This is a genomic window from Pyramidobacter sp. YE332 (assembly GCF_033060595.1).
Classification (GTDB): Bacteria; Synergistota; Synergistia; order Synergistales; family Dethiosulfovibrionaceae; genus Pyramidobacter.
This window is the reverse complement of the sequence record NZ_CP133038.1, coordinates 1,894,026-2,008,052: the sequence shown is the minus strand read 5'-3', so window position 1 is coordinate 2,008,052 and position 114,027 is coordinate 1,894,026. Positions and strand designations below refer to the sequence as shown.

Below are 114,027 nucleotides of genomic sequence, written 5' to 3'. Positions count from 1 at the left end.
TCAGAGCCGAGATAGAGGGAACATACATTCAAATGGAGGATGCGGAACGTATTCGTGATTTGAATGATAGGCGCGCCAAAGTCTTTGGTCGTATTAGCTATTGGCTTGAAAACGTTCAATTGGCTGACGATACAACTGATGTGAAAAAGAAAATAAAGATATTGAAGGATAGGATCGCAGAGATTGATGCTATTCTAAGTAATGATTCTGTTAAAGATCGGGTTTCCTCTGCCCTTTCAGTAATTCAAAATGATATGACTACCTGGGCGAGTGAGCTGGAGATGGAATATGCAGGATCTCCGTATAGGTTGGATATGGGCAGAGTAACGGTCGTTGTTGATCATGGAAGACCTATTCCTCTGAAGGAAATGGGGAGTGGATCAAACTGGCTGGGATCTCATTTGATTACTATGTTTGGTCTTCACAAGTATTTTATAAACAATAATCGGCCTGTTCCAAATTTCTTGTTCTTAGATCAGCCTTCTCAGGTGTATTTCCCGGAAGGATCTACTGCGGATGAAGACATGGATGTCCAAGCAGTAACAAAGATTTTTGCATTCATTAGAAATCGTGTTGCCGAGCTGAATGGAAAAATGCAGGTTATTGTAGTTGACCATGCCCGGTTGGATAACGATGATTTCAGAGAAGAAACCATAGAAGACTGGAAGAATACAGGCAAAAAACTTGTGCCGGTTGATTGGTATGAGGAGACAAGGATTGTTCCAGAAGAGAAGCTTGATGATGAAGAGTGATTATGGATAAATGATAGTTGTGCGTTTTACAAGAAAAGATTACATATCACCGGAGCAAACTTCCTATCATTGGGCGATACAAAAGGGAAAAGCGACCGTCAAACTTTTTTCAGAGCTCTGCTAACAAAGGTGCAAACGGGACGGTGAAAAACTTGCTGATATTAGGGCTTGTTTAAAAAACATTTCAGCTTGTATTATTTCAATAAAATAACACTGGCAGCGACAAGAACAAAAGCGAAAACGAAGCGTCAAGTTTGTCATAGCGGGTGAAAATTCTACGGAACCATTTGATTTTCTGAAAGAAACATTCAACCAAGTGTCGTTCCTTGTAAACATGCTCATCTATAAACCACGGTTCGGGATTATCGCTCTTCGGCGGGATAGTGTAACTTCCCTCCCGAGAAGTAATGTACTCTCTGATGGCTTGCGAACCGTAAGCCTTATCGCCGATGACGTTGCTCCCTCTGATTTCCGCTTGCCCGAGCAAGGACACGGCATGGCGGGAATCGTGGTCATTGCCGGGACTGAGCAGGAGCGCCAGCGGATTGCCTAAACCATCTACTATCGCATGAATTTTCGTATTCTTGCCGCCTCTGGACATGCCAATCGCTTGAGCCCCTTTTTTCCCCCTTCCGGGGTTTTCCCTCTCCCGTTGGCACTTTGATGTACTTTGCAGGACGTGGAGTCGATAGAGAGATTTTCCATGTCGGCATCAGCGCTTAGGGCGGCAAAGATCGCCTCGAATATTCCCCGCTGTTTCCACAGCCTGAAACGTGCGTAAACTGCCTGCCATTTGCCGTAACGCTCCGGAAGATCTCTCCATGGCGCTCCACTTCTGGCAAGCCACAGAATCCCATTGATGATCCTGCGGTTATCGTATTTTGCCGGGCGTCCACGTTGACCTGATTTCGGGTGTTCGGGCGGCAGCATTCTCTTGATTCGATTCCACTCGCTGGAGGTCAGTTCATATCTTCTCTCTTCCATGAGAAAAGTTTAAGCGATTGGATCGATTTAGGCAACTTTGACGTTTTTTAAACAAGCCCTAGTTATCACAAGACGGTATCAGATGGACTTCGCACTTGCGAAAAAGTCAGCACTGGAGCGGATTCCCAGACATTTCCCATCACACTACAACATCGTTCCGGACGAACTCCTAAGCAGTAGGTCGCGCGTTCGAGTCGCGCCGGGGCCGCCAAATGATAACGATTCGGCTTGATTCAAGATCGATTGAAAATCGCCCTCGAAACCTTTATTGCAAAGGCTTTGAGGGCGATTTTGCGTCGAAGTGTCCGGCCGTCAGCCGACGAGTTCCAGCGTTTTGACGGCCAGCGGGGCCGGGAGGATCAGCGTGTCGATGACGTTCAGCCGCAGCGCGCCCGAGGTAACGCTGGTCAGCACCAGATAGATCACGGCGACGAAGATGAACGTCTCGAACGAGGCGTAGGTGACGCTGCGCACCTGCTGGTCGACCATGGTCAGGTCGCTGATTTGAAAAAAATCCAGAAAAAGCAACCGCCAGCCATCTCAGCCATAGGAAACGACAAAAAGCGCCCGGCGGGTCGCAACCCCGCCGGGCGCGATGGTATGCAATATGAAGTTTATTTACATGGTATAGTTCATATTCATGGCCAAAACTGTCCGCCGACGGGGATGGGCTTTTTGAGCAGCTAGCTCTCGTCAGATCAGGCTGGGATAGAATCCGGCGCAACATGGCGGCATCTTCCTTCTATGCCGCCGTGTAAGTTGTCGGAGCAAAGAAAAACGGCGGCTCGAATTGAACCGCCGTGAAGAAACTATTTTTGAGCGCAGAAAGCCGTCTGCCTTGCGGCGTTTTTTTCTGCCGCTTGGCAGATCATAGAGAATATCAAGAAAACAGAGCCGATAACATCCGAGGTTTCCCTTTGTGTTATCGGCTCCGCGTCTGTGCGTCCGGCTCTTGGATAATTGATAGATTCAGTTGTTGTACCGCGATCAAGGTTTCGTGTTTACATTTGGGACAATACAGCGGAAAATTTTCAAGGACTGTATCATCACGGATTTTTAATCGCGTTTTATTGCCGCAAAAGGGGCATAAAATCCATTCTATCCTCATGTCATCTTCCTCTATGTTTGGCTTTCTTCTTTTCCTGCCGTGTCGCAAACTGGCGATCTTTCTCTGCTTCTTTCCGCTCTCGGCTCTTTGTTTTCCTTTCCAGCTTGCATTGCTCATGCTGGAGTTTTAACGCCTGCTGCGCCTTTGTGCCAATGCCCTTATCTTGCAGTTGACTATGAATTTCACGCTGCATACGTTTGGGATTGATTTTCCGTTCTATGGCTGCTTCGGCCTGGAGCGGTGGGCTGAATTTCAGCTTGTGCCGATACTTCAGCAGAAACTCATAGACCTCATAATCTTTGGGTTCTGATCCAAAAGTGATTTTGCATACCTCATACTTGCCGTTATCAGTTCTTTCATATATGGCGATCCAAAATGGAGCTTCAAACAGGATGGTTAAGCTGCTTTGAGGGCCTACGCTCATTCTTGTAAAAACCGCCCTTCAAAGTGATCCAGCCATTCCAGAAGGGCGCGATAGAGGAGCCGCTGCTGCTCGAAAATCGTTCTTCCCAGCAAAGGAATGTCTGAAAATTCCTGAGCATATCCCTCAATTAATTCAGTGGAGGACTGTATGCTCTGGCGCAAAGTAGAAAGCAGCTCCATTGCTTCAGCTTTATCCATTTTGTTCAGATTGGTAATGACTACATTGAAATCGAATAACAGGGGCACCGAGCCCGCGGCGCAAGAAGCCATCAATTCCTTGAAATATGCTCTGCCCTTATCGGTGATGGAATAGATTACCTTATCCGCAAACTTATCGCCTTTAACGATATCGCTTTGCAGATAACCTTTCTCGCTCAACTGGAGTACCTTTCGATAAATGGAAGGCACGCTTATTTTCGTCCAACGGGAAAAATGGTGGTACTCCACATCTTTTTGAATATCATAGGCGCTTTGCGGTTTTTCCAATACGATACCGAGTATAACTAAATCTATTGATGACATAGCGACACCTCCATTTTTTACTATTAATGATATTACTATTGTTGATAGTAAAATTCAAGGTGATACGTTGAGAGAAGCTATCAAAAACTCAACTTCATAGATATTATTAAAATTTTGTTTAAACTGCTTTGTAATGACATAGGTTAAAAGAAGTTTATCGGCATTAACAACCTTTTCGCGATCTGCAAGAGTCGCGTTATTGATCATGTTATTGAACACTTTTACTACCGGATTTTTATTGATCCTTGTCCATTTTTCTTCGATTTCTTGCGAAGTTTTTTTCTCGTGCAAAAGCACTAGCCAGAAGATGACACTGAGAACAGAAAAGAAAATCAATATCTTTTTCATGCGGCCTCGCCCTTTCTTTTTTCTTGTTGTAAAACCGGTTTCGGATCGCGGTCGGCGATGATCCTCACGGTGCGGCTGACTCCCGAAAAATCATTGTCTTCGCTGACCTCGATATCGGCATGATCTTTGTTCTGTGACCTAGAATACAGCCGTTTTTACTCCTGAACACTCCAGTTTTCTATCGGGCCGGACAATGGCGATGTTCCCGGGGATCCATGTCTCGGCATGAACAAAGACGATGAGATCGCCATCGTTGATCTTCATCATCGGCGTCGCCGAAGCGCGAGTCGATCTCCGTCAGTTCCTTTTCCGGGTTTGCGACGGGCTCGGCCGCGCCGACGAGCCGTTTCAAGAATTCAGCTCTGCATTTCCATGGGGACTCCTTTCTAACATGTGTTAGTGATATATTTAAATTTTAAAGAAGTGCTATAATGCAAATGAATTTCGTGACAAGGATAAGCACATAGAAATTTTACCTCGATCTGAAGGACGGACTTTCGGCGATGAGGTCGGGCGCGAAAAGGCGGGCGCTTTGCTTTATAATATGACGAGATTTTTCGGAGAAGGTGAGAGCATGGCGGCGCTTGCCGCGATTATTTCCGATACGCACGGGCTGCTGCGCCCGCAGGTACTGGAGCGACTGAAACGCTGCGACTGCATCGTCCACGCCGGCGATTTCGACGACGAGGACACGCTCGACTGGCTGGGGGAACTGGCGCCGCTGTACGCGGTGCAGGGGAACAACGACTGGGAGCTGGCGCGCCGTCTGCCGTTGTCGCTGCGCTTTCGGATCGAAGGGCTGAATTTTTTCATGGCGCACCGTCTTGCCGACGTGCCGACGGACCTGGACGATGTGGACGCGGTGATCTTCGGACACTCGCACCGCTATTGCGAGGCGCTGCGCGGCGGCGTGCTGTGGTTGAACCCCGGCAGCTGCGGACGGCGGCGTTTCGGCCTGGAACTTTCCTTCGCGATGATGCGCGTCGACGGGAGAAATTACCGGATCGAGAAGATCGCGCTCCCGGCGGACTTGAAATAGCGCCGCGAAGGATTGGCGCGCGCTTGAGAAAGATTGTTTCTTGCGGGAGCGCTGTCTTTTTTGCGTCCTTTGGGATAAAATGTCGGAAGTATTTGATTGGAAAATTCAAGCTGAGAGGTATGGGATAATGAAAAGAACCGTTATCGGGAAAATAGCGCTGGCCTGTGCGCTGGCGCTGGGGCTGAGCGGCGCGGCGGGCGCGGCGACGGTCGTGAAGATGTCGCACATCGGACCGGCGAACGTCGAGAACAACGTGGTGCATTACTTCGTCAAGGAATTCGTTTCGCGCGTCACGGAGCGCACGCAGGGGAACATCACGTTCGAACTGTACCCCGACGAGCAGCTGGGCAGCGAAGAGCAGCGCATGGAGCTGATGATGAAGGACGGGTTGAATCAGCCGGTGGCCGACGTCTCCTCGTTCGCCGCCATGGGCACGGTGCTGCCGGAGCTGTATCCCTCGTCGGTGCCGTTCATGTTCAACAGCTACGAGGCGGCGCACGTTTTCTTCGACGAGAGCGAATACTGGGCCAATTTGAAAAAGCTGTTCCGCGAGCGCACGGGCTGCGTGCTGATCGAAGCGGTGGAGGAAGGCGGCTTCCTCGCCTTCACCAACTCCAAGCGCGAGATCCGCAGCCCCGCCGATTTCCCCGGCCTGAAGTTCCGCGGCATGGACGAGGGGCAGGTGGCGATCTTCAAGGCGTTCGGCGCCAGCGGCACGCCTATCCCCTGGGGCGAACTCTACATGGCGCTGAAGACGGGCGTCGTCGACGGGCAGATGAACCCGGCCTTCTACGTGCTGCTGGGCAGCCTGACGGAAGTGCAGAAGTACATGACGCTGGCGAACATCCAGTACTCCGACCAATTCCTGGTCATGAACGGCGACCTGTTCGACAGCTTCAGCGACGAGGAGCGCGCCGTCATCCTCGAAGCGGCGAAGGAGGCCAACCGCCTCACCCGCGCTCGCATCGAAGCCGAAGATTCCCAGCAGGTGGAAAAATGCCGTCAGCTGGGCATGCAGGTCTACGCGCCCACGCCGGAGGAGATGGAGCAGTTCCGCGGCATCGGCCAGCCCGCGTACATCGAGTGGCTGAAGAGCAAGGTCTCCGCCGAATGGCTCGAAGCGGCCCTGCGCGACGCCAAGGCGGCCAACGAAAAAGCCTCCGCGAAGTGAGGCCCGGCAGCGCATGGATTTTCTCGAACGGCTGAGCCGTTGGGTGGGGCTCCTCAGCCTCTGGTTCGGCGGGGTGCTGCTGCTGATCAACATCGGCGACATCGTCATGGGCGTGGTGCTGCGCTATTTTTATCATGCCGCCCCATCTGGACGGAGGAGCTGGCGCGTTTTTCGCTGGTGTGGATGGCGCTGATCGGCGCGGCGGCGGCTTCTCTCAACGGCGACCAGATGTCGATCGATTTCGTGGCGAACGCGCTGCCGCCGCGCGGCAGGACGTTTTGCCGTCTTCTGTCGGCGGCGGTCCAGGCTGCGGTCCTCGGCGTGATGGTCTGGTTCGGCGCTCAAAACGTGATGGGCGGGTGGAGGATGAAGACCATGGCGCTGGGCGTGCCCAAGGCGGTGCCGCTGATGGCGGTGCCCCTCGGCATGGCCATGCTGATGATCGTCGTTCTCTGCAAGTGCCGGCACGGCTCCGAAAGCGGGGATGAAAGCCGATGAGCGGCTTCCTTCTGTTGGCGGCGTTTTTTGCGCTGATGCTTCTCGGCGTGCCGCTCTACGCTTCGCTGACGATGGCGGGGCTGCTCGGCATCCTCGGCGCGGGCGACCTGACGCTGCTGCGCGTCGTCCCGCAGCAGTTTTTCGGCGGCATGGATTCCTTCTCGCTGATGGCGATTCCCTTTTTTATCCTCACGGGCACGCTGATGAACCGCTCCGGACTCACCGACCGCCTCATCGACTTCAGCCGTCTGGCGGTCGGTTCGGTGCGCGGCGGGCTGGGTTACGTCAACGTGGTCGGCAGCGTGATCTTCGCCGGCGTCAACGGCAGCGCCGCGGCCGACGCCTCGGCGCTGGGTTCGATCCTGATCCCCGCCATGGTGAAGGAAGGCTTTCCCGCGTCGTACGCGGCGGGGATCACGGCGGGCAGCTCGCTGATCGGGCCGATTATTCCTCCCAGCATTTTCATGATCATCTACGCGTCGATGACCAACACGTCCATCGGCAGGCTCTTCGCCGCCGGCGTGGCGCCGGGGATCGCGCTCGGTCTGGCTTACATGGCCATGAACTGGTACTACGCGCGCAAATACGACGTGCCCAAGACCGACCTGGCGGGCGTATACGCGCAGAAGTGGCGGATCCTGTTCCGCTCGTTTCTGGCTCTGCTGGCGCCGTGCATCATCATGTGCGGCATCATGTCGGGGATCGTCACGCCGACGGAGTCGGGCGCTTTGGCGGCGGGCTACTGCGTTTTCGCCGGCGTGGCGGTGACGCGGCGGCTGACGCTGCGCGGTTTCGCCGAGGCGGTCGGCGAGACGGTGCGCCTGACCAGCGCGATCTTTCTGATCATGGGCGCGGCCTCGGTCGTCGGCTGGTATCTCAAGTGGGAGCGCGTCACGCAGGCGTTCAGCCAGTTCGTCGTCGAAGCCGGGCTGCTGGGGCATCCCTGGCTGCTGATGGTCGTGCTCAGCCTGATCGTCTTCGTGATCGGCATGTTCATGGAGGAGATCTCGGTGATGACGCTGCTGACGCCGGTATTCGCGCCGTTGGCGGCCAAGGCCGGCATCGACCCTTTCCACTTCGGCGTGGTGATGACGCTGAACGTGACGATCGCTCTGATCACGCCGCCGGTAGGGGCCTGCAACTACATCGTCGCCGCGGTGGGCAAGGTGCCGCTGGGCGAGATGTTCCGCCGGATCTGGCCGTTCGTGCTCGTGGCGCTGGCTGTGCAGCTGATCATCGTGACGTTTCCGGTCTTTACGACCTATCTCCCTCGCGTCATGGGATTGTAGAAAAATATTATAAGACAGGTTGGCCGACGCGCCAGCCTGTTTTTTTGTGCGGCGCTTCGAGCGGCGATCCCTCTCTTGTGAAAACAAATAAACAAAATTGCAATTTTCATCTGGCAATAAACTGATAGTTGATTTATAATGAACGCATTTCAATGGAGGTGAGCGAATGTGACTCACGCGATAGAAGTAAAGGACCTGCACAAATCGTTCGGCGCTCTCGACGTGCTGAAAGGCGTCTCGCTGAACGTCGACGAGGGCGAAGTGATCACGGTCATCGGGCCCAGCGGCTCGGGCAAGAGCACTTTGGCGCGCTGTATCGCCCGTCTGGAGAGGATCGATTCCGGCGAGATCTACGTTTACGGCCACCGCATGGACGGCGAGAAGATGTCCAACGCCAGGGAGTCGGAGCTGCTGGGCATGATCTTTCAGCAGTTCAACCTGTTCCCGCACCTGAGCGTGTTGGAGAACGTGGCGATCGCGCCGATGAAAGTGCGCGGCAAATCCCGCGCCGAGGCGGAAAAGACCGCCCGGGAGCTTCTGGAACGCGTCGGTCTCGGCGATAAGATCGAAGCGTTCCCGGCGCAGCTTTCCGGCGGCCAGCAGCAGCGCGTGGCCATCGCCCGAGCGCTGGCTATGGATCCGAAGGTGATGCTCTTCGACGAGCCGACTTCGGCGCTCGATCCCGAGCTGGTCGGCGACGTGCTCAACGTCATCGCCGACCTGGCCAGAAGCGGCATGACGATGATGATCATCACGCACGAGATGCTCTTCGCCAAGGAAGTGTCGGACCGCGTCATCTTCATGGCCGACGGGCACATCGTCGAGCAGGGCGCGCCGGACGACATCTTCGTGCGCCCGCAGAAGGAGCGCACGCGCGCGTTCCTGCAGCGCGTGCTTTCCCATTACGGCGCGGCCGTGGCAGAGGAGGCGGAGTAAATGGAACTGGACTTTTCCGTGCTGATCCCGTATCTGCACATGTTCTGGAAGGGCGTGTGCGTGACCATTCAGGCCTCGTTCCTCGGCGTGCTGTTCGGTTCGGCGCTGGGCATCTTCATCGGCTCGTTCCGCGTCATGCCGTTCAAGCCGCTGCGCTACCTGATGGCGGCGTACATTTACGTGCTGCGCGGCACGCCGCTGATGATCCAGCTGTTTCTGATCTACTTCGGCCTGCCGGCGCTGGGCGTGAACCTCGACGCGGCCACGGCTGGCATCCTCGGCATCGGCATCAACTCGTCCGGTTACGTGGGCGAGATCGTGCGCGGCGGCATCGAAGGCGTGTCGAAGGGGCAGTGGGAAGCGGCCAAGATGCTGGGGCTGTCCTACTGGCAGACGATGAAGAGCATCATCCTGCCGCAGGCGATCCGCCACATGCTGCCGGCCATCGGCAACGAGTTCGTGACGCTGATCAAGGAATCGTCGCTGCTCTCCGTGCTCGCTATCAGCGACCTGACCATGGTCGGCCAGCAGGTGCGCAGCGTCACCTACGCCTCGTTCGAGACGTTCATCTTCGTGGCCGTGGTCTATCTGGTGCTGACCAGCGTCACCTCGGGCGCGCTGCAGCTGCTCGAAAACCGCTGGAAGGTGAAATAGCGCGGCTGGATCGAACAAGAAAAACAAACAGGGCGGCTGAACGAAAACTCTCGCTCAGCCGCCCTGTTTTATTTTTTTGTCGTAAAGTTTCGCCGCAGGATTACTGCATTTTCACGCCGGGATGGTCGGGGTCGGTCTTCCAGCGGCGGTGGAACCAGAACCACTGCTCGGGGCGAGGCGCACCATCTCTTCGAGCACGGCGTTGGCTTTTTGCGTCAGCGCGGCGACGTTCTCGCGGCTGCGTTCCTGCGGATCCCCGACGAGGTCGGGCAGGAAGACGACGCGGTATTTGAACGGAGCCAGGCGCAGCGAGTAAACAGTGAGCAGCGGCAGTTTGGCCGTCAGCGCCAGCGCGGCGGGGCCTTCGACCATGGTGGTGCGGCGGTTCAAAAACGTCACGGGCACGGCGCGGTCCCCGGCGTCCTGATCGGCGAGCAGGGCGACCCATGTACCGGCCTGCGCCTGCCGGATCATGTGGCGCACGTTCATGGCGCCCTTGCGCAGCGTGGTTTCGCCGAGGTTGGCGCGGTAGCGCTCGATCAGCGCCGCGAATTCGGGATTGTCGGCGTCGCGCGCGGCGGGCTGGACGGGATAACCGTTCTGCGGCAGCCAGCCGCCGAGGATCTCCCAGTTGCCGAAATGGCCGGTGAGCATAAAGCAGCCGGCGCCGGAGGCTTTCTGCGCGTCGGCGCATTCGCGCCCTTCCACCTCGACGACCATCTTGCTGACGAGAGAGGGATCGTTCTGGCAGGCGAGGAATTCCACGATCATCCAGGAGAAGTGGCGGTACACGCCGCGCAGCGTTTTTTTGCGCCACGCTTCGTCCTTTTCGGGAAAAGAGGTTTTGAGCGCGTCGAGCATCAGCCGCCGGCGGATGGGCACGAGAGCGAAAACGCCGCGGCACAAGCCGTAGAGCGCGCGTCCGCGCCAGTCGGGGTAGGCGAGCGTTTTGCGCAGGAATTCGACGGCCGAAACGGCGAAGCTCATCTTATTTGCGGCCGATCATAAAATATTTCTTTTTGCCGAGGCGGATCAGCGAGGAGTAGCCGCAGAGCACGTCCTTCTCCTCGAGCTGCGCGCCGTCGTCGGCGCGGACGCCGTTGACGGACACGCCGCCGCCGGCGATCAGGCGCTTGGCTTCGCCTTTGCTCTTGCACGCGCCCACCTCGGCGAGCGCGTCGGCGAGCGGCATGGGCAGCGAGGCGACTTTGCCGCAGGGCGTCTCGGCCGCCAGCGTGTGGAGCATTTCTTCCGTCAGATCTTCGGGCGTGTAAGCGCCGCCGAAGAGGATCTCGCTGGCGTGCCGGACGTTGGTCGCCACGTTTTCGCCGTGGACGAGCCTGGTGATCTCGTAGGCCAGCACGCGCTGCGCTTCGCGTTTCTCGGGCGACTGCATGTGGCGCGCGACCAGCGCGTCGATCTCGTCGAGCGGCAGGAACGTGAAATAGCGCAGCGTCTTGGCGATCGTGGCGTCTTCGCTGTTGACCCAGAACTGATAGAACTGGTAGGGCGAGGTCTTGGCCGGATCGAGCCAGACGGCGCCGCCCTCGGTCTTGCCGAACTTGTGCCCGGCGGAAGTCAGCAGCAGCGGATTGGTGCCGCCGTACACCGCCGCGCCCTCTTCGTGCTTGCGGATGAAGTCGATGCCGCTGGTGATGTTGCCCTGCTGGTCGTTGCCGCCCAGCTGCAGGCGGCAGCCGTAAGTCGTGTAGAGATGGTAGAAGTCGTAGGACTGCAGCAGCGTGTAGGCGAATTCGGTGAAAGACAGACTCTTGGTCGGGTCCTCGATGCGGCTCCTGACGTGTTCCTTGGCGATCATCTTGTTGATCGTGAAGAACTTGCCCACATCGCGCAGGAACTCGAGGAAGTTCATGGAACTCAGCCAGTCGTAGTTGTTGACCAGCAGCGCGGAGTTCTCGCCGCAGTCGAAGCTGACGAAGTGCATGAGTTGCTTCTTGACGCCTTCGACGTTGTGGCGGATCTGATCCATCGTCAGCAGATTGCGCTCCGCGCTCTTCATGGACGGGTCGCCGATCATGCCCGTGCCGCCGCCGGCCAGCACGATGGGCCGGTGCCCGAGCCGCTGCAGCCAGGCCAAGCCCATCAGCGGGATCAGATGGCCGACGTGCAGACTGTCCGCGGTGGGGTCGAAGCCCACGTAAGCCGTGACCATGCCTGTGTCGAACAATTCCCTGACGCCGGCGTCGTCCGTGGTCCAGTCGATGAAGCCGCGCGCGCGAAGCACTTCAAGCGCATTTTCTGCCATTTTTAGATCAAATCCTTTCGCCTTCGAAGAATAAAAATTTGCCGATGAACGAGTCAGTAGAGTACATCTTAACACATTCGGACGGGAAATGTTCCATGCGCCGCGACACGTTTCCCGTTTTTCATTCGGTCAAAGAAGGCATAAGCGGACTTTGGCTGACAACTTCGGAGGATTGTTCGTGAAATATCACTCAATATGCTATTGCAAAAATATAAAATTTATGGCTAAATATTAACTGTATTTATACTTTAAGCACAAGGTGAGAAAAATGTATGAACAGAACTCTGAGGGAAACATCCTGCTGCGCAAATGCGCCCAGGAAATCGCCGCCGCCGTCGCCTCGGCCATCAATTTCGACGTGATCATCACCGATGCGGAAGGCGTTATCGTCGGTTCCAGCAACACGGACCGCCTCGAACAGTTTCACGAGGCATCGCTATCCGTCGTCGCCAGCGGACAGAACGCTCGTACCGGCGAAAGGCAGGCGCAGCAGCTCAGAGGCACGCTGCCCGGCGTCACCGCGCCGGTCCGGAGCATGAACGGGCAGATCGCCGGCACGGTGGCGATCGCCGGCGAGCCCGAAAGAGTCGTTCCCTTCGCCGCGATCGTGAAGCAGCAGGTCGAACTGCTGCTGCGCGAGCGCGAATTGTACGCCTACTCGGTCAATCGCGAGAGCACGCTGCAGAATCTCGTCCAGGACATCGGCTCCTTCGTCCCCGGCGTCAGCAACGAGGCGCTGCTGCTGTCGCGCGCGTCCGAATACGGTTACGACCGCACCTGGCATTACATTCCCATCGCCGTCGACCTGTACCAGTTCGGCCGCTTCGCCCTGCAGGTGCGCGAGCAGATGCGCCGCCAGAGCGAGAACGCCGAAACGCGCATCCTCAACGTGAAGAAAGCCGTGCTCGCGTCGATCCGCAAGCTCTTCGCCGAGCCGCGCGACCTTTCGGCCATGCTCGGCAACAACCGTTTCGTGATCCTTTTCGCGGCCGGCGGCGAGAAGACGGAGCACGGGAATTCCATGGTCGACGAAGCCGCGGCGCGCGCGCGCAAGATCCTGCAGGCCATCGAAGCCTTCGATCTCAAGGCCGCCATCGGCATCGGTTCGCCGGCGCTGGGCATTTCCGCGCTGGCGGTCAGCTATCAGGAAGCGTGGAAAGCCCTGTTCCTCGGCAAGAAATTCCGTCAGCAGCCGGGCGTCTACAACATCGCCGATTACCGCCTCGAAGACGTGATCACCACGATCGATTCGCCCGTGCGCACCCGCTTCGTCCAGGCCGTGACGGGCGCTTTCCGCCGCTATCCCGACTGGGAACAGATGCGCGAGACCATTCGCGAATGGTGCGAAAGCGGCTTTTCGCTGGTCGAAGCGGCGCGGCGCATGCACGTGCACCGCAACACGCTGATCTACCGCCTCGACAAGCTCGACAAGGAGTCGGGCTTGAACCTGAAAGATTTCCGCACCTGCCTCAATCTCTATCTGGCGCTCGTGATGGATCAGTACGTCGGCCCCGCGGTCAAGGAGAAAGATCTGTGATTCGAGACGGCTCCCTTTGTTGCCGCGGGATCGTAAAAAATCGTTTTTTTGCTGATCCCCCTCTTGACATTGCGTAGAAATATGATATTTTTAGTCAGGGTTAATTAATGCTAATCCAAAAACATCAAGGGGGTCATTCAAGATGTCTCTTATCAACAAGGAAGTTTCCGATTTCAAGGTTTCCGCTTATCAGAACAACGAGTTCAAGACCGTGACCAAGGCCGACATCCTCGGCACGTGGAGCGTGTTCTTCTTCTATCCCGCGGATTTCACCTTCGTCTGCCCGACCGAACTCGAAGATCTGGAAAACAATTACGCGAAGTTCAAGGCCGCCGGCTGCGAGATCTACTCCGTGTCCTGCGACACCCATTTCGTGCACAAGGCGTGGCACGATCACTCCGAGAAGATTTCCAAGCTGACCTATCCGATGCTAGCCGATCCGACCCACGCGCTGGCGAAGGACTTCGACGTCCTCATCGAGGAGGCTGGCATCGCCGAGCGCGGCACGTTCATCGTCAATCCCGAGGGCAAGATCGTCGCCTACGAAGTCAATTCCGGCAACGTCGGCCGCAACGCCGACGAGCTGCTGCGCAAGCTGCAGGCCTGCCAGTTCGTCGCCGAGCACGGCGACCAGGTTTGCCCCGCCAAGTGGAAGCCGGGCGCGGAGACTCTGAAGCCGAGCCTCGACCTCGTCGGAGCGCTGTAAGTGAGCGTGGGCGAAAATCTCTACGACGTCATCGTTATCGGCGGCGGTCCGGCTGGACTGACCGCCGCTCTTTATCTGGCGCGGGCCTGCTACCGCGTGCTGGTCGTGGAGAAGGAAAAGTTCGGCGGACAGATCACGATCACGTCCGAAGTCGTCAACTATCCGGGCGTCGAGCGCGCCAGCGGCGCGGAGCTGACGGAAAAGATGCGCCGCCAGGCGGAGAGCTTCGGCGCGGAGTTCCTGCTCGCCGAGGTGACGGCCGTCGAGGTCGATGGCGACGTGCGTCGGGTCGTGACCAGCCGCGGCGTCTTCGAATGTTTCGGGCTGCTCGTCGCCACGGGCGCGCATCCGCGCACGGTCGGCTTCGAGGGCGAGCTGGATTTCCGCGGGCACGGCGTCGCCTACTGCGCCACCTGCGACGGCGAGTTCTTCACCGGCAAGCCGGTCTTCGTCGTCGGCGGCGGTTTCGCGGCGGCGGAGGAGAGCGTTTTCCTGACCAAGTACGCCTCGCACGTCACCGTGCTGATCCGCAAGGACGATTTTTCCTGCGCCAAGTCGGCGGCCGACGAGGCGCGGCGGAACGAGAAGATCACCGTGCTCACCAACACCTCGGTGGAAAGCGTCTCGGGCGATTCCGTGCTGCGCCGCCTGGTCTACGTCAACGGCAAGACCGGCGAGCGCACGGTCTTCGAGCCGGAGAACGGCGACACTTTCGGCGTCTTTGTCTTCGCCGGCTACTCGCCGAGCACGGAGCTTTTCAGGGGCATCGTCGATCTGGACGAGCGCGGTTACGTGATCACCGACCGGCAGCAGAAGACCTCGGTAGACGGCGTCTACGCCGCCGGCGACGTCTGCATCAAAAACCTGCGTCAGGTCGTCACGGCCGTCGGCGACAGCGCGCTGGCGGCCACCGAGCTTGAAAAGTACTGCGCGGCCATGCAGAAGAAGACCGGTCTGAAGCCCGAAGTTCCCCACAGGCGCGCAGCCGCGCATCGGCCCGCCGATTCCGGGCGCGGCGAGAGTGCGCCGGCGACGGCGCCCCAAGGCGACGGCCTCTTCAGCGCCGATATGGTTCAGCAGCTGGACGCGCTGTTCGCCAAGATGGAGTCGCCGCTGACCCTGCGCCTGTCCCTGGACGAGCGGCCCGTCTCGCGCGAACTGGAGAATTACATGGACGCGCTGGCGGCCTTGACGGACAAATTGACCGTGGAAAAATCCGCCGCGGCGGGCGACGGCGCCCCTTGCGTCAGAGTGTGCCGCGCCGACGGCCGCGAGGCGGGGATCGCGTTCCACGGCGTTCCCGGCGGGCACGAGTTCACCTCGTTCGTGCTCGGCCTGTACAACCTCGCCGGCCCCGGACAGCGCATCGACGACCGGACCAAAACCCTGATCGAAAAACTCGATCGCGACGTGCATATGACGATCATGGTCAGCCTGACCTGCACGATGTGCCCGGAGCTGGTGACCGCGGCGCAGCGCATCGCTTCGCTGAATCCGCGCGTCTCCGTCGACGTCTACGATCTCAACCACTTCCCGGAACTGCGCGAAAAGTACAACGTCATGAGCGTTCCCTGCTACGTCGTCAACGACGGCCAGCCGATGTTCGGCAAGAAGACCGTCGAGGAACTGCTGGCGCAGCTTTAAGAGAATCATTGTACACAAAACGATAACGGCCCGGCGGGCTCTGAAAGTTTTTCAGACGCCCGCCGGGCCGTCGTTTCTTGATGAAACGGCCGCTCCTGAAACGGATCGTGAAAGAGATATCAAGCGTCCATGCGCCGTTCGGAAAAATGGATCCATTGACACGCTCAGGGAAAATTATTATACTCAAACCGGGTTTTTTGGATACATTTATTTTTTGTTTACGACGCCGTTTTTGCGGCGCGCGCTGTTTTCAGGCCCGGAAAGGAGGCGCGGGATCTTTAGGGTCGGCGGCGGAGGTGCGGCAGAGGCATTTTTCTTGAAAGGAGCGGCTTGGATGGATATTTTCAGCAACAGTTTCGAAAAAAAATGGGCGCTGATTTTCGGTTTTCTGTTCTTCATCATCATGGTCCCGTTCCCGTTCTTTTACGCGACCCGGTACATCCCCGTGATTTACGGGCTGCCCGGTTTCATCGTGGGCTGGACGGTCCACACGGCGATCACGATGGTCCTGATCGTCGTTTTTTATGTACAGGCCATGCGCCGTCCCGAGTACCACGAATTTGACGAAGAACGGAAAGGAGTGTAGTTCATCATGGACGTAGGGACAATGCTCAAGCCGATCCCGTCGGTGTTTTACGGAGTTCTCGCTTTTTATTTCGTGCTGATGGCGGGCATCGGATACTTTTCGGCAAAGAACACCACCACGCTGAAGGACTTCTTCGTCATGAGCGGCAAAGCCGGCGCCATCGTCAGCGGCTTCGCCTATTTCGCCACGCAGTACAGCATGAGCACGTTCATGGGCTGTCCGGCGACCTGCTACAAGGTCGGCTTCGCGGGGCTGTCCATTTCCGTGCCGGGGCTGGTGTTTTCCATGATCATCCCGGCGCTGCTGGTGGGGCGCAAGCTCATCAAGCTGGGGCACACGCAGGGATTCTTGACGCTGGCCGATTATCTGGGCGACCGTTTCGAGTCCAACGGCCTGCGCACGTTCCAGGCGCTGCTGATGATCATTTTCATGATCCCGATGATGGGCGCGCAGACGATCGGCGCCGGCGTGATCCTGCGCGTGTACACGGGCGCGCCCGAGTGGGTGGGCATCGTCGGCATGGGGATCGTCGTCATCCTTTACTGCATGAGCGGCGGCATCCGCGGCGCCATGCTGACCGACGTGATCCAGGGCGGTCTGATGCTGGCCACGGCGATCGTCACGTTTGTGGTATCGATCAGGTTGGGCGGAGGCTTCGAGGCGATTTCGGCCAAGCTGCTCGAGCTCAATCCTGCGTACATGTCGCATCCCGGCGTCGGCGGGGCTTACGGCTGGGCGAACTACGTGTCGATGATCGTGCTGTGGAGCTTTTTCTCGATCTCGCAGCCGACGCTGGTGACGAAGTTCTTCGCCATGAAAAACTATAAGGTCATGTTCAAGGCTACGATTCTCGGCACGCTGGGCATGTGGATCGCCGCGACGCTGATCGAGTGGTCGGGCGTCAACGGCATCGTTTCCATTCCCGGGCTGCAGGGCAAGGATATCGACTTCATCGTGCCTCTGCTGCTGCAGAAGAGCCTTTCGCCCGTCATTTCCTCGCTGCTGATCACGGGCATCATGGCGGCCGGCATGTCGACGATCGATTCGCTGCTGATCTCCGCCACGGGCGCGATCACCCGCGACATTTACCAGAGGCGCGTCAACCCGCGGGCGACCGACGGCCAGATCCTGCGTATGTCGCGCTACGTCACGGTGATCATCGGCGTGATCGCCATCTGCTTCGGCGTTTCGCGTCCCGCGACGATCTTCAAGCTGATCCTGTTCGCTTTCGGCGGTCTGGGGATCTGGACGGCGCCGGTGCTGCTCGGTCTCTACTGGAAGGGCGCGACCCGTGCGGGCGCGTTCGCCGGCGTGGCGGTGGGCGAGGCGCTGTTCGTGCTGATGACGCTCAAGCATCCCGGCTGGGCCTTCGGCTTCAACCCGCTGATGGTCTGCTGGGCGTACGCGATGATCGTCATGATCGTCGTCAGCTTGGCGACCCGCAGGGCTTCGGACGAGACGCTGAAGCGCCATTTCGCCTAGGGCTCGCCCAGTCATGACGGAGGTCCCCGCCGCAGCCGCCCGGCGCGCGGCGGGATCTCTCTTTGCTTTTGTTCGGGAAGTACGGGAGGGATTGAAAATGTATCTGGCTTCGATGACGTGGCACGAGTTCCACGAAACGGCTTCCGACGATCTGCTGGCGCTGGTCCCGCTGGGAAGCACCGAGCAGCACGGCTCGATCGGCCCGCTGGGCACCGACTTCACGATCCCGGAAGAGATGGCGCGGCGGCTCGAGGCGCGTTATGCCGACCGTCTGGTCGTGCTGCCGACGATGCCCTACGGCGTGTGCCCTTATCACACGGAGTTCAGCGGCACGATCGACATCGGCACGGCGGCGCTGCAGTCGGTGATGACGAGCGTCGCCGTGCATCTGATGGACGCCGGCGTGCGCCGTTTCGCCTTTCTCAACGGCCACGGCGGCAACGATCCGGCGCTGGAGGCGGCGTGTTTGCGGATCTACGGGCGCGGCGGCCTGGGCGCGATCCTGGACTGGTGGACGATCGCCCGCGAGCTGGATCCACGCTGGGGCGGCGGGCACGGCGGCGGGCAGGAGGCGGCGGTGATGATGGCGCTGCGCCCCGACTGGGTGCGCAAGGAAAAGAACTTCGTCCCCGAGGAGATCCGCTCGCTGACGCCGGAGCTGAAAAGCACGTACGGCAACGCCATCGCCTTCAAGGGCGCGACGGTGAAGATCATCCGCTCGACGGCGGCGTTCACCAAGACCGGTACCTTCGGCGGCGGCGACGACAGCTGCGCCAAAGCCGACGCGGCGTGGGGGCGCGAGATCTTCGAGGGCACGGTGCGCTACCTGGGCGATTTCGTCGAGGAGTTCCTGAAAGCCCCTCTGCCGGCGGCGAAATGCTGACGGCGGCGGAGAAAGGTCTGCTCGGCGCGATCGACCACGGCCGCGTCTGGAAGGACGTCGAAACGATCGCCTCTTTCGACCGCAGGTCGGGGCGCGAGGGCGAGGCGAAGGCGGCGGAATTTGTCGCCGACCGCCTCAGCCGCGCCGGCGTGAAGTGGACGCTGCATCGTTATCCCGCCTGGCTCAGCGACCCCGTCTCGGCGCGGCTGACGCTGCTCGATGCGGACGGGAGCGAGCGCCGCCTGCCGTGCAAGACGTGGAGCTTCTGCGCTTCGACGCGCGAGCCCGTGCGAGGGACGCCGGTCTTCGTCGAAAAGACGGAGCTGCTGCACAATCCGCTCGACCTTCTGGCCGCGCGCGGCGCCCCGCGCGAGCGCGACCTGCTGGGAAAGATCGTCGTCGCGCGCACCGCGTCGCCGGTCGCGGTCATGGACGCTCAGGACCGCGGCGCGGCGGCGCTGGTCTGCGTTTGGGAACAGGGCGACGAAACGCTGATCCACGAGGGCAACGTCAATTTTATCTGGGGACAGCCCGACCCGTGGGAAAGTTCGCTTTATCCCGCGCTGCCGGTCGCGGTCATGCCGCGCGGCGCAGGCGAGGCCTTGATCCGCCGCGCCTGCGCCGGAGATGCGGTTCTCGAACTCGAAACGCGCGTGGAGAACGGAGTTCGCGAGATCCCCGTGCTCGAAGCCGACCTGCCCGGCGAAAGCGAAGAGTACGTGCTGCTGGGCAACCATCTGGATTCGTGGCATTACGGCGCCTGCGACAACGCCACCGGCAACGCCGTCGCGCTCGCCATGGCCGGACTTTTCGCCGCACGCCCCCTGGCGCGGGGGATCAAGATCTGCTGGTGGTCGGGACACTCGAACGGACGCTACGCCGGCTCGTCGGCCTTCGCCGCGGATAATTTCGATTCGCTGCGGCGCCGCTGCCTGGCGCTGTGCAACGCCGACATGCCGGGGCTGCGCGGCGCGGACGACTTCGCGCGCGGCTCTTCGGGGCCGGACCTGCGCGGTCTGTACGCTTCCGTCGTGGCCGACGTGACCGGCCAAAAACTGCGCCCCGGCGGCTTCGTGACGGGCTGGGACCTGTCGTTCAAGAATATCGGCGTTTCCAGCTGCATGAGCTGGAGCTCGACGCTGCCTGACGGTTCGCCGGACGGCACGGCGAACGGCTTCATGAGCTGGTGGTGGCACACCGAAGAGGACGTGATGGAACACGTCGATCCCGTCGTCATGAAGCAGGACGCGCGGCTTTACGCGCTGGCGCTGAGCCGCCTGGCGTCGCCGAAAAGATTCCCCTTCGACGTGCCGGCCCTGACCGCGGCGCTGGAACGGGAGCTGCCCCGTTACGAAGACACGGAAGACCTGCGCGCGCGGCTGAAAGGACTGCCGCTGCCGCGGATGGAGCCCCTGCGCGCCACGCGGCTTTTGAATCGCGCGCTCTACGCCTTCAAGGACGCGCCGCAGCAGGATTGGGCCCTGCCGCTCGATTGGCTGCCGGGGCTGGCCCTGGCGCGGGACGCCTCTCCGCGCACGGAGCGCGCGCGGCTGATGATCCGGTCGTTCCGGCGCGCGCAGCTCAACCGCCTCGGCGATCTGATCTGCGCGCTTGAGAGTCTGGCATCGTAGTTGCTGAGAGAAGCCGGTTTTCAACGAAAAAGCCGAACAATTTTTTTCGATCGGCGAAGAGAGTCAGAGAGACGAAAAAGAAGCGCGTTTTCGCGATCGTTTCGACCGCGGAAGCGCGCTTCTTTGTTTTTTGCCGCAGGATCACGGGTTTTTTGCCGCAGGATCACGGCGCGGCGCGGAGCGTGAGCAGCGTGATTTCGGCGGGATCCATGAGCCGCAGCGGGAAACCGTTCCAAAGCGAAGTGCCGGGACTGTTGAACAGTTTCATGCCGCCGACGTCGTACCAGCCCTTGACGAAACCGCCGTTGAACCGGGCGACGAGCCGGTCGAGCCCCGGCATCATGCCGCCATGCGTGTGCCCGGATACCTGCAGCGCCACGCCGCGGGCCGCGTTTTCGCGCGCCGCTTCGGGGCGGTGGGCCATGAGGATGACGGGGACGCCCCGAGGCGCGCCGGCCAGCGCTTTGTCCGGATCGGGCGCGGCGCGGCCCATGCGCGCCCCCTGTTGGTCGGGCACTCCGGCCAGCACCAGCCGCCCTTCGCCGCGGGCCAGTACGCGGTGTTCGTTTTCCAGCATCGTGACGCCGAATTTGCGCAGCTGCTTCATCCAGGCGTCGAAGCCCGAGTAATATTCGTGGTTGCCCGACGAGCCGAAAACGCCCAGCGGCGCTTTCAGCTGCGCCAGCGGCTCCAGATCCTCCCTGCGCTGGCTGACCAGCCCGTCGACGAAATCGCCGGGCATCAGGATCAGGTCGGGCTTGAGCGCCATCGTTCTGTCGACGATGGCCTGGATCAGCGGGCGGCGGTTCAGCGCGCTGGCGTGAAGGTCGACGAGCAGCGCCACCCTGAGCCCCTCGAACTCGGGCGCCAGCCCGCGGATCGTCACGGGACGCTCGGCGACGTCCGGCACGCGGATCGCCTCCCACGTGCCGTAAGCGGTCAGCGCCGCGGCGAAGACGAGGGCGAGCAGCGAGGCCTCCGCGGCGGGGAACGGGCGGCGGGCGCAGAGCTTCCACAGCAGCCAGACCGCGTCCTTGACCAGCAGCAGAAACAGCGCCACGATCAGCAGATTGTAGAGCAGCGAGCCCGCGATCATGACCCAGCGCGGCAGATCGGGGGCGAAGAACATGCCGCCGCCCAGCCGCTGGTAGATGGAATTCTTGAAAGCCCCCGCCAGCAGCAGCGCCGCGGCGGCCAGCTTGCCCCAGAGAGGCAGCCGCAGCGGCCAGATCATGCTGAACGCCTCGTACAGGAAAATAACGCCTGAAACTGCGATGATGATGCGCACAGAGAACCTCCGTCACTTTTGATCGTCTATGGCGACCGGAACCTGCCCGGCCGAAAACCTCGAATAATTTAACACTGAAAGTCCGCTTCAGGTCAAGCGCCTTTTTGTACGGGCGTCCCCGTCGTGATTGTAGATAAATTCATAAAAGACTGCGACGCCGGCCGCAAAAGCGGGCTGAATAAATTTTTTTCGCGTATTTTTGTCAAAAAGCGCTGAAAAATGTTGAAGAATATTTCGACTTTTCCCCTTCGTGTCTCCGTTCTTTGCGCGGGGAATTCCGAGCCGGCCGCAGGCGTTTGAAAGCGTCGCGGCTTTTGTTTACTCGGGGTAAAGTATAAACACAAACAACTCGTTATCTTTACACGGGGGTATGATATGTTTGTGAACACTCTTATGATGGCGTGTTGTATGCCGGCATGGAGCGCAGCGCGCGTCGAAAGACGCGGAAAAAGCGAAACGGCGCCCGGTGCGTTGGGAAGATTTCAGAGGAGGTCGTATACGATGATGGGAAAGTTTATGCAGCGGAGCAGACCGCCCGCCGTGCGGAAGGCGGCGGCGCTGCTTCTGGCGTTGGCGCTGGGGGAACGGGAAGCGCTTTCGGCGCCTGGGTCGACTGGGTCGAGGGAGGAAAGCTGAAGATCGGCCCGAATGGCTCTCCTTCTGTGGGCTTGCACGCTCTTGCCGCGATAGGGGCGGGCGCCGAAGCGATCGGCGTCAACGCTATCGCAATGGGGCAGTCGTCCTACGCCAAAGGGCAAAATTCCTTCGCTCTCGGGCTTGTGGCCCGCGCCGAAGGCAACAGTTCCTATGCGATAGGTACGAATACCAAAGCGACCAACGAAGGTTCCATCGCGATAGGGAGAGAAGCCGAGAGCACCGGCGAAATTTCCGTCGCGCTCGGGTTCAAAACGGTTGCCAAGGGCGGCTATGCCACCGCGATGGGGAACGAAACCAGTGCCGAGGGCGAGTCTTCCACCGCGATGGGGAGCAAGTCCAAAGCCATCGGCAACGTTTCCACCGCAATGGGGGTTGAGAGCGAAGCCAAGGGAGGTTCTTCCGTCGCGATGGGGTACAAAGCCCAAACCGCCGGCTACGCTTCCATCGCGATGGGGAACGTGACCCGCGCCACTGGCGCCGCTTCCACCGCGATGGGGAGCAATACCCTTGCCGAGGGCAACTATTCCACCGCGATGGGTTCAAGTTCGCAGGCGAAGGCTATAAACTCCCTGGCGGCGTCGGGAGGCATCGTCGAAACCGCGGCGGTGAATTCCTTCGCCGTAGGCGTGGGGGCGCGCGCCGTGCGGGCCGATTCCGTCGCCCTCGGCAGCGGGGCGATGGCGGATACCGCCGCCGGGAAAGCGGCGTTTCTGGGGGCCGGGCAGAGCGGTGCGGCGTGGATCTCCACGCGCAACGCCGTCGCCGTGGGCAACCTGGCCGGTAACATTACCCGCCAGATCACCGGCGTGGCGGCCGGGACCGACAACGATGACGCCGTCAACGTGGCGCAGCTGAAGCGCGCCGCCACCTGGACCATCAAGGACAGCCAGACCCCGACGCCCGGCTCCAAAGTCATCGACGTCAGCACCCCGCTGGTGGTCAAGGGAGACGCTTACATCAAACCGGTGGTGAACGCCGCCGGGCTGAACTTCACCCTCGACCAGACCAAGCTGAACAGCCAGATCAACGCCCAGGTGAACACCAACCCCACCGTCACCGGACACACCACTGACATCAACGCCCTCAAAGGCGGCTTCACCGTCAGCAACGCCGCCGGCACCAAACAGACCATCACCCTCGGTGGCGCGACCAAGAAGAACATCCAGTTCGTAGGCGAAGCCAACAAAATCCTCGTCGAAGTGGCGAGCGCCGCCGACGGCGCCACCGTCACCGTGAAGACCGACCCGAACCTCGGAACTCACCTCAACATCGCCAACAACGGTGCCATCACCAGTCTGAACACCACGGTAAACGGGCACACCACCGACATCACCGCCCTGAAAGCCGGTTTCAACGTCAAATCCGGTAGCAGCGTAGGCCCGATCGTGGCCGGCGACACCCTGGAGTTCGCGGGCATCAACTACGTCCAGACCTCCTACGACGCCGCCGCCAAGAAACTGACCGTCGGCCTCGACACAACGGCGCTGAACAGCCAGATCAACAATCAGGTGAACAGCAACACCACGGTCACCCAACACGGCACCGACATCACCGCGCTCAAGAACGGCTTCACCGTCAGCAACGCCGCAGGAACGAAACAAGACATCACCCTCGGCGGCGCGACCAAGAAGAACATCAAGTTCGAAGGCGAAACCGACAAGATCGACGTGACCGTAGCGGCCGACGGGGCTGACGGCGCAAAAGTGACCGTGACAGCCAACGCCAACCTCGGAACAAACCTCGACATCAGCAACAACGCGACCGTGACGAACCTGAGCAACACCGTGAGCGGAAACACCGCCAACATCGCCACCAACACCAGCAACATCACCAAACTGCAAGGCGGCTTCGACCTCAAAGCCGGCAGCACGACCAACAACGTCGCCTTAGGCGGAGCGACAGCCCCGACCGTGGAATTCGCGGGCGCCGACGACACCGTCACCGTCGACCTGACCGGGACGAAAGTCACCTACGGCATCGACAAGAGCAAGCTGATCACCAACATCAACAACGGCTCCACCCCGATCACCAACGTACAGGCAAAGTTCAAGATCGCCGACGCCGGGACCGGAACGAAAACCATCACCGCGGACAAGACCGGAACGGAAACCATCAAGTTCGAAGGCGACGGCGCCTACATCACCTCCGCGATGACCGCGAACGGCGTGAAGTACAGCCTCAACACCACGGCGCTGAACACCGCCATCACCAACAACACCACCGTGCAGAACCTCGCCGGCGGCTTCACCGTCAGCAACGAAGCCGGAACGAAGCAGGACATCACTTTGGGCGGCGCGTCCAAAAAGAACATCCAGTTCAAGGGCGAAGCCAACAAAATCCTCGTCGAAGTAGCCAACGCCTCCGACGGCGCCACCGTCACCGTGAAGACCGACCCCAACCTCGGAACCAACCTCAACATCGCCAACAATTCGGCCATCAACGCGTTGAAAGACGGCTTCGACCTGAAAGCCGGCAGCACCACGTCGAACGTCGCCCTCGGCGGCGCCAAACCGACGATCGAGTTCGCGACGACCGACGACACCATGACCGTCGGCCTGACCGGCACCAAAGTCACCTACGGCATCGACACGGCCAAACTCGCCCAGAACATCACCGGCAGCGTGATCACCAACATCAACAACGCGACCACGACCCCGATCACCAACATCAGCGCCAAATTCGGCGTGACTGCGGAAACGGGAACGAAGAAGACCGTAACGCTGGCCAAGGACACCGAACCGACCGTCAAATTCGAAGGCGACGGCACCTACATCAAGTCCGCCATGACCACCGACGGCGTGAAGTACAGCCTCGACACCGCGGCCCTGACCGGCGCCATCGGCGGAACGGCGAACTGGACGATCAAGGACGCGGAAGCCGTACCGGGCAGCAAGTTGATCAACAGCGCCACTCCGCTGGTGGTCACAGGCGCCGGCGGCGTCACCACGAAAGTCGACGCGGGCGGCCTCACCATCGGCCTGGACGGTTCGACACTGAGCAATACCATCAACAACAGCTCCACCGTGATTAATAACGTCGAAGCGAAATTCAAGATCGCCGACGCCGGGACCGGAACGAAAACCATCACCGCGGACAAGACCGGAACGGAAATCATCACGTTCGCCGGCGACGGCAACATTATCGAATCCGAAGTCGGCACGAGCGGCGTGAAGTACAAAGTCAACGCCGCCAACCTGAACACCGCCATCAACAACCAGATCGCCAACAACACCACCGTGACCGGCCACACCGCCGACATCTCGAAACTGAAAGCCGGCTTCACCGTCAGCAACGAAGCCGGAACGAAACAGGACATCACCCTCGGCGGCGCAACCAAGAAGAACATCAAGTTCGCAGGCGAAACCGGCAAGATCGACGTGACCGTAGCGGCCGACGGAAGCGACGGCGCGAAAGTGACTGTGTCGGCCAACCCCAACCTCGGTCAAAACATCGACATCAGCAACAACTCCGCCATCACCACCATCACCGGCACCCTGTCCGGCGGATTGAACTTCGCCGGCAACGACGGCGCCGTCAACCGCACCCTCGGCCAGACCCTGAACCTCAAAGGCGGCCTGGCAAGCGTGACGAGTGGCGCATCCGGCAAGAACCTCGGCGTGAAAAAGAACGCCGCCGGCGACGGCTTCGACCTCGTCATGAGCGAGACCCCCGAGTTCGCCAGCGTCACAGTCAAAAGTGGCGCGAACGAAATCAAACTCAACGGCGCGACAGGCACCATCGCCGGTTTGAGCAACACCACCCTCGACGCCGGCTGGGGCGAAAACGCCCGCGCCGGACAGGCCGCCACCGAAGGCCAGCTGAAAGCCGCCGCCCTCGCCGCGGGACAGAACGCCACCTACACCATCGGCGCCGACCCCCACGGAAGCGCCCCCGGCATCCTCCTCGACAGCGCGCACAAACGCCTCGACATCATCCCCACAGGCGACGTCATCACCACCGCCGTCAGCGGACGCACCCTCAGAGTCGGCCTCGACCCCGCCAAACTCCAGACCCTGATCAACACCACCACCGCGCCCATCACCAACATCTCCGCAAAGTTCAGCGTCAGCGACGGAGCGAGCACCCCCCACAGCCACACCGTCACCCTTGCCCAGAACCAGACCCCCAACATCCAGTTCGTCGGCGCCTCCAACCAGATCGTCACCAACGTCACCACCACCCCCGCCGGCGGCGTCGTCACCATCGGCCTGCACCAGGACATCCTCGACGCCATCGCCAATGGCAGCGGCGGCAGCGGCGCCTGGAACCTCCAGACCAACGGAGACACCGCCACCCCCATCGGCAACGGCGACACCGTCCAGTTCAAAAACGGCAGGAACGTCACCGTCACCCGCCCCCATAACGGCAAAGACGTCACCGTGAGCGTCGTCGACGCGCCCGTTTTTGCCGGCAAAGTGAGCGCCCAAGGCTTCGACGCAACCCACCACAAAATCGAGAACGTCAAAGCCGGAGACGTGAGCGCGGCCAGTACCGACGCCATCAACGGAGCGCAGCTGTGGAAGGCTTCGAGCAGCCTCGCCACCCACCTCGGCGGCGGCTCCTCCGTCAACCCCGACGGCACCGTCTCCGCCCCCACCTACAAGTTCAAGTACGTGGACGGCGGCAGCTACAACACCGTCGGCGACGCCTTGAGCGCCGTAGACAAACAGTTCGGCAAAGTCTACAACAACTTCGGCAACGTCTACAACCAGATGGGCGAACTGCGGCGCGACCTCAAGAACGTCGGCGCGCTCGGCTCCGCCCTGAGTGCCTTGAAACCGATGCAGTACGACCCGCTCGAACCCAGCCAGCTCATGGCCGGCTTCGGAACGTACAAAGGCGAATACGCCCTGGCCCTCGGCTGGGCGCACTACGTGAAAGAAGACTTCATGGTCCACGCCGGAGTGTCCGTCACCCACCACGGCGAGTCGATGGCCAACGCCGGCCTGACGTGGAAGATCGGCAGGAAAGCAGACAAGGAACAGATCCCCGAACGTTACCGCAAAGGCCCGATGAGCAGCGTCTACGTGATGCAGAAGGAGAACGCCCAGCTGCAGGCGCAGGTGGCGTCAATGGAGAAGACCAACTCCCATCAGGCCGAGGAGATCGCGGAGATGAAAGCTATGCTTACCCGCGAGATCCATGAACGGGCGGAAATGAAAGCACGCATGGCCGAGCTGGAACGTCTGCTGCGGGCGTCGAAACGGAGATAGCGTTTCGGCTCGACGTTCCGGTCCCCGTATCGGCAATGCAAAGAGAAAGGACCGGCAATGCAGAGAAAAAGGGCGGAGTCTTATTCGCTCCGCCCTTCTTCTTTGTTCGTTTTTTATCTGTTTCTATTTATTTTCTATCAATTTGCCATTTATTCGAGGAGGTTTTATCAGTGAAACGTTTGATGCAGGCGGCAGTTTTATTTCTGACATTCGCTATGTCCGCGGCGGCGTCCGCCACGGAGATCGCCGTGGTGGACACGGAAAAGCTCCTGGTCCAGTCCGAACCCGGCAAGCTGGGACGGGCCCATCTGGAGGCAGTGCAGAAAGTGCTCCAGAAAGGGTATAACGACCTGCGGGCGCTGTACCGCGGCCAGGAGAACACGGCCGAGGCGCAGAACGCGGTCGCGCAGGGACAGGCGGCGCTGGAACGGCAGATGGAAGTGGAACGCGCGGCGGTGACGTCGGTGCTGCAGTCGGAACTGATGGCGTCCGTGGAAACGTGGCGGAAGAAGAATCCGAAGTTCCACGCGGTGATGGCGCGTCAGCTGCTGCTCGACGCGGCGCCCAGGCTGGACGTCACCGACGCCGTGCTGAAGGAGATGAACAGGCGCAGGCCGAAGTTCGCCGCCCTTCCCACGGTGACGGTGAAGAAGCCGGAAGTCCCCGCCAAGGCGGAACAGGCGTCTGCGGAAGCGAAGTAACGGCCGAAACAGGAAAAACGGAACGACAGGATCCCCGAGCGGGGGAGGCGCAAAAAATGCGTCCCCCGATCGGGGATCTTTCGTTCGCGGAAAGTCACGTTTCATTTTTTCTCCGTCCGGTTTCTCCGCGGTGGTTTGCGTTCTTTTGCTGTTCGAGATTTTAGTTTTTAGTCAAGAAACAGTATAAGACGGTCTCTTCGCTTTTGCGGTCGGGCTGCCGGATAAAGGCTGCCAAGCGGCGACGCAGCCGTCGGCGCTTGGCTCGGTGGCGCTGACCAGCGTGTTGTATCAGGGATCGAAGTTCAAATTCTTTTACCTCGGACGAATTTTAATAAAATTTGTTTCTTAATTTTATCAGAAAACAGGCAAACGTGCGCAGAGAGTCGATTGATGGTACAATAAGCCGTCGTCGGAGAGCGGCGGCGTACGTCGAGCCGTCGTCTGGACGGGATGGCGTCTTTGCAGTACAATAATCGCGGTCAATCAGACTGAACCAAGGAGGAATTACCAAATGAAGAAGTTTTTCCATGTCTTTACACTGCTTGCGGCTCTGACGCTGGTCATCGCCGGCGCGGCTTACGCCGATACGAAGATCGGCGTAGCCGACATGCAGAGGATCCTTTTCAATCATCCCAGCTTTGCGCAGGTCAGCAAGAGGATCGAAGCGGTGTATCGTTCCAAGGAGCAGGAGCTAAAAAGCGCTCTCGAAAAGGTTACCGACAAGAAGAAAGGCGCCGAGACGATCGAAGCCAAACGCCGCGAAGCCGCGCAGGAAGAGATGAAGCTCAAGGAACCCATTTACAAGGAGATCCGCCAGGCCGTCCGCACCGTGGCCAAGAACAAGGGCTGCGACGTGGTTCTCGACTCACAGGCCGTTCAGTTCGGCGGCGTCGATCTCACCGCCGACGTCATCAATGAGCTAAAGAAAAAGAAGTAACTCTGATACGAAAAATATCCCGCGTCCTGACGCGGGATATTTTTTTGTCGCGATTTCACGGCTGAAGTTGTATGATTGAACAAGCTCTCAAAAAAACGCTTGAAACGGAGGAGAATACAATGGCGGACATTCAATGGCACATCGTACAGACGGAATTTCCCTCGGACTGCAACGTGATCGTCGGACAGAGCCACTTCATCAAGACGGCGGAGGACCTTTACGAGGTCATGGCGACTTCGGCGCCGGGCATGGAGTTCGGCGTGGCCTTCTGCGAAGCGTCGGGCGACTGCAAGATCCGCTACGAAGGCAATAATCAGGAGATGGTCGATCTGGCCGTCAAGAACGCCCGGGCGATCGCCTGCGGACACACGTTCTTCATCGCTCTGCGCAAGGCGTACCCGCTCAACGTGTTGGACCGCGTCAAAAACTGTCAGGAAGTGTGCCGCGTTTTCGCGGCGACGGCTAACCCGCTGCAGATCATCGTCGCTCAGACCGAACAGGGGCGCGGTATCGCCGGCGTGATCGACGGCTTCCCGCCGGCGGGCGTCGAGACGGCGGAAGACATCGAAGCTCGCCGCGATCTGCTGAACCGGATCATCGGCTACAAGCGTTAGCGCGCCGTCAGAGGCGAAGGAGGAACCATGGCGAAAAAAGACGGCAAGCGGTACTGCTGCATCGAATGCGGCTACGTTTCCCTGGTCCCTTCGGGCAAGTGCCCGCGCTGCGGCGCCTGGGGCACCCTGGAAGAGGAGATCCCCGTCGCGCCCAGCATGGCGGCCGCCGGCACGGCGAAGATCCTCACGCCGGTGGACATCAGCACGCTGGAACCGCCTCAGCGGCTCGCCTCCGGTTTCGGCGAGCTGGACCGCGTGCTGGGCGGCGGCTGGGTGCCCGGCGGCGTCGTGCTGCTGGGCGGCCAGCCCGGCATCGGCAAATCGACGCTGCTGCTGCAAGTCTGCGGTCACGTTTCGTCGACGGGGCGGCGCGTGCTCTATATCTCCGGCGAAGAGTCGCCGTCGCAGCTGGGGCTGCGCGCCAAACGGCTGAGGATCCTTCACGACGGGCTCGATGTCTGCTGTCACACGGTCGTCGACGACGCCCTGGCGCTGGCGAAGGATCACAGCCTGATCGTCGTGGACAGCGTGCAGGCCATGCGCACTTCGCAGGCCGAAGGCTGGCCGGGCACGCCCACGCAGGTGCGCGCCACGGCGCAGGTCTGCGTCAACTATGCCAAGGAACACGGCATACCCATGGTGCTCGTCGGACACATCACCAAGGAAGGGCGCATCGCCGGCCCCATGCTGCTGGAGCACATGGTGGACGCGGTGATCATGTTCGCCGACGACAATTCGTCGGTGTACCGCACGCTGCGGGCCAGCAAGAACCGTTACGGCGGTACCGACGAGATGGGCATTTTCGAGATGCGCAGCGATGGCTTGGCGGAAGTGCCCGATCCCAGCTATCTCTATTGGAACCGTTCCGACGGCGCCGTGTCGGGCGTCGTCATGACCGTGATCATGGAAGGCTCGCGTCCGCTGGTGGCCGAAATTCAAACGCTGGCGAGCCAAAGCAGTTTCGCCTACCCCAAGCGCGCCGGCATCGGCCTCGGCGCCAACAAGATCGGCATGCTGTTGGCGGTGCTGCAGAGCCGCTGTGCCTTGCCCTCGCTGCGCGACGACATTTACTGCAACGTCGCCGGCGGGCTGGAGATCCACGATCCCGGCGCCGATCTGGCGCTGGCGGCGTCGATGGCTTCGGCGCTGACGGGGCGGAACGTCCTGCCCGAGTGCTGCCTGATCGGCGAGGTCGGACTGGCCGGCGAGGTCCGTCCCGTTTCCGGTCTGGCGCAGAGATTGCGCGAGGCGGCGCGGCTGGGCTTCAAACGCGCCGTGGTCAGTTCCCGCGAGGAGAAGCCGCAGCTCGACGCCGAAATCGAGATGATCCGCGTGCTTTCGGTCAGCGAAGCGCTGACCCGCGCCAGTGTGGTTGAGCCATAGTTTTTCAAAATTTTGTGAACAGATCCCGAAAAACTGCTATAATCGCAGTGATTTTTTTCTTGTGCGCAAGAATTTTCGAGGAGGAAGCTTCTGCATGGAATACGATTTCAAGTCGATTGAAAAAAAATGGCAAGACTACTGGGACGAGCACAAAACCTTCAAGACTGTGGAAGACCCTTCGGTCCCCGCCGATAAGCGGCGTTACGTTCTGGACATGTTCCCCTATCCTTCGGGAGCCGGGCTTCACGTGGGGCATCCCGAAGGCTATACGGCGACGGATATCTACTGCCGTTATCTACGCATGAACGGCTACAACGTTCTGCACCCGATGGGATTCGACTCTTTCGGACTGCCGGCTGAGAACTACGCCATCAAGACGGGCACTCATCCCAAGGTGACGACGGAGAAGAACATCGACATTTTCCGCGCTCAGATCAAATCGTTGGGGTTCAGCTACGATTGGGACCGCGAGGTCTCCACCTGCGATCCCGAATATTATAAGTGGACGCAGTGGCTGTTCTTGCAGATGTTCAAGAAGGGGCTGGCCTACGAGGCGCAGATCCCCATCAACTGGTGTCCTTCCTGCCAGACGGGACTGGCGAACGAGGAAGTCAAGGAAGGTCATTGCGAGCGCTGCGGACATCAGGTCTACCGCCGCAACCTGCGCCAGTGGGTGCTGAAGATCACGGATTACGCCGAGCGCCTGTTGAACGATGTGGACAAGCTCGACTGGCCCGAGCCGATCAAAATCATGCAGCGCAACTGGATCGGCAAGAGCGTCGGCGCTGAAGTGACCTTCGAGATCGAGGGGGGGCACGGCGATCTCAAGGTTTACACGACCCGCCCCGACACGCTTTTCGGCGTTACCTACATGGTGCTGTCGCCGGAGCATCCGCTGGTGGAGAAGATCACGACCTCCGCGTGCCGCGAAGCGGTGCGGGAATACGTGCGCGAGGCGTCGCTCAAATCGGAGCTCGAACGAACGGAGCTGAACAAGGACAAGACCGGCGTCTTCACCGGCGCGTATGCGGTCAACCCGCTGAACGAGCAGCGCGTGCCGATCTGGATCTCCGACTACGTGCTGATCTCCTACGGCACCGGCGCCATCATGGCCGTGCCGGCGCACGACGGCCGCGACTGGGAGTTCGCCAAGAAATTCGGCCTGCCCATCGTCGAAGTCCTGAAAGGCAACGTGGACGTGCAGGAAGAAGTTTACGAAGGCGACGGTCCCCACGTCAATTCCGGTTTCCTCGACGGTCTTGGCATGCAGGAGGCAATCGATGCGGTCATTGCGTGGCTGGAAGAGCATGGCAAAGGCAAAAAAGCCGTCAACTACAAGCTGCGCGACTGGATCTTCTCGCGCCAGCGCTACTGGGGCGAACCGATGCCGCTGATCCACTGCCCGCACTGCGGCACCGTCCCCGTTCCCGAGGAGCAGCTGCCTCTGCTGCTGCCCGAGGTGAAGAAGTATGAACCGACCGGTACCGGCGAGTCGCCGTTAGCCAACGTGGAAGAATGGGTGAACACGACCTGCCCCGTCTGCGGCGCTCCCGCCAAACGCGAGACCAATACCATGCCTCAGTGGGCCGGTTCGTGCTGGTATTATTTGCGCTTCCTTGACCCGCACAACGACAAGGAATTCGCGGCTCGCGACACCATCGACTACTGGATGCCGGTCGATCTGTACGTAGGCGGCGCCGAACACGCCGTGCTTCACCTGCTGTACGCCCGCTTCTGGCACAAAGTGTTCTACGATCTTGGCCTGGTCAACACGGACGAACCGTTTGCCCGCCTCGTCAACCAGGGCATGATCACGTCCTTTGCCTATCAGCGTCCCGACAAATCTTTGGTCGCCGTCGATCAGGTGGAGGACCCCGCTCCCGACACGTTCGTCGAAAAGGGGACCGGCGTGAAGCTGGAGCGCGTCGTCGCCAAGATGTCGAAGTCGCTCAAGAACGTCATCAACCCCGACGAGATCGTCAAGAACTATGGCGCCGATTCGCTGCGGCTGTACGAGATGTTCATGGGTCCGCTGCAGATGTCCAAACCTTGGTCCACGCAGGGGCTTCAAGGCGTGTACCGCTTCCTCGAAAAGGTCTGGAAGCTGGGCGAAAAGCCCCTCAGCGACGAGCCGGTGCCGGCCGAACTGGAAAAGACGCTGCACCGGACCATCAAGAAGGTGAGCGACGATACGGCGACGCTGAACTTCAACACCGCCATTTCGCAGATGATGGTGCTGGTCAACGAAGCCGGCAAGGCCGACGTGTGCTACCGCGGCATGATGGACGTCTTCGCCCGTTTGCTGTCGCCTTATGCGCCGCATCTGGCCGAAGAGTTGTGGGCCAAGATCGGCAACGCGCCGTGCGTGTCGCTGGCGAAGTGGCCGGAGTATGACGAGAGATTGACTGTCAGCGAGACGGTGACGGTGCCCGTGCAGTTCAGCGGCAAAGTGCGCGAGAAACTCGAACTGCCGGCCGGGTTGGACAAAGACGCGCTGCTGGCCGCCGTCATGGCCGACCAGGCGGTCAAACGGCGTCTCGAGGGCAAGACGATCGTCAAGACCATCGTCGTTCCCGGAAAGCTGGTCAATCTGGTGGTGAAGTAAATGCCCGCGCTGGTGCTCATCGCGGCGCCGGCGGGCGCTCAGCCCCGCCTTCGCGCGGAAACGCTCTCCGCTTACGAAAAGAAAGGCTACGCGCTGGACCGGCGTCTGGAAACAGCCGCGTGGCCCGATCTGTTCGAAGAGGCTCTGACGCCGAGCCTCTTCGCCCCCCGGCGGATTTTCGAGGTCGACGACGGCCGGTCGCTGGGCGTTTTGCCCGACACGTACAAAAAATATGTCGAGCGCGGCGACGCCGACGTGATCTTTCTGATCCATTCCGACAAACCTTTGCAGAAGGAACTGGGCGACGTTTTCGAAACGGCCTTTTCCGTATCCTATGAAGCGGCGCCTTATTGGCCGAACCAGCGTGTCGGCTGGTTGCAAAGGCTTGCCCGCGCTTCGGGCTGCTCTCTGGACGCGGCGGCGGCGGCGCTGCTGGCGGAGTGGATCGAAGACGAGGAAGAGCTGCGCAGCGAGGTGGACAAGCTGGCCAAAGCGGCGCCGAACAAGCGCATCACGGTGCAGCAGGTCAATTCCCTCTCCATGGACGAAGGCGGCAAAGGCGTGCTCAACCTGCTCGACGCCGTCGCCAAGGCCGACGTCGCCGCCGCTGTGAAAAGCCTCGCGGTCCTGCGCGAGGAAGGCGAACTGATCCCCGCGCTTGCGGCGGTGCATAAGCGCGTGCGCGGCGCCATGTTCGCGGCTCGCTTGGGCGATGCCGGGGCGGGAGCGGTGCATCTCACCAATTTTCAGACAAAGACGGCCCGCGCCATGGCGCAGACCTACGGCCCCGAACTCCTGTCGCTGTGGCTGGGCGAGCTGATCCGCCTGTCCTGGAGCGAGCGCAGCGGCGAGGGCGAAGGCTGGGAAGGGCTGGAAAAGCTCCTTCTCGCCGTCATGTCCCGCGCCGCGGGATAAGGGCCGAAAATCGAAAGGACAAAAACGCCGCCGGAAGACGTTCATTCATCTTCCGGCGGCGTTTTTTATGGTCGTTGAAACTTATTCGGCGGGCTTTTCGGCGGAGAGGGACTTGACCTTCGCAGTCATCAGGGCCTTTCTGCGGGCGGCTGTATTGCGATGGAGCACGCCTTTGACAACGGCTTTGTCGAACACGGACTGGGCCGCGTTAAGCTGGAGCACGGCGGCTTCGGCATCGCCGTTCTGGACGGTGGCGAGGACCTTTTTCATGGCGGTCTTGCAGCGGCTCTTCCAGTAGCGGTTGTAAAGACGGTTTCTCTCAGAAGTGCGGACGCGCTTGATAGCGGACTTCTTATTGGGCATTCGGTTCACCTCCTCCGGTTAAACGATAAGAATTCTACCACGGACCGTGGTTTATTCGCAACAGACAAATAATATTCTACCAGAAAAACAATAAAATGGGAATGGAGGCCAAACGGTCCGATTCGTTGTAAAATATTTTGAAATTCTTCAAGGTAAATGCAACGCAACATCCGGTACCCCGTTGCATTAAATCTGAATTAAAAGAAGCTTGCATTTAGTCTGAATTGATGAAAGACCTTTCTTACGAGACAACAGATCTCGGAAAGGAGTTCATCATCATGAACAAACATTTGACTCTGGCTGAAAGAAAAGCCATTGAAAGCGCCCTCAACCGGCGAGAATCTCTCAGAAGTATTGCCTCAACAGTTCTGAAGTCGCCGAGTACGATCTCCAGAGAGATCAGAAAACATGCAGAGACTGTCTTCAAAGGCTGTTATGGCCGGACAGCAAACTGCTGCCTTCACCGGTATGACTGCTCCGTTACTTCCCTTTGTAACACCTCTCCGAAATGCCGTTCACTGTGTTTCCGGTGCTCAAGATGTAATACGATGTGTCCTGACTTTAAGGAGGAGGTCTGCCCGCAGCTTTCGGTTCCTCCGTATGTCTGTAACGGCTGCCCCAACCGTCACCGCTGCACTTTAAAAAAACGGATCTATTCTGCTAAATCTGCAAATGACTCTTACGAGAAAACTTTGCATGAGGCTCGTGAAGGCTTCAATATCTCCGATGCCGAGCTTGCAGATATTGATTCTTTTTTCTCTCCTCTCATCAAACAGGGGCAGTCTCTCTATCATATTATCCGTAATAATCGAGATACTGTTCCCTGTTCTGAAAGTACCGCCAGACGGCTCCTGCTTTCGGGTATTTTAGAGGCACGGAAAATAGACTTGCCCCGAGCTGTCCGTTTTAAGAAGAGAAAGGGAAAAAGAAATAACATGAAGGTGGATAAAAAATGTCGTGAAGGCCGTACCTACAATGATTTTCTCTCTTTTTCGGAGAAACATCCGGACATGCTTATTACCGAAATCGACAGTGTCGTTGGCACCACAGGAGGAAAAGTTCTTCTGACTGTCATCTTAAGAAACTGCAACTTTATGCTGGCTTTTTTGAGAGATAAAAATACTGCTCAATCTGTTGAGCAGATTTTTACAATGCTCTTCACTCTTCTGGGCAGGAAACGCTATAAGTCCATGTTTCAGGTCCTTCTTGCTGACAACGGTACAGAGTTTTCCAATCCGACGGCTATCGAAAAAGGTCCGGACGGAGAAAGAAAATCATATATGTTCTATTGCAATCCACAAGCACCGCAGGAAAAAACGAAGGTTGAAAATAATCATACTCTCATTCGAAGGATCCTTCCCAAGGGAACAACTTTCGACAATTTATCCCAAACTGATATCAACCTGATGATGTCTCATATAAACTCATACGGGAGGAAAAAATTTAACGGAAAATCTCCTGCAGAGATCTTTATCAACCTGTATGGCGAGGATGTATTGCATTTACTCGGACTCGAACTTATTCCGCCACAGGATATCTGTTTAAAGCGGACTCTTCTCGCCGGTAAATAACGGCTCCTTTTTAATTTCTTGATTGCATTAACTCTGAACTGAAAATTTTGCTTTCAGTTGAGGATCACTTTTGTATGCACTTTTTTCGGACAATTTCCTCGTAACAGCTTTTCATCCCCTTGAATTTGTTCCGTTAGCGCAATCTTGATCGTTATTATGTGTTCGTAATGACTGCTTGCTGCTTTTGTCCTGTCAAAGTAAATGCAACCCCGTCGCATTTACTTTGACGAGGTTGCATTTACTCTGAAAATTTACCTTGTAAAATATCTTCCTGGAGCGCTTTGAAAAACTCCGCCTATTCTATCAGAAAAACACGGTGATCGCATGGAAGATTTTTTCGGTCCCGAAGGGATTCTCAACGCGCACCTTCCGAATTTCGAATATCGCCGGCAGCAGCGCGAACTGGCTGAAAAAATAGAGAATTTTTTGCAGTCGGACCGGCGTCTTCTGGCGGCGGAAGCGCCCACGGGCGTCGGCAAAACCTATGCGATGCTGGTCCCCGCCATGCGGTGGGCCGTGGCGAACAACAGCACCGTGCTGGTGCTCACGTCGGGCATCACGCTGCAGGAACAGCTGATCTACAAGGACATTCCCGCGCTGCTGGACGTGCTGGGGCTCGACCTGCCCTACGGACTGCTCAAAGGCCGCGGCAACTACGCCTGCATCCGCAAGGCCCGCGAGATCGGCGCGGAAGGTTTTCTCGACTTCGGCGGCGATAAGGGGCAGGCTTCGCGCGACATCAGCGGCTGGCTTTACGCCACCGAAACGGGCGACCTGAGCGAGCTGAGCCTGGGCGACACCCATCCGGCCCGCGAGCGCATCGCCTCGTCCTATCTGACCTGTCTCGGTCCTTATTGCCCGCATCACGAGCGCTGTTTCTACAACAAGGTGATGCGCAGCCTGTCGCATTGGCGCGTCATCGTCGCCAACTATCACGTCTATTTCTCCTACGTGCTGGGGCAGCGCAAGCCCTTTCCGGCTCCTTTCGGACTGCTGATCTGCGACGAGGCGCACAAGATGGAGGACGCGGCCCGCGCGGTCACGCAGGTGGGCGTCGACGTGCGCGACTGGCAGCGCCTTTTGCGGCGCGCGCCCCGCCTCGACAAGGTGGAGGCGTCTTTGCTGCGCAGCGTGGACTGCCCGGCCGATCGTTTCGCCGAGGAAGTGGCCGATCTGAGCCGGGTCTCCGAGAGCGTTTTCGATCAGCTCGCCGCGCGGCTGCCCGACGGGAAAAGTTTCACGGCCTATCCGCCGGAGCTGAAAAACGACACGGCCGAGCTGCTGGTCAAATGCGACCGGATCATCGGCCATCTGGACGAACTCCAGGAAGCGGCCGCAGGCGGCGGGCGCGACGCGAACGCTCTGCAGGACGACGGCAGGATCGCCGTCTGGAACGGCGAACTGACGGCGTTCCGCGACTCGCTGCGCTGGTGCTGCGACACGCAGAACTATCCCGAATGGGCCTATTGGCGCGAGGGCGGCAGCCTGAAGAGCTCCTGCGTGAACGGCAGCGACCTGATCCCGCCGGCCTTCGACGACGACGAGATCAAAGTCATCGCCCTGTCGGCGACGATGACGGTGGATCGTTCTTTCGAATACTGGGCCAATGAAACGGGACTGGCCCCCGACGAGACGGCGGTGCTCGATTCGCCGTTCGATCTGCCTTCGCTGATGGAGATCGACGTCGTCGATCTGGGGCTGCAGGTGATGTCGCCGGGCTACGCCGACGCGGTGGCGCGGGTGTGCCGCAAGTACGCGCGCGAAAACGGCGGCGCGACGCTGGTCCTGCTCTCGTCGCGGCGGCTGCTGACGGCCGTTTCCGCGTATCTGAAGATGAACGCTGAAAAGGACCGGCTGAACATCCTCGTGCAGGGCGACCTGCCGCGCACGGAGCTGCTGGAACTGTTCAAGGAAAACGAGCGCAGCGTGCTGGTGGGCATGGCGTCGTTCCGCGAGGGCATCGACGTGCCCGGCGAGGCGCTCACGCAGGTGATCATCGACCGCATCCCCTTTCCCCATCCCGACGATCCCGTCGGCGAGGCGCGCGCCAAGCTGGAAGGCCGCGAAAATTTCGTCAAGGTGGTGCTGCCCGGCGCCAAAATGCAGCTGCGCCAGGCGGCGGGACGGCTGATCCGCACCGGCGCCGACCGGGGGCGCGTGGTGATCCTCGACGGGCGCATCGTGACCCGCCCCGACTGGAAAATCCTGAACAGTCTGCCGGCGGTCCCCGTGAAAAAATACCGCCTGGTCGGCGCTCGTAAATGAATTTGCGTATTTACAACTTCGCCCCGGATGTGATATAGTTCGAGGGCTGAATTAACTATCCAGAAAAGTATTTTCGTGCTGGAGTTCCTAGATTAGGAGGTGTACATCGGATGAAGCAGACTTTTCAGCCTCACGTCAGATCGCGCAAGAGGAGCATGGGATTCCTCGCCCGTTCCCGGTCCCACGGCGGACGCGGCGTGCTCGCCGCGCGTCGCGCCAAAGGCCGCAAGCGCCTGGCCGTCTGATCCGCAAGCCTTGGTCTTCCCATATCCCGCTTCATTACGGCTTAAACAGGGCTGGGAATACGACACACTATTCCGCACCGGCAGTCGTTTAAAAGGCAGGCTGGTGCGGTTGTTGTTTGTTAAGGCGCCCGACGGCAAAACGCGCTTCGCCATGGCGGTCGGCAGAAAGGTCGCCAAGGCGCACCTGCGCAACCGCGGCCGCCGCATGCTCAAAGAATCGCTGCGCCGTCTCCATCCCTGGATGAAAGAGGGCTGGTGGTTCGCCTGCATGCTGAACGAGCAGGGGCTTCGGGCGAAAGCCGACGAGGTGTATGCCGATCTTGGCGCTTTGTTGAAGCGCAGAGGCTTTATGAAAGATGACTGGCCCGGTGCGATCTGGTATCAGTAGGTTCTTCGTCTGGCTCCTGGTGCTGCCGATCCGCGGCTACAAGCGCTGGATCTCGCCGCTGCTGGGCCATCACTGCCGTTTTTATCCCAGCTGTTCAAGTTACGCCGTCGAGGCGCTGAAAGTCCACGGTCCCGTGAAAGGGCTGGCGCTCGCCGTCTGGCGGCTGCTCCGCTGCGGCCCCTGGAGCGAGGGCGGTTTCGATCCGGTGCCGCCGGCGCGGAAAAAAAGCTCCAGGTTCTTTCCGTGGTTCACAAATTTACTGAGAAGGTGACTTGATTTTGTGGAAAGCTCTGAGTGATTATCTCTTTCAGTTTTTGAACTTCCTTTACAGCATGACCGGCAACTGGGGCTGGGCTATCGTCGCCCTGACGGTGATCGTCCGCCTGGCGCTGCATCCGCTGAACGCCAAGCAGATGCGCAGCATGCAGCAGATGCAGCGTCTTCAGCCTCGTCTCAAGGTGCTTCAGGAAAAATACGCCAATGACCGCGATACCCTCAGCCGCGAAACGATGGCGCTCTACAAGGAGAACAAGGTCAATCCGGCTTCGGGCTGTCTGCCGCTGATCATCCAGCTGCCGATCCTGATCCTGCTGTTCAACGTGCTGCGCGACGCCAGCGCCCAGTTCGGCGAGTCCACTTTCTGCGGCGTGCCTCTGGCCGGCACGGTGCTCTCCTCGATTGCCAAGGCGGTCGGTTTCAGCGGCGATCCTCTGACGGCCGGCTTCATGGACACGTGCCGCGCCGTCGGCACCAATCCCGCAGGACTTTCCGCCGTCGGCGTCTGGCTGCCGATCACGTTCCTGTTGCTGTTCATCGTCTTTTTGACCTGGTATCAGCAGAAGCTCAGCGCGCAGGGCAATCCGCAGATGGCGACGATGAACGTCGTCATGCCCATCTTTATGGGGTTCATCTGCCTTTCCATGCCCGGCGGGCTGCTCCTTTACTGGATGCTGTCCTCGCTGTTCGCCGTGATCCAGCAGTGGTTCACGGTGCGCAAGGTGGCCAAAGAGGAGAAGCCCGTCCTGTTCAAGGACAAGCCCCGCGAGGGCGAAGCGCCCGCTCAGAAAGCCGTCTTTACGCGCCGTCCCGTCAAAGAGAACCGCCCGGCTCCCCGGCGCGAGCTCGGGGAAATCCCCTCCGCTGCCGTGCAGAGCGGTGAAGCTTACGATGATTTCAGCGACTTCATCCCCAAACGGCGTAAGTAAAGCCTGACGTCGAAGGAGGTTCCCGCACTATGGAAGAAAACATTCTGAAGACTCAGGACGACGAAGTGCTGGTGCTGGAAGTTTCCTCGGAAGACGAGGCGCGCGACCGCGCCGCGTCTCGTTGGAACATCGCCAGGGAAGATGTGCTCCTCACCGTCGTCGGCGAAGAGAAAAAACTCTTCGGGCTTTTCGGCCGCAAGCTGAAGGTCGAAGCGCGCCGCCCCGCCGCCCCCGCGGCGGGACCGGCGAAAGCGGCCGAAGCGGACGGCGGATTTGTCGTTTTGCTTGAAAGAGTCCTGAAGGCGGCGGGGCTTGACCTCGAAGTCAACGTCCAGTCCGACGGCTCGGTTAACCTCTCCGGCCCCGACAGCCGCATCCTGCTGGCCGGCCGTCAGGGCGAGGGGCTGAAAGCCCTCGATTACATCGTCAACCTGATGGCCCGCAACGACGGCCCCGTGCCTCACGTGCGCATCGACTGCGAAGGGTTCCGTCGCAAGCGCGAGAAGGATCTGGAGCGCATCGCCATGGACGCCGCCAAGGAAGCCATGAAGACGCGGCGCACCGTGTACCTTCAGCCCATGTCCAGCTGGGAGCGCCGCATCGTCCACCTGACCCTGCGCGAAAGCGCCAACGTGGAAACTCATTCCATCGGCGTCGAGCCCGGCCGCAAAGTGGCCGTCCGCCTGATCAGCGGCGGGCGTCCCGAGCGTCGTTACGAGGACGAGGAGCGGCGCGAACGTCCCGACCGCCAGCGCGGTGAGCGCTCCGGCAGCCGCCGGCCCCGTCGCCGCCGCTCTCACCGTTCGGACGCATCGTCGGGCGGAGCGTCTCAGGCGTCCGCGGACGACAACGCAGAGTAACGAAAAAATCCATCCCGATGTCTGAAAACATCGGGATGGATTTTTTCGTTCAAGGGATCGTCCTGTCCGTGCCAATTTGCGGACAGGACGATCTTTTTGTTGCGGGGTGACGGATTATTCGCCGTCGCGGCCGAGTCCCAGATGCTCGGTGAGGAACGCGTCCATGGCGCGGTAGAAGTCGAAGCGGTTTTCCTCGTTGTGGAAGCCGTGGCCTTCGTTGTCCTTGACCATGTACTGCACTTTCACGCCGCGGCGGCGCATGGCCTCGACCATGGCGTCGGACTGCGCCTTGACGACGCGGGGATCGTTGGCGCCCTGGGCGACGAACAGCGGCGCTTTGATTTTGTCGGCGTGGAGCGCGGGCGAGGTGGCTTCGAACTGGGCTTTGTCCTTTTCGGGATGGCCGATGGTTTCGTACATCTGTTCGAGCAGCGGCTTCCAGTATTCGGGGATGGACTGGAAAAGCGTGAAGATGTTGCTGACGCCCACGTAATCGACGCCGCAGGCGTAGAGTTCCGGCGTCTTGATCAGCCCCATCAGCGTCGCGTAGCCGCCGTAGGAGCCGCCGTAAATGGCGATGCGCTTGGGATCGGCGATGCCCTGATCGATCAGCCATGCGACGCCGTCGCTGATGTCGTCCTGCTGTTTCAGTCCCCACTGTTTGAAGCCGGCTTCCCAGAAGGCTTTGCCGTAGCCGGTGGAAACGCGGTAATTGACCTGCAGCACGGCCAGGCCGCGGTTGGCGAGGAGCTGGGCTTCGGTGTCGTAGCCCCAGGTGTCGCGGGCTTCGGGGCCGCCGTGGACGACGACGATCGCGGGCAGATTTTTCGCTTCCACGCCGACGGGCAGCGTCAGGTAACCGTGGATGGTCAGGCCGTCGCGGGCGGCGTAGCTGATCGGTTTCATCTCGGCGAGATGTTCTTCCTTGAGCCACGGGTAGAAATCGGTGACCTGCGTAAAGGCGCCGGGCTGGTCCTTGTCGTAGTAATACAGCCGTCCGGGCACGCGGTCCGAACCGACGGCGACGAACAGGCGTTTTTCGTCTCTCGACATGTCGCTGACGCCGACGCGCAGGCCGGGGAACCGCGCCTGAAGCGCGTTGTAAAAGGCCTCGGCTTCCGTGTCGAAGTAGACGCGGTGCAGCTTGTCGGTGTAGTAGGTGGCTCCGAGCAGTTTTTTGTGCAGGTTGGACCAGATGATGCCGCCGACGCCGGCTTCGCCGTTTTCGTAGATCAGTTTCTGCGTGCCGGCGGCGGGATCGTACTCGAACAGCGCGCCCTTGTCGCGGCCGATGTCGGAAATGATGTAGAGGCGTTTGTTGTCGGCCGTGAAGACCTGGGGCGAGACGCTGTCGCGAAAATCGGTCTCGAACAGCGTTTTCCACGGCGAATCCTCGCTGTCGCGATAAAGCAGTCGCGTCGTGGTGCCCACGTATTCGGTGGCGAGGCGCAGTTTGCCGTCGTGGTCGGTGCCCCAGCCCACGATCGTGCCGGGATTTTCGGCGATCAGTTCGAGCGCGCCGGTGAGCACGTTCAGGCGGTAGACGTCGAAGACGCGGCGGTCGCGTTTGTTCATCTCGATGAGGATGTGCTCGTCGTCCTCCTCGAGCTGGTCGACGATGCCGCTTTTGACGCCGTCGAACGGCGTCATGTCCCTGACGTCGGAGCCGTCCCTGGCGACGGAGTAAATGTGGTGGTTCTCGTCGCCGCCCTTGTCCTGCATGTAGACGAGGCGGTCGTTGCTGACCCAGCCGTAGCCGGCGATGTCGCGCTCGGTGGCGGAGGTGACGCGCGTGCCTTCGCCCGAGCTGAGCGCGTCGACGGCGGCGACGTAGACGTTCATGCGGCCTTTCCAAGGGGCCAGCCAGGCGTAATGGAGCCCGTCCGGCGCGATCGTGAAGCGCGCCTTGTCCGGCAGGCGGAAAAAATCCTCGACGGGGATCAGCGGCGGGCGCTGGGCGGCGCCGGCGCTCGAGGCAAGCGTCAGCAGAGCGGCGATCAGAAGCAGAAATTTCAAAGCGATCAGTCCTTTCGGTAGCGTTGAATTTGGAAAACACCTTTGTAGTTTAGCAGAATCGGCGGGAAAGAACATGGCGAAACGCACAATATGGAATTTTTTGCGGCAGACCGTCGAGGGAATGATTTTGACTTTCGCCTTTCAATCTTTTGCCGCCGAGTGTATAATCAAGGCATAAAATCGCGCTGGAGGTCTTTTCTCCTGTGGCGCAAATCATCCAAGGAGGAATTTTTTATGGAACAGCTTCGCAGTCTGAGCGCGCTTCTGGATTACGCCAAGCAGATCACCGCCGCCAAAGGTCCCAAATGCATCGCCGTCGCCAAAGCCGACGATCCCGGCCTGTTCGAGGCCATGGAAGACGCCCGCAAGGCCGGCATCGCCAGGTTCACCCTCACCGGCGAGCGCGCCAAGATCGAGGCCGCCGCAAAGGCCGCCGGCGCCGATCTGGCCGACTACAACGTGATCGAGTGCTCCGCCAGCGAGGCGGAAATGGCGATCAAGGCCGTCACCGAAGTTTCCTCCGGCAAGGCCGACATCTACATGAAGGGGCAGCTGCACACCGCCAACTTCCTGCGCGGCATGCTGAACAAGGAAGTGGGCCTGCGCCGCGGCAAGAACACGATCTCCCACTGCTTCTTCCACCACATCAAGGGCTACGACCATCTGTTCTTCGTCACCGACGCCGCTTTCAACATGTATCCCGACGTGGCCCAGAAGGCCGACATCATCCGCAACGCCGTCCAGCTGGCCCATTCCTTCGGCATCGAGTGCCCCAAGGTCGCCTGTCTGGCCGCGGTCGAGGAAGTCAACCCCGACATGCCCGCCACGCTCGACGCCGCCGCTTTGACGGCCATGAACAACCGCAAGCAGATCAAGGGCTGCATCGTCGACGGCCCCTTCGCCCTCGACAACGCCGTCAGCGAAAAGTCCGCCCAGATCAAGGGCATCGACTCGCCCGTGGCCGGCAAAGCCGACATCCTGCTCGCGCCCAACATCGAGGCCGGCAACGCCCTGTTCAAGGCCATCGTTTATTTCTCCGAGAACGAAACGGCCGGCCTGATCATCGGCGCCGCCGCTCCCATCGTGCTCACCAGCCGCGCCGATTCGCCCCGTACCAAGCTGCTTTCCGTGGCCGCCGCCGTCGTCTTCGCCGACAGCCTCAAAAAGTAATTCCCGCGCGCCCCGCCGCGCTTTCCGAGCCGTTCGACGCCGCGCGTCGGGCGGCTCTTTTGGGATTCGGAACAAAATTTTCTCCGCGCAAGGAGGAACCGATATGATCCGTTTCAACTGCGATTACAGCGAGGGCTGCCATCCTTCTCTTCTCGAAGCCCTGGTCCGCACCAACATGGAGCAGACGCCCGGTTACGGCGAGGACGCGCACTGCGAACGCGCCGCCGCGCTGATCCGAGCCGCCTGCGCCGCGCCGGAGGCGGGCGTGCATTTCCTCGTCGGCGGCACGCAGGCCAACTTCGTCATGATCGCCGCGGCGCTGCGCCCGCACCAGGCCGCCGTCTGCGCCGACACCGGGCACATCAACGTGCACGAAAGCGGTGCCGTGGAGGCGACCGGGCACAAGGTGATCGCCGTGCCCGGGACGGACGGCAAGATCTCGGCCGCCCAGGTGCGCGCCGTCGTCGAAAACCATTGGGACGACGCCACCCACGAGCACATGGCCCAGCCCAAGCTGGTCTACGTCTCCAACCCGACCGAGCTGGGCACGATCTACAGCCTGGCCGAGCTGACGGCGCTGCACGATCTGTGCCGCGAAAAGAATCTTTTCCTTTACATGGACGGCGCGCGCCTGGGCTACGGTCTGGCGGCCGCGGGCAACGACCTGACGCTGGCCGACGTCGCCCGCCTGACCGACGCCTTTTACATCGGCGGCACCAAAGTCGGCGCGCTGTTCGGCGAGGCGCTGGTCATCGCCAACGAGGCGCTGAAGGAAGACTTCCGTTATATTGAAAAGCAGCGCGGCGCCATGCTTGCCAAGGGACGCCTGCTGGGCGTGCAGTTCGAAACGCTCTTTACGGACGATCTGTACCTGAAAATTTCCCGCCACGCCGTGGATATGGCCATGCTGATCCGCGACGCCTGCCGCGCCAAGGACTGGGAATTTTTGATGGAGTCGCCGACGAACCAGCAGTTCCCGATCGTTCCCGTCGAAGCGCTGAAAAAACTCGGCGAGAAGTACGCTTATTCGCCGTGGGCGAAAATCGACGAACGCCGCGAGGCCGTGCGCTTCTGCACCAGCTGGGCGACCAGGGAAGAAGACGTTCGCGCGCTCGCCGCCGACATCGCCGGATCGTAGAGAATTTTGCCGGCACAATGTTCCACGTGGAACACAAAACGCCGCCTCGAAACGATGATCGAGGCGGCGTCTTTTTTGCGATATATCGAAAAAACTTGCGGCTTTTCTAATCGGCGTGCATCCTGTGCCAGCCGGGGCCGCCGCGGTGCTGCTGGTCGAGCCGGCCGACCATGCCGTTCCAGATCGCGCGCAGCTCCTCGACGGAACGGCGCACCTTGCGCGCGTATGCGGGGCCGCCGGTGGAGCTGTACGAGGGGGGCGACCTTGAAGGCGTCGGGGGCGACGTTCTTGTTCGTGCGCAGCGGGGTCAGTTCGGGGTCGCGCAGGACGACGATCTCGGCGATCGCCTGTGCGGCCAGTCTATCGACGTTGTCGAGGATCTGAGAGTCGTCCACGCCTATGGTGCCGAGCGCGTCGGCGCCGGGCAGTTTCGACACGGCGTCCACGGCCTTGTCGTAGAAACTCCTGGCGGCTTTTTGCTGCCGATCCAGCTCCGCGAAGGACTCTTCATATTCTTTCAGCTTGGCGTCGCTGACGGCCATGACGTGATTGTCGATGATGCGGGCGAGATTAGTGATGCCGCTGCGAGCGCGTTTGCCGTCGACGTTGACGTATTGAGCGAGGCCGGAATAAAGCAGCACGTCGTTGAAAAGATAATTGTTCGGGTACGCGCCGCTGCGGGAGGCGCGGCCGGAAATCCCCTGCCCGCCGCGCAGCGATTTCACCATGGAGAGAAAAGCGCGGTAGGCGGCGTTGTACTCTCTGAGCGTCTCGGCGTACTCCGCGTCGTACTTGCGAAACCACTCGAAAGACTCGTGGAGCCGGTTGGCGCGCAGCACGATGCTGTTGACCATGATGCTGGTGACGAACTGGTTCATATATTGGTCGAGGGTAGATTTTCTTGCGTAAGTGTTGTAGGCCTCGATGATTTCCTTGACGTGCTGAACGTTCCGGGCCGTGTCGCGGATGGCGGTCCGCTCGTCGAACAATTGCGCGCCGTCGTGTAGACCTGGAAATTCCTGAGGGCGAATTCCATGGAGGGGTCTTTGAAGACCGTGCCGACGGCCAGCGGACGGCGGATATCGTGCATCTGCTCCAGCAAATCCATCGCGACTTTCAGGTTCAGTCCCTCGGGACTGATTTCCGGCACCGGGAGCCGAGGCGGATCCTGATCGGCCTCGGGCGCCGCCGCGGCCAGCGCGGCGGTCCTTGCCTCTTTCATGATAAAGTCACTCTCTTGCAATAAAAATTTAAAATCAATCCCTTGTGTTCATTACATCAGGCGCAAAGATTTCCACAATCGCCGCGGGGGGACGTTTTCGCCGTTGAAAATATCATAACCGTTTCGTGATGTCCGCGCCTCACCCGAAGAGGTGATCCCACGGCGGCGTTGCCGACGACCCGGTGGACCTGGCGCCCGGAGCGCGCTCTGATGCCGGCGTCTGGTCCGGGAGCTTCTTCTTGCCTCTGCTCCGGGGCGGCATCGGGGCCTGTGGACTTTTCTCCGTCGGCGGGGGCTCTCCGTCCTTCGCGCATTTTCCGGTCGAGCAGACGGCTGAACTGGGGTTCCCTGACGAACAGTTCGGCGTCGGCGCCGTCGAGGCCGGTCATGGTGATATTGAAGACGCCGAAAGCGTCCATCGCGTCGACGGTCTCTTCGGCGGCGCGGCGTCGTTCGTCGTCCATGTCCGGCGAACCGAACCGGTCGATCAGTTTTTTCAGCTCGGTCCTGAGGGCGGGGAGATCCAAACTGAAGGCGAAATAGCCGGGCTTGTCCAGCGCGTTCCGGATGTCGTCGGCCGGCGAGGGCGTCCGTTCCAGTTCGGCGCTGTCCTGAAAAGCGGCGATGAAGCCCCGCGGCGACGAAGCGGCGTAGCCGGAAAAGAGCAGATTGTTCGACAGGCGCAGTCCTTTCCACTGTCCTTGGGCGAACGGCTCGGTCTTGGCGGCGGCGCGGGATTCAGTCTGCTTTTGGAGAAGCCCCAGCAGCAGATCGCAGACGCGCCGGTTGGCGCCGCTCAGATGGATGTAAAAACCGGGATAAGACCCCAGCAGCCCGCTGGATCTCCCTGATACGGCGATGGTGATGCGGCCGCGCAGCGCTTCCGCCAGATCGCTCATGGTCAGACCGAAATTTTCCAGCGCGGGGAGCAGCTTCTGGCGCAGCGAGCTGTCCAGAGCGTCTTCGCTCGGCAGCAGTTTTTCAACGCTCAGCAGCGCCAGCAGCGGTCCGCCGCCGACAAGAAACGGCTTTTCCTGAACGGGAGGGAGCACGTATCCAGGACGAGTAACGGCGCTGCCATTGGCGGCTTCGAACGCCCCGGTCCCGCTTGCGTTGCTCCACAGCCGGGCGCGCAGCGAACGCTCGGTGTCGCTGATGCCCACTTCGAACGCAAAAGGAGCCTTAAGGAACCTGCCGGGCAGGTTTCTCCGTCCGAACAGGAGCGGCAGCTGCGACGGCGGCACGAAAAAGGCAAATCCTATGGGCGCCGGCGCGTGCTTCGGCTCCAGCGGCTCGGTATCCGGCACGGCGGCCATCGTTTCGAGCAGGGTGGAATCGTCCGAAGCGCCGACGATGAAGCGTTGCCCGCCGCGCGTCAGCAGCGCGATATAGACGGGCGACTCCGTGGAACCGGCCACCGCCAACGTCTCAAGCGTGGTCCCCGGAGGCGCCGCGTTCAGATGAAGAGGAAAGGTTTCGCTCCCGAAGGGCAGCTGAAATCCGTCGTCCAGTTCGACGGCGAAAACTCCCGCGCCGACGCTCCGTGCGCCGACGTCGTAGCGCCAGCGGCCTTCGACGCTGCCGGCGTGCAGGACCAGTTCGCGGAAATCGGGATCTTCGTCCAGTTCCATGGCGGCGGCCGCCGCTTTGCTGAAAATCCGTTCCAGCGGCCTTGCGCCGTCGTTGAAAAGCGCTTTCACGTTCTCGCAGCTCATGGAGAGCCGGCTTTCTTCCTTGAAAAAAGGCGAAACCAGCTGCGCCGTGGTCACCGCCCCGGCGGGAACGGCCCACAGCGCGGCGGCGAGAAGCAGCGGCGTTGTTCGGTACGATATGAAAGACATGCGATCGCTCCTTTTATGGCAGATAGTCAACACGAATAGGACGGATTCAATATAATGAAAATGTTTTCCGAAATCAAGCGCATTTTTGAAAACGCCGCGCCGCGTATTTTTGACGGGACCATGCCGCTGTGGTAAAATGTCACGCTATCCGGCGAGGCGTTCCCTTTCGGAAAAGTCTCGCGGGCGGCTCTCCGCGAACGGGCGGCCGCTGATTTTTATCATCCTTTAAGGAAGAGTCGATCGAGATGTCGTTACTGGATATTGTCGGCCCGGTGATGATCGGGCCGTCCTCGAGCCATACCGCCGGCGCCGTCAGGATCGGCATGCTGGCGCGGCGTCTCTGGGGATGGGAGCGTCCGCTGCACGCGGCTAAACTGTTCCTGCGCGGTTCCTTCGCCGCCACTTATTGGGGGCACGGCACCGACCGCGGGCTGGTGGCCGGCCTGCTGCGCATGCGGCCCGACGATCTGCGCATTCCCAGATCGTTTGAGGTCGCCCGCGCGGAAGGGCTGGATTTTTCTTTCGACACGGAAGAGATCGACGGCGCGCATCCCAATTCCGTGCGCGTCGTCATGTCGGACGGCGCGGAACAGTGCGAGGTCGTCGGCGCTTCCATCGGCGGCGGCGCCGTGGAGCTGCGCGCCGTCGACGGTTTCCCCATGGTCGTGCCGTTCGATCAGCCGGCGCTGATCGTCATGCATCGCGACCAGCCGGGCGTCGTCTCTGCCATCACCGGCGAATTTTTCCGCCTGGGGCTGAACGTGGCGCGCATGGAGATGGAACGCCGCGTGCGCGGCGGCATGGCCGTTTTCGTGTTTGTCCTCGACGGCGCCGTTCCCGCCGATCTGGACGAGCGGATCCGGACGATCGTTCCCGCCTGCCGGCGCGTGATCCTGCTGAAAAGCGCCGAGGAAGGAGCGTCCGCATGAGATCCCTTGAAGAATTGGTCGTCCGCGCCGGCGAGCGCGGCTCGCTGCCGGAAGCCGTCCTCGCCATGGACGCCGAAGAGCAGATGATCGACGCAGCCGCGCTGCGTTCGCGTCTGCGCGCGCGCCTCGAGGTGCTGCGCGAAACGTTCGCCGCGGCGCTGGCCGGGCGCTGGCAGCCGAAGCTGATCGGCGACGATAAGGACAAATACGCGGCTTTGCGGCGCGCCCCGATGTCGGGCGAATTGGTCTGGCGCGCCAGCGAGATCGCCGTGGCGCTGGGCACCTGCAACGCCTCGATGGGGCGCATCGTCGCCGCGCCGACGGCCGGCAGCTGCGGCATTCTGCCGGGACTGCTCTTTGCCTGGCAGGAAACGCGGCATGGCGACGACGAAAAACTTCTGGAAGGGCTGATTGTCGCCGCGGCGGTGGGCGAGATCGTCTCCCAGCGCGCCACGCTGGCGGGCGCTTCCGGCGGCTGTCAGGCCGAGTGCGGCGCGGCGGCTGCCATGGGCGCGGCCGCGCTCTGCCACATGGAAGGCGGCTCGCCGGAAGCCTGCGCCCACGCCGTGGCGCTGGCGTTCAAGTCGATCCTCGGACTGGCCTGCGATCCCGTGGCGGGACTGGTGGAATCGCCCTGCGTCAAGCGCAACGGCACGCTCGTTTCCGTCGGCGCGATTGCCGCCGACATGGCGCTGGCGGGGATCCGCTCGATCATCCCGCCCGACGAGGTGATCGACGCCATGGGCGACGTCGGCCGCGCCCTGCCGCCCTCGCTGCGGGAAACGGCCCGCGGCGGCTGCGCGCTGACGCCCACGGGCAAGGCGCTGACGAAGAGGCTGAACGAGAACCGCGCGGAAGCGGGAGCGGCTCTCGCCTGAAACGCTCGGAAAGAATCCAGTTCCCCGGGCGAAAAGCCCATGTTCGATGCTCTTCGTCCACAATACATTTTCAACGATGGAAAGAGGGCGGCAGCGCTTTTGGCTGTCGCCCTCTTGATTTTTGATTATTCCTTTTTGGCGATGGGAATCCACAGTTCCATCGTGTACCCCGGACTGTACATATCGCCCTTAAAATATACTTCAAAATCAGGTGTTCCCGCGTGCATGTATCCCTGTTCCGGCAAGAACACTTCCATGGCGTATTTCCACCCTTCGTGAATGCAGTCGGGAATCGCTCCCTCCAATGACAGAACGGCATATTCAGCTTCTTTGATCTCTACGACCTCCAGTCCCATTTCCCGTGCCTTGGGGATGTCGTTGACATGGTAGCAGGCCATATAGTTGATCTTGTTCCCATTTTTCATGTCAAAGCACATCCCATAGCTTTGACCGTTCCCCAGGCGGGAAAGAGTTTCGTGGCTCCACTTTGCGAACAGTTGATCCCAAACCGCCGGGCAGGAGGCCGAATCGATGTTCTCCAATTTGACTCCGGCCACGGCAAATCTGCTTTTCTTTTGGATTTTCACATCCATGCTTTTTCCTCCTCTTATGCTGAGCGTTAATTGAATGGGAGAAAACACCCGGTATGCTTCCCTGTTTCGTACTTGCGTAGGCGTGACGCGATGAAAATTCTTAAAAGCGTTCGTAAAGGAATTTGATGATTCGTAGCCGTATTTCATGGCAATATCTATGATTTTGCCGCTTGTTTCCTTGATCTCCACGGCGGCCTTCGTCAGCTTCCTAAGCCGTATATATTCCGACAGCGTCATATTTGTCAAAATAGAAAACAATCTGCTGAACATGGCGTAGGAATAACTTGACAGACAGGTGACTCTGCTTTCGTCGATTTCGCCGCCCAATACGCTTTCGATATAGCGTATGGTTTCGTTGAACGCTCTTATCATCTGCATGGCACGACCCCCTACGACACATATTTTAGCCGAGTTCTCTGGCGAATACCCTATATTTCCCGTACAAAAAAAGTATCGGCCGCTGATTTAGAACATCATTCGTCTCCATCGTTTTAACCCGTTGTCGAGCAAACAGGCTCTTGCGCCCATCGGTATTCTGTGATACTATCCAAAAATCCGAATAATCGGTTTTCCTTTATCCAGAGTCAGGGGAGAGAGTCAGCTCAACGATCCTGCGCCAACCTGTCCGCGTCGTGCGGACGTGGTGGTCCTGCTGACAGCGATAAGCCGCTGGGGCGAGAAAATTTTGCAGCCGTCTTGTCGTGAACAGGGCGGCTGTTTTTTTTATGGAAATTTGAGGTAAAAGGAGTCGTGTCCGAATGAACAACGCTTTTGAAGAGATGCTTCCCAATTTCTCCTTTGAAATCTTTCCCCCGAAGAGGACCGGCAGTCTGGAGTCGATTTACGACACGGTAGACGCGCTGGCCAGCCTGCGTCCCGATCTGATCAGCGTCACGTACGGCGCGGGCGGTTCGAACCGCGACAACACGATCGAAATTGCCTCCACGATCCAGAACCGTTACATGCTGCCCGCCGTGGCTCATCTGACCTGCGTGGGCAGTTCGCTGGAACAGACCGACGCGCTGCTGGCGGAGCTGAAGGAAAAAGGCGTGCGCACGATCCTGGCGCTGCGCGGCGACCGCCGTGCCGACGCGGATTTCGGGGACGGTTATTTCAAGCACGCGGCGGAACTTGTGGCTCACATCAAGAAAAATTACGATTTTCGCGTGCTGGGGGCCTGTTATCCGGAGAAACATCCCGAAGCGCCTTCGCTGGAAGCCGATATCGCCCATCTGAAGGAGAAGGTCGACGCCGGCGTGGACGCGCTGATCACTCAGCTCTTTCTGAACAACGACGATTTTTATCGTTTTCGCGATCTGGCGCAGAAAGCCGGCGTCAACGTCCCGATCATCGCCGGCATCATGCCGATCACCCAGGCCAGCATGCTGGACAAAGTGGTCTCCCTGTGCGGCGCTTCGATCCCGCCGGCAGTGCGGCGCTTTGTAGACGCCTACGGCCATAACGCCGAAGCCGTCCGGGAAGCGGGGATCGCTTACGCGGCGTCGCAGATCGTCGATCTGCTCGCGTCGGGCGTGGAGGGCATTCACATTTACAGCATGAACAAGGCCGGCGTCACCCGCCAGATCGCCCAGAATATCCACGGCATCCTTTATTCGCTGCGGGTGAAGAGATCCTGATGGAGCCGACGCGCAGACAGCTGGAAGAAGCGTTGCGCTATCTCTGCGTGCCTGATCGGGGGCGCGAGGAAGTGTTGGAGATGGCGCGCGCCGGTTTCGCGGAGCTGGGCGGCTGCGCGCATCCGCGCAAAGTCTGGAAACGTTTCCCGCTGACGGTCGGGGAGCGCGGCATCGCGCTGGGGGACGGTTCGGTGGAGTGCGTCTCGCGCGATCTGTCCCGGCTGTTCAAAAACTGCCGTTCCTGCGTCGTCATGGCGGTGACGCTGGGACCGGAAGTCGATCGCCGCACGCAGCTTCTCGGCCGCGGCAGCATGAGCCGGGCGCTGTGCCTTGACGCCTGCGCGTCCGTGCGGGCCGATTCGCTTTGCGACGAGATCGAAGACGAAGTCGGGGAAACGCTGCGCGAAGGCGAGTACCTGACGCGGCGCTTCAGCCCCGGTTACGGCGACGTTCCCATGCAATTTTCCGGCGACCTGCTCCGGCTTGTCGATGCGGAACGCCGCATCGGCCTGACGATGACGCGGCAGGGCATGATGACCCCCATCAAGTCGGTGACGGCGCTGATCGGGATTTCCAGCGTACCGGAACGGCGGCGGCGCGGCTGCGACGACTGCTCCTTTGCGGCCTGCCAATACAGAAGAGAGGGCGGTTTCTGCCATGATGAAAGAATTTGATCATGTCGTCATGTTCGACGGCGCCATGGGCACGATGCTTCAGAAAAAAGGCCTGAAGCTCCGCGAGATTCCCGAAAGCCTGAACGTGAGCCGGCCGGAACTGATCGAGTCGATCCATCGCGAATACTTCGCGGCCGGCAGCGATTTTGTGCAGACCAACACGTTCGGCGCCAATCCGTACAAGCTCGAGGGAACGGGGTATGGAACGGAACAGGTCATCGAGGCGGCCGCGAAGATCGCGCGCCGTGCCGCGGACGCTTTTTCCGGCAAAGGGATCCTGCTCGACATCGGCCCTTCGGGGCGCGCCATGGCTCCCGTCGGCGACGCCGATTTCGACGAGATCTACGGATCGGTGGCCCGTCAGGTGCGCGCCGGCGCGGAACTGTGCGACGGCATCCTGCTCGAGACCTTCACCGATCTGCTGGAGGCGAAGGCTTCCGCGCTGGCGGCGCTGGAGAACAGCGACAAGCCGGTGTTTTTGACCATGAGCTTTCAGGAGGACGGACGCACGTTTTTCGGCACGCCCGTGGAAGCCATGATCATGACTTTCGAGGGGCTGGGCCTGTCGGGACTGGGCGTGAACTGTTCGCTGGGGCCGGCCCAGCTGGCGCCGATCGTGAAAAAACTGACCGCTCGTTCGCGAGTGCCGGTCATCGTCCAGCCCAACGCCGGCCTGCCGGTCGTGCGCGACGGCGTTTCCGGATGGGACGTGAGCCCCGCCGAGTTCGCGGACTGGCTCGGGCAGTTCGTCGGTTGGGGAGCGGCTTTTGTCGGCGGCTGCTGCGGCACCACGCCGGAATTTCTGGCCGCCGCCAATGACGCGATCGGAAACCGCCGCCTGCGTCCGCGCAAGGTCGCGCCTCTGCGCGGCGTATGCAGCGCCACGCGCGTCGAACCGTTCGACCGCAGCGTGGTCATCGGCGAGCGCCTCAATCCCACGGGCAAGAAGCGACTCAAACAGGCGCTGTACGAGCACGATCTCGACTACGTCGTGCTCGAGGCGCAGAAGCAAAAAGAACAAGGCGCCGGGGTGCTCGACGTCAACGTGGGACTGCCCGACGTCGACGAGCCGGCCATGCTCCGGGAAGTCGTCACGGAGCTTCAGGGCGCCGTCGATCTGCCGCTGCAGCTCGACTCGGCCAACGCCGCGGCGCTGGAAGCGGCCGCCCGGCGCTACGCGGGAAAGCCGCTGCTGAATTCCGTCAGCGGCAAAGAGTCCAGTCTCGCCGCCGTGCTGCCTGTGGCGAAAAAATACGGCGCCTGCGTGCTTGGCCTCTGCCTTGACGACGGCGGCATCCCCCAGACGGCGGAAGCGCGGCTCGCCGTGGCGCGGAAAATCGTCGGCCGCGCCGCGGCGCTGGGCATCCCCAAAGACGACGTTTTTATCGACTGTCTGACGCTGACCGCCTCCGCGCAGCAGGATCTGGCGCTGGAAACGATCAAGGCCGTGCGCCTGGTCGGCGAGCGCCTTGCCGTCAAAACGACGCTGGGCGTGAGCAACGTTTCCTTCGGCCTGCCGCGCCGCCCGCTGATCAACCGGACGATGCTGGCCGCGGCGCTGGCGAACGGACTCAGCGCCGCCATCGTCAATCCCGGCGAGAGGAACGTGCAGGAGACGCTGGCCGCCTGGCGGGTGCTCAGCGCTCAGGACCGCGACGCCAAAGAATATATCGATTACTGCGCCGTCAATCCCGAAGAGACGGCGTCCGCTCCGCGTGCCGCCGCCGTTTCGGATCGGGGAAAGTTTTCCGGCGGCCTCGGCGAAGCGGTCGCCCGCGGTCTGAAAGACGAAGCCCGCGCCTGCGCTGCCGAGCTCGTCAAAGAACGGCCGCCGCTCGAGATCATCGAGAAAACGCTGATCCCCGCGCTCGACGCCGTGGGACGCGATTACGAGGCGCAGAGAATCTATCTGCCGCAGCTGATAAAATCGGCCGACGCCGCGAAGGCGGCCCTCGAAGTGGTGAAGGCCGTGCTGGCCGGCGGTCAGAGCGGCGTCCCCCGCAGCGGTCCCAAAGTCATCGTCGCGACGGTCTACGGCGACGTGCACGACATCGGCAAGAACATCGTCAAGGTGATCATGGAAAATTACAATTTCGACGTGATCGATCTTGGCAAGGACGTGTCCGCGGATGCCATCGTGGCCGCCGTCAAGGAGACGGGGGCTGCGGTGGTCGGCCTCAGCGCGCTGATGACCACCACGGTCGCCAGCATGAAAGAAGCGATCGCCGCGCTGCGGCGCGAGTGTCCGGAAGTGCGCGTCATCGTCGGCGGCGCGGTGCTCACGCCCGATCTGGCCCGCCACGTCGGCGCCGACCGTTACGCCCGCGACGCCATGGATACCGTGCGCGCGGCGGAAGAGTTCCTGTCGCAAAAATAAAAACAGGGATCTGAGCTCGGCATGAGTTCAGATCCCTTTTTGATTGCTTTTGCCGGCGGCGACGTGCGGAAAAAATTCGACGGGCGGCGCTCGCGCCGCGCCTTTTACCCGAGCCGCGGCGTCCAGTATTTTTTGCCGGCGGCGCGTTTTTTCGCGTCGCGGACGCAGAGGATCTGGACCGCCCGGTTGCAGGCGGCCATGGCCGGTTCGAGCGGCGACGAGACCATCTCGTCGGTGACGCGGTTGGCCACGGCCACGCAGAGGCAGCCGCTGCGGAAGCCGTACAGATTGCCCATCGTGAAAAGCGTGGCCGCCTCCATCTCGAAATTGAGCACGCGGGCGCGGCGTAGGTCCTCGACGACGTTTTCGAAAAACGACTGCCGGTAGCCGCGGTAACCGGGGCGCCCCTGCCCGCAGTGGAACGAGCCGGTGGAGCAGGTGAGCCCCACGTGATACGTCAGGTCGAGTTCCTCGCAGGCCTCGATCAGCGCCAGCGTCACCTCGTGATCGGCGGCGGCCGGGTAACGGTCTTCCACGTACAGGTTGCTGGCCCCGTCGTGACGCACCGCCGCCGTGTTGACGATCAGATCGCCGCAGGCGATGTCTTCCTGGATGACGCCGCAGGTGCCGAGGCGGATGAACGTGTCGGCGCCGACGCGGAGCAATTCTTCCACGGCGATGGCAGTCGATGGACCGCCCATGCCCGTGGAAGTGACGGAAACGGGCGCGCCGCCGGTCGTTCCCGTGAACGTGCGGTGCTCGCGGTTGGCGGCGACGAAACGCCGCTCGTCCCACGTTGCGGCGATCACGTCGGCGCGGCCGGGATCGCCGGGCAGAAGCACATAAGACGCCACGTCGCCGGGCGCGCACTGGATGTGGTACTGCCGCCCCTCCATCTCCGGCGCGTCGGCGCTGGATTTCCACGCATTCACCATTGTTATATCCACCTCGTTTAGGACACTGTTTAGGGCACTTAAGAGATTGTGTGAGAAGCTTTTACCTCTATCGTATGGCAACAGCTACAATGCGGAGCCGCGGGAGTCGGCTTTAATACCCGTAGGGATTCTTGGGGTATTTCTTGTAGCCTTTTTCTCCGGTGTAGGGGTTGCGGTTCCCGGAGCTGGAGTAGTTGTCATAGAAATAATCGTTGCTCGGCGACTTGTAATGCCCCTGGACGTAAGTGCCGTCCTTGCGGTAATAGCCGTTGACGTAGGTGTCTTGAACAAATGCCGTGCCTGCAAAACCCAATACCACGCAGATGATAAACAGGAACTTTTTCATGAGACTACCTCCTAGAATAATGTAGTCGCACTTGTTGACAGATTATTGAACGGAACAATCTGCGATAATGTCAGCATGCAGTGTGAGCGTCGCCGTTTGTTTCCTTGGGGACATTTCCTCGTAAAGGAGAGTGGCGCCTCACCTCTTGCGGCAGTTCACGAATGAGCTGGATGTTGAGACCGAAGGTCTTCTCCGTCTGTCCAAGGAGGTTGTGAGCCGCAGGAAGCGTGAGAATTCACCTGCAAATACGTTGTGGTGAGGTGACTCATGTACTATCTTGGTATTGACATCGGGAAGAACAATCACGAAGCAGGGCTTATCAGGGAGGACGGCAGCCACGTCGGCAAGTCGCTGCGTTTCGCCAATGCTCGGGAGGGCTTTCAGCAGCTTCTGCTCTTTCTCGAACAGAGTCTTCCCGAGCGGGAGGCTTTCTGTATCGGCATGGAGGCGACCGGTCATTACTGGCTCGCGCTCTACTCCTTTCTGCGGGAGCAGGGTTTTGCTCTGCATGTGATCAACCCGATCCAATCCGACAGTCTGAGGAACTTCCACATCCGGAAGCAGAAAACGGATGCGGTCGACTGCTTTCTGGTGGCTGAGGTGATCCGTTTCGGCTCGTTCAGCGAAACTCATCTGGCTGATGAAGATATCATGGCGCTGCGCAATCTGGCCCGTTTCAGAGAGTCGCTCAAGGACTCCTGCGCCGACTACAAGCGACAGGTCGTCACCGTTCTGGATCAGGTGTTTCCGGAGTATGCTGCCTTGTTCTCCAACGTCTTTGGCGAGAGTTCAAAGGCATTTCTCAAGACGTACGGCACTCCGGAACAGGTGGTCGACGTGAACACGAAATCGCTGGCCGCTTTGCTCAGAAAAACCAGCCGGGGCCGGCACGGTACTGACAAAGCCCGTGAGCTCAAGTCTCTGGCGGCGCGTTCGGTCGGCCTGACTCTGTGTTCGGATGCCTTTGCCTTTCAAATCAGGATTCTCATCGAACAGATCGAATTCACGGAGAAGCAGATCGATGAGATCGACAAGAAGATCGCCCGGCAGCTGAGGAAGTTTAGCTCTGTCATCCTCACTGTCCCCGGCGTGGGGCCGGCGACGGGCGTCGTGATCCTCGGTGAGATCGGCGATATCAGCCGCTTCTCCAATCCCAAGAAACTCGTCGCCTTTGCCGGGATCGATCCGACTTCGTTTCAATCGGGGAACTATGTCGGCCAGCACAACCGCTTGTCCAAGAAAGGATCCCCCTACCTGAGACGAGCTGTCTGGATGTCGGCGCTGATAGCAGTCAGATGCGATCCTGTCTTCAAAGCGTTCTACGAAAAGAAGCGCGGCGAGGGGAAAGCGCATGGGACTGCATTGGGGGCTGTGTCGAGAAAACTGCTTTATACGATTTACGCTGTTCTGAAAGCCAACAAACCTTACGAGGTACGCCGCCAGGGCATAGAATGATCCTGTTCCCGCGGGGTTCCCTGCTCGTGTCGCTTCCGTGTGAGCTCGTTCGCGTGCTTGTTTTGTCTGAGTTCTGTCCAATATGCCGTTTTCAGGGGCGCTTTGGCTTTTTCACGCGGGCAACCGGCTAGAAATACTTCGGGCATGAGCTCGAATTTCCTACTTGACTTTTAATAGCTGGTCTCCTTTAGGTTTAATAAATCAGAAGATCATATCTTTGATCTTATATGCTCGAATGGCGCCATCGCTCTGCCGTCGCCCTATGACGCAATGACTTTTGTATTTCTTCAAATACATCGATTCGAGGACAATTTCATTTCGGCGGTGGTATCTAAAAGTGATGAGTCGATGATTCTCGATGGCGTCTTCGATGCGTTTACGCTTGTTCCAATAATCCGTTTCATCCGAAGCTGATTGAGGAGAATCTTCAAACGAAAACTTTATAGCAGGGGGACATGGCGAAGTATTCCCTTCCGCCGTTTTCTGTATTACTTTATGGGCACGGAGGATACCATCTTTTACGGCCTTACGCATGAGTAAAAAATTTATCCAGACAAAAAAGGCAAAACCGACTAAAGGAACGAAAGCAGCTATCGCAGCCGTAGATGAGTTTGGGGAGGGGTTTTTTGCTGTGCTAGGAGGCAAAGGCTGAGGAGTGTTTCTCGCTGGAACGATAACAGGTTGTGAAGGGGCGGGGCGAGGAGGAATTACTTCAGATAGATTTGTTTGTTTTTCAAATCCACAAAGGGCTCTTGAGACAAAATATTGTATTTTCTCGGAGAGATTGATTTCATATAGCATCTCATCGAAACTTGAGTTTTGACTTGTGATTTTTTGTAAAGGAAGGATTTAGGGGAAATATTAATCCATTGAGACGATAATACAGGGTCTTTATTTATAACGTCCCCAGTCTTGTTGTAAGCTATCCAAGAAAGAAAACGTATCTGATGCACCGTTGTATCTAGGGCTTGTTTAAAAAACATTTCAGCTTGTATTATTTCAATAAAATAACACTGGCAGCGACAAGAACAAAAGCGAAAAACGAAGCGTCAAGTTTGTCATAGCGGGTGAAAATTCTACGGAACCATTTGATTTTCTGAAAGAAACATTCAACCAAGTGTCGTTCCTTGTAAACATGCTCATCTATAAACCACGGTTCGGGATTATCGCTCTTCGGCGGGATAGTGTAACTTCCCTCCCGAGAAGTAATGTACTCTCTGATGGCTTGCGAACCGTAAGCCTTATCGCCGATGACGTTGCTCCCTCTGATTTCCGCTTGCCCGAGCAAGGACACGGCATGGCGGGAATCGTGGTCATTGCCGGGACTGAGCAGGAGCGCCAGCGGATTGCCTAAACCATCTACTATCGCATGAATTTTCGTATTCTTGCCGCCTCTGGACATGCCAATCGCTTGAGCCCCTTTTTTCCCCCTTCCGGGGTTTTCCCTCTCCCGTTGGCACTTTGATGTACTTTGCAGGACGTGGAGTCGATAGAGAGATTTTCCATGTCGGCATCAGCGCTTAGGGCGGCAAAGATCGCCTCGAATATTCCCCGCTGTTTCCACAGCCTGAAACGTGCGTAAACTGCCTGCCATTTGCCGTAACGCTCCGGAAGATCTCTCCATGGCGCTCCACTTCTGGCAAGCCACAGAATCCCATTGATGATCCTGCGGTTATCGTATTTTGCCGGGCGTCCACGTTGACCTGATTTCGGGTGTTCGGGCGGCAGCATTCTCTTGATTCGATTCCACTCGCTGGAGGTCAGTTCATATCTTCTCTCTTCCATGAGAAAAGTTTAAGCGATTGGATCGATTTAGGCAACTTTGACGTTTTTTAAACAAACCCTAATTCGGCTTTTGCTCTGTTATACGCTATATCGGCTGTCCGAGGATCGAGAGACGCTATCAAAATTTCGGCTTCGTAGGTATTACTGGAATTTTGTTTTAACTGCTTTGTGATGACATAGGTTAAAAGGAGTTTGGCAGAGATGGCAATGTTTTCGCAATCTGCGAGAGTCGCGTTCTTAATCATAGCGTTAAAAACAATTACCGCCGGATTTTTGTTGATTCTTGCTCGCTCTTCCTGGATTTCCTGCGAAGTTTTTTCTTTTGCAAAGGCATTAGCACAGAAGATGACACTGAGAACAAAGAAGAAGATCACTATTTTTTTCATACGGATTCGTCCTCTCTTTTAGTCTTAAAATGATCGCAATCCGGGGCATCCGCGAAAAAAACCAATCATAACGCCGATAATAGTAAAATCCGCGTCTTCCTGTTTTTTCGGAGTCAACCGCTGCTCTCCGTCATCGCTCCGCAGCACAACCGTATCATTCGGTAACAGATAATATCTTTTAAGAGATAGCATCCCATACATGCGCACCAAAACGATGGAACCGTTTTGAGCTTCTTCCGCCGGATTGATAATAACCTTGTCCTCGGATTTTATGTCGTCGGATGCAAGGCAGTCGCCATCTGCATAAATCGCAAACGGCGGGCGAAGATCGTCATAAGCCCGAAGCTCGCTGCGGGAAATCCAGACAGGCTCTTCAGATTCAGAAGTCACGTCCATTGCTCCGATTCCCGGGCCGCAGCACGCCGTCATTTCGCGGCTAACGACTGGGACGCGCATCAAGTCACCCACAAATCTAATATTTTGCTTTTTGCCCTCACCTTCGTTGGTGGGGGCTTTTTTTGTGTCTTCTGCCGCCCCTCCATCTCCGGCGCGTCGGCGCTGGATTTCCAATTTCCCGTCATGGTCAGGTCACTCCTTCTGCGCCGTTGGAATTCAATGACAGCGCGAGACTTTACAAAAAATTATAACACGGCGGCGGCACGACGACACAAGACTCCGCAGTTATTCCGGCTGCGGAGTCTTGTGTCGTCGTACAGGGGGCGAAACGCTTATTTCTTCCTGCCGTTCCTGTTTTTCGCTTTGAGCTTGGCGGGATCGGGGCCGACGGGAAGAGGATAACTGAGAGAGTAGCGCTGATACGTTTTTTTCTGCCCGGCGTCTTCGGTCCAGTCGGTGGTCGCCACGTCGGCATAGCTGCCTTCGCCGCCGAATTTCATCAGGCCGATGTTGAATTCTCCGTAATTTTTGCCGGAAACTTCCAGATCGAAGTCGCGGAACTGCGCGGCGAGGCTGCCGCCGATGAATTTTTGCAGAAAGTTGGAGGCGAGGCTCTCGGCGGAAACGTTGCCCGACACTCCGGCCTGCATGACGGCGCCAAGGCCGCCCAGCAGACCGTTGAGAACGCGCATGTTGACGCTGCCGCTGACGAACATGTGATAGACGGTGTCGCCGCGTTGCAGCAGATCCTTGGGGATCATGGCGGGATCCAGTTTGGGGAGCGTGCGCGCCCGCTTCCATGCCGTGCCGGTGAAGGAAACGAAGTGGAAGAACGTGTCGTCGGGCCATGCCGTGATGGCGCTGCCGGGCAGGACGAAAACTTCGCCGTCGTTGACGTTGAAGAAAACGTTGCCGTGCTGGATTCTGAACGGGGCTTTGCCGGTGACGGCGAGCTGTCCCGGATATTTGTCGACGACGACGTCCCGGACGCGGATCCTGCCGTCGCCCTGTACCAGCGTGGTCAGTCCGGAACGGACGGTGCCCCTGAAGCTGACTTCGCTTTTTCCGGCGATCTGTGCCGGAGGCGCGAACGGAGCCGCGAGACGGTCCAGGTCGATGTCCTTGCCGTTCAGCTGCACCGAATAAGTCCCCTTGGCCACGTCGCCGTCCGCTTTCACATGGAACGCGCCGCCGCCGAGTTCGAACTGTCCGTCGGGGATATCCACTTTGTTCTGCCTGAAAGCGAAAGGGATCAGCACGTTGCTCACCGGCACCTGTGCGGCGGTGATAAGCGGCGAAGCGGCCTGTCCTGTCACGCTGATATCGCTGCCGTCGATCTCGCTGTGGACGGTGAGCGAAACGCGGCCGTCCGCGACGCCGGCCAGAGAGGGATCGAGCGCGTCGAGGCGGACCGTGGGGGCCGTAACGTCGAACGCGCCTTTCAGTCCCTTTTTGAAATCCACCGTGCCGGCGATCTCGGGGCGGCGGTCGCCCACGGCGATCGAAGCCTTTATTTCGACGCGGTTCTCTTTCAGCTCGGCTGCGCCTTTGGGATTGACGATCTTGAATCCGCTGAGCTGGATCTCTTCGCTTTCCAGTTCGGCGCTGACGTGCGGTTTTTCCAGAGATCCCTTGACGAGAAGAGAGGCCGTCACGTTGCCGGCAAATTTCATCGTGTGGGGAAGGATTTCCGTCAGATCCATTTTCTCCACGTCGAGCCGCAGGTCGAGCGATGAACGACGTCTGTCGAGCGGCAGGACGACGGTCCCGCCGCCGCCGAAGGGCGCGTCCCGTTTGGTGCGCCCTTTCATCTCCACGTTCATCTTTTCGCGGCCGCCGCTGACGTTCAGGGCGACTTCTTTGACGCCGAACTGACCCGCGTCCAGCCTGTCGATGCGGGAATCGAGCGCGAGTTCGGGCCTGGCCGCCGTGCCTTTCAAATGGAATTTGCCGTGAAAAGTGCCGGCGACGGTTCCGCCGGGAACGGCCGAGCCGAGGTCGAGGCGTTCGGCCATACCGTTCAGATCGAGCGCCGGCGTTTTGCCGGTCAGGCCGACGGTCCCCTGAAGCTGGACGCGTCCTTTGAAGACGTTGGCGGATACGTTCTCTATCGTCAGCTCTGTGGGGCTGACAAACACTTTGGCGGCAATGTCGGAGACGACGTATTGTTTTTGGACCGTCAGGCGCGGCAGGTGCGCGAGCATTCGGACGCGGGGCTGCGCCAACGTGCCCGTGATGCCGAGCTCGGCGTGGAGCGTGCCGTCAAGTCCGGCGCCGGCCGTCTCGGGGAACCATGAGGCGAGGTGCTTCAGCGCCAGCGAGGGAATTGTGGCTTTCATGTTCAGCGCCGCGTCCGGCGTCAGTCCCAGCGAACCAACGACTGAGAGCGACGAGCCCAGAAGATTGGCGGAGAGAGCCGCCTGAACGTTGGCGCCGTTCAGTTCGACGACGCCTTCTACGTTGTCGGCCCGATACTTTTGGTAAGCGATGTCGCCGTTTTTCAGGGCGATTTTACCGGTCGGCCGGGCAAGCGTTCCCGCGATATGGGCCTGAAGGCTTTCCAACGTGCTTGCCCCCAGTCCGGGGATCCACTTGCGCAAAGGCTTGAAGTCGACTTTTTGCAGCGTCAGGTCGGCGGCGATGCGCGGATCTGCCGGCGCCGCGTCGATGGAAGCGCTGCCCGTAACGGAGGCGCCCAGCAGCGTACCTTCGAGTTTTTTCAGCGCGATCTGTCCGTCTTTCAGCGACGCCTGCATCTGCACGTCGCTTTGCAGCGCGCGGAGGCGCAGGTCGAGCCGTTCCGGCCGGCCCGTTTCCGCGACGGCGAACGTGCCGTCGAGGCGGATCCGCTCCTTTAAATAATCGGCGTCGAGTTCCAGAGTGTAAGCCAGTTTGTCCGGTTCCGGCTGTTCGACGTTCAGGCGTTCGACTTTCCAGCCCCGGGAGCCGGACAGATCGCTGGCGGTGAAGCTCCGCGGCGTTACGATCGAGAGGATGGGCAGGCCTTCTTCGTCCGGGCGGGAGGCTTTCCGCGAGGGAAAAAACTCTTTTTGCGCCGCGGCGGCCAGCCGCGCCAGCCGGTCCTCCGTGACGCGCAGCCCCTCCAGCTCGCCGCGCAGGATCACTTTGCGCTGCCGCCAGCTTTCTTCGGGGTCGACGGCGACGAAGAGCCTTCGCACGGCGACGATGGCGGGATCTTTTTTATCGCCGACGGTCAGCCCGCGCAGTTCGTAACCGTCGAACGGATTGCCGTCGAACTTTTCGAACGCGGCGCTGAGGTACTGCATTCTCGACAGATATTTCCCCGCGCCGAACGCGATCGTGTCGGTGGCCAGCGGCCCTCCCCAGATCGCGAAAGCGGTCAGCCCGACCATGAGCGCAATCAGCGCCAGCAATATCTTGGGGACAAGAAACCAACGAGGTCGTCCTTTGCCGTTTCGCTTTTGTGGAAGCGGCTCTTTGCTTTTTATCGCGTCGATGATCATCAACCCCATTTCAGCAACGCCCCGGTAAATGTCAGGGCAATCGCTTACGGAATAAGAACCCCCGTAGGGACGAGCCCCAGGACCTGCAGAGCCGTAGGGATGCCAAGCCCGCAGAGCTTGCGCTTGCTCCTCATCCCGCATTTGCATGTTTCACAGGTCTTCAGCATCTGCAAAGCGAGTTTTCGCAGAATGTTCATCACTTCCGCCGCGTTCTTCGCTCTCGCCCGACAGTCATCCTCCCTGAAGGCCATGTCCAGCATCCAGTGTAAGTTGTTCTCGATCGCCCAGTGCTCTCTCTTGATGCGCAGAAGGTCTTGCGCCCGGGCTCCTTTCAGGCTGTAGATGAAGTAATGGTCTTCAGTGCTGGTCTTGTTATCGACGTTCCGGGTGTTGTGGATCCAGGCGACGCCCGTGATGCCTCGCCAGTCTTCAAGTCCTTCGAACCAGCTCAGGTCGTTGGAAAGGTAACATTCTCTTCTCTCGATGCGCCCATGATCCTTCTCCAGGGTGCTGGCATACTGTCCTTTGGCTTTGAGTTCTCTTGTGCTTGTGTCCTGCGCTTCGCTGCGCAGGTGCCAGATGATGTCGTCGTGCAGTTTCTTCTGATTGCCTTTGACGGCGAGGACGTAATCTCCGCCCTTTTCGATGATCTTGGCGGCGATGTCCTTCTGCGTCCCCATGGCGTCGATGGTGACGACGGTGTCTTTGACCTGAAAGAGATCCAGCAGTTCGGGGATAGCCGTGATCTCGTTGCTCTTCTCGTCGGTCTTGATCTGACCGAGGACCAGCTGCGCCCGACTGGCAAAAGCGGTGAGCACGTGACTGGCTTTCTGTTCGGAACTGCCGCTGCGGCATATGGTCTTGCCGTCGATGGCGACGGTCATGCCTCTTGACTCCGCCAGCTTGCCCAGGTGGACGTACAGCTCGCTCATCCAGGCGTTGAAGCGTTCGGACAACACACGGGGATCGAGGCGGCTCAACACCTTGCCAAAGGTATCGTGAGAAGGGGTGCCGTGGCGGAAGTCGCAGAACGGCGCCAGATATTTCTTCTGATGATCGGCAAACATGGCCATTTCCGTATAGGTATCCATGTTACAGATCACGGCCAGCACGCTGACCAGAAGGATATCCTGGAGCCGATAGTGGATCGCGTTGCCTGTGCGGAAATCTTCAATTTCTGCCAGCAGTTCCAGAAATGTCTGGTTCATTCTCGTGCCTCCTGTCGGTGTTTTGGGGCGTTTTCGGTGTTTCTTTGTATTCTACCGCAGGGAGGCTTTCTTGGGATGAACTTACTTTTCTGCGTTGCGGTTTTCTTCTTCTCGTGAGCTTAATGGCAATTTTCTCGAGTGGGTTTTCGTAAGCGATTGCCCTGGGTAAATGTCCGTGAAATTTTTGATCCTGTAATTTTCATTGTAATATCTTGAAGGAACTCCGGCAAGAGGGCATCGCGAGCGTTTCTCGTGATTCGTCATGCAAGACGTTCCGTCGTCCGCGCGGCGGGGATCGGTTTCAGCGGATGAAATGGAGCCTGCGACAAAATCGGAACGACGTTCGGTTCTCTTCGGCGTCGCCGATACGCCGGAGTGGTGTATAATAAACGAAACGGTGAGCTGTGCTGGATTATATGACGATCATGCATAGAGGTGGAGCAGAGTGGACAGAACTTTTAAAGAAAAAATGGCCGCCGCGTGGGAGTGGATTCGTCTCTTTTTCTGGGGCGCTTCGTTTGACAAGCGCATGGGCGTCGTTCGCAAGGAAGCTTACGACGTCAACGACGAGTTGATGCTGCTGCTTTTCGGCGATTATCTGGGCATCCCCAATCCGGTCTCTTACTATATGATGGAGCTGCTGCCTTACATTGCGAAGGATATTCCCGGCTGGGAGCGCCGCATGATGAACCGGCAGATGCTCATCGCGGAAAAGGCGGGACAGTACGGATTTGACGGCTAAGGAGAAAATCATGACTTATAAACGGTTCACATTCTTCGGCGGCAAGGGCGGTACCGGCAAGACGACGTGTTCGTCGGCTTATGCGCTTCATCTGGCTCGCCAAGGCGTGCGTACGCTGGCGGTGTCCACCGATCCGGCTCATTCCCTGGCCGATGCGTTTGGCACCGGAATCGGCAGCTCTGTGGTCAAGCTCGAGGAAAATCTCTGGGGACTGGAGATCGACGCTGCGCTCGAAGCGAAGAAATACATGGAAGGCATTCGCGAACAGATGCGTCAGATCGTCAGTCCCGCAATTGTGGAGGAGATCGACAAACAGCTGCGCATCGCTTATGTGTCTCCCGGTTCGGAGGAATCGGCGATCTTCGATTGTTTTGTCGATCTGATGGAGCGCGCGGGGGAGAAATACGACGCGATCGTTTTCGATACGGCCCCCACCGGGCATACGCTGCGCCTGTTGACGCTGCCCGAGGTGCTTGGCATGTGGATGGAACATCTGCTGGAAAAACGCCGCAAGGCTATGGACATGATGCGCTTGGCCTCCCATTACGAACGCGACCTGCTCGAGAAACTGAAAGAAGATCCCGTCTTCGATCTGCTGACTCGCCGTCGCGACCGTTTTCAGCGTGCCCGCGATTTGTTGACCGATCACGAACTGACGACCTTCCACTTTGTACTCAACGCCGAGAAATTGGCAGTCCTCGAGACGGAGCGGGCCGTGGCCCTGATGAACGAATTCGAAATCGCCGTGGGGCCGCTGATCGTCAACCGCGTCATGCCGCCTGAAGCGGGGAGTTTTTTCGAGAAAAGAAGAGCTCAGCAGGCTCAATATCTCGAACAGATCCAAAAGGAGTTCGGAAAGTATGGCGTCGTGCAGCTGCCGATGCTCGACGGCGACATCGAAGGCATGGGGGAGCTGGAAAAGCTCCTGCCTCTGCTGGCTGCGCTTGAGGCGAAGAAAAGCGCCGCTTCGTAAGACGACGGCATAAAAGCGGACGAAAGGCACTGGGGCCTTCCGTCCGCTTTTCTCTTGTGCGAGCGCGCGCCTACAGCCAGGGAAGGATGGCGCCGTAGGCGGCGCAAAGCCGTTCGAAGGATACGGCGCAATTGGCGGGGCTGGTGGAGGGCAACGTTGTTGCCGGATGCCCCGTAACCGGTTCGATCAATTTGCGGTAGAAAGCGGCTGATTTTGTACCAGTGCAGAAAATGGCCTGAATCGGGGCGCGATCGAGAACGACCGATAGATCGTTGGGCACCGGGCGCTTGATCGAGGCGTCGCTGGCGCCTTCGATCTCGCACGAGCGCAGCACGTCCCACAGCGCGATACGACGGCGCAGGACGAACTCTCGCCGAGCCTCTCGGCCGAAAGGGACCTCGCTCTTGAAAAGCGCCGCCAGAACCTTCCAGAAACGGTTCTGCGGATGGGCGTAATAGAACCCGGCCTCCCGCGATTTCGGCGAGGGCATGGTGCCGAGGAGCAAAACGCGGGATGAGGCGTCGAAAACAGGTTCCAGAGGATGAACGATGAGCATGTGATTTTCCTCCTGCGCAACGACGTATGACCTTCATTGGAGGGGCGGTCTCTCGTCGGATTAAAATGGAACGCGCCGGTTTGATTCGCACCGTGCAAAAGAGTACAATAAAAAACATGCCGCCGCGGGGCGGCTCTTTTATCCGAAAATTTTCAGGGGAGGTTGTGAGGCGATGACACCGACACCGCAGGAAGCCTATGAACTGTTGAAAGAGTACAACAACGGGGAGTTTCATCTCAAACATGGCCGCATCGTCGGCGACGTGATGCGCTGGTTCGCCGTCGATCAGGGGTTCGGCGATGAGGCCGACTTTTGGCAGACGGTGGGGATTCTTCATGATCTTGACTTCGAAAAATATCCGGAGCAGCACTGTGTCAAAGAAGAAGAGATCATGCGCGAGCGCGGCGTCGACGAACGCGTAATCCATGCGACGACCAGCCATGGTTTCGGTCTGACGGGGATTGCGGTCCAACCGGAGCACCAGATGGAAAAAATTCTCTTCGCCGCCGACGAACTGACCGGTCTGATCGGCGCTGTGGCGGTCATGCGTCCCTCCAAGAGCGTCGGCGATCTTGAAGTGAAGTCCGTGAAGAAAAAATTCAAGGACAAAAGCTTCGCCGCTGGCTGTTCACGTGACGTGATCCGTCAGGGAGCCGAAATGCTGGGCTGGGAACTCGACGAACTGATCGGCAAAACGATAGAGGCGATGCGTGCCAGCGAGAACGTGGACTGATGCTGATTTTCAATCAAAAACCCGACACTGTTTCTTGATAAAACGCATTCACATACGAAGCGCCGCGAGGTTCGATCTTCCAACTGAGACATAGTATGAATCAAAGATCTGTATCAAGTCAAGTGCCGCCTGTGTTATGAGAACCGGAGCTTCAGCGAAATGGTTTCCGTCGTCGGACTTCCCGCGGCAAGAGCGCCGCGGGAAGTCGCTGGCGGAAAACTGCAGCGTGACGCGGGCACGAAACGATGATATACTTCAGAACCGGAGTGGTCCTGATAGTCGCTGCCGTGCAAACGGGAGAGGAAAGTCCGGGCTCCACAGGGCAAGACGCTGGATAACGTCCAGTTGGCGCGAGCCACAGGAAAGTGCAACAGAGAGCAGACCGCCCGGTTTCCGCACCGGGTCAGGGTGAAAGGGTGGGGTAAGAGCCCACCGGACGACAGGCGACTGTCGTGCCTGGCAAACCCCGTCTGGAGCAAGATCGAATAGGGAGGGCCGAGGCTGCCCGCTGACCTCCGGGTACAGATCGCTCGAGACATGCAGCAATGCATGTTCTAGATAAATGACTATCCCAGACAGAACCCGGCTTACGGGCCACTCCGTCATTTCCTCAAAGCATGACCCGTCTGAGAAGTTCTGCGTCGGGCGGATAATATTTTGAATTATCTGTATTATTTTTGTAATTAGTAATTCTACAATTTAGACAATTCATTGTGGATCTTCCCTGGATGGGGGAAGATCCAATTTTTTTGCTTTCGGCGTGTCATCCTTTTTTTGTTGGATGTTTAAATCGTAAACAATTGTACCAAAGGTTCATTTTGCTACGATTGATAGAATCTTTCAGCTTATTGACCCTCTTCCAAAAAAACGATATTCTGGCCGTGGTGGAATAAAGTGGTAGAAAGTGGGGAAAAATGGACATGTTCATGGGAAGCTATGACCATCGCATAGACAACAAGGGGCGACTCGTCATGCCGGCGAAGTTTCGTTCCCAGATCGGGGACACCGTGGTCTGCACGGTGGGCCTCGACAACTGTCTTGCCGTCTACCCCATGGACGCATGGAGCGTATATCTGCAAAAGCTTCAGTCTCTGCCGTTCACCAAGGGGCAGGCCCGTCAGTTTATGCGCACGCTTCTCGGCGCGGCGGAGGAACTTCCCGTGGACGGACAGGGACGCATCCTTCTTTCCGTCAAGTTGCGCAAATACGCGCAGTTAAGCGACGCGGTCGTCGTCAATGGCGTCAATGATCATTTGGAAATCTGGAACAGCGAGAAATGGTCCGCCAGCAATGACGAGATGCTGGAGAATTTCACCTCCCTGGCCGAAGGGGTGTCGGACCTTGGAGTTTGAACATGTCCCCGTGCTCCTGACGAAAGTCGTCGAGTGCATGGACCTCAAAGCCGACGCGTTGATCGTTGACGGCACGTTGGGACTGGGCGGTTATTCGGAGGCGTTTTTAAAGCGCTCCTCCCGGTGGCGGGTCGTCGGCATCGATCGCGACGAACAGGCGCGAGACATTGCCTGCCGGCGGCTGGCTCCTTTTGGGGAGCGTTTTCTGGCTCTCGACGGAGACTTTCGAAATATGAAGGAACTGTGCGTATCCGCCGGGATCTGTGCGGTTGACTGTGTGGTGCTCGATCTGGGCGTGTCGAATATGCAGCTGGCCGACGGCCGGCGCGGTTTTTCGTTCCGCGAGGACGGGCCGCTGGATATGAGGATGGATCCCGCTGCGGGAACTCTCTCGGCGGCGGAATTGGTGAACGATCTTTCACGGGAAGCTCTGGCGGAGATTTTCAGGAAATACGGCGAAGAACGTTTTGCCTGGAGCATTGCCGGCGAGATCGTCAAGGAACGGCTGAAAAGGCCGATAACGACCACGGCGGGACTGGTGGAAGTGATCCGCCGGGGGATCCCCGCTCCGGTAATGCGGAAAATGAACGGGCATCCGGCGCGGAAGGTGTTCCAGGCCCTGAGGATTGCGGTGAACGACGAACTGGGCGCGCTGGAACAGGGATTGAACGAGGCGTTTTCGCTCTTGGCTCAGGGAGGACGTCTGCTCGTCGTGACGTATCACTCGCTGGAGGATCGCATCGTCAAGCGGCGGTTCAAAGAATGGAGCGAAGAGGGAAAAGGCGTTCCGGAGCCGCGAAAGGGACAGGTTCCGGACGACGAGGAGATAGAGCGCAATCCGAAGTCGCGCAGCGCACGGCTTCGCGGTTTTTTCAAGAAAGATATGCCGAATAAGGCGGAAGGGCGGATCGGACCATGGCGCAAGGTGTGAGATATTCGAGAAGGAATTCCGGAAAGTTTGGACAGGCGTTAGTGACGTTCTTCATCACTTCGATCATGTGTCTGGGGCTTCTGTCGATGCTGAGGAACGATTCTCAGCGGATGGACGACGCCATCTCTGTAGTTCAGGGACAGCTGGAAGCGTGCGAAAAAGAATGCCGCGATCTGGAGCGCGAAGCGGCGGCCATGATGTCGCCCCGTGCGATTCATACCTATGCGGCCCGTCAGCTCGGGATGACCCAAGTCCATCTGGCGGGGGCTGTCCGTCTGGATGGTGTGGGACGCTCTGGCGGCACGATGTCTGCTTCTTTGACCAATTCGGGAATAAGATTGCCCAATTGATGATGGATCGTTTGTGACAAAAAAACGGGTGATGCGGAAAAATGCCGGAATGGGGAACGAATGAAACGGAGAAAGAGCCCAGGCGCAGAAAAATTCAATGGTGTCTCGTCTTTCTCGTGATGGCCTGGTATCTGGGCGCGCTGGTGAGGGTCCATATTTACCCGGACCGGCGGGCGGTCGAGCAGCTCGCCAAGCAGTATCAGCAGAGCGAGCGCAAGGCGATGGATCGGGGCAGCATTTACGACGGCCGCGGCGAGCCGCTGGCTCTCTCCATTACGATGTACAGCGTGTTCCTCGATCCGGGAGTGGAAGGCTTTGAGCCCGGAAGCCTCAGTAATCTGACGCCTTATATCGGTAAGGAGAAAGTTCAGGCTCTGGGGGAGAAATTGGACCGCCGTTTTTATTGGATCAAACGTTATCTCGAGCGCAGCGAAGCGGAAGAGATCGTAAAGAACTGCGGCAAGGGATTTTACATCAGAGAGGAACGCAAACGGATCTACCCGAAAGGGAATATGCTTTCCCACCTGCTGGGATTTTGCGATCAGGACGGCTGGGGGCTTGCCGGCATCGAGCTGATGTGGAACGGCACGCTGGTGGTGCCAGAAAAAATGCACACGGGGTATCGCGGCGCCTCGGTCGCTGCGGGCATGAAACGGGAATCGAGAAACCGCAACGACACCCAGGGGCTGTATTTGACCATCGACTCTGAAATTCAGTACGCGGTAGAACGCTTTCTTGGCGCTCAGGCCGCCGAGATCAAGGCTCCCTGGGCGGCGGGAATTTGTCTGGAAACGAGGACCGGCGCCGTCAAGGCCATGGCCAGCTATCCCGTTTTCGATTCAAACAATCGTTCTACCTTTAAGAATCTGAAGGCTTTGAGCAACAATGCCGTAAACCGGGTGTACGAACCGGGTTCGACCTTCAAGCCCATCATGGTCGCCATGGCGCTCGAACAGGGACGGGTGAAACAGAGCGACTCGTTCCGTTGTCCCGCGCATCTGAAGGTGGCCGACGGTTATATCAGCGATTCCCATCCAAGGGACAACGGCGTCATGAAGGTAGCGCAGATCATCGAGAAATCGTCGAACGTGGGCATGGCCCAGATCGGTATGAAAATGCCCCCTTCAGCACCTATGAAGAGATGCGCTCTTGGGGATCGGTTCCCGCACGGGCATCAAACTGAACGGTGAGGAAATGGGGCTGCTGCCGACGGCCGATAAATGGTACGGGATCACTCCCGCAAACGTCGCCATCGGGCAGGGATTCGCGGTGACGCCGCTTCAGCTCGTCACGGCTTTTAACGCCATCGTCAACGACGGTATCCTCGTTCGCCCCTACTTGGTGCGGTCGGCCGTCGACGGCGAGGGGCATCAGGTGTATCACTCCGAGCCGATGGAGGTGAACCGCGTCGTTTCGCCGCGAAATTCCAAATGGCTTCGCGGCGTCCTGCGCCAGGTCGTGGTCAGCGGCACAGGCAAACCGGCCGACAGCGAACTGGTCCACGTGGCCGGAAAAACCGGCACCGCTCAGGTCGCCCGGAACGGGAAGTATGTCAAAGGGCTTTACAATTCGTCCATGATCGGCTTCTGGCCCGCGAACGATCCCCAGTATACCATGCTGATCGTTTTCGGCGACGTGACGGGCAGCCTGTACTACGGCGGTCCCGTTGCCGGTTCGGTTTTCAAAAAAATTGTCGACGAAGTGGAACGTCTGAAGGGCGTCGGCGTCAAGTAAGAGGAGTGCGTGACCATGGATCGGCGATTGAAAAGAGGACTTGAAGATCTGAAAAATGCTGGGCTTCTGACAGATATCGGCGGTGACTGGAACAAAATACCGGCGGACTGCACCCTGAAAAGCGACTCCCGGACCGTCGGCCCGGGAGATATTTTTGCCTGCGTCGTAGGGCTTCATGCCGACGGACATCGTTTTATCGAGCAGGCGCTGAAAGCCGGCGTGTCGTATCTTTTGATCCAGCGTCCCGAGCCGGGGCTGCCGATCCCCTGGATCCAGGTAACCGACGTCCGGTCGGCGATGGGATATCTCGCCGCGGCTTTGAACGAAGAGCCGTCTGAAAAGATGAAAATGTTCGCCGTCACGGGCACTCAGGGCAAAAGCACCACCAGCTACATGATGCGCAGCATTCTGCAAAACTGCGGCGTCAAATGCGGCCTGCTGGGAACGATCGTTTACGACGACGGTTCCAAGTCTGTGCTCGCCGACCGCACGACGCCCGAAGGCAGCGAGATCCAGCAGTTTTTGAAGAGAATGGTCGACAACGGCTGCCAGGCCTGTTCCATGGAGTGCTCTTCGCACGGCATCGTGCAGGGGCGTCTGAGCGGGTGCGTCTACGACGGCGCCGTGTTCACCAATCTGACGCCCGAACATCTCGACTTTCACGGGACGATGGAGAACTACTACGAAGCCAAAGTGGCGCTGTTCCGCAAATACCTCAAGCCGGGCGCGGCCGTGGCGCCGAACGTCGCCAGCGAATACGGCCGCCGTCTTGCGGCCGAATTTCCGAAGGCCATGACCTGGGCGCTCGATTCTCCGGCCCGCCTCCAAGGGACGAACGTAAAACTCGACATCGACGGGAGCGAGTTCGATCTGCTCCTCGACGGGCGCAAGATGGGCCGCGTCCGTATCCCGCTTTCGGGACGATACAACGTGGAAAACGCGCTTGGCGCGGCGGCCGTCTGTTTAGCCGAGGGCTGCAACGAAAGAAAGGTCGCCGAAGGCCTGGCTCTCATGCCTCAGGTGCCCGGACGCATGGAACGCCTGAATCTCGACAACGGCGTGCGCGTCATCGTCGATTACGCGCACACGGCCGATTCGCTGAAAGCGTTGCTGGAGACGCTGCGCCCGTTGACCGAAGGCCGGCTCGTCAGCCTCTTCGGGCACGGCGGCGATCGTTTCGCCGGGCATCGTCCGCTGCTGGGACGGGCGGCGGCGCAGAAAGCCGACCGGATCTTCGTCACCATGGACAACCCGCGCACGGAAGATCCCGTCAAGATCGCCGAGCAGATCGTGGCGGGCATCAAGGAAGTCCGCGCCGACGATTGCTGGTCCGTCGAGCTGCCTCGCGACGCGGCGATCCGCAAGGCCCTGGACTGGTGCCGCCGCGGCGATCTGCTGGTGCTCTCCGGCAAGGGGCCGGAGCCGTATCTGGAAATCAACGGCGTCAAATATCCTTATAGCGACCGGTCGGTCGTCGAGGGCTGGGCCGTCGAGAGGGGCGTGAAGATCCGGTGAGATTGAGTCGATTGGCGTCGCAGGCCGGCGTGACGGTGAAGGGCGTCGACCCCGAGCTGCCTCTGATCATTCGGGTGGACAGCCGCGAAACGCAAAAAGGCGAAGGATTTGTGGCGCTTCACGGCGCCAAGGTCGACGGGCACCGCTTCATTCCCGACGTGCTCGCCAAAGGAGCTTCGCTGATCATCTGCGAGGCTGGCTCCTATCGGGATGAATGGAGTTCGCTGTATCCCCAGTGCGCTTTTGTTCTGACGCCGGAACGCTGTGAATACGGCCTTGCCTCTTTGGCTTCGGCCTATCTGAGGTCGCTGGAGCATCTGCGCGAAACGATCGCGATCACGGGCAGCGTCGGCAAAACTTCGGCGAAGAACGATACGAAAGCTCTTTTGGAAGATTATTTCAAACTTCACGCCGCCGGAGGCAACTATAATACGCTCATCGGCTGCGCCGTGACGGTGCTGGCCGCGCCGGCAGACACGGAAATCATGCTGCTGGAAATGGGCGCCAATCACCACGGGGAAATCGCCGCGATGGTGAATTATCTGCCGCCCACGATCGCCGCGATCACCGAGGTGGCTCCGGCGCATCTGGAAAGTTTCGCTTCCCTTGAAGGCGTGCTTCAGGCCAAATCGGAGATCTTGGCGTCGAAAAATCTGCGCTGCGCCGTGATCAACGGCGACAACGGAATGCTTTGCAGACGCGCCGAAGAACTGAGACTGCCGGAAGTGATCCGTTTCGGACGCCGCGGCGAAGTGCTCTTTGCCCGCGAGCGATTGAGCTGGGAAAAAGATCATTTTACGGTGCGCGCGATCCTGACGGGGCTGGACGGTTTGTCATTCAACCTTTCTCTGCCGTTGGCCGGCGTACATCAGCTCTATCCGCTCTGCTGCGCCATCGCCATCGCGGGGCGTGCGGGGCTTTCCAGCCGCGAGATCGCGGCATCTTTGCCCAAGTGCCGCAACAGCGCCGGGCGCGGAGAGATCCGCCTGTCCGAAAGCGGCGCGGCGATTCTCGACGAGTGTTACAATGCCAGCCCGGCGGCCGTGAAAGCGTCTCTGGCTGCCATGGACTCGGCCGACATCCCCGGGCGCCGCTTTTTGATCCTCGGCGAAATGTTGGAGCTGGGAACGGCGTCGGTTTCGGAACATGGCAGGATCTTTGAGCGGGCGCTTCACGTCAGCGACCTGCTGTATCTCTTCGGCGAGGAATGGAAGAACGTCGATGGGACGGCGGATTATTACTACGACTCCATCGATGCGCTGATCGAGGCGGTGGATGGAACGCGCCCCGGCGAAGGCGACGTGATTCTCGTCAAGGGATCGCGCGGCAATCATCTTGAGCGCGTGGTGAGGGCGCTCGAACTATGATGACTCTTCTGGCTCCTCATTCGCTGATCCTTCTTTTCGTGATTTTCTTCTGTGAGGTCGCCGCGCAGCATTCGTGGATCGACTGGATGCGGCGCCGTCACGTGTCTCAGGTGCAGAAGGCTTATGGAACGCATATCGACGAGAAGATCAAGGCGAAAGTTCCTGCGGCGGGCGGCGTGGTATTTTTGCTGATCGGTTCAGGGCTTTTGCTGACTCACATGATTCGGGGCGATCGCGCCGGCGTGATCTTCTGGTCGTATCCGATCCTTTCCGCTATGGTCGGCTTATGCGACGACATGTTGAAGTTCAAAAACAGTTCCAGCGAGGGGCTGCGCAGCCTGCAAAAGTTCGCTCTGCAGGCGACGACGACGGGGCTGTGGTTCATCCTTCTGGCATTGGACGGCAAAGTTCCCGCTCTGTTCTGGGGCTTTTCGATCGGCGGCTGGATCTGGCCTCTGGCGCTGTTTTTCGCCGTGGGCATTCAGAATTCGGTGAACGTGACCGACGGTCTGGACGGTCTGGCGGCGGGGGCAAGCGTCGTGACTTTCGTCGTTTTGGCGTCGCTCTCGCCGGAACCTTACCTGGGATCTCTGACGGGATTGGCCGTCGCTTTGGGATTCCTATGGCATAACTGTCATCCCGCTCAGGTCTTCATGGGCGACGCGGGAGCACATTTTTTGGCCGGGCTGATGGCTTCCTGCGCTTTTATGGGCGCTGGCGGCGTGTTGGTCCTGATCCCCGCGGGAACGGGATTCGGCATTGAGATGCTGTCGGTCGTGATCCAGCTGATCGCCATTCATGGTTGGGGCCGGCGCGTTTTTAGAATGAGCCCCCTTCACCATCATTTTCAACTGTTGGGCTGGCCCGAAGACCGCATCGTCGTCCGTTTTTTGCTGGTCCATACGCTTTGTTCGCTGCTGTGCGCCGCGGCGGCGCAGTCCGTGGCGTTCTTTTTTATGCCGTGATCGATTTTCGTTGAGCGCGACGTCGCTACCGTGCGTTTGGTCTTTTCGGGCGCGGCGGAAGGAGGAGTTTAGATGGTTCATAAGATCACCGTCGTCGGCGCCGGCGTGAGCGGAAGGGCTCTGGCGCTCTGGGCGGCCAGCCGCGGCGCCGGTGTTTTCGTGACCGATCATCGGGCGGAGATCCCCCGCGAGACGCAGGAGCTTTTCAGCAAGACGCGGATCCAATGGGAAACCGGCGGCCATACGCCCAGATGCTGCGAGTGCGACCTGATGGTCGTGAGCTCGGGCGTCTCGGAAAAATCGGATGCGGTGTCGATGGCCCGCGCAAAAAACGTGCCTGTGCAGGGAGAGCTCGACCTTCTCGCCCCGTTCCTGAAAGGAAAGATCATCGCCGTGACGGGGACAAACGGCAAAACGACCTGCACGGCGCTGATCGCCCACCTGTTGCAAAGTTGCGGTCTGAATGCCGTCTCCGTGGGGAACATCGGCGATCCCCTGGCGGCTCATGCGGACAGAAGCTATGATGCAATCGTGATGGAGCTGAGCAGTTTTCAGCTGCACTGGAACACGCAGCTCAGGCCGGACGTTGCCGTCCTGACGAATCTGGCCCCTGACCATCTTGATTGGCATGGCAGTTACGAGAGCTACAAAAGCGACAAGTGCAAGATCTTTCTGCCCCGTCAGGGGGAGTGCTACGCGGTGACGCATGACGTCGACGCGTTCCGCGTCCCGGCGGGACGCACCGTTTGTGCGTTGGGACGCGGCAATTTGAGGATCGACATGGACGACAGCGATGTGCTTCTGGTCGATCGCGAAAGACGCCGCCTGTTGTTCCGTAAAAGCTCATTGAAACTGCTCGGCGCCCATAATTTGGAAAATGCCGCCATGTCTTGTGCCGCCGTAGCGCTTGCGTTTCGCGACGTCGATCCCTCCGCGGGACTTGCCAGTTTCGAAGTCCTCCATCATCGCTGTGAACCGGTGGGCGAACACAATGGCGTCCTTTACATCGACGATTCCAAAGGGACCAACGTGGCCGCTGTGATCGCGGCTTTGCACAGCATCAGCGGCCGCAAACTCGTCATCCTTGGCGGCCAGGGCAAGGGCGAACGCTATGATGAACTTGCCCGCGTCGTGTGCGAAGAGACGTTTGCCGCGATTGTGATCGGTTCCGAAGCCGAGAAAATTTTTGCGGCGCTGCGGTCTGCCGGTTATCGACACGCCGTGCGGGCGAAGGATATGGGCGAGGCCGTGAAGAAAGCCTCGGAACTTGCCGGTCCCGGCGATAAAGTCCTTCTTTCTCCCGCCTGCACAAGCTGGGACATGTATCATAGTTATGAAGAACGGGGAGATCATTTTGCCCAACTCGTCAGAACACTGTTCTAACCAGATAAGGGATTCGCGGTTTTATAACCGCGACGCCGGCGGCGGGAGCGTTTTTGGGCTTTGGATTGTGCCCTTGATCCTTTCCACGTTAGGCGTTGTTGTAGTCTCGTCGATGACGGGCTGGGATCTTTCTTCGCCGGGATTGAAGCAGGCGCTGTGGCTCATGGTAGCTTTGACGGGATTTATCGTGGTGACGCAGGTGCCGCTGAGTTTCTGGTCGAGACACAGCGTTTTTTTGCTGGCCGTGGCCTTTGGGCTGCTGGCGATGACGGTCTTTTCTCCGTTGAAAGTCGTCGTCAAAGGGGCTTCCCGCTGGATCCGCCTCGGTCCGGTCAACTTCCAGCCGTTGGAAGTTGTGAGCTTTGTGATGATGATCCATCTTGCCAAAGTCTACATGCGGGTGGACGGCATGTGGAAAGCGCTGATCCTCAGCGGCATCCTGTTTGCTCCCTTTGCCCTGATCATCATGAAACAACCTGACTTTGGCGGTCTGCTGCTGCTCGTGGGCATCGTCGGCGCTCTTTTCATCGAACGGTACGGCATCCTGTTGCCATTGGTCACGGGAATTGCCGCGTCTCCGGTGCTATGGTACATGGCGAATTATGGATATCGCGCCGAGCGGATCGAAACATGGCTCGATCCCTGGACCGATCCGCTGGGTTCCGGTTATCAGGTTATTCAGGGACTGATCGCTTTTGCCAACGGGCGAATATGGGGCATCGGGCTTGGGCGGAGCCAGCAGTTCTTGCCGGAAGTGCATAACGATTTTATTTTCCCTGCTCTCGGGGAACAGTTGGGGCTTGTCGGCACGATGAGCGTTTTTCTTCTGTTTGTGTTTTGGACGCTGCGCGTCTATGCCGCATACAGAAAAGCGACGCCGGAACGGCGTATTCTCATTTGGGGATGCTGCGTCGCGGTACTGCTGCCGTTTTTCATCAATCTGGGCGGCGTCATGAAACTGATCCCTCTGACAGGCATGCCTCTGCCGTTTATCAGTTACGGAGGCACCTCGCTGGTATTCATGTGGGCAAGGATCGGTTTGCTGATCAGACTGATCAAAGAACCGATAGAAGACGCGTAGAGGAGGACGGTGACGTGACGTACAGAATCCTATTGGCGGCCGGGGGACCGGCGGTCATATCATCCCGTCCATTGCTTTCGGCCTGTGGCTGCAGAAGCGGGGGGAGTCGGTTATTTGGCTCTCGGGCAGCCGTCCGCTGGAAGATGAAATTTATAAGGCTCATGGCGTAGTTCCTCAAAGATTGTCGCTGGAAGGTTCTCCTTTGGGCGTGTCCGGCCTGCGTTCGTTGACGCGCTGGAAGCACCTTTTCAGTTCTTTTTTCGAGGCGCGCGCGATTTTAAAGAAAGAACGGATCGACCGTTGTGTGCTGTTCGGCGGTTATCTTTCGATGCCCGTCTTGCTGGCGGCGCGTTGCCTCCATGTTCCCGTGCTCATGCATGAACAGAACACTGTGGCGGGAAAAGTCACCCGTTTTGCGGCCAGATGCGGTATTCCTGTCGCTTGTGCCTGGGAAGACTGCAAGGGACTGGACACGGCAAAAAAGATTGTGACGGGGATGCCGTTGCGCGAGATCCGTCTGATCGATAAAAAGGACGCTCAGAAACGGCTGCTGGGGACGTTTTTGAGGGATGACGAGAAATTGATTATTATTTTGGGCGGCTCTCTGGGGAGCGGCGGCCTGAGAAAAGTGCTGCAAGACGCACAAAATATGATAAAATCAACGAGTTGTAAAGTCCTGTGCATGGGCATCAAAGCCGAAGATCGTCCTTTCCCTGAAGCGCTGGTTCATGAAGCCTGCTGGGACATGACGACGGTGTTTTCTGCCGCGGACATGATCGTCTGTCGGGCCGGAGCTTCGACGCTGGCAGAGCTTCGGGCTCTGGGAATTCCGGTGCTCGTCGTGCCGTGGTTAAAAGCCGTTGGACAGCACCAGTTGAGCAATGCCCAATATTTCTCCAAATTGACGGGAGCCCCCGTCTTTTTGGAAGGCTCTTCACAGGAGCAGTTTCGCGCGGCCTTGCAGTCTGTCGCAGAGCGGCGCGTGAGCTGTGAGGATCTGAGTGCAGGCGCGGTAAAACTTTATGAAGCCTTGCGCAGCCTCACAGTTTGAAAGGGGAATCCCACGTGAGTCGAAAAAAAATAGATCTGGGCAGTATCAAGAACATCCATCTTATGGGTGTTGGCGGAGCGGGGATGAGCGGGCTGGCACTGCTTTTCCACGAGTTGGGCTTCAATGTCAGCGGTTGCGATATGGGACGCACGGCTTACGTCGAAAAGCTGGAGAAAGCCGGCGTAAAAATCCTTTACGGACACGACGTGCACCATTTGGATGAATGCAGAGTCGATTTGCTGGCGTACAGCAGCGCTATTCCCGCGTCCAATCCCGAGCTGGCCGAGGCGCGCAGGAAAGAGATCCCTGTGCTGCAGCGGGCCGAGCTGCTGAGCCTTCTTTTCGACTCCAAACGCGGCATCGGCGTGGCCGGAACCCATGGCAAAACGACGACGACTTCGCTGATCAGCTATATCCTTGAGCAGGCCGACATGCAGCCCACCATTGCGGTTGGCGGTGAACTTTGTGACATCGGATGCAACGCCAAGCTCGGCATGGGGGAGTATATGGTCGCCGAGCTTGACGAAAGCGACGAGTCTTTTGAGTATTTCCATCCTCTTTACTCCGTCGTGACCAACGTCGATTGGGACCACGTGAATCAGTATCCCGATCTTCAGGCCGTCATCGACGCTTTTGGCCGTTTCCTCTGCAACACCAAGGAAGGTGGCAAGCTTTTCCTGTGCGGGGAAGATGTCGGAGTTAAAAGGGTGATCGAAGCGCTTCCGGACGATTTGAAGAAGCGCGTGCATCTTTTCGGGCGCGACCCTTCGTTCGATTTTTACGCTGCGGATATCCAGTATCATTGCGGCGGCGGTTTGAACTACACTTTCCATGCGAAGGGCCGGAAAATGGGAACCATTGAGCTGGTGATTTCCGGCGAACATAACGTTCTCGATTCGCTTGCGGCGTGCGGCGTCGCTCATGAATTGGGAGTTTCTTTCGATATCATTCAAAAGGCCATGAGGATGTTTCACGGGGCGAAGCGGCGTCTTCAGCTGCGCGCCATGTGTCCTGGCAATATCCTGGTATACGACGACTATGGACACCATCCCCGCGAGATTGAGGCAACGCTGAATGCGGTCAGGCTTATGTACCCTGACCGTCGAATCCTGTTGATATTTCAGCCTCATCGCTACACGCGGACCCAGGCTCTTTTCGATCGTTTCGCAGAAGTGCTGGCCAGCGTGCCCCAGGTCGTGCTGCTGCCGATCTATGCGGCGGACGAGCAACCGATTCCCGGCGTGTCGTCCGAACTGATCGGCGCCACAGTGGCCAGACGCGGCGGAAACTGCGTCCTCGCTCAGAATAAAGTTGAAGCCGCTGAAAGAGTCCTGTCGTTGGTTCGTCCCGGCGACTTGGTCCTGACTGAAGGAGCGGGCGATGTCTGTGTGATTGGAGATCTGGTCGTTCAGGAGTTGAACAGGGGTTTCGCGTCGGCTCTTTGACGTCTTAAATTTTATGGGGGCGGGCAATGGGGAAAAGATTGCGGTGGTGCCTATACTCTTTTTTAACGGGATCTTTCCTGTGCCTGAACGATCATTTTCAACCCTTTCATCTGAAGTCGTTGCAGGTGGAGAATTTTTCGGCCGAGTTCGAGACGAATCTGCGCGATTGGAGCGAGTCGTTCCTGAATTTTCATCCGGCATGGCTTCTGGCAAAAAGCGAACTCAAAAGCTATGAGCGACAGTACCCCTTTACGATAGAAACGCAGTGGAACCCCTTTCGCGGCGCTCTGAAGCTGACCGCGGTCCCCTTTGTTCCGGCCATGAAAATCGTCTGGCAGCATGCCGAGTATCTTATCGCGCAGGACGGCGCGGCATGGCGCCGCGATCTGTGGGAGAAGGTGCTGACTGCGGAAATTCCGCAGCTCCCTGAACTTCGGGTGGGGAATTCGTTCCCCTTGCTTGAGGATCTGGGACTCAACGGAGTTACTCATTTGACGGTTTCGTATCAATGGCTTGATTCACTGCAGCAGACCCTGCTTTCCCAGAAGGACCTGAAAGCTTCCGACGTTGAACTGCTCCGCCGCGGCGGAGAAGATGTGATCGCCTGTGTTTTTGAAAACATGAGGACAAAAAGCCAGTCGTCTTTTATTGGAAAAGTGTCTCATCTTGAAAAAAGTCTCATCGTCGTGAGAGAATTGACTGGCGCGAAACCGGAACAAAAAACGTCGATCGACGCGACGTACGAGGATAAAATAATTATTAAGAAGAACAGCGTCATCCCTGAATGATGTTTGAGGGCAAAGGAGAGAGAATTCATGGGCAGAGATTCTGACATCCTGGTGGGACTTGATCTCGGTACGAAGAAAATAGCCGTGGCAGTTGCCGAACGAGCGCCGGAAAATCCCGATAAAGCGCAGATCATAGGCATAGGACAGGCACCTTCCCGAGGTCTGCGCAAAGGCATGATCGTCAATCTCGATCAGGCGGTCAGTTCGGTCTCCGACGCTATCGCCGATGCCGAATCTATGCTCAGCGGTATAAAGATCAGCCGTGCTGTGGTCGCTTTCAGCGGCATCGACGTAAAATGCCACGTACTGAAGGGAAAGATTTCCCTGGGACGTTCGCCGCGCCAGATCATGGCCGAAGACATCGAACGGGTCATCGAGACGGCACTGAGCGAGCTCCAGCTGCCGCCGAGCAGCTGCTGTCTTCATTCAATTCCCATCAAATATGCTATCGACGGGAACAGCGGGATCGACAACCCTTTGGAGATGACGGGCATCCGTCTGGAGGTCGAACTGACGGCGCTCGTAATCCCTACTACCGTAGCGCAAAATGTGGTAAACTGTGTGGAAAAAGCGGGAGTCTCTGTAGTCGGTCTTGTTCTGAAACCTGTCGCCGAAGCTTTGGGAACGCTGAGTGTCGACGAGCGGTCGATGGGCGCTTCCCTTGTGGCGATCGGCGGCGGAACGACGAGCGTGTCGATCTTTTCCGAAGGACGTATGATCCACGCCGCGGAGATTCCCGTTGGCGGCGATCATATTACCAACGACATTTCCTGCGTCATGAAAATTCCCTTTGCGATTGCGGAAGAGCTGAAAAAGGATATTGACGTGGATCCGAAGGCGGAAACAGACGGATCGCTGACAGTGGAACAACGCGGCCGAAAGCGTGAACTCGGCAAGGAGGAAGTGGGGGAGATCATTGCGAGCCGTCTGGACGAACTTTTTGCCGACAGCGTCGTTCCCAGTCTCAAGGCTATCCAAAAAGCAGGGCTTCCCACTGATGTGATTCTGACGGGCGGCGTCGTGATGACCAAAGGTATCGTTCCGTTTGCCGATTCTTATTTGGGAACATCCGTGCGAGTCGGCGTGCCCGTGCTTCGGGAGGAGATGCAGCGAGGACGCAATGACTGCCGCTACAGTGCCGTATCGGGGATCATCGTGTATCTGATGGAAAGGAGAAAGAATCCCTTCGTATACGTGGAAGCGCCTATGTCGATCTTCAAAAACATTGCCCCCGGCAAATCTTCTAAGAGAATGAAAGGTGCAAGAAGACCTTCTCAGTCGCCCCTTAAAGCCTTTGCCCGCAATGCGAAAGAACTTTTCAGAGAATTATTCTAAGGAGGACCGGTTCCATGGACGACAGCGAGATCTTCTCGATCACCAACGATGCACCCCTTGAGGATGACGATATCAGTGCGTTAGTTCCTCGAGAAGTTATCAAGGTTATAGGTGTCGGCGGCGCCGGCGGCAACGCGCTGAATACGATCATTCGCAGCGGCATTGATGATGTGGATTTTATTGCCGGCAATACTGACGTTGCGGCGCTGCGGCTTTCGGAAGCCTCGTCGAAACTGATCCTGGGACGCAATCTGACCAAGGGGCGGGGCGCCGGTGCGAATCCCAGCGTGGGACAGGAAGCGGCTCAGGAGTCTGAAGAGGAGATCACGAACCTTCTTGAAGGAGCCGACATGGTCTTCATCACCGCCGGTATGGGCGGCGGGACCGGTACGGGCGCTGCTCCCGTGATCGCTGGCATCGCCAAGGAAAAGGTCGGCGCGCTGGTCGTCGCGATTGTTACGTATCCTTTCAGCTGGGAGGGGCCGAAGCGCATTCGGCAGGCGACCGAGGGCATCAGCAGATTGCGCGAGAAAGTCGACGCTCTGGTCATCGTACACAACGACCGCATCATCGAGCTTTCCGATAAATCGACGACGTGGCAGGAAGCCTTCAAGATGAGCGACGAAGTCCTTCGGCAGGCCGTTGCCGGCGTGACGGGCGTCATTCGCAAAATCATGCAGGTCAACGTGGATTTTGCGGACGTATGCACGATCATGCGCGACGCGGGGACGGCGATCATGGGAGTCGGCGAAGCCAAGGGCGATGGCCGTGTGCTCGCGGCGGCCCGCGCGGCGATGAACGGGCCGCTGATGACAGCGCCGATGAACGGAGCTTCTTCTGTGCTGTACTGCATCGAGTCCGGCGAGGATCTGAGCATTCTCGAGATGAACGAAGCGGCGAAGTTGATCTCCGCTTCTGCCCGCGAGGACGCGAACATCATCTGGGGACAGGGCATCGATCCCTCGATGGGCGATACCGTGCGCTTTACCTTGATCGCTACGGGATTCAAGGACATTCTTGCCGATAAGAACGACGCCAAGACGCAGGCTGGCTCAGATTCCGCCGGCTTGTTCGAGAAACAGAACCTGACGCCCAGCGACGTGGTTTCGGAAGAGCCGCACAGTATTTTTGAAGGGCTTGGCTCCGGACTTGATATCCCGACGACTTACAGACGCCGCAAAAAGTAACGAAGATTCTCGGACGGGGACAAGTCTGCTTGTCTCCGTTGTTGTTATGTCATGATTCTATGAAACTGAGGTGATTTTTATGGCAGCCAGATCAACGAGCCGTTTCAAGCAGAAGCCGGCTGTCCCGTTTGGCGACTTTATGCTGCCGATTCTTGGCGTTGTCGCGTTGGGCATTGTCGTGGTGGGGATCCGCCTTCTTTGGGCTCCCAGTCCTCCGAAGCCGACCGTTATCACACAGCCGCGCCCGATTGCCCAACACCAGAGTGCGGGGATCGTCGGGGACAAGAAAGACGGCGTGGTGACGAAAAAAGAGAAAATTGACAACGTGATCATCGCTCAACCCGTGCAGCGTAAAAGCGGCGGTCGGTCCCAGAACGAAGATCGCCCGGCCACGACAGGCGGCGAGGGAGGGGACAATGCGTCGTCGAAAGGCCTGTCACAACCGCGAGCTGCTCGTGTCGATCCCAAGAAAGGCGATGCCGCGCCAGGGGAAAACCGCGTCATTGTCCGCGGCGGCAGCATCGACAAAAGTCTGTTTATTATCCAGTGCGGTTCCTACACTGATCGCGCGGCGGCAAACGCCGTCGTTTCGTCGCTTCAGAAGATGGGACACAGCGCCGTGGTGCGCCAGGCGGAAGTGCGCGGTAAGAATTATTATCGCGTGATCGTGGCCGGCGGGCGCGAACGGGCGGTGGCCGACGAGATCGCGAAGGACATCAAGGCGGCGGGGCATCCGGTCTTAGTGCGGCAGAATCAGTGAGCGGCGAGACCATGCTTCCGAAAAAACTGCTGATCATCACGGGGCTGTCTGGCAGCGGAAAAAGCAGCGTGCTGCATCTTCTGGAAGATCAGGGCTTTTTTACGGTCGATAACATTCCTGTCGGTATGCTTCCAGGGCTGATCGGGATCTTGTCTCAGCATCCCAGAGCGCTGGAGAACGGCGTAGCGGCCGTGATCGACGTGCGCAGCCTCGATCTGCCGGATTGTCTGCCGCGCGTGCTCGACGATCTGAAACAGAAGGGCGTCAACGTTCAGATCCTTTTTCTCGAGGCGTCCGAGGATGTGCTGCTGCGCCGCTATAGCCTGACGCGCCGGCGTCATCCGTTGGGCTTCATGAATTCGCTGCTGGAAGGAATCGGCATCGAGCGTAAGCAATTGGCGCAGTTCCGGCGCATCGCCGACCGTATCATCGATACATCCGCACTGTCGAACGCCCAGCTTCGCGCCGAGATCTTCTCGATCTTGGCGCGCAATCCAGCCGGACTGCAGGTGACGGTCAGTTCGTTTGGCTTCAAGTACGGCGTGGCGCTTGACGCCGATTTTGTGTTGGACGTGCGTTTCCTCGTCAATCCTTATTACGTGGAGACGCTGAAATATCTGTCGGGTCGTGACGAACCGGTGCAAAAGTACATCTACAACGATCCGATGGCCAGCTCCTTTTTACACCAGAGTCTGGAGCTTTTCGAAAACATCATTCCCGTGTACCACCTCAGCGGCAAAAATTATTTGCAGATCGCCATCGGCTGTACAGGCGGCCGTCATCGTTCTGTTTTTGCGGCTGAATGGCTGGGTGAGCGATTGGGAGGGATTGACGGCGTGGAGTGCCGCGTCAAGCATCGCGACCTCGAACGGGATGAACGGGGAGGGCGGAAATCATGACGCTTTTGTTCGCCGTGGCGCTGATCTTTGTCGGCGGCTGTCTGGCCGGCGGCGTGACCGTGTCTCTTCTGTTCCGCAACAGTCGCCGCGTGCGAAGTTTCATATCGAAAAGAACGAACGAACGGGAAGCGGCGGCGGCAGCCGTACAGCTCCGTCTCGCGGGAGGGCCCCATTTTGTGGCAGTCGGCGGCGGGACGGGGCTTTCTTCTCTCTTAAAGGGGCTGAAAGGCTATACGCGCAATATCGTCGCCTTGGTCACGGTGACCGACGAAGGGGGCAGTTCCGGACGCCTGGTGCGCGACTGGGGCATGCTGCCTCCCGGCGACATCCGCAACTGTCTGGTCGCCCTCAGCGAAAACGACGATCAGCTGCGGGCCTTCATGAACTTCCGTTTCGGCCAGGGCGATCTGAAAGGACATAGTCTCGGCAATCTGATCCTGCTGGCGGCGACGGAGCAGTCGGGCGATTTCAAAAACGCCGTGGAGCTCGTCAACAGTTTGCTGGCGATCCGCGGCCGGGTGCTGCCGATCACGACGGAAAACGTCACGCTCGTCGCCGAGACGAACGACGGCGCGACGCTGCGCGGCGAACTGGCGGTGGCGGAGCGCGGACGCGACATTCGCAGCATCCGTCTCGAGCCTTCGGGCGTGAAGCCGGTGCGCGAAGCATTTTCGGTCCTTCACCATGCCGATCTGGTCATTCTGGGGCCGGGCAGCCTTTTTACGAGCGTCATCCCCAATCTGCTGGTGGAAGATTTTACCGCCGCGCTGCGCAAGTCGAAGCGCCCCGTCGTTTACGTTGCCAACCTGATGACTCAGCCGGGGGAAACCAGCGGCATGACGCAGCTCAATCACATTCAGTGGGTCGCCAAAGCGCTGGGACGTTACCCCGACGTGGTGGTTCTCAACGAAGACGTCATTCCCGAACCGCTTCGGGAAAAGTATCGCGCTCAAGGAGCGGAACCTTTGTCGCTGGGGCGACAGGATGAAGAGTTTTTGATCTCGAGGAGCTGCCAGGTTTTCCGCGCTTCGCTGCTTCAGATCCAGGAGAGCGGCGTCGTACGTCATCACAGCGCCCGCCTGGCCGAGGCGCTGATGAGGATCAACCGCAAGCTGAACGGCGGGTATGAGCTATGAAGATCAGCACCGAGCAATGGGACGAATGGTTTCTGGCTCCCGTGACCGACGCCGTTTCCGCGGAGTCCGAGCTGTCCGGGATCGTCGCCTGCATGAACAGGCAGACCGTCGGGATCGAGGCGCGTATCTCCTCGTCGCGGCTGTGGGTCTACCGCCGCTTCCGCCGTCTCTGGCCGTATGTGCGCTGGAGCGGCGAAGCGGACCTGAGCGAGATCCTGCGCGTGCAGAATCGGAAAGTGGCGGTCGTTTTGCCGCAGTCTCTTTATAGGACGATTCTCGCCAAACGTCACCGCCGCGATTTCATCCGCTGGGCCTGGGCGCGCGGCGTTTTCGGCTGCGCGGGGAGCGTTTACAATCCCAAGCGGGGATATTACTGCATCATGCGTTTTCACGATGCGTCGGTGGCGCGCAGTATGAGCGAACTGCTGGAGGGCAGCGAGATTACCTTCTCGGCGCGGGATAAGGGAAACGTGCGCGAGCTGACGATTCGCGACCTTCAGCAGATCATGCGTTTCTGTTATTTTATGGGCATGTCGGCTTTGGCGCAGAACCTTGAAAAGCGTTCGATAATGCGCGGCAGCCGCGACTTGGCCAATAAGCAGGCCAATTGCGACAGCGCCAATATTCGCCGCAGCGTGAAAACTTCCCGCCAGCATGTGGCGATGATCGATTTTCTGCGCCGACTCGACGTGAAGCTGATCCCCGAAAAGTTGATCCCCCTGGCCCGGGCCCGGCTCGAGAATCCGGAAGCGACGCTGTCCGATCTTGGCGATCTGCTTCGCCCGCAGGTGAGCAAAAGCACCGTGAAATATCGTCTGAAAAAATTGCTCGCGATCGCGGAAGAGGCCGGTTTTGATCCGTCGAAGCGGTCCTGACGCGAAATTAATCGGCACGAATCTTGACAGCCGGCCGTTTTGCGCTTAATCTAAACACACGGTATGATGTCGCTTGCGAAAGCCGTTTTCCCGGCGGAGACGGCTAATAATTCTTAGGAGGCTGCTGCTATGAGCAAAGTTCGAGTTGCGATCAGTGGTTTTGGCAGAATTGGCCGTCTTGTTCTTCGTGCCATGTCGGAATACGACAAAAAAGGTCTTTTTGAGGTTGTCGCCGTTACGAGGCACAGCGCGTCGGCCGACCAGATGGCGTATCTTTTCAAGTACGATTCCGTGCACGGCCGTTTCAACGGCACGGTCACTTCGGAAGGCGACTCCATTGTCGTCAACGGCCAGAAGATCCTCTGCGTCACGCCCGAAAACGACGTGTATCCCTGGAAGGAACTGGGCGTCGAGCTGGTCATTGAAGCGACCGGTAAGAACGTGACGGCCGAAAAGGCCGGGGCCCATATCGCCTGCGGCGCCAAAAAGGTCGTCATCACCGCTCCCGGCAAGGGCGACGGCGTGGCGACGTTCGTCATGGGCGTCAACGAGGAAAAGTACGATCCCGCCAAGGACCATATCGTTTCCAACGCGTCCTGCACGACCAACTGCCTGGCGCCGATCGCCAAGATCCTCAACGACGCGTTCGGCATCGAAAAAGGATTGATGACGACCGTCCACTCTTACACGGGCGATCAGAACCTGGTCGACAAGTCCCACAAGAAGAGCAACTACCGCGCTCGCGCGGCGGCCTGTTCCATGGTCCCCACCACGACCGGCGCCGCCAAGGCCGTGGCGCTCGTCATCCCGGCCCTGAAAGGCAAACTGAGCGGCATGGCGCTGCGCGTGCCCACGCCCGACGTTTCCATCGTCGATCTGACCTTCGTCCCCGGCCGCGCCGTGACGGCCGACGAAGTGAACGCGGCCGTGAAAAAGGCCGCCGCGGGCGCCATGGCTCCCTACGTGGGATACGTCACCGACGAGTGCGTGTCCGCCGACTTCATTCACGACGACCGCTCCAGCATTTTCGCGCCCGATCAGACCATCGAGATGAACGGACTCGTCAAAGTTTTCGCCTGGTACGATAACGAGTGGGGCTATTCCTGCCGCTGCGTCGACCTGGTCAACTACGTGATCTCCAAGGGGCTGTAAAATGCTGAGACTGCGCGGAATTTCCGAAGCGCCCCTGGAGGGCAAAAAAGTTCTGATCCGCGTCGATTTCAACGTGCCGTTCAAAGACGGCAAAGTCAAGGACAACTCCCGCATCGTCGCTCATAAAAAGACCATCGACGCGCTGCTGGCCGGCGGCGCGCGGGTGACGATGATCTCGCACTTCGGGCGTCCCAAAGGGCAGGTCGTGCCGGAGATGTCGCTGGGGCAGATCCGCGAAGACGCGGAAAAGGGGCTGGGGCATCCGGTGCGTTTCGTTCCCGAGTGCGTCGGGCCCGAGGTCGAAGCGGCCGTCGCGGCGCAGAAGCCCGGCGAATTGTTGCTGCTGGAGAACTCGCGCTTTCACGCCGAGGAGCAGAAGAACGATCCCGAGTTCAGCAAGATGCTGGCCAAACCGTTCGACCTGTTCGTCATGGACGCTTTCAGCGCTTCGCACCGCGGCGACTGCACCACCGAAGGCGTCGCCCGCGTGCTGCCCGCCTACGCCGGCTTTTTGATCGCCCGCGAGGTGGAAGCGCTCGAGCGCGTCAAGTCCGATCCGGAAAAACCGTATGTGCTGGTGCTGGGCGGCGCGAAAGTCTCCGACAAGATCGGCGTGATCGAACGCATGCTCGACACGGCCGACACGATCCTGATCGGCGGCGGCATGGCCTTCACCTTCCTGTCCGTGCAGGGCGGAACGATCGGCAGATCGCTGTACGACGCCGAGCACGTGGATTTTGCCAAAGACGTGCTGGCGCGCGCCGCGGCGAAGGGCGTGAAGATTTTGCTGCCGACGGATGTGATCGCGGCCGCGGAGATCGGCGACGAAGCGCGCTGTTCCGTGGTTCCCGCGTCGTCGGTGCCCGACGGTCTGATGGGACTGGACATCGGCCCGGAGACGGCCAAAGCGTTTGCGGCTGAAATAGCGAAAGCCAAAACGGTGCTCTGGAACGGCCCCATGGGCGTGTTCGAGAACAAACCGTTCGCCGCCGGCAGCCGCGCCGTGGCCGAGGCGATGGCGGCGGCGACCGCCACGGGCGCGTTCACCGTGGTCGGCGGCGGCGACACCGCCTCGGCCGTGAAGAAATTCGGCCTCAAAGACGCGATGTCCCACGTTTCCACCGGCGGCGGCGCCAGCCTCGAATACTGCGAGGGCAAAAGCCTGCCCGGCATCGCCGCGCTTGAAATCGAATAATTTGGAGAGTACAATCGCCCCGGGAAAAGGTTCCCGGGGCGATTTTTGTATGTGGGGGAAGCGCGACGATGGATCTGCGTTCATGTGACCTATGCCCGCGCCGTTGCGGCGCGGACAGGCAAAACGGGCAAAAAGGCTGGTGCGGCGCCGGCGAACTGGCGCGCGTGGCGCTGGTGTCGCTGCACCGCTGGGAAGAACCGTGCCTGACGGGCGAAAACGGCGCCGGTACGGTTTTTTTCTCCCACTGCACCATGAAGTGCGTCTTCTGCCAGAACTACGACGTCAGCCACCGGGGAAAAGGCGTCGACGTGAGCGTGGAACGCCTGGCCGAAATCTTTCTCGAACAGCAGCGGCGCGGCGCCGCCTCGCTCGATCTGGTGACGCCGACGCACTACGTGCCGCAGATCCTCGCGGCGCTCGATCGGGCCAAACGGCATGGATTTATCCTGCCGGTCGTGTACAACTGCGGCGGCTACGAGCTGCCGGAGACGATCGAAGCGCTGCGCGGTTCCGTGGACGTGTTCCTGCCCGATCTGAAATACTGCGCCGATTCTTTGGCGCGGCGATACTCCAACGCTCCGGATTATTTTCAATACGCTTCGGCGTCGATCGAGAAGATGTTCGAGATCACGGGGCCGTTCGTGATGAAAGACGGGCTGATGACCCGCGGCGTGCTGGTGCGGCATCTGATTCTGCCGGGACACTCCCGCGACAGTTTCAGAGTGCTGGATTATCTGTGGAATACCTTTGGTTCGGACATCTGCATGAGCCTGATGAACCAGTTCACGCCCATGCCGCAGGCGGCCTGCTGCCCCGAGCTGAACCGCCGCCTGATGACCTGCGAGTACGACAAGGTGCTGGACCACGCCGAAAAGCTCGGCATGGAAAACTGTTTTATCCAGCGCGGCCACACGGCGATGGAAAAATTCATCCCCGTCTTCGACGGGCGCAACGTCGCTCGCGATGAAGAAACGTAAACGCAGCGGCAGGAAGAACGGCGCGGTTGACCGCGTCTTCTTCCTGCCGCGCCTTTTCATTTTTCGACAGAGAGGTCGTGGCGATGAAACCGCTTATGGATAAGCAAAAATTTTCCTGTGTCGTCATGAAACAGAATCAGGCCGGACATCCGCTCGTGAGCGTCGTCGTCCCCGTGTACAACGTGGAAGAATATCTCGAAGACATGCTGCGGAGCGTTTTGCGTCAGTCGTTGACGCAACTGGAAGTGATCTGCGTCAACGACGGCTCGACCGACGCTTCGTTGGACGTGCTGATGCGCTGGGCCGCCGAGGAGCCGCGCATTTCGGTGCTGTCGCAGGAAAACGCCGGACCGTCGGCCGCGCGCAACCGCGGGCTTGACGCCGCCGCGGGCGAGTACGCGATCTTTCTCGACGCCGGGGACAGGCTGCTGCCCGACAGTTTGCGGCGGCTGTACGATGCGGCTGTGAAAAACAAACTGGATTTGGTCAAAGGGGCGGTGCGCCTGAAGGACGCGCGCCGCGGCGAAACGGAGCTGCCGGCGCCGTGGAGCCACCGCGACTGCCCGAAACTGTGGACGGCCGCGACCTTTGCCGAAGCGCCGCGCGGGCTGCTCGAGACGGCCGTTTCTTTCTACGGGCTGTACCGAACCGAGTTCGTGCGCCAAAGCGGCCTTGCGTTTTCGCCGCTGCCGGACGGCGGCGAACGCAGTTTCTCCGTGGGCTGTCTGACTGCGGCGCAGCGTCTGATGATCACCGACATTCCCGTCGCCGAGCACCTTGCTGCCGAAGCGGAATCGCCGTCCTTCGAACGGCAGATTGTCTCGTACGCCGCGATTCGCGAGTTAGCGGGCACGCTGCCGCAGGCAACGGCGCGCCTGGTTTGCCAGCGGGAGCTCAATCACGTTTTCGACGAATATTTCTGTCGCTTGGAACAGGGGAAAAATGTTTACTCTCTGCACAAGATCATCAAAGAGTTTGTCTGGAGCTTTGATGTAAAAGACGTCGGCGAAGATTTTATCGCGGCGTTTGCGTACAAGGAGCATTTCTGGACGCTGAAAAATCTGTGTCTGCCGCCGCGCTTTGAGGGACGGCACGGCATCGCCGCGGAGGCGCGCCCGCTCGTCACGGTCGTCATGCCCGTCTTCAACGCGCAGAGGTATCTGTGCGAAGCGGTGGAGAGCGTGCTGAGGCAGTCGCTGACTTCGTTCGAGCTGCTGTGCGTCGACGACGGTTCGACGGACGACACGCCCAATATCCTGCCGAATACGCCGCGCGCGACGGCCGGATCGTCGTGATGACGCAGGAACATGCCGGCGCCGGCGTGGCGCGTAACCTGGCGCTGGACGCGGCGCGGGGCGAATACGTGACGTTCCTTGACTCCGACGACGCGTTCGACGCCGATTATCTGCTGAAGATGACTGACCGGGCGCGCTCGACTCGGGCGGACGTCGTCGTGGGAGGAACGTACCGCTGGCAGGGCGGCGAAGCGGCGACCGCCGAACCGTCTTCGTTGCGGTTGAACCTGCTGCCGCGCGACCTGCCCGTGTTTTGCTGGCGCGACGTGCCGCAGTATATTTTCAATTTTTACGACGGCGGTCCGGGCGGCAAGCTGTTCCGTCGCGATTTTATCGACTCCCTTCGGCTCCGCTTTCCGGCGCTGCCGCGCGCGGAAGATATCGTCTTTGTTTATACGGCGCTGGGCGAAGCCTCGCGGATTATCGCGTACGACGCTCCCGGGTACCGGCGCCGCGTCAACAATCCGCGCAGCCTCGAACATACCAAGGACGAATCGCCGCTGGCCTTTTGGGAGGCGACGAAACTGTGGAAGCGAAATCTGGCCGCGTCGGAATGCTGGCCGCAGGTGAAGCAGAGCTTCATCAACAGCACGCTGGATCGCTGCGCTTACAATCTGCGCATGGTCGGTACGCTCGACAGCGTGTTCAGGATCCTGCGCGAGCTGAAAACGCAGGCCAACGAACTGATGGAGCTTGACCGGCGCGATCGCGGCTATTTTTACAATCCGACGAATCTGGATTACGTGACGCGCCTGCTGCAGTACGAAGACGAAAGCGAGTATCTGTTCGCGCGCTGCCGCCGCCTGGACGGACTCGAACTCCAGCTTCGGAACGTGAACGCGCGCTGCGCGAAGCTCGAAAAAGACCGGCGCCTCGCCGCGCAGGAAGCGTCGCGGCGTCAGGCAGCCGAGAAAGAGCTGTCGGCGGCGCGTTCACAGTTGCAAAAGGAAACAACGCAGCGCCAGGCAGCCGAAAAGGAACTGTCGGCGGCACGCTCACAGCTGCAAAAAGAAACATCACAGCGCCAGACAGCCGAACGTGAGGCGGAGACGGCGCGCAACCAGCTGCGGACGAAAGAAAAAGTGATACATGATCTCCAGCGCAGCGTTTCCTTCCGCCTCGGCCGCATCCTCACCTGGGCGCCGCGCAAAGCGCGCGGCGGCGTTCGCTGCTGGCGCGATCACGGATTGGCGCACACTCTGCGCCGGGCTCTGCGGCATCTGGGCCTGAAAAAATGACCGAAGCCTTCCCGCGAATGGCGGGCAGTCGAACCGCGTGCAACGAAGAAAGAGCGGGAACGTTTGCTCGGGAGACGCCGCCGAATTGTCTTTAGCCGCGCAAGGGTGTAGGAATCTCCAATCTTGCGCCGGAGCGCTTGAAGCGGGGATTGGCGATCTGTTACAATTGCCGGCGGTGTGAAGGAATTTCACAGATCACAAAATCAAGATCCGGAGGAAATTTTGAAATGAAAAAAGCGATTTTGGCTCTTTTGGCTGCGGCCGCCCTTCCCTTCGCCGCTCAGGCTCAGGTCGTCGACGCGGTGCAGGCCGACGGTTTCGGACTGAAGCTGGTGTACCCCGCGGTGCACGTGGAAAACGCGAAAGTCCAGGAGATGATCAACAAGGATATCGCCGCTTACGTTGACGGCATGAAAGCGAAGTACGACGCTCAGAACGACGTGTCCATGAGCTACGCCGCGAAGTTCGAGGACAAAAAGTACGTCTCTCTCGTCATGAGCGCGTCGGTCATGGAGCGGGGTGCGGCCAATCCCGAGAACTTTGAGCACGGCGTGGTGTACAGCAAGGTCACGGGCGAGCGCGTGCCGCTGAGCGCTTTTGTCCGCGTCAAGAGCGTGAATTCTCTTGTCAAGAATCTGAAAAAGGGCGCTTGGAAACTTTACGATCAGGAAGGCAAGGCGATCGCTTTCAACGCCGAGTTCGTTCCCGAAAAGCTGAGCGACGAGTTCTATCTTGCCGACGCCAAGACGGTCGCCGTGATCTATCAGCAGGGCGATCTGGCTCCTTATTCCGAAGGCGCGACGCGCGTGATCTCGAAACGTCGTTGATCGCGGCGTGAAAAACGGATAACGCAACCCCGCCGCGGGCGCGGTTCTGTCTCTTCACAGAATTGCGCCCGCGGCGGGGTTTTTGCGTTCGGGCGGCGCCGGCGGAATGGAAAATTTGCCGCTTTTTGCCGGTACCGCCGAATCGTCGCCGCCGGCACTGCCGGTGGTTTTCGTTTTATACTATTTCATTATAGTATAGCCAAAGTATCCGTACCTCAGTTATAATGCCCCCGAGGTGATGGAGAATGCCCGTAAAATACGAGATCACATCGGAACAGCAAGCGGAAATCGAAGCGGCGCGGAAAAAGAATCGCAACAAGAAGATCGAAGCCAAACTGAGAATCCTCAGCTTGCGCGCCGAAGGGAAAACCCTGAAAGAAATCAGCGAAATCACGGAATACCACTTCACGAACGTCAGCAAGATCATCTCGCAGTTTATCCATCGCGGTCTCTCGTATGTGCTGCAATGCCATTACCTCGGCAACCATCGGAACATGACCTATGAGCAGGAAGAAGCCGTACTTGCTCCTTACCTGGAGAAAGCCGGGAAAGGAGAAATCGTTTCGGTGGCGGAAATAGCCCAAGCCTATCAGACCGCGGTGGGACATACTATCAGTCCGACTCAGATTTACGCGGTCCTGAAACGTCATGGCTGGAGAAAAGTCATGCCGCGCAGCCGTCACCCCAGGAAAGCGAACGAGGAGGCCATCGAGGCCTCAAAAAAATTAACGCTCAAGTTCAGGAATTAAAAGAGTTATCCACAACAGGGAACGTCAGACTGATGGTTCAGGACGAAGCCGGCTTCGGCAGAATCAACACGCCCAAATACTGCTGGTGCAGGAAAGGCATTCGACCGAACGTTCCCTGCCTTCACATCCGCGAATACCGCTATGCTTACGGTGCCGTAGAGCCGCTTACGGGAGAAAGCCTCTTTCTGATCATGCCCAACTGCGACAGCGATTGCATGAACGTTTTCCTGCGGGAACTTTCACACCGATTTCCGGAAGACCATATTCTGCTCTGCTGTGACGGAGCTGCCTGGCACAAGTCCAAAGCGCTTCAGGTTCCTGCCAACATCACCCTGTTCCATATTCCCCCTATACCCCGAGATGAACCCCATTGAGCAGATCTGGAGAGAGCTGCGCTGTCAGGGCTTTCGAAACGAGATTTTTTCGACGCTTGAGAACGTTGTCGAGCGTCTGTGCCGCACGATCAGAAATCTCACCGCTCAGACCATAAGGAGTATTACCGCAAGACAATGGATTGTTATGTGCTTTAAATGAGAAATAGTATTACAACAAAAAAGGGCTTTCCCCTCGAGCGGGGAAGCCCTTTTCGCGTCCATTGCCAATCAATGATTGAACGACCTCTGCAACGAAGATTCGCCAGCGGAGACTATCCCAAAAACGCCAGGAACGCCTCGGCCTGTTCGTGCAGGAGACGGAGCTGTTCTTCGGTGAAGACGACCTTGTCGGTCTTGAAGGCGTCCATGTTCACGGCGACGCCCGTGCCGCCGCCGGGCATGACTTCCGCGCGCATGAACTCGAGCAGCTCGGTCAGCCGCGCGCGCGAGTTGGCCGTGGCGTTCTTGCCGCCGGCGCCGCTGATCGTGACCTTTTTCTTGTACGTCGCGGCGCTCTTGTAATCGCCCTGCACCGTCGGGCGCGAAAGCCAGTCGAGCAGGTTCTTGAGCAGGCCGGGAAAATTGAAGTTGTATTCCGGCGTGACGATCCACACGCCGTCCGCGGCTGCGACCGTCTCGCGGACGCGGCGCACCGCCTCGGGCGCGGGCCATTCGATGTCCTGGTTCATGTAGGGGATGTCGTCGAACCGCAGCGTGGAAACGTCGGCTTTCCCTGCCAGTTCGGAAGAGATCACCTGAGCCAGCTGGCGGTTGAAAGAGTTTTTTCTCAGCGAACCGATAACGAGCAGAATGTTGCGCATGAAGTCCCTCCTGCGACCATTCCGTCGGAAAAATTACAGCGTCAACGAAGGCGCGGCATAAACGCGGGCGAGGAGCTCCTGGTTCAGCGCGTACAGACCTTTGGGATCGGAACCGAAGAGCGAGAACTTTTTGATCAGGTCTTCGGCGTTCTTTTCCTCTTCGCCCTGTTCCTTGACGAACCAGTCAAAGCACTGCATCGTGCGGTAGTCGTTGACGTCGCTGGCGGCCTTGTATATTTTGTTGATCAGGCTGGTGACGTACTGCTCGTGCTCCAGCGCGAACTTGAGCGGGTCGTCGAGTTTTTTGTACACCTTGTCGGGCTTGGCGATCTCGGAGAAGGTGACGAGCTCGCCGTTGTTCTGAAGGTAGGTCCGCATCAGCATGGCGTGGTCGCGCTCTTCCTGCGCCTGCACGTCGTACCAGTGAGCGAAGCCGTCGAGCCCCTGATCGTAATAGTAGTTGGCGAAATCCAGATACAGATACGCCGAGTAGAATTCTTTGTTGACCTGTGTGTTGATCAGTTCTTTGACTTTTGCATCCAACATGATATTTTCCCCCTTGAAATTTTGAAGCGATTCGAAAGAACGCCGCGATCCCCGCGGCATGTTAAGTATAGCATCTTTGTCGGAGTTTGCAACATCGCAAGACGCCGCGGCGTGCCGAGCCGGCCGAACGATCCGTCGTTTTCGACGGGGATCGGCGCGCCTGCCGGCGTCGCGGTTTTTGACGGAGAGGGGACTTTCGTTGTTATAACAACATACATGCCGAGCCGTTCATGATACATTACGGACAGAAAGGGAAAAAAATTGGCCGCGAGGAGGCTGAACGTGATGAATCGAGCGTTTTCCATCGCCGAAGAGCATCCGCCCAGAGACGGCATGACGATCTCCACTGTGTCGGGCCTTCGGGCGGAAACGAGAATTTCGTACTTTTCGCTGGGCAGGGAAACCGACATCAGCGCCGAGAGCTATCCGACGGAGACGCTCTGCATCGGCGCCGGCGGCACGGGACGTTTTGCGCTCGGCGCCGGGGCGGGCGGAAAAGAGGTCGAACTCGGCGAAGGCGAAGCGCTGATCGTGCCCAGAGACACGCTCTGCGGGATCGCGGCGCGGGAAGGATTCGTTTACACGGAAGTGATTGCGAAAGGAGAATTGCAGATGAACGAAGCGGTCAAAACGGGCGAAGTGTTCAAACTGGCGGAGCTGGCGCCGTATGAAAAGGACAGCGTCGTCAACGTGGACGTGGTCTCCAACGAGGGATTCAAGTTCGTGGTCATGGCCTTCGACGAGGGCACCGGCCTTTCGCCGCACCGCGCGCCGGGCGACGCGCTGATCTTCGCGCTGGAAGGCAAAGGCGTGATCGGCTACGAGGGGCAGGATCACCCGATCGAGGCCGGCGAAAATTTCCGCTTCGCCACAGGCGGTCTGCACAGCGTCACGGCGAACGGCAAGTTCAAGATGGCGCTGCTTTTGACCTTGAAGTGAGAAACGCCGCCGGAGGAGGACGAAGATGAGCTACGAAACGTGGCGGGGCAAGACGAACGGCTTCCGCAAAGTGGACGTGCGGCGCCTGCAGGGAAATTTCGCCGCCGGTCTGATCCAGGCGGCGGCCAAGCTCGATGTGGGCGAGGGGCTGGAGATTGTGCAGACGTTCGAGCCGCATCCGCTGTACGCGGCTTTGGAGAACCTCGGCTTTGAACACCACACGGAGCAGACCGCCGAAACGGAGTTCCACGTGTTTTTCTGCCGCACGGAGAAAAAGGAGGGCGAAGAAGCGCCGTTTCGGCCGCTGGCGCTCTTGAATTACCCGATGATCGACGAGAAGCTCGGCAAGATCGCCGTGGACTTCTGGGAAACCACCTGGCAGAGCCCCAGGCGGACGTTGCCGTACGAGACGCGGCTGCTTCTGTCGCTCGCCAACGCGGTCGGCGCCGGAAGGATGCGGCAGGCCGCCCGCGAGCTGGTCAAAGCCTACGCGCACGGCCTCGACTCGGCGGCGCTGGACGACGTCTTCGAGCTGCTGGCGTGGAACCAGGGCATCGGTTTTTTCAGCTCCGAGATCGGTCCGTCGCCGTTGTTTCAGGCCTACAAACTGATCAAGACGCAGGAAAAGCAGGGCAAAGAACGGAGCGAGATCTGCCGCGCGCTGAAAGAGAAGTTCGGCGAGAAGAATCCCGAGATCGGCGTCGTGTAAGCGTTTTTTTTGCGGGTAAAGCCCTTTTTTGAGGAAAGGAGACGCGCGGTGAGAAAACACGTCAAAAACAACGTAAGCTGGGTGGGGCACGTTGACTGGGAGCTGGAGAGCTTTCACGGGGACGATTACTCCATCGTGAACGGTTCCAGCCAGAATGCCTATCTGGTCGAGGAGGAGAAGACGGTCCTGATCGATACCGTATGGACGCCGCACCGCTTCGATTTCGTCGAGAATCTGAAAAAAGAAGTCGACCTGAAGAAGATCGATTTTATCGTCGCCAACCACGGCGAGTGCGATCATTCCGGCTCGCTGACGGCGCTGATGGATGAGATCCCGGACACGCCCATCTACTGTACGGCCAATGCGGTCAAGAGCATCGAAGGGCAGTACGGCGCGCGCGGCTGGAACTTCCGCGTGGTGAAGACCGGCGACAGCGTCGATATCGGCAACGGTAAGAAGCTGATCTTCGTGGAGATGCGCATGCTCCATTGGCCGGACTCCATGGCCACCTACCTGACCGGCGACAACATCCTCTTTTCCAACGACGCGTTCGGCCAGCATTATGCGGTGGAGGAACTGTTCAACGACAAGGCGGATCAGTGCCTGTTGGACAAGGAATCCATGAAGTACTTCGCCAACATCCTCAATCCTTTTGCGGCGATCCTGACCAAAAAGCTGGAAGAGATCGGCACGCTGAACCTTCCGATCGAGATGATCGCCCCTTCCCACGGCGCGATCTGGCGCCGGGATCCGCTGCAGATCGTCGCGAAATACGCGAAATGGGCGAACGCGTATCGGGAAGATCAGATCACGGTCGCATACGACACCATGTGGGAGGGCACCGCGAAGATCGCCCGCAGGATCGCGGACGAAATCCACCGGCAGAGCCCCGATACCGTGGTGAAAGTCTTCAACATCGCGAAGGCGGACAAGAACGAGGTCATGACGGAGGTCTTCCGCTCGAAAGCCATCGCCGTCGGCTCTCCGACGGTATCGGGCGGCATCCTTTCGAGCGTGGCGGGATGGCTGGAATTTCTCAAACAGCTGAAGTTCAGGAACAAGAAGGCCGCGGCCTTCGGGTGCTACGGCTGGAGCGGCGAGTCCGTCGAAGTTCTGCGGGAACGCCTGAAAGACGCCGGCTTCGACGTGATCGATGAAAACGTGCGTTCTCTTTGGAATCCCGGAGAGGAAGATTTCGCCGCCATTCCCGCTTTGGCGGAGAAACTTCTTGGGGGATCGGCGGCGCCGGCGTAAAAGGGATTTCGAAGTACCGCGGGGAAAAAACGAAAAGGGGGATCCGAAAATGAAATATGTTGTGAATGAGAGCTGCATCGGCTGCGGGCTGTGCGCGTCGACCTGTCCGGAGGTCTTTTCCATGACCGACGCAGGCGTCGCCGCGGCGATCGCGGAAGAAGTTGCGGAAGAGAACCGCGACAGCGCGGCGGAAGCGCGCGAGGGCTGTCCGGTCGGCGCGATCGAGGAGGTCTGACGATGGAGCGTAAAATGTTCTGCTACCAGTGTCAGGAAACCGCGGGGGAAAGGGGTGCACCGTTTCCGGCGTGTGCGGGAAGAAACCCGACGTGGCGGCCATGCAGGACCTTCTGATCTACGTGACGAAAGGGCTCTCCTGCGTCGCGGACCGGCTTCGCCGCGAGGGGTGGCGCATCGACAAAGAGGTGAACCATCTCGTGACGATGAACCTCTTCGTGACGATCACGAACGCGAACTTCGACCGCCAGGCGATCATCGAAAAAATCCGGGAGACGCTGGCCGTGAAGCGGAAGCTCCTGAGTCAGACGGGAGACGTGTCGGGGCTGCCTCAAGCGGCGCTGTGGGACGGCGACGTCGGCGAATTCGACGCTCAGGCCGCCGAAGTCGGCGTGCTCGCCACCGAGAACGAAGACGTTCGCAGCCTGCGGGAGCTGATCACGTACGGCCTCAAGGGACTGGCGGCCTATTCCAAGCACGCGAACGCGCTCCTGCAGGACAACGAGGACGTGGACGCCTTCATCCAGCGCGCGCTGGCCAAGACGCTCGACGACAGCCTGACGGTGAACGACCTTGTGGCGCTGACCCTCGAGACCGGAAAGTACAGCGTCGACGGCATGGCGCTTCTCGACAAGGCCAACACCGAGGCTTACGGCCATCCGGAGATCACGGCGGTCGACATCGGCGTGCGGAAAAATCCCGGCATCCTGATCTCCGGGCACGATCTGAGAGATCTCGAAATGCTGCTGGAACAGACGGCGGGGACGGGCGTGGACGTGTACACGCACTCCGAGATGCTTCCCGCCCATTACTATCCCGCGTTCAAGAAATACCCGCACTTTGCCGGCAACTACGGCAACGCCTGGTGGAAACAGAAAGAGGAGTTCGAGAAGTTCCGCGGCCCCGTTCTGATGACGACGAACTGCGTCGTGCCGCCCGCGGACAGTTACAAAGACCGTCTCTGGACGACCGGCGCCACGGGCGTTCCCGGCTGCAGACACATCGGCGGCGCCTACGGCGAGACCAAGGACTTTTCGGCGCTCATCGAACAGGCGAAAAAGTGCCCTCCGCCTGAGGAGATCGAAACGGGCAGCATCGTCGGCGGCTTCGCGCACGAACAGGTGTTCGCGCTTGCCGATAAAGTCGTGGACGCGGTCAAATCCGGCGCGATCAGGAAGTTTGTGGTCATGGCGGGCTGCGACGGACGGATGAAGTCCAGAGAGTACTACGCGGAATTTGCCCGAAAGCTTCCCAAGGACGTGGTGATCCTGACCGCCGGATGCGCCAAGTACAAATACAACAAGCTGGACCTGGGAGACATCGGCGGCATCCCGAGAATTCTGGACGCCGGCCAGTGCAACGATTCCTATTCGCTGGCGCTGATCGCCCTGAAGCTGAAGGAGATCTTCGGGCTGAACGACATCAACGACCTGCCGCTGGCGTTCAACATCGCCTGGTACGAGCAGAAAGCCGTCATCGTCCTGCTGGCGCTGCTGTACCTGGGCGTCAAGAACATCCATCTGGGGCCGACGCTCCCGGCGTTCCTGTCGCCGAACGTGGCCGGCGTGCTGGTCAAGAACTTCGGCATCGCGGGCATCGGCACGGTGGACGACGATCTGAAGCTGTTCTTCGGTTAGAAAGCGAAAAGCGGAGTAAGGTCGGACACAGGACGCAGGCCCTTATTCCATGAAAAGCCGGCGCGAAAATCATCTGAGGCAGGATGAGGATCGCGCCGGCTTTTCTCTTGCGCCGCTGATTGTCGAAAATGGCGATCTTCGACTTTCAATGAAAGACGAATGAGAGTGCACTTGAGGTTTCTTCTTGAGGGGGAAGAGAGTAGAATAATATAAACAGAACGAGTTTCTCTGTTTGAAAAAAGACCCCGCAGGGCGGTCCCCGGTGGGCTTTCATGCGCGTTTCACGGCCAAGGGGAGACCAGGCGGGCCATTGGGATTGGTGGGGGAGTTCAAAATGAGGAAAAACAAGATCGACAAGGAGGGGGCAACATGTCGGAAATCAAACTGAGCGCGAAAAAACTTGGATTCGGGCTGATGCGGCTGCCGAAAAACGGCGAGATTATCGACGTTGAACAGGTAAAAGGGATGGTTGATCTCTTTATGGCGGCCGGCTTCACGTATTTCGATACGGCCTGGGCCTATCCCGGCTCGGAAGACGCGATCCGTCAGGCGCTCGTCGAGCGTTACCCGCGCGAAAAGTTCACGCTCGCCACGAAAAACGCCGCGTGGATCAACTGCCAAAGCCGGGAAGACGCCGTCGGCCAGTTCGAAACGTCGCTGAAACGGACCGGCGCCGGTTATTTCGATTTCTATCTGCTGCACAACCTCGGCGAGGGCAGGACCCATTTCTTCGACGACTTCGACATGTGGAACTTCGTGCAGGAGAAGAAAGCGGAAGGAAAGATCAGGCACGTCGGCTTCTCCTTCCATTCCACGCCGGAGGAACTGGACGCCATTTTGCAAGCCCATCCCGAAGCGGAATTCGTGCAGCTGCAGATCAACTACGCCGATTGGGAAAATCCTCGTATTCAGTCGCGGGCCTGTTACGAAACGGCCAGAAAACACGGGAAGCCCGTCGTCATCATGGAGCCCGTCAAGGGCGGCCTTTTGGCCAGCCCGCCGGAAGCCGTCGAGCGCGTGTTCAAAAACGCCGACGCCCAAGCTTCCTGCGCTTCGTGGGCCATCCGCTTCGCCGCCAGCCTGGACAGCGTGATCGCCGTGCTGTCCGGTATGAGCAGCGTGGAGCAGATGAAGGACAATCTTTCCTATATGACGGATTTCAATCCGCTGACGGAAGCCGAGCAGCGCGTCGTCGCCAAAGCCCGGGAAACGCTGGACGCCTTGCCGATGATCCCTTGCACAAGCTGCAACTACTGCGCGGAAGTGTGCCCGAAAAACATCGGCATTTCCGGTTCCTTCACGGCGCTGAATCTATTGAACATCTACGGCAACTACAATTACGCCGAAGGCCAGGAAAAATGGCTCGTGGAACGCCACGGCAAAGCCCGTGCCACCGAATGCGTTCAATGCGGCAGCTGCGAGCGGGTCTGCCCGCAGCACATCAAGATCCGCGACAATCTCGCGAAGGTCGCGGAAGCTTTTCACATGGCCTGATGTCTGGGGGTGGGGCGCGTCTTCTGCGGAAAAACTGCTCGGGATCGCCATCTTGCGAACGTCGGCGCTTTAGCGTATAATAACCACGTTTTGCGGGTGTAGCTCAGTTGGTAGAGCATCAGCTTCCCAAGCTGAGGGTCGCGGGTTCGAGCCTCGTCACCCGCTCCAATTTTAAAGAGAACGGCTGAACGAACAAAAGAGAGCAGGGGCTTTTGAAAAAGAGCCCTCGCTCTCTTTTGTGTACCTTGCGGTCGAAATCGTCGTGTCTCCTGAAAAGTGGACGCCGCATTTCGAAAAGCGAGGCCGGTCGCCGGAGAAAGACGGCGGCATTCGAAAAGTCGATGCTGGTTTTCGATAAAACGGCTTGACTGTGAGCGTTCGGCGTCCCGAAGGAGTCCTGCGCTCAGGACTCTCTCGGCGGCTGCGCAATCTGCGTGACTCGCTTTGCGGCTTCCCTTGGATGTTCTCGTTGTTCAGCGTTTCGACCAAGCAAGAAAGAGAATGAATTGCGGATGGCGCAAAAACATGAAAATTCATTTTAAATGATGATCATTGTTTTTGAGATCTATGTTATTGGTGAATGAACTAATTGAGCAAATCATTACTTATTACTCAAAGGTTATAAAGCTCCGGCTTTTTCCATGAAATTTGAATATGAAAACCTTTCAATTCTAAATTTGTGATTATTGACACATCATGCATGAAAATCTAAAATTATAAGAGCTTGGGCCTGCGTGAATGCACTGCACGGCCCCTGCATCTTGTCGTGTCCCGCGAGAACGCGACGGCGGCACCGTTTTTCCGGCAGGCCGCGGTGCTTCACGGGGCACGGCGGTCCGTTTAATTTCGGCAATGACTGCGATATTTTGCAGTGTTTTGTGACTGAAAAACGAAGGAGGTGAACGCATGTCTACCAATCTGACCGACGAGATCAGGAGCGTCGAAGCGGCGGCGGCTCAAAAAGTGGCCGACGCCAAAGCGGAAGCTCAGGATCTGGTTATCAGGACTCGCAACTCAGCTGCCCTTCGTGTAAAAGAGGCCAAACAGGCTCATTTCCGCGAGTACCGCTCCCGCCTTGCTCAGGTGGAAGCGGAAGCGGCGGAAAACGCCGCTCGGACGGTGGAACAGGGCAAGACCGAGGCTCGGCAGTTCGTAGAGTCTCATGAAGATGCGGTAAAGAAAACGGCTCAATGGCTGGCCGAAGAGGTGGTGTCTCAATATGGCCGTTGCTCGCGTTAAAAAAATCGAACTGTACGTGCACCGAACGGCCGTCGAAGAGGTGCTGTCGGTGCTTCAGGAGCGGGGGATCACTGAGATTTTCGCTGCTGAGAGGAACGCTGCCGAAGAGTCTTCCGCCCGTCCGGCGCGAAACGGCCGGGATTATGCGGCCGCTTTGAACGACGTGAATTACCTCGTCCGCTACCTTGCGCCGTACTATAAGGATCCCGTCGGGACGCTGGGGCGGATGCTGGGCGAGCGCGACGACGTCAGCGTGGAAAAACTGGCCGCCTTGGCCGAAAAAGTTGACGCCGGCGATCTGGCGGCGGAAGTCCGCAAGCGCGAGCGCCGTCTGACGGAGCTGCGGTCCGACGTGCAGCAGATCAAAACTTTGCAGCAGACTTTGTCGGGTCTGGGCGCTTTTGAACCGCCCCTCTCCATGATCACGGAAGGCAGCCGGATGGTGGCCGGATTCTTGGGCGCCGGACGCGCTGAGAACCTGCTGGAATGGAAAGACGCGGTGGAGGAGGCTTTTGGCGCCGACGCGGAGTGTTCCGTCTCGATCCCTCCGAAGGGAAGCCGCGATCCCGCCTGGGGCAGCGTGTTTTATTTGCGCGCGCTCGAGGACCGGCTTGCGGAGCTTTGCCTGAAACACAGCGTCACAAAGATCGATCTGCCTTCTTCCCTGACGGGAACCGTCGCCGAAGAACGGAAAAAACTTTCGGACCGGCTGGCCGCTCTCGGGCAGGAAGAGAAGTATTTCGTCAACTGGCTTCAGACTTTTACCGACGCTCATATGGACGAGATCCGCCGCCTTGGCGATTACCTGACGATCATGAAAAGGCGCCAGGACGCCGAGGAGGAGAGCGAGCGTACCGAGCAGGTCGTCCTGTTGCGGGGCTGGGTCCCCGACAGCAAAGCCGTGGAACTGGAACAAATCCTCGTCCCGTACGAAAAGGACGTCGATCTGCAGCTTTCGGAACCGGCGGAAAACGACGATCCGCCCATCGTGCTGGAGAACAGGGACTGCGCGAAACCGTTCGAGATGCTGACCATGCTGTACGGCGCGCCCGTGTACGGTTCGGTCGATCCGTCGTTTCCGATGATGCCGTTTTTCCTGCTGTTCTTCGGCATGTGCTACGCCGACGCCGGCTACGGCATCGTGATCACGGCCATCGCCGCGTACTTCCTCAAAAAGTATCGGAAAATGCCCGACGGCATCAAGAGGGCCCTGACCCTCGTGAAGTATTGCGGCATCGCCACGATCCTTTTCGGCGCGGTGACGGGCAGCTGGATGGGCGACATGATCGACGCCTTCCCCTTCCTGGGGTTCCTGCGTCCGGTGAAGAATCTGGTGACGCTGCTCGAACCCATGAAGGATCCCATGCTGCTGTTGGGTATTTCGCTGGCGTTGGGCATCGTCCACATCTACTACGGCATTTTGCTTGCCGCTTACGCCAATATCAGGGACGGTCGCTGGTTCGCCGCCTGCGCCGATCAGGGCGGCTGGCTGGTGCTCCTGACGGGGCTGCTGATCTTCGGCGTCGGCGCCTTTGCGGCGCCCGGAGTCGAGCCGCTGGGTAAAAATATGGCGATTGCCGGCGCCCTGATTCTGATCCTGACGCAGGGGCGCGAGAAGAAAGGTCTGATCGGCAAGTTCGTTTCCGGCGTGCTGAGCCTGTACAACGTCACCAGCTATCTGGGCGACGTGCTCAGCTACAGCCGCCTGCTGGCCCTCGGTCTGGTCGGCGGCGCCGTGGCGATGATCATCAACCTGATGTCCAAGCTCTGCGGCGGCACGGCTTACGTGGGCTGGATCCTGGCGCTGCTGATCTTCTTCGGCGGGCACGTTTTCAGCATGGTGATCAACATTCTGGGCGCGTTCGTGCACCCGCTGCGACTGCAGTACGTGGAGTTCTTCGGCAAGTTCTACAACAGCGGCGGGACGGCTTTCGATCCCTTCTGCTACAGATCGAACTATGTCAACGTGACTGGCCGCAAGGAAGCCTAGCTCCTGCGCCGGTTGAAAATTACCCAAACTTTGAGGGGAGTGTCGTTTAATGGATTATCTTGGTATCGCTTTTGTTGTGCTTGGCGCGGCTTTGGCCGCCGGTATGGCGGGCATCGGTTCGGCTATTGGCGTCGGTATCGCCGGTGAAGTCGGCGCCGGCGTGATGACTGAAGATCCCGGCAAGTTCGGTCTTGTGCTGATGCTGCAGGCTCTGCCCGGAACGCAGGGCATTTACGGCCTGCTGATCGCCTTCTTCGCCATGCTGAAGGTCGGGCTGGTCGGCGGTTCCGCCGTTCCCTGCGACTGGGTGCACGGTCTGGCCGTCATGTTCGCCTGCCTGCCTATCGCCTTGGGCGGCTGGATCTCGGCCATTTCGCAGGGAAAAACTTCGGCCGCCTGCATCCAGATGATCGCCAAGCAGCCCGGCGAAGCCGGCAAGGCCGTTATCCTTCCGGCTATGGTCGAGACGTACGCGGTGCTTGCCCTCCTCGTCAGCATCCTTTTGATGAACGGCATCAGCCTGTAAGCCTGGTTCGAACCATGGCACTCGCTGACATCAGGAAGAAAATCGAACAGGACGCGGCCAGTGAGGCCGCGAAACTGCTCGACGAGGCCCGAAAGCAGGCCGACGTTCTGAACGCGGACGCCGACGCCGAAATTTCCAAAAGCAAGAAGTATTACGACGGCCTGTACGCCGCCGAAGCTCCCGAAGTGCGCCGCCGTGCCCAGATCATCGCGAATCTGGACGTGAAAAAGCTCCGTCTCGGCGCCAAGCAGGAGCTGATCGGCCGTAGTTTCGACGGCGCGCTGGCGCGCCTCTGCAAGCTGGCCGGCGACAAATATCTTGCGTTCATGGAAAAGCTTCTCGATCAGGCGGTCAGCAGCGGCGACGAGGAACTGCTCGTGGCTGCCGGCGAGAAGCGCATCGATCAGACCTGGCTCGACAAATACAACGCTTCCCGGGACAAAAAGCTGACGCTTTCCGCCGAGAAAGCGGACGTCAAAGGCGGCTTTATCCTTCGCAAGGGTAGGATCAGCACGAACTGTTCCTTGGAAACCCTGATCCACTGGCTCAAGGACGAACTGGAGTCCGACGTCGTCAAACGGCTGTTTGACGCGGAGTAGGGTGGTGTGATCATGGCCCCGAAGGAGCGGTATGGTTACGCTGTAGCGCGTCTGAGGGCGCTTGAGAACCGTCTGCTTGACGAGTCAGTCCTCCAGAGGATGATCGACTGCGACACGCTGGAGGGGCTGTAAAAGTTCTCGGAGAAACTCCCTATTCGGCTTGGCTGATGGAGCTGAAATCGCCGTTGGAATTCGACCGGGCGATCGAGGCGGAACTTCACCACAGCTATACGGAAATCGGGGCGTTCGTTCCCGACCGTGAGCTGGTCAGTCTGCTGCGTCTGGTCTACGACGTGCACAACGTCAAAACGCTGCTGAAAAGCCAGTTCCTGACGGTTCGGGGGGAAAAACGCCGTCTCGATCTGCTCACTTCTCTCGGCAACATCGACACGGATAAGCTGATCCTGGCCATCGAAGGAGAGGAGTACTGGGAGCTTCCGTACGGATTCAACCAGGCGATCCCCGAAGCCCTTGCGGCATGGGAGCAGACGCACAACGCTCTTGCGGCGGAGAAGATCCTCGACGGCGTGTATTTCAAAGCGCTGCGGGAAGTCGCCGCAAAGCTCGGCATGGAGCGGGTGGAAAACTGGGTTCGCTGCCGCATCGACGGCGAGAACCTGAAAACGCTCCTGCGCCTTTCGCGCATCGACATGGATCATGGAACGGCCGCGTCTTTCCTTCACGAAGGCGGCTCGCTTCCGATCAACCGGCTGACGCCGCTTGTGACCGAACCGGTGGAAAACTGGGGGCGCCTGCTGGCTTTCGCCGACATCGGCGCGCTGTTGGCTCCTTTTTCGGAAGGAGAAAGCTTCAACAGCCTTCTCGTGCAGTACGAGAAGGAATTGGACAATTTCATCACCGGCGCGATCGCCAAGAGCCGTTTCGGCGCGTTCGAACCGGGCAACGTGGTCCGTTACCTCTGGACCAAGGAAATAGAAGCCAAAAACTTGCGGGTGGTGCTCGTTTCCGTCGCCAACGGAGTCGAGAAGGACGCCATAAGGGGGTTGCTGCGCGATGTCCGCTGATGCCGGAAGAAAGAAAATGGCGGCTGTTGGGAGCTACGACACCGTGCTTCCCTTTCAGGCCGTCGGCGTGCGCCCCTTTCCCGTCGAGAGCGACGAAGAGATTGCCGAGACCGTGAGCCGTCTGGCCCGCGAAGACTACGGCGTGATCTTCGTCGAAGAGCGGCAGTTCGTCGCTCAGGCTTCTCTGATCGACCGGCTCGTTCAGGAATACGCGGCCAGCATCATTCCCATCCCCGGGATCCGCGGATCCATCGGCGTGGGGCTGAGCGCGGTGCGCAGCAGCGTCGAACGGGCGGTCGGCATGGATATTTTCGCAGAGAAATAGTGAATTCACCTGGAGGCGATTGTTTTGGCCACGGATAAAAATGTAAAAGGCACGATCGAACGTATATCCGGACCTCTGGTCGTCGCGAAGGGGATGACCGGCGCGAGCATGTACGAAGTGGCGCGCGTCGGCGACATCGGCCTGGTCGGGGAAATCATCGAACTCAACGGTGATCTCGCCTCGATCCAGGTCTACGAGGAGACGTCAGGTCTCCGTCCCGGCGAGCCCGCTGTGGGCACCGGCGAACCCCTGAGCGTTGAACTGGGCCCCGGTCTTATCGAACAGTTCTATGACGGCATTCAGCGTCCTCTGAAGGCGATCGAAGAAGCGTCGAAGAGCGTCTTCATCGCCAGAGGCATCAGCGTTTCAGCGCTCGATCACGAGAAACTCTGGCAGTTCGAGCCGAGAGTTTCCGTTGGCGACGAAGTGAGCGAGGGCGACGTCCTTGGCGTCGTCCAAGAGACCGTTCTTGTGGAGCACCGCATCATGGTCCCCAACGGGATCAGCGGCAAGGTCGTCTCCGTCGAGTCCGGCGAGTTCAACGTCGACGCCGTGATCGCCGTGATCGACGACGGCAAGGAGAAACATGGCGTTTCCATGCTGCGTCGCTGGCCCGTGCGCCGCGGCCGCCCCGTCGCCAAGAAGCTGCCGCCCGTCACGCCGCTGACGACCGGCCAGCGCGTCGTCGACACGTTCTTCCCCATCGCCATGGGCGGCACGGCCTGCGTGCCCGGCCCGTTCGGCTCGGGCAAGACGGTCATCCAGCACCAGCTTGCCAAGTGGGCCGAAGCCCAGATCGTCGTTTACATCGGCTGCGGCGAGCGCGGCAACGAGATGACCGACGTTCTGCGCGAGTTCCCCGAGCTGAAGGATCCCCGTTCCGGCCAGCCGCTGATGAAGCGTACCGTGCTGATCGCGAACACGTCAAACATGCCGGTCGCGGCCCGCGAAGCCAGCGTTTACACGGGGATTTCCATCGCCGAGTACTATCGCGACATGGGTTATTCCGTGGCGCTGATGGCCGATTCCACCAGCCGCTGGGCCGAAGCCCTGCGCGAGATGTCCGGCCGTCTGGAAGAAATGCCCGGCGAAGAAGGCTATCCCGCCTATCTGGGCACGCGTCTGGCCTCGTTCTACGAGCGCGCCGGCCGCGCGATCTGCCTGGGCGGCGACGGCCGCGAGGGATCGGTTTCCGTCATCGGGGCCGTTTCGCCTCCCGGCGGCGACCTTTCCGAACCCGTTACGCAGAACACGCTGCGCGTGACCAAGGTCTTCTGGGGACTGGACGCCAATCTGGCCTATCAGCGCCACTTCCCGGCCATCAACTGGCTGAACAGTTACTCGCTGTACACGAAGAAGCTTGACGAGTATTGGGACGCCAAGTTCGACGCCGAGTGGACGCCCACGCGCGTCGAGGCCATGACGCTGCTCGAAGAGGAGTCCTCGCTGAAGGAGATCGTACAGCTGGTCGGCATGGACGCCCTGTCGCGCAACGAGCGCATGACCATGGAAACGGCCAAGTCGCTGCGCGAGGACTTCCTGCACCAGAACGCCTTCAGCGACGTGGACACGTACACGTCGATGGAAAAACAGTTCAGGATGCTTTCGACGATCCTCAAGTTCCATCACGCCGGACTGGAAGCTTTGCAGAGCGGCGCCGAGATGAACAAGCTCTTCAACCTGCCCGTGCGCGAGAAGATCGCCCGCATGGGGCTGGTCGGCGAGCAGGAACTCGAAAAGATCGACGCGCTCGAAGGCGAAATGAGAGACGAAATTGCCCAGCTTCTCGCGTCAGGAGGCGATAAATAATGAACCTGCCAGTTGAATACAGAACCGTAAGCAGCCTTGCGGGCCCCCTTCTGGTCGTCGAGAGCGTCAAGGAAGTTCCCTACGATTCTCTGGTCGAAGTCGCGCTGCCCGACGGCTCCCGCCGCCGCGGCAAAGTGCTGGAGACCGATTCCGGCCGCGCCGTCGTGCAGGTTTTCGAGGGCACCGACGGCCTCGACGTCGACACCGCCTCCGTGACCTTCCTCGGCAAATCGCTGGAACTGCCCGTCTCCGAAGACATGCTCGGCCGCGTCTTCAACGGCCGCGGCGATCCCATCGACGGCGGCGCGCCCATCATCGCCGAGAAAAACATCGACGTGAACGGACTGGCCATGAATCCCTACTCGCGCGATTATCCCGACGAGTTCATCCAGACCGGCATCAGCACCATCGACGGCATGAACCCCATGGTCCGCGGCCAGAAGCTGCCCATTTTCTCCGCTTCCGGACTGCCTCACAACCGCATGGCCGCCCAGCTGGCCCGTCAGGCGAACGTCATCGGCGGCGGCAGCGAGAAGTTCGCCGTCGTGTTCGCCGCCATGGGCATCACCTTCGAGGAAGCCGCCTTCTTCATGGAAGACTTCCGCAAGACCGGCGCCCTCGACCGCACCGTCATGTACGTCAACCTCGCCAACGACCCCGCCGTCGAGCGCATTTACACGCCCAAGCTGGCGCTGACCGCCGCCGAGTATCTGGCGTTCGAGAAGAACATGCACGTCCTCGTCATCCTCACCGACTTGACGAACTACTGCGAGGCCCTGCGCGAGATCTCCGCCGCCCGCAAGGAAGTTCCCGGCCGCCGCGGCTATCCCGGCTACCTCTACACCGACCTCGCCACCATGTACGAGCGCGCCGGCCGCGTCAAGGGCAGCACCGGCTCCATCACCCAGGTGCCCATCCTCACCATGCCCGAAGACGACAAGACCCACCCCATCCCCGACCTCACCGGCTACATTACCGAGGGGCAGATCATCCTCAGCCGCAACCTGCACCGCACCGGCATCTATCCGCCCGTGGACGTGATGCCGTCGCTGTCGCGCCTGAAGGACAAGGGCATCGGCGAAGGCAAGACCCGCGAGGATCACGCCGACCTGATGAACCAGCTCTTCGCCGCTTATGCCCGCGGCAAGGAAGCCAAGGAACTGGCCGTCATCCTCGGCGAAGGCGCTCTGAGCGACGACGACAAGGCGTTCGCCAAATTCGCCTCGCGCTTCGAGGACGAGTACGTCCGTCAGGGCGAATACGAAAACCGCACCGTCGAGACGACCCTCGGACTGGGCTGGAAACTCCTGAACATGGTTCCCGTCAAGGAACTGAAACGCGTCAAGGACAAGTACATCCAGAAATACCTGATGCCGCTGAAGGAAAAAGAAAACCCAGAGGAAAAGGCGTAAGGGAGGGGGATCGCAATGGCACGTGTGAACGTGAACCCCAACCGAATGGAGCTTTCGCGGCTCAAGAAACGTCTCGCCGTCGCCCAGCGCGGCCATAAGCTGCTCAAGGACAAGCAGGACGCCCTGATCAAAGCCTTCCTCGAAAAAGCCCGCGCGGTCAAGGCCACCCGCGAGAAAGTGGAAAGCGAGCTCGTCTCGTGCTACCGCAGCTTCCTCATGGCCCGCGCCCAGACCCTGCCGGCCATGCTCGAACAGGCTCTGATGATCTCCGGCAGCACCTGCACCCTCGACGTCGCCACGCGGAACGTCATGAGCGTCATCGTGCCCGAGTACGAAGTCCATCAGGAGGGCAGCACCTTCAAC

At 59.2% G+C, this 114,027-nt stretch carries 109 protein-coding genes, 1 tRNA gene, 1 other RNA gene and 1 pseudogene (2 of these 112 running past the window's edge); 86 read left to right on the top strand and 26 right to left on the bottom strand.

What is annotated here, in order from left to right; translation table 11 throughout:
* Positions 1-752 carry the end of a DUF3732 domain-containing protein gene (locus RAH42_RS09470; protein WP_317539341.1) on the top strand. 1,204 nt of this gene lie to the left of the window's left edge, so only the last 752 of its 1,956 coding nucleotides appear in the window; the start codon falls outside the window, past its left edge; the stop codon is at positions 750-752.
* A gap of 194 nt (positions 753-946) precedes the next feature.
* Here the strand turns inward: RAH42_RS09470 and RAH42_RS09465 are convergent.
* The 6 genes and pseudogenes from RAH42_RS09465 to RAH42_RS09440 form a co-directional block, all read right to left on the bottom strand.
* Positions 947-1,736 (bottom strand): annotated as a pseudogene (locus RAH42_RS09465) (IS5 family transposase).
* Positions 1,737-2,048: 312 nt separating this feature from the next.
* The gene (locus tag RAH42_RS09460) at positions 2,049-2,264 is read right to left on the bottom strand and encodes a hypothetical protein (protein WP_317539340.1); all 216 of its coding nucleotides are present in this window, start codon (positions 2,262-2,264) and stop codon (positions 2,049-2,051) included.
* A gap of 394 nt (positions 2,265-2,658) precedes the next feature.
* On the bottom strand, positions 2,659-2,844 hold the full coding sequence (locus tag RAH42_RS09455) for a cysteine-rich KTR domain-containing protein (RefSeq protein WP_120372850.1): 186 nt from the start codon (positions 2,842-2,844) through the stop codon (positions 2,659-2,661).
* A gap of 1 nt (position 2,845) precedes the next feature.
* Positions 2,846-3,268: a YjdF family protein gene (locus tag RAH42_RS09450; protein WP_317539339.1), complete on the bottom strand. Its 423-nt coding sequence runs from the start codon at positions 3,266-3,268 to the stop codon at positions 2,846-2,848.
* Complete coding sequence (locus RAH42_RS09445) at positions 3,265-3,789, bottom strand: PadR family transcriptional regulator (protein WP_078016517.1); 525 nt, start codon at positions 3,787-3,789, stop codon at positions 3,265-3,267. The genes RAH42_RS09450 and RAH42_RS09445 overlap by 4 nt, the downstream gene beginning before the upstream one ends.
* 54 nt (positions 3,790-3,843) lie before the next feature.
* Positions 3,844-4,137, bottom strand: coding sequence for a hypothetical protein (locus RAH42_RS09440; RefSeq protein WP_317539338.1), 294 nt, complete (start codon positions 4,135-4,137; stop codon positions 3,844-3,846).
* A 253-nt stretch (positions 4,138-4,390) separates the two neighbouring features.
* Here RAH42_RS09440 and RAH42_RS09435 point away from each other — a divergent pair, with 253 nt between their 5' ends.
* From RAH42_RS09435 to RAH42_RS09400, 8 genes are all read left to right on the top strand, one after another.
* A complete protein-coding gene (locus tag RAH42_RS09435; protein ID WP_317539337.1) occupies positions 4,391-4,537 on the top strand; it encodes a hypothetical protein in 147 nt (48 codons plus the stop codon).
* A gap of 174 nt (positions 4,538-4,711) precedes the next feature.
* Positions 4,712-5,176 carry a metallophosphoesterase family protein gene (locus RAH42_RS09430; RefSeq protein ID WP_317539336.1) on the top strand — a complete coding sequence of 155 codons (465 nt, stop codon included), beginning with the start codon at positions 4,712-4,714 and terminating at the stop codon, positions 5,174-5,176.
* A gap of 127 nt (positions 5,177-5,303) precedes the next feature.
* On the top strand, positions 5,304-6,347 hold the full coding sequence (dctP, locus tag RAH42_RS09425) for a TRAP transporter substrate-binding protein DctP (RefSeq protein ID WP_317539335.1): 1,044 nt from the start codon (positions 5,304-5,306) through the stop codon (positions 6,345-6,347).
* A gap of 13 nt (positions 6,348-6,360) precedes the next feature.
* Positions 6,361-6,540 carry a hypothetical protein gene (locus RAH42_RS09420; protein ID WP_317539334.1) on the top strand — a complete coding sequence of 60 codons (180 nt, stop codon included), beginning with the start codon at positions 6,361-6,363 and terminating at the stop codon, positions 6,538-6,540.
* On the top strand, positions 6,531-6,845 hold the full coding sequence (locus tag RAH42_RS09415; protein ID WP_317540257.1) for a TRAP transporter small permease subunit: 315 nt from the start codon (positions 6,531-6,533) through the stop codon (positions 6,843-6,845). Before RAH42_RS09420 ends, RAH42_RS09415 begins: the two co-directional genes overlap by 10 nt.
* Entirely contained in the window at positions 6,842-8,134 is a 1,293-nt protein-coding gene (locus RAH42_RS09410) for a TRAP transporter large permease (RefSeq protein WP_317539333.1), read from the top strand. The genes RAH42_RS09415 and RAH42_RS09410 overlap by 4 nt, the downstream gene beginning before the upstream one ends.
* A 168-nt stretch (positions 8,135-8,302) precedes the next feature.
* Positions 8,303-9,070, top strand: a complete 768-nt coding sequence (locus tag RAH42_RS09405; protein ID WP_078016512.1) for an amino acid ABC transporter ATP-binding protein — start codon at positions 8,303-8,305, stop codon at positions 9,068-9,070.
* Positions 9,071-9,724, top strand: coding sequence for an amino acid ABC transporter permease (locus tag RAH42_RS09400; protein ID WP_078016511.1), 654 nt, complete (start codon positions 9,071-9,073; stop codon positions 9,722-9,724).
* A gap of 111 nt (positions 9,725-9,835) precedes the next feature.
* Here the strand turns inward: RAH42_RS09400 and RAH42_RS09395 are convergent, their stop codons facing one another.
* Positions 9,836-10,711 (bottom strand): hypothetical protein, encoded by an 876-nt coding sequence (locus RAH42_RS09395; RefSeq protein ID WP_317539332.1) that lies wholly within the window; start codon positions 10,709-10,711, stop codon positions 9,836-9,838.
* A gap of 1 nt (position 10,712) precedes the next feature.
* On the bottom strand, positions 10,713-11,990 hold the full coding sequence (gene tyrS, locus RAH42_RS09390) for a tyrosine--tRNA ligase (protein WP_317539331.1): 1,278 nt from the start codon (positions 11,988-11,990) through the stop codon (positions 10,713-10,715).
* Between the two features lie 268 nt (positions 11,991-12,258).
* Between tyrS and RAH42_RS09385 the strand changes: the two genes are divergently transcribed.
* The 7 genes from RAH42_RS09385 (at position 12,259) to RAH42_RS09355 (ending at position 20,459) form a co-directional block, all read left to right on the top strand.
* The gene (locus RAH42_RS09385; protein ID WP_317539330.1) at positions 12,259-13,527 is read left to right on the top strand and encodes a sugar diacid recognition domain-containing protein; all 1,269 of its coding nucleotides are present in this window, start codon (positions 12,259-12,261) and stop codon (positions 13,525-13,527) included.
* A gap of 142 nt (positions 13,528-13,669) precedes the next feature.
* The gene (ahpC, locus tag RAH42_RS09380; protein ID WP_078016507.1) at positions 13,670-14,233 is read left to right on the top strand and encodes an alkyl hydroperoxide reductase subunit C; all 564 of its coding nucleotides are present in this window, start codon (positions 13,670-13,672) and stop codon (positions 14,231-14,233) included.
* Positions 14,234-15,877, top strand: coding sequence for an FAD-dependent oxidoreductase (locus tag RAH42_RS09375; RefSeq protein ID WP_317539329.1), 1,644 nt, complete (start codon positions 14,234-14,236; stop codon positions 15,875-15,877).
* Positions 15,878-16,211: 334 nt separating this feature from the next.
* The gene (locus RAH42_RS09370) at positions 16,212-16,463 is read left to right on the top strand and encodes a hypothetical protein (RefSeq protein ID WP_296428967.1); all 252 of its coding nucleotides are present in this window, start codon (positions 16,212-16,214) and stop codon (positions 16,461-16,463) included.
* 6 nt (positions 16,464-16,469) lie between these two features.
* A complete protein-coding gene (locus RAH42_RS09365) occupies positions 16,470-17,945 on the top strand; it encodes a sodium:solute symporter family protein (protein ID WP_078016504.1) in 1,476 nt (491 codons plus the stop codon).
* 97 nt (positions 17,946-18,042) lie between these two features.
* Positions 18,043-18,828, top strand: coding sequence for a creatininase family protein (locus RAH42_RS09360; protein WP_317539328.1), 786 nt, complete (start codon positions 18,043-18,045; stop codon positions 18,826-18,828).
* Positions 18,822-20,459, top strand: a complete 1,638-nt coding sequence (locus RAH42_RS09355; RefSeq protein ID WP_317539327.1) for a M28 family peptidase — start codon at positions 18,822-18,824, stop codon at positions 20,457-20,459. Before RAH42_RS09360 ends, RAH42_RS09355 begins: the two co-directional genes overlap by 7 nt.
* Positions 20,460-20,622: 163 nt before the next feature.
* On the opposite strand, the gene RAH42_RS09350 is transcribed toward RAH42_RS09355, so the two are convergent.
* Positions 20,623-21,747 carry a metallophosphoesterase gene (locus RAH42_RS09350; RefSeq protein ID WP_317539326.1) on the bottom strand — a complete coding sequence of 375 codons (1,125 nt, stop codon included), beginning with the start codon at positions 21,745-21,747 and terminating at the stop codon, positions 20,623-20,625.
* Positions 21,748-22,248: 501 nt separating this feature from the next.
* On the opposite strand from RAH42_RS09350, the gene RAH42_RS09345 reads away from it, so the two are divergent.
* From RAH42_RS09345 to holA, 8 genes are all read left to right on the top strand, one after another.
* The gene (locus tag RAH42_RS09345) at positions 22,249-22,383 is read left to right on the top strand and encodes a hypothetical protein (protein ID WP_317539325.1); all 135 of its coding nucleotides are present in this window, start codon (positions 22,249-22,251) and stop codon (positions 22,381-22,383) included.
* A 32-nt stretch (positions 22,384-22,415) separates the two neighbouring features.
* On the top strand, positions 22,416-27,617 hold the full coding sequence (locus tag RAH42_RS09340) for a YadA-like family protein (RefSeq protein WP_317539324.1): 5,202 nt from the start codon (positions 22,416-22,418) through the stop codon (positions 27,615-27,617).
* Between the two features lie 170 nt (positions 27,618-27,787).
* The gene (locus RAH42_RS09335; RefSeq protein ID WP_078015453.1) at positions 27,788-28,318 is read left to right on the top strand and encodes an OmpH family outer membrane protein; all 531 of its coding nucleotides are present in this window, start codon (positions 27,788-27,790) and stop codon (positions 28,316-28,318) included.
* 511 nt (positions 28,319-28,829) lie between these two features.
* Positions 28,830-29,255 carry an OmpH family outer membrane protein gene (locus RAH42_RS09330; protein ID WP_078017162.1) on the top strand — a complete coding sequence of 142 codons (426 nt, stop codon included), beginning with the start codon at positions 28,830-28,832 and terminating at the stop codon, positions 29,253-29,255.
* A 119-nt stretch (positions 29,256-29,374) separates the two neighbouring features.
* On the top strand, positions 29,375-29,869 hold the full coding sequence (locus RAH42_RS09325) for an adenosine-specific kinase (RefSeq protein WP_078017161.1): 495 nt from the start codon (positions 29,375-29,377) through the stop codon (positions 29,867-29,869).
* Positions 29,870-29,896: 27 nt separating this feature from the next.
* Positions 29,897-31,252 (top strand): DNA repair protein RadA, encoded by a 1,356-nt coding sequence (gene radA / locus RAH42_RS09320; RefSeq protein ID WP_078017160.1) that lies wholly within the window; start codon positions 29,897-29,899, stop codon positions 31,250-31,252.
* A gap of 94 nt (positions 31,253-31,346) precedes the next feature.
* A complete protein-coding gene (gene leuS, locus RAH42_RS09315; protein ID WP_078017159.1) occupies positions 31,347-33,857 on the top strand; it encodes a leucine--tRNA ligase in 2,511 nt (836 codons plus the stop codon).
* Positions 33,858-34,772 (top strand): DNA polymerase III subunit delta, encoded by a 915-nt coding sequence (gene holA, locus RAH42_RS09310; RefSeq protein ID WP_078017158.1) that lies wholly within the window; start codon positions 33,858-33,860, stop codon positions 34,770-34,772. It begins immediately after the preceding gene.
* A gap of 81 nt (positions 34,773-34,853) precedes the next feature.
* Here holA and rpsT read toward each other — a convergent pair whose 3' ends face one another.
* Positions 34,854-35,135 carry a 30S ribosomal protein S20 gene (gene rpsT / locus RAH42_RS09305; RefSeq protein ID WP_078017157.1) on the bottom strand — a complete coding sequence of 94 codons (282 nt, stop codon included), beginning with the start codon at positions 35,133-35,135 and terminating at the stop codon, positions 34,854-34,856.
* A 548-nt stretch (positions 35,136-35,683) separates the two neighbouring features.
* Here rpsT and RAH42_RS09300 point away from each other — a divergent pair.
* The 7 genes from RAH42_RS09300 (at position 35,684) to RAH42_RS09270 (ending at position 41,669) form a co-directional block, all read left to right on the top strand.
* Entirely contained in the window at positions 35,684-36,706 is a 1,023-nt protein-coding gene (locus RAH42_RS09300) for an IS30 family transposase (protein ID WP_317539274.1), read from the top strand.
* Between the two features lie 324 nt (positions 36,707-37,030).
* Positions 37,031-38,971 (top strand): ATP-dependent DNA helicase, encoded by a 1,941-nt coding sequence (locus RAH42_RS09295; RefSeq protein ID WP_317539323.1) that lies wholly within the window; start codon positions 37,031-37,033, stop codon positions 38,969-38,971.
* 110 nt (positions 38,972-39,081) lie between these two features.
* The gene (rpmH, locus tag RAH42_RS09290) at positions 39,082-39,216 is read left to right on the top strand and encodes a 50S ribosomal protein L34 (protein WP_078015440.1); all 135 of its coding nucleotides are present in this window, start codon (positions 39,082-39,084) and stop codon (positions 39,214-39,216) included.
* 10 nt (positions 39,217-39,226) lie between these two features.
* On the top strand, positions 39,227-39,604 hold the full coding sequence (locus tag RAH42_RS09285) for a ribonuclease P protein component (protein WP_078015439.1): 378 nt from the start codon (positions 39,227-39,229) through the stop codon (positions 39,602-39,604).
* Complete coding sequence (gene yidD, locus RAH42_RS09280; protein ID WP_168169972.1) at positions 39,573-39,875, top strand: membrane protein insertion efficiency factor YidD; 303 nt, start codon at positions 39,573-39,575, stop codon at positions 39,873-39,875. Before RAH42_RS09285 ends, yidD begins: the two co-directional genes overlap by 32 nt.
* A gap of 7 nt (positions 39,876-39,882) precedes the next feature.
* The gene (locus RAH42_RS09275; protein ID WP_120371773.1) at positions 39,883-40,809 is read left to right on the top strand and encodes a YidC/Oxa1 family membrane protein insertase; all 927 of its coding nucleotides are present in this window, start codon (positions 39,883-39,885) and stop codon (positions 40,807-40,809) included.
* A 29-nt stretch (positions 40,810-40,838) separates the two neighbouring features.
* The gene (locus RAH42_RS09270; protein WP_296426061.1) at positions 40,839-41,669 is read left to right on the top strand and encodes a R3H domain-containing nucleic acid-binding protein; all 831 of its coding nucleotides are present in this window, start codon (positions 40,839-40,841) and stop codon (positions 41,667-41,669) included.
* A gap of 114 nt (positions 41,670-41,783) precedes the next feature.
* Here the strand turns inward: RAH42_RS09270 and RAH42_RS09265 are convergent, their stop codons facing one another.
* On the bottom strand, positions 41,784-43,685 hold the full coding sequence (locus RAH42_RS09265) for a S9 family peptidase (protein WP_317539321.1): 1,902 nt from the start codon (positions 43,683-43,685) through the stop codon (positions 41,784-41,786).
* A 90-nt stretch (positions 43,686-43,775) separates the two neighbouring features.
* Here RAH42_RS09265 and RAH42_RS09260 point away from each other — a divergent pair, with 90 nt between their 5' ends.
* Together RAH42_RS09260 and RAH42_RS09255 are read left to right on the top strand one after the other, a co-directional pair.
* Complete coding sequence (locus RAH42_RS09260) at positions 43,776-44,855, top strand: bifunctional enoyl-CoA hydratase/phosphate acetyltransferase (RefSeq protein ID WP_317539320.1); 1,080 nt, start codon at positions 43,776-43,778, stop codon at positions 44,853-44,855.
* A 103-nt stretch (positions 44,856-44,958) separates the two neighbouring features.
* Positions 44,959-45,993, top strand: a complete 1,035-nt coding sequence (locus tag RAH42_RS09255; protein ID WP_317539319.1) for an aminotransferase class I/II-fold pyridoxal phosphate-dependent enzyme — start codon at positions 44,959-44,961, stop codon at positions 45,991-45,993.
* Here the strand turns inward: RAH42_RS09255 and RAH42_RS09250 are convergent.
* Genes RAH42_RS09250 through RAH42_RS09240 form a run of 3 tightly spaced genes read right to left on the bottom strand, consistent with a single transcriptional unit; the run spans position 45,879 to position 49,056 of the window.
* Complete coding sequence (locus RAH42_RS09250) at positions 45,879-46,871, bottom strand: hypothetical protein (RefSeq protein WP_317539318.1); 993 nt, start codon at positions 46,869-46,871, stop codon at positions 45,879-45,881. The genes RAH42_RS09255 and RAH42_RS09250 overlap by 115 nt on opposite strands.
* The gene (locus tag RAH42_RS09245; RefSeq protein ID WP_317539317.1) at positions 46,868-47,215 is read right to left on the bottom strand and encodes a hypothetical protein; all 348 of its coding nucleotides are present in this window, start codon (positions 47,213-47,215) and stop codon (positions 46,868-46,870) included. Before RAH42_RS09245 ends, RAH42_RS09250 begins: the two co-directional genes overlap by 4 nt.
* Positions 47,216-47,271: 56 nt before the next feature.
* The gene (locus RAH42_RS09240) at positions 47,272-49,056 is read right to left on the bottom strand and encodes a hypothetical protein (RefSeq protein ID WP_317539316.1); all 1,785 of its coding nucleotides are present in this window, start codon (positions 49,054-49,056) and stop codon (positions 47,272-47,274) included.
* 245 nt (positions 49,057-49,301) lie between these two features.
* On the opposite strand from RAH42_RS09240, the gene sdaAB reads away from it, so the two are divergent.
* Positions 49,302-49,985 carry an L-serine ammonia-lyase, iron-sulfur-dependent subunit beta gene (gene sdaAB / locus RAH42_RS09235; protein ID WP_078015432.1) on the top strand — a complete coding sequence of 228 codons (684 nt, stop codon included), beginning with the start codon at positions 49,302-49,304 and terminating at the stop codon, positions 49,983-49,985.
* The gene (sdaAA, locus tag RAH42_RS09230) at positions 49,982-50,863 is read left to right on the top strand and encodes an L-serine ammonia-lyase, iron-sulfur-dependent, subunit alpha (RefSeq protein ID WP_317539315.1); all 882 of its coding nucleotides are present in this window, start codon (positions 49,982-49,984) and stop codon (positions 50,861-50,863) included. The genes sdaAB and sdaAA overlap by 4 nt, the downstream gene beginning before the upstream one ends.
* 125 nt (positions 50,864-50,988) lie before the next feature.
* Here sdaAA and RAH42_RS09225 read toward each other — a convergent pair whose 3' ends face one another.
* A complete protein-coding gene (locus RAH42_RS09225; RefSeq protein WP_317539314.1) occupies positions 50,989-51,834 on the bottom strand; it encodes an AraC family transcriptional regulator in 846 nt (281 codons plus the stop codon).
* A 380-nt stretch (positions 51,835-52,214) separates the two neighbouring features.
* On the opposite strand from RAH42_RS09225, the gene metF reads away from it, so the two are divergent.
* Genes metF through RAH42_RS09210 form a run of 3 tightly spaced genes read left to right on the top strand, consistent with a single transcriptional unit; the run spans position 52,215 to position 56,144 of the window.
* Positions 52,215-53,093 carry a methylenetetrahydrofolate reductase [NAD(P)H] gene (gene metF, locus RAH42_RS09220; RefSeq protein ID WP_078015429.1) on the top strand — a complete coding sequence of 293 codons (879 nt, stop codon included), beginning with the start codon at positions 52,215-52,217 and terminating at the stop codon, positions 53,091-53,093.
* On the top strand, positions 53,093-53,767 hold the full coding sequence (locus tag RAH42_RS09215; protein ID WP_317539313.1) for a vitamin B12 dependent-methionine synthase activation domain-containing protein: 675 nt from the start codon (positions 53,093-53,095) through the stop codon (positions 53,765-53,767). Before metF ends, RAH42_RS09215 begins: the two co-directional genes overlap by 1 nt.
* Positions 53,751-56,144, top strand: a complete 2,394-nt coding sequence (locus RAH42_RS09210) for a homocysteine S-methyltransferase family protein (protein ID WP_317539312.1) — start codon at positions 53,751-53,753, stop codon at positions 56,142-56,144. The genes RAH42_RS09215 and RAH42_RS09210 overlap by 17 nt, the downstream gene beginning before the upstream one ends.
* Before the next feature lie 104 nt (positions 56,145-56,248).
* On the opposite strand, the gene RAH42_RS09205 is transcribed toward RAH42_RS09210, so the two are convergent.
* Both RAH42_RS09205 and RAH42_RS09200 read right to left on the bottom strand, forming a co-directional pair.
* Positions 56,249-57,079 (bottom strand): nucleoside phosphorylase, encoded by an 831-nt coding sequence (locus RAH42_RS09205; RefSeq protein WP_317539311.1) that lies wholly within the window; start codon positions 57,077-57,079, stop codon positions 56,249-56,251.
* A 112-nt stretch (positions 57,080-57,191) separates the two neighbouring features.
* On the bottom strand, positions 57,192-57,425 hold the full coding sequence (locus tag RAH42_RS09200) for a hypothetical protein (protein ID WP_317539310.1): 234 nt from the start codon (positions 57,423-57,425) through the stop codon (positions 57,192-57,194).
* 267 nt (positions 57,426-57,692) lie between these two features.
* On the opposite strand from RAH42_RS09200, the gene RAH42_RS09195 reads away from it, so the two are divergent.
* Entirely contained in the window at positions 57,693-58,880 is a 1,188-nt protein-coding gene (locus RAH42_RS09195) for an IS110 family transposase (RefSeq protein WP_317539309.1), read from the top strand.
* Between the two features lie 201 nt (positions 58,881-59,081).
* On the opposite strand, the gene RAH42_RS09190 is transcribed toward RAH42_RS09195, so the two are convergent.
* The 6 genes from RAH42_RS09190 to RAH42_RS09165 form a co-directional block, all read right to left on the bottom strand.
* Positions 59,082-59,681: a hypothetical protein gene (locus RAH42_RS09190; protein ID WP_317539308.1), complete on the bottom strand. Its 600-nt coding sequence runs from the start codon at positions 59,679-59,681 to the stop codon at positions 59,082-59,084.
* Positions 59,682-59,874: 193 nt separating this feature from the next.
* A protein-coding gene (locus tag RAH42_RS09185) for an IS5 family transposase (RefSeq protein WP_317539161.1) occupies positions 59,875-60,665 on the bottom strand; the annotation gives its coding sequence in 2 pieces (ribosomal slippage) (positions 59,875-60,294 and positions 60,297-60,665; 789 coding nt in all).
* 47 nt (positions 60,666-60,712) lie between these two features.
* Positions 60,713-61,051 (bottom strand): hypothetical protein, encoded by a 339-nt coding sequence (locus RAH42_RS09180; protein WP_317539307.1) that lies wholly within the window; start codon positions 61,049-61,051, stop codon positions 60,713-60,715.
* Between the two features lie 24 nt (positions 61,052-61,075).
* Positions 61,076-61,621, bottom strand: coding sequence for a S24 family peptidase (locus RAH42_RS09175; protein WP_317539306.1), 546 nt, complete (start codon positions 61,619-61,621; stop codon positions 61,076-61,078).
* 158 nt (positions 61,622-61,779) lie between these two features.
* The gene (locus RAH42_RS09170) at positions 61,780-64,941 is read right to left on the bottom strand and encodes a hypothetical protein (RefSeq protein ID WP_317539305.1); all 3,162 of its coding nucleotides are present in this window, start codon (positions 64,939-64,941) and stop codon (positions 61,780-61,782) included.
* 35 nt (positions 64,942-64,976) lie between these two features.
* Positions 64,977-66,140 (bottom strand): ISAs1 family transposase, encoded by a 1,164-nt coding sequence (locus RAH42_RS09165; protein ID WP_317539304.1) that lies wholly within the window; start codon positions 66,138-66,140, stop codon positions 64,977-64,979.
* 445 nt (positions 66,141-66,585) lie between these two features.
* On the opposite strand from RAH42_RS09165, the gene RAH42_RS09160 reads away from it, so the two are divergent.
* Both RAH42_RS09160 and RAH42_RS09155 read left to right on the top strand, forming a co-directional pair.
* Positions 66,586-66,882 carry a hypothetical protein gene (locus RAH42_RS09160; protein ID WP_120371786.1) on the top strand — a complete coding sequence of 99 codons (297 nt, stop codon included), beginning with the start codon at positions 66,586-66,588 and terminating at the stop codon, positions 66,880-66,882.
* Positions 66,883-66,892: 10 nt separating this feature from the next.
* Positions 66,893-67,855 carry an ArsA family ATPase gene (locus tag RAH42_RS09155; protein ID WP_078015376.1) on the top strand — a complete coding sequence of 321 codons (963 nt, stop codon included), beginning with the start codon at positions 66,893-66,895 and terminating at the stop codon, positions 67,853-67,855.
* Between the two features lie 70 nt (positions 67,856-67,925).
* On the opposite strand, the gene RAH42_RS09150 is transcribed toward RAH42_RS09155, so the two are convergent.
* Complete coding sequence (locus RAH42_RS09150; protein WP_078015375.1) at positions 67,926-68,411, bottom strand: DNA-deoxyinosine glycosylase; 486 nt, start codon at positions 68,409-68,411, stop codon at positions 67,926-67,928.
* A gap of 172 nt (positions 68,412-68,583) precedes the next feature.
* Between RAH42_RS09150 and RAH42_RS09145 the strand changes: the two genes are divergently transcribed.
* The 29 genes from RAH42_RS09145 to RAH42_RS09005 all read left to right on the top strand — a co-directional run bounded on the left by RAH42_RS09145 (position 68,584) and on the right by RAH42_RS09005 (position 97,105).
* Positions 68,584-69,144, top strand: a complete 561-nt coding sequence (locus tag RAH42_RS09145; protein ID WP_120371788.1) for a hydrolase — start codon at positions 68,584-68,586, stop codon at positions 69,142-69,144.
* 262 nt (positions 69,145-69,406) lie between these two features.
* Positions 69,407-69,750: RNase P RNA component class A (gene rnpB, locus RAH42_RS09140), an RNA gene on the top strand.
* 308 nt (positions 69,751-70,058) lie between these two features.
* Positions 70,059-70,496 (top strand): division/cell wall cluster transcriptional repressor MraZ, encoded by a 438-nt coding sequence (mraZ, locus tag RAH42_RS09135; RefSeq protein ID WP_205948249.1) that lies wholly within the window; start codon positions 70,059-70,061, stop codon positions 70,494-70,496.
* The gene (gene rsmH, locus RAH42_RS09130) at positions 70,486-71,427 is read left to right on the top strand and encodes a 16S rRNA (cytosine(1402)-N(4))-methyltransferase RsmH (protein WP_317539303.1); all 942 of its coding nucleotides are present in this window, start codon (positions 70,486-70,488) and stop codon (positions 71,425-71,427) included. The genes mraZ and rsmH overlap by 11 nt, the downstream gene beginning before the upstream one ends.
* Positions 71,428-71,492: 65 nt before the next feature.
* Positions 71,493-71,777, top strand: a complete 285-nt coding sequence (locus RAH42_RS09125) for a hypothetical protein (RefSeq protein WP_317539302.1) — start codon at positions 71,493-71,495, stop codon at positions 71,775-71,777.
* Positions 71,778-71,896: 119 nt separating this feature from the next.
* Complete coding sequence (locus RAH42_RS09120) at positions 71,897-72,967, top strand: penicillin-binding transpeptidase domain-containing protein (RefSeq protein ID WP_317539301.1); 1,071 nt, start codon at positions 71,897-71,899, stop codon at positions 72,965-72,967.
* Positions 72,927-73,511 carry a penicillin-binding transpeptidase domain-containing protein gene (locus RAH42_RS09115; RefSeq protein ID WP_317539300.1) on the top strand — a complete coding sequence of 195 codons (585 nt, stop codon included), beginning with the start codon at positions 72,927-72,929 and terminating at the stop codon, positions 73,509-73,511. Before RAH42_RS09120 ends, RAH42_RS09115 begins: the two co-directional genes overlap by 41 nt.
* A gap of 15 nt (positions 73,512-73,526) precedes the next feature.
* On the top strand, positions 73,527-75,026 hold the full coding sequence (locus RAH42_RS09110; protein WP_317539299.1) for a UDP-N-acetylmuramoyl-L-alanyl-D-glutamate--2,6-diaminopimelate ligase: 1,500 nt from the start codon (positions 73,527-73,529) through the stop codon (positions 75,024-75,026).
* The gene (murF, locus tag RAH42_RS09105) at positions 75,023-76,393 is read left to right on the top strand and encodes a UDP-N-acetylmuramoyl-tripeptide--D-alanyl-D-alanine ligase (protein WP_317539298.1); all 1,371 of its coding nucleotides are present in this window, start codon (positions 75,023-75,025) and stop codon (positions 76,391-76,393) included. Before RAH42_RS09110 ends, murF begins: the two co-directional genes overlap by 4 nt.
* Positions 76,390-77,358: a phospho-N-acetylmuramoyl-pentapeptide-transferase gene (locus tag RAH42_RS09100; RefSeq protein ID WP_078015368.1), complete on the top strand. Its 969-nt coding sequence runs from the start codon at positions 76,390-76,392 to the stop codon at positions 77,356-77,358. The genes murF and RAH42_RS09100 overlap by 4 nt, the downstream gene beginning before the upstream one ends.
* A 72-nt stretch (positions 77,359-77,430) precedes the next feature.
* The gene (gene murD / locus RAH42_RS09095; protein WP_120371794.1) at positions 77,431-78,741 is read left to right on the top strand and encodes a UDP-N-acetylmuramoyl-L-alanine--D-glutamate ligase; all 1,311 of its coding nucleotides are present in this window, start codon (positions 77,431-77,433) and stop codon (positions 78,739-78,741) included.
* 67 nt (positions 78,742-78,808) lie between these two features.
* The gene (locus RAH42_RS09090) at positions 78,809-79,822 is read left to right on the top strand and encodes an FtsW/RodA/SpoVE family cell cycle protein (RefSeq protein WP_233543428.1); all 1,014 of its coding nucleotides are present in this window, start codon (positions 78,809-78,811) and stop codon (positions 79,820-79,822) included.
* A gap of 31 nt (positions 79,823-79,853) precedes the next feature.
* Entirely contained in the window at positions 79,854-80,873 is a 1,020-nt protein-coding gene (locus RAH42_RS09085) for a UDP-N-acetylglucosamine--N-acetylmuramyl-(pentapeptide) pyrophosphoryl-undecaprenol N-acetylglucosamine transferase (protein WP_317540256.1), read from the top strand.
* 14 nt (positions 80,874-80,887) lie between these two features.
* Positions 80,888-82,318 (top strand): UDP-N-acetylmuramate--L-alanine ligase, encoded by a 1,431-nt coding sequence (gene murC / locus RAH42_RS09080; protein ID WP_078015364.1) that lies wholly within the window; start codon positions 80,888-80,890, stop codon positions 82,316-82,318.
* A 26-nt stretch (positions 82,319-82,344) separates the two neighbouring features.
* Positions 82,345-83,106, top strand: coding sequence for a hypothetical protein (locus tag RAH42_RS09075; protein WP_317539297.1), 762 nt, complete (start codon positions 82,345-82,347; stop codon positions 83,104-83,106).
* 27 nt (positions 83,107-83,133) lie between these two features.
* Positions 83,134-84,441, top strand: coding sequence for a cell division protein FtsA (gene ftsA, locus RAH42_RS09070; RefSeq protein ID WP_317539296.1), 1,308 nt, complete (start codon positions 83,134-83,136; stop codon positions 84,439-84,441).
* Positions 84,442-84,455: 14 nt separating this feature from the next.
* A complete protein-coding gene (gene ftsZ, locus RAH42_RS09065; protein WP_078015361.1) occupies positions 84,456-85,628 on the top strand; it encodes a cell division protein FtsZ in 1,173 nt (390 codons plus the stop codon).
* A gap of 79 nt (positions 85,629-85,707) precedes the next feature.
* Entirely contained in the window at positions 85,708-86,388 is a 681-nt protein-coding gene (locus RAH42_RS09060) for an SPOR domain-containing protein (protein WP_317539295.1), read from the top strand.
* Positions 86,389-86,399: 11 nt separating this feature from the next.
* Positions 86,400-87,287, top strand: a complete 888-nt coding sequence (gene rapZ / locus RAH42_RS09055) for an RNase adapter RapZ (protein ID WP_120371823.1) — start codon at positions 86,400-86,402, stop codon at positions 87,285-87,287.
* Positions 87,284-88,423, top strand: coding sequence for a uridine diphosphate-N-acetylglucosamine-binding protein YvcK (gene yvcK / locus RAH42_RS09050; RefSeq protein ID WP_296428773.1), 1,140 nt, complete (start codon positions 87,284-87,286; stop codon positions 88,421-88,423). Before rapZ ends, yvcK begins: the two co-directional genes overlap by 4 nt.
* Entirely contained in the window at positions 88,420-89,298 is an 879-nt protein-coding gene (whiA, locus tag RAH42_RS09045; RefSeq protein ID WP_078015358.1) for a DNA-binding protein WhiA, read from the top strand. Before yvcK ends, whiA begins: the two co-directional genes overlap by 4 nt.
* Before the next feature lie 129 nt (positions 89,299-89,427).
* Entirely contained in the window at positions 89,428-90,450 is a 1,023-nt protein-coding gene (gene gap, locus RAH42_RS09040) for a type I glyceraldehyde-3-phosphate dehydrogenase (RefSeq protein ID WP_078015357.1), read from the top strand.
* 1 nt (position 90,451) lies between these two features.
* The gene (locus RAH42_RS09035) at positions 90,452-91,645 is read left to right on the top strand and encodes a phosphoglycerate kinase (protein WP_317539294.1); all 1,194 of its coding nucleotides are present in this window, start codon (positions 90,452-90,454) and stop codon (positions 91,643-91,645) included.
* Positions 91,646-91,713: 68 nt separating this feature from the next.
* Positions 91,714-92,622 carry a radical SAM protein gene (locus tag RAH42_RS09030; RefSeq protein WP_317539293.1) on the top strand — a complete coding sequence of 303 codons (909 nt, stop codon included), beginning with the start codon at positions 91,714-91,716 and terminating at the stop codon, positions 92,620-92,622.
* A 125-nt stretch (positions 92,623-92,747) separates the two neighbouring features.
* Positions 92,748-93,917, top strand: a complete 1,170-nt coding sequence (locus RAH42_RS09025) for a glycosyltransferase (RefSeq protein WP_317539292.1) — start codon at positions 92,748-92,750, stop codon at positions 93,915-93,917.
* Complete coding sequence (locus RAH42_RS09020; RefSeq protein ID WP_317539291.1) at positions 93,839-95,155, top strand: glycosyltransferase; 1,317 nt, start codon at positions 93,839-93,841, stop codon at positions 95,153-95,155. Before RAH42_RS09025 ends, RAH42_RS09020 begins: the two co-directional genes overlap by 79 nt.
* 227 nt (positions 95,156-95,382) lie before the next feature.
* Complete coding sequence (locus RAH42_RS09015) at positions 95,383-95,982, top strand: hypothetical protein (RefSeq protein ID WP_317539290.1); 600 nt, start codon at positions 95,383-95,385, stop codon at positions 95,980-95,982.
* A 245-nt stretch (positions 95,983-96,227) separates the two neighbouring features.
* The gene (locus tag RAH42_RS09010; RefSeq protein ID WP_317539175.1) at positions 96,228-96,731 is read left to right on the top strand and encodes a winged helix-turn-helix domain-containing protein; all 504 of its coding nucleotides are present in this window, start codon (positions 96,228-96,230) and stop codon (positions 96,729-96,731) included.
* Between the two features lie 32 nt (positions 96,732-96,763).
* Positions 96,764-97,105, top strand: a complete 342-nt coding sequence (locus RAH42_RS09005) for a transposase (RefSeq protein WP_317539289.1) — start codon at positions 96,764-96,766, stop codon at positions 97,103-97,105.
* Between the two features lie 272 nt (positions 97,106-97,377).
* On the opposite strand, the gene RAH42_RS09000 is transcribed toward RAH42_RS09005, so the two are convergent.
* Both RAH42_RS09000 and RAH42_RS08995 read right to left on the bottom strand, forming a co-directional pair.
* Positions 97,378-97,926 (bottom strand): NADPH-dependent FMN reductase, encoded by a 549-nt coding sequence (locus RAH42_RS09000; protein WP_317539288.1) that lies wholly within the window; start codon positions 97,924-97,926, stop codon positions 97,378-97,380.
* Between the two features lie 33 nt (positions 97,927-97,959).
* Positions 97,960-98,472, bottom strand: a complete 513-nt coding sequence (locus RAH42_RS08995; protein ID WP_078015352.1) for a ferritin — start codon at positions 98,470-98,472, stop codon at positions 97,960-97,962.
* A gap of 285 nt (positions 98,473-98,757) precedes the next feature.
* Here RAH42_RS08995 and RAH42_RS08990 point away from each other — a divergent pair, with 285 nt between their 5' ends.
* The 16 genes from RAH42_RS08990 to RAH42_RS08915 form a co-directional block, all read left to right on the top strand.
* A complete protein-coding gene (locus tag RAH42_RS08990) occupies positions 98,758-99,411 on the top strand; it encodes a cupin domain-containing protein (protein ID WP_078015351.1) in 654 nt (217 codons plus the stop codon).
* Between the two features lie 25 nt (positions 99,412-99,436).
* Positions 99,437-100,120 carry a DUF2249 domain-containing protein gene (locus tag RAH42_RS08985; protein ID WP_317539287.1) on the top strand — a complete coding sequence of 228 codons (684 nt, stop codon included), beginning with the start codon at positions 99,437-99,439 and terminating at the stop codon, positions 100,118-100,120.
* Positions 100,121-100,168: 48 nt separating this feature from the next.
* Entirely contained in the window at positions 100,169-101,374 is a 1,206-nt protein-coding gene (locus RAH42_RS08980; protein ID WP_120371810.1) for an MBL fold metallo-hydrolase, read from the top strand.
* Between the two features lie 49 nt (positions 101,375-101,423).
* Complete coding sequence (locus RAH42_RS13225; RefSeq protein WP_078015349.1) at positions 101,424-101,609, top strand: ferredoxin; 186 nt, start codon at positions 101,424-101,426, stop codon at positions 101,607-101,609.
* A gap of 70 nt (positions 101,610-101,679) precedes the next feature.
* Positions 101,680-103,245 (top strand): hydroxylamine reductase, encoded by a 1,566-nt coding sequence (hcp, locus tag RAH42_RS08970; RefSeq protein WP_317539286.1) that lies wholly within the window; start codon positions 101,680-101,682, stop codon positions 103,243-103,245.
* Between the two features lie 369 nt (positions 103,246-103,614).
* Positions 103,615-104,739 (top strand): aldo/keto reductase, encoded by a 1,125-nt coding sequence (locus tag RAH42_RS08965; RefSeq protein WP_078015347.1) that lies wholly within the window; start codon positions 103,615-103,617, stop codon positions 104,737-104,739.
* A gap of 92 nt (positions 104,740-104,831) precedes the next feature.
* Positions 104,832-104,907, top strand: a tRNA-Gly gene (locus tag RAH42_RS08960).
* Between the two features lie 738 nt (positions 104,908-105,645).
* The gene (locus tag RAH42_RS08955; RefSeq protein WP_078015346.1) at positions 105,646-105,978 is read left to right on the top strand and encodes a cell envelope biogenesis protein TolA; all 333 of its coding nucleotides are present in this window, start codon (positions 105,646-105,648) and stop codon (positions 105,976-105,978) included.
* Positions 105,959-107,968: a V-type ATP synthase subunit I gene (locus tag RAH42_RS08950; RefSeq protein ID WP_078015345.1), complete on the top strand. Its 2,010-nt coding sequence runs from the start codon at positions 105,959-105,961 to the stop codon at positions 107,966-107,968. Before RAH42_RS08955 ends, RAH42_RS08950 begins: the two co-directional genes overlap by 20 nt.
* Before the next feature lie 49 nt (positions 107,969-108,017).
* Entirely contained in the window at positions 108,018-108,494 is a 477-nt protein-coding gene (locus RAH42_RS08945) for a V-type ATP synthase subunit K (protein ID WP_009165698.1), read from the top strand.
* Positions 108,495-108,508: 14 nt separating this feature from the next.
* Entirely contained in the window at positions 108,509-109,093 is a 585-nt protein-coding gene (locus RAH42_RS08940; RefSeq protein ID WP_078015344.1) for a V-type ATP synthase subunit E, read from the top strand.
* Between the two features lie 167 nt (positions 109,094-109,260).
* Positions 109,261-110,118: a V-type ATPase subunit gene (locus RAH42_RS08935; protein ID WP_317539285.1), complete on the top strand. Its 858-nt coding sequence runs from the start codon at positions 109,261-109,263 to the stop codon at positions 110,116-110,118.
* A 16-nt stretch (positions 110,119-110,134) separates the two neighbouring features.
* Positions 110,135-110,443 carry a V-type ATP synthase subunit F gene (locus RAH42_RS08930; RefSeq protein WP_240496093.1) on the top strand — a complete coding sequence of 103 codons (309 nt, stop codon included), beginning with the start codon at positions 110,135-110,137 and terminating at the stop codon, positions 110,441-110,443.
* 24 nt (positions 110,444-110,467) lie between these two features.
* Positions 110,468-112,252, top strand: coding sequence for a V-type ATP synthase subunit A (locus tag RAH42_RS08925; protein ID WP_078015342.1), 1,785 nt, complete (start codon positions 110,468-110,470; stop codon positions 112,250-112,252).
* The gene (locus tag RAH42_RS08920; RefSeq protein WP_120371818.1) at positions 112,252-113,664 is read left to right on the top strand and encodes a V-type ATP synthase subunit B; all 1,413 of its coding nucleotides are present in this window, start codon (positions 112,252-112,254) and stop codon (positions 113,662-113,664) included. Before RAH42_RS08925 ends, RAH42_RS08920 begins: the two co-directional genes overlap by 1 nt.
* A gap of 15 nt (positions 113,665-113,679) precedes the next feature.
* Positions 113,680-114,027: the 5' portion of a V-type ATP synthase subunit D gene (locus tag RAH42_RS08915; RefSeq protein WP_120371819.1), read on the top strand. It continues 276 nt past the right edge of the window; the window shows 348 of its 624 coding nt (coding positions 1-348); the start codon lies at positions 113,680-113,682; its stop codon lies beyond the right edge, outside the window.

What these genes read in the sequence shown, in the direction of transcription:
- RAH42_RS08995 (WP_078015352.1), bottom strand. Translation starts at nt 98,472, where the DNA reads ATGTTGGATGCAAAAGTCAAAGAACTGATCAACACACAGGTCAACAAA.
- RAH42_RS09165 (WP_317539304.1), bottom strand. Translation starts at nt 66,140, where the DNA reads ATGAACCAGACATTTCTGGAACTGCTGGCAGAAATTGAAGATTTCCGC.
- gap (WP_078015357.1), top strand. Translation starts at nt 89,428, where the DNA reads ATGAGCAAAGTTCGAGTTGCGATCAGTGGTTTTGGCAGAATTGGCCGT.
- RAH42_RS09325 (WP_078017161.1), top strand. Translation starts at nt 29,375, where the DNA reads ATGGCGGACATTCAATGGCACATCGTACAGACGGAATTTCCCTCGGAC.
- RAH42_RS09445 (WP_078016517.1), bottom strand. Translation starts at nt 3,789, where the DNA reads ATGTCATCAATAGATTTAGTTATACTCGGTATCGTATTGGAAAAACCG.
- yvcK (WP_296428773.1), top strand. Translation starts at nt 87,284, where the DNA reads ATGACGCTTTTGTTCGCCGTGGCGCTGATCTTTGTCGGCGGCTGTCTG.
- RAH42_RS09215 (WP_317539313.1), top strand. Translation starts at nt 53,093, where the DNA reads ATGGAGCCGACGCGCAGACAGCTGGAAGAAGCGTTGCGCTATCTCTGC.
- RAH42_RS09210 (WP_317539312.1), top strand. Translation starts at nt 53,751, where the DNA reads ATGATGAAAGAATTTGATCATGTCGTCATGTTCGACGGCGCCATGGGC.
- RAH42_RS09100 (WP_078015368.1), top strand. Translation starts at nt 76,390, where the DNA reads ATGATGACTCTTCTGGCTCCTCATTCGCTGATCCTTCTTTTCGTGATT.
- RAH42_RS09300 (WP_317539274.1), top strand. Translation starts at nt 35,684, where the DNA reads ATGTGTCCTGACTTTAAGGAGGAGGTCTGCCCGCAGCTTTCGGTTCCT.
- RAH42_RS09025 (WP_317539292.1), top strand. Translation starts at nt 92,748, where the DNA reads ATGAAACAGAATCAGGCCGGACATCCGCTCGTGAGCGTCGTCGTCCCC.
- RAH42_RS09015 (WP_317539290.1), top strand. Translation starts at nt 95,383, where the DNA reads ATGAAAAAAGCGATTTTGGCTCTTTTGGCTGCGGCCGCCCTTCCCTTC.
- RAH42_RS09200 (WP_317539310.1), bottom strand. Translation starts at nt 57,425, where the DNA reads ATGAAAAAGTTCCTGTTTATCATCTGCGTGGTATTGGGTTTTGCAGGC.
- holA (WP_078017158.1), top strand. Translation starts at nt 33,858, where the DNA reads ATGCCCGCGCTGGTGCTCATCGCGGCGCCGGCGGGCGCTCAGCCCCGC.
- RAH42_RS09410 (WP_317539333.1), top strand. Translation starts at nt 6,842, where the DNA reads ATGAGCGGCTTCCTTCTGTTGGCGGCGTTTTTTGCGCTGATGCTTCTC.
- RAH42_RS09250 (WP_317539318.1), bottom strand. Translation starts at nt 46,871, where the DNA reads ATGAACCAGTTCGTCACCAGCATCATGGTCAACAGCATCGTGCTGCGC.
- RAH42_RS09240 (WP_317539316.1), bottom strand. Translation starts at nt 49,056, where the DNA reads ATGTCTTTCATATCGTACCGAACAACGCCGCTGCTTCTCGCCGCCGCG.
- RAH42_RS09295 (WP_317539323.1), top strand. Translation starts at nt 37,031, where the DNA reads ATGGAAGATTTTTTCGGTCCCGAAGGGATTCTCAACGCGCACCTTCCG.
- RAH42_RS09385 (WP_317539330.1), top strand. Translation starts at nt 12,259, where the DNA reads ATGTATGAACAGAACTCTGAGGGAAACATCCTGCTGCGCAAATGCGCC.
- RAH42_RS09450 (WP_317539339.1), bottom strand. Translation starts at nt 3,268, where the DNA reads ATGAGCGTAGGCCCTCAAAGCAGCTTAACCATCCTGTTTGAAGCTCCA.
- RAH42_RS08965 (WP_078015347.1), top strand. Translation starts at nt 103,615, where the DNA reads ATGTCGGAAATCAAACTGAGCGCGAAAAAACTTGGATTCGGGCTGATG.
- RAH42_RS09400 (WP_078016511.1), top strand. Translation starts at nt 9,071, where the DNA reads ATGGAACTGGACTTTTCCGTGCTGATCCCGTATCTGCACATGTTCTGG.
- RAH42_RS09420 (WP_317539334.1), top strand. Translation starts at nt 6,361, where the DNA reads ATGGATTTTCTCGAACGGCTGAGCCGTTGGGTGGGGCTCCTCAGCCTC.
- RAH42_RS08945 (WP_009165698.1), top strand. Translation starts at nt 108,018, where the DNA reads ATGGATTATCTTGGTATCGCTTTTGTTGTGCTTGGCGCGGCTTTGGCC.
- RAH42_RS09345 (WP_317539325.1), top strand. Translation starts at nt 22,249, where the DNA reads ATGATGGGAAAGTTTATGCAGCGGAGCAGACCGCCCGCCGTGCGGAAG.
- RAH42_RS09125 (WP_317539302.1), top strand. Translation starts at nt 71,493, where the DNA reads ATGTGTCTGGGGCTTCTGTCGATGCTGAGGAACGATTCTCAGCGGATG.
- RAH42_RS09395 (WP_317539332.1), bottom strand. Translation starts at nt 10,711, where the DNA reads ATGAGCTTCGCCGTTTCGGCCGTCGAATTCCTGCGCAAAACGCTCGCC.
- RAH42_RS09120 (WP_317539301.1), top strand. Translation starts at nt 71,897, where the DNA reads ATGGCCTGGTATCTGGGCGCGCTGGTGAGGGTCCATATTTACCCGGAC.
- RAH42_RS09110 (WP_317539299.1), top strand. Translation starts at nt 73,527, where the DNA reads ATGGATCGGCGATTGAAAAGAGGACTTGAAGATCTGAAAAATGCTGGG.
- yidD (WP_168169972.1), top strand. Translation starts at nt 39,573, where the DNA reads ATGACTGGCCCGGTGCGATCTGGTATCAGTAGGTTCTTCGTCTGGCTC.
- RAH42_RS08920 (WP_120371818.1), top strand. Translation starts at nt 112,252, where the DNA reads ATGAACCTGCCAGTTGAATACAGAACCGTAAGCAGCCTTGCGGGCCCC.
- ahpC (WP_078016507.1), top strand. Translation starts at nt 13,670, where the DNA reads ATGTCTCTTATCAACAAGGAAGTTTCCGATTTCAAGGTTTCCGCTTAT.
- RAH42_RS09030 (WP_317539293.1), top strand. Translation starts at nt 91,714, where the DNA reads ATGGATCTGCGTTCATGTGACCTATGCCCGCGCCGTTGCGGCGCGGAC.
- RAH42_RS09000 (WP_317539288.1), bottom strand. Translation starts at nt 97,926, where the DNA reads ATGCGCAACATTCTGCTCGTTATCGGTTCGCTGAGAAAAAACTCTTTC.
- rpsT (WP_078017157.1), bottom strand. Translation starts at nt 35,135, where the DNA reads ATGCCCAATAAGAAGTCCGCTATCAAGCGCGTCCGCACTTCTGAGAGA.
- rapZ (WP_120371823.1), top strand. Translation starts at nt 86,400, where the DNA reads ATGCTTCCGAAAAAACTGCTGATCATCACGGGGCTGTCTGGCAGCGGA.
- mraZ (WP_205948249.1), top strand. Translation starts at nt 70,059, where the DNA reads ATGGACATGTTCATGGGAAGCTATGACCATCGCATAGACAACAAGGGG.
- RAH42_RS09255 (WP_317539319.1), top strand. Translation starts at nt 44,959, where the DNA reads ATGATCCGTTTCAACTGCGATTACAGCGAGGGCTGCCATCCTTCTCTT.
- RAH42_RS09260 (WP_317539320.1), top strand. Translation starts at nt 43,776, where the DNA reads ATGGAATTTTTTGCGGCAGACCGTCGAGGGAATGATTTTGACTTTCGC.
- radA (WP_078017160.1), top strand. Translation starts at nt 29,897, where the DNA reads ATGGCGAAAAAAGACGGCAAGCGGTACTGCTGCATCGAATGCGGCTAC.
- RAH42_RS09145 (WP_120371788.1), top strand. Translation starts at nt 68,584, where the DNA reads ATGACACCGACACCGCAGGAAGCCTATGAACTGTTGAAAGAGTACAAC.
- RAH42_RS09360 (WP_317539328.1), top strand. Translation starts at nt 18,043, where the DNA reads ATGTATCTGGCTTCGATGACGTGGCACGAGTTCCACGAAACGGCTTCC.
- RAH42_RS08990 (WP_078015351.1), top strand. Translation starts at nt 98,758, where the DNA reads ATGAATCGAGCGTTTTCCATCGCCGAAGAGCATCCGCCCAGAGACGGC.
- RAH42_RS09010 (WP_317539175.1), top strand. Translation starts at nt 96,228, where the DNA reads ATGCCCGTAAAATACGAGATCACATCGGAACAGCAAGCGGAAATCGAA.
- rpmH (WP_078015440.1), top strand. Translation starts at nt 39,082, where the DNA reads ATGAAGCAGACTTTTCAGCCTCACGTCAGATCGCGCAAGAGGAGCATG.
- RAH42_RS13225 (WP_078015349.1), top strand. Translation starts at nt 101,424, where the DNA reads ATGAAATATGTTGTGAATGAGAGCTGCATCGGCTGCGGGCTGTGCGCG.
- RAH42_RS09195 (WP_317539309.1), top strand. Translation starts at nt 57,693, where the DNA reads ATGTACTATCTTGGTATTGACATCGGGAAGAACAATCACGAAGCAGGG.
- RAH42_RS09330 (WP_078017162.1), top strand. Translation starts at nt 28,830, where the DNA reads ATGAAGAAGTTTTTCCATGTCTTTACACTGCTTGCGGCTCTGACGCTG.
- RAH42_RS09440 (WP_317539338.1), bottom strand. Translation starts at nt 4,137, where the DNA reads ATGAAAAAGATATTGATTTTCTTTTCTGTTCTCAGTGTCATCTTCTGG.
- RAH42_RS08955 (WP_078015346.1), top strand. Translation starts at nt 105,646, where the DNA reads ATGTCTACCAATCTGACCGACGAGATCAGGAGCGTCGAAGCGGCGGCG.
- RAH42_RS09170 (WP_317539305.1), bottom strand. Translation starts at nt 64,941, where the DNA reads ATGGGGTTGATGATCATCGACGCGATAAAAAGCAAAGAGCCGCTTCCA.
- RAH42_RS09180 (WP_317539307.1), bottom strand. Translation starts at nt 61,051, where the DNA reads ATGAAAAAAATAGTGATCTTCTTCTTTGTTCTCAGTGTCATCTTCTGT.
- sdaAA (WP_317539315.1), top strand. Translation starts at nt 49,982, where the DNA reads ATGAGATCCCTTGAAGAATTGGTCGTCCGCGCCGGCGAGCGCGGCTCG.
- RAH42_RS09005 (WP_317539289.1), top strand. Translation starts at nt 96,764, where the DNA reads ATGGTTCAGGACGAAGCCGGCTTCGGCAGAATCAACACGCCCAAATAC.
- RAH42_RS08930 (WP_240496093.1), top strand. Translation starts at nt 110,135, where the DNA reads ATGGCGGCTGTTGGGAGCTACGACACCGTGCTTCCCTTTCAGGCCGTC.
- RAH42_RS09205 (WP_317539311.1), bottom strand. Translation starts at nt 57,079, where the DNA reads ATGGTGAATGCGTGGAAATCCAGCGCCGACGCGCCGGAGATGGAGGGG.
- RAH42_RS08935 (WP_317539285.1), top strand. Translation starts at nt 109,261, where the DNA reads ATGGAGCTGAAATCGCCGTTGGAATTCGACCGGGCGATCGAGGCGGAA.
- murD (WP_120371794.1), top strand. Translation starts at nt 77,431, where the DNA reads ATGGTTCATAAGATCACCGTCGTCGGCGCCGGCGTGAGCGGAAGGGCT.
- RAH42_RS09225 (WP_317539314.1), bottom strand. Translation starts at nt 51,834, where the DNA reads ATGCAGATGATAAGAGCGTTCAACGAAACCATACGCTATATCGAAAGC.
- RAH42_RS08985 (WP_317539287.1), top strand. Translation starts at nt 99,437, where the DNA reads ATGAGCTACGAAACGTGGCGGGGCAAGACGAACGGCTTCCGCAAAGTG.
- metF (WP_078015429.1), top strand. Translation starts at nt 52,215, where the DNA reads ATGAACAACGCTTTTGAAGAGATGCTTCCCAATTTCTCCTTTGAAATC.
- RAH42_RS09370 (WP_296428967.1), top strand. Translation starts at nt 16,212, where the DNA reads ATGGATATTTTCAGCAACAGTTTCGAAAAAAAATGGGCGCTGATTTTC.
- ftsZ (WP_078015361.1), top strand. Translation starts at nt 84,456, where the DNA reads ATGGACGACAGCGAGATCTTCTCGATCACCAACGATGCACCCCTTGAG.
- RAH42_RS08950 (WP_078015345.1), top strand. Translation starts at nt 105,959, where the DNA reads ATGGCCGTTGCTCGCGTTAAAAAAATCGAACTGTACGTGCACCGAACG.
- RAH42_RS09150 (WP_078015375.1), bottom strand. Translation starts at nt 68,411, where the DNA reads ATGCTCATCGTTCATCCTCTGGAACCTGTTTTCGACGCCTCATCCCGC.
- RAH42_RS09415 (WP_317540257.1), top strand. Translation starts at nt 6,531, where the DNA reads ATGGCGCTGATCGGCGCGGCGGCGGCTTCTCTCAACGGCGACCAGATG.
- dctP (WP_317539335.1), top strand. Translation starts at nt 5,304, where the DNA reads ATGAAAAGAACCGTTATCGGGAAAATAGCGCTGGCCTGTGCGCTGGCG.
- ftsA (WP_317539296.1), top strand. Translation starts at nt 83,134, where the DNA reads ATGGGCAGAGATTCTGACATCCTGGTGGGACTTGATCTCGGTACGAAG.
- RAH42_RS09155 (WP_078015376.1), top strand. Translation starts at nt 66,893, where the DNA reads ATGACTTATAAACGGTTCACATTCTTCGGCGGCAAGGGCGGTACCGGC.
- RAH42_RS08940 (WP_078015344.1), top strand. Translation starts at nt 108,509, where the DNA reads ATGGCACTCGCTGACATCAGGAAGAAAATCGAACAGGACGCGGCCAGT.
- whiA (WP_078015358.1), top strand. Translation starts at nt 88,420, where the DNA reads ATGAAGATCAGCACCGAGCAATGGGACGAATGGTTTCTGGCTCCCGTG.
- RAH42_RS09245 (WP_317539317.1), bottom strand. Translation starts at nt 47,215, where the DNA reads ATGAAAGAGGCAAGGACCGCCGCGCTGGCCGCGGCGGCGCCCGAGGCC.
- RAH42_RS09190 (WP_317539308.1), bottom strand. Translation starts at nt 59,681, where the DNA reads ATGCTATATGAAATCAATCTCTCCGAGAAAATACAATATTTTGTCTCA.
- tyrS (WP_317539331.1), bottom strand. Translation starts at nt 11,990, where the DNA reads ATGGCAGAAAATGCGCTTGAAGTGCTTCGCGCGCGCGGCTTCATCGAC.
- RAH42_RS09455 (WP_120372850.1), bottom strand. Translation starts at nt 2,844, where the DNA reads ATGAGGATAGAATGGATTTTATGCCCCTTTTGCGGCAATAAAACGCGA.
- RAH42_RS09430 (WP_317539336.1), top strand. Translation starts at nt 4,712, where the DNA reads ATGGCGGCGCTTGCCGCGATTATTTCCGATACGCACGGGCTGCTGCGC.
- sdaAB (WP_078015432.1), top strand. Translation starts at nt 49,302, where the DNA reads ATGTCGTTACTGGATATTGTCGGCCCGGTGATGATCGGGCCGTCCTCG.
- RAH42_RS09035 (WP_317539294.1), top strand. Translation starts at nt 90,452, where the DNA reads ATGCTGAGACTGCGCGGAATTTCCGAAGCGCCCCTGGAGGGCAAAAAA.
- RAH42_RS09270 (WP_296426061.1), top strand. Translation starts at nt 40,839, where the DNA reads ATGGAAGAAAACATTCTGAAGACTCAGGACGACGAAGTGCTGGTGCTG.
- leuS (WP_078017159.1), top strand. Translation starts at nt 31,347, where the DNA reads ATGGAATACGATTTCAAGTCGATTGAAAAAAAATGGCAAGACTACTGG.
- RAH42_RS09075 (WP_317539297.1), top strand. Translation starts at nt 82,345, where the DNA reads ATGGGGAAAAGATTGCGGTGGTGCCTATACTCTTTTTTAACGGGATCT.
- RAH42_RS09365 (WP_078016504.1), top strand. Translation starts at nt 16,470, where the DNA reads ATGGACGTAGGGACAATGCTCAAGCCGATCCCGTCGGTGTTTTACGGA.
- RAH42_RS09355 (WP_317539327.1), top strand. Translation starts at nt 18,822, where the DNA reads ATGCTGACGGCGGCGGAGAAAGGTCTGCTCGGCGCGATCGACCACGGC.
- RAH42_RS09060 (WP_317539295.1), top strand. Translation starts at nt 85,708, where the DNA reads ATGGCAGCCAGATCAACGAGCCGTTTCAAGCAGAAGCCGGCTGTCCCG.